Genomic DNA, 97,393 nt, shown 5'->3' on the forward strand with positions numbered 1-97,393 from the left:
TCGGCGGTGTTCACGATCAGGTCGCTGGTCACGTCGAGTTCGCCGCCGCTCACCTGGATCAGCGCGTGATTGGTAATGCTGTGCGGCGTCGCCGGATCGATCGTCAGCATGCCGCCGGTGACGGTGATCGTGCCGGTATTGGTGATGTCGGCATTGTTGATCGCGCTGATGCCGGTCGATTCCAGCGTCCCCACGATCGTCACCGTCCCGCCGTCGATGACTGCACCGACGAGATCGAGCGTCGAACTGGAAGCGACCGAAACCGCGCCGGTGCCGTTGGTCACCGTCGTCGAGATCAGCTTCAGCGTGCTGCCGTTGATCGCGGCCAGCGTGCCGGTGTTGGTGACGGCCTCGTGGTCGATGTCGAGTTCGCCGCCATTGGCCTGAAGCGTACCCGCATTGGCGATGCTGGCCGAGGTCAGGGTGGTCAGCGTCAGCAGGCCGCCAAGCGCCTCGATCAGGCCGTTGTTGGTAATGGACGCGTCGGTGATCGTGGTTGCGCCCGACGAATCCAGCGTGCCCTGGACGGTGAATGCGCCGCCGGTCAGACCCGCACCGTTCAGCGTCAGTTGCTTGCTTGCATCGACCTTGACAGTGCCGTGATTGGCAATCGCGGTGCCCGCAACGGTGGCGTCGCCGAACGTCAGCGTGATGCCGCTCTCGACCGTGACGGCGCCAGTGTTCAGTGTCGCCCCGCCGTCGATCCTGCCGGCGCCGGTGACATCGATCGTGCCGGCGCCGTTGATGGCGCCGCCGCTGATCGTGGCGTCGGCAAGCGTCAGCGCGGCGTTACCGTCGACGATGACATTGCCGGTCGAGTTGTCGACCGTCGAGCCCTGATCGATCGCCAGCGCGCCGTTGGCCAGCACCTCGATGGTGCCGGCATTGATGATGGTCTCGTCGCTCAGCGCATTGCCGGCACCGCTGACCTTGAAGACGGCATTGTTGTTCAGGATGCCGCCGCCCAGGACGGCACCGCCGGTGAGGTCGATCTCGCCGTTGCCAGTGATTGTGCCGGCGCCGTTGAGACCGAAAATGGGGCCGCCTTCGCCCTCGCCGTTGCCAGTGCCGATAACAACGCCCGCCCCGGCGATCGTCGCGTTGTGGACGACCAGCTTGCCGCCGGCATCGACGGTGATGTGGCCCGCGTTGGTGACGTCGGAGCCCTGGTCGATGGTCAGCCAGCCATTCGCCAGCACCTTGATCGTGCCGCTCGACGTGTTGGAAACGGTCTCGTGGGCGAACTCGGCGGTGCCCTTGACGTTGACCGTGCCGGAATTGTTCAGCGTGCCGTACTCGACCAGGCTGACGCCGTCGAGCTCCAGCGTGCCGAGAATGGTGACCGTGCCACCGTCCACAGTCGTGCCGCCGACGATCAGCGTCGTGCCGGCGTCGGCCTTCAGCGTGCCGCCGGCATTGTGGATTCCGGCCAGCGTCGTCAGCGTGCCGCCGAACAGCTCGAGCGTCCCGGAATTGGTGATCGTGGTGCCAGCAGCGAAATCGCCGCCGCCGGCCAGCTTCAGATAGCCGGCATTGGTGAGCACGCTGGTGCCCAGGATCTCGGTCTTGCCGCCGACCGACATCGTGCCGGTCGCGGCGTTGGTGAGGATCGAGTCGGCGCTCATGTTGAGCGCGCCCGATATCGTCAGCGAGCTCAGATTGAGCAGCTTCGGCGGCGGGCCGCCGAAATCGTTCATCGTCACCGACTTGGCAAAGGCAGCCGCATCGATCGTCGCCGGATAGGATGGCGTCAGGCCGTGCAGCTGGTCGGTGATGACAATGACGTCGTCATTGATGGTCGGAACCGTGCCGGTTGCCCAGTTCGCGGCGTCCTTCCAGAAGCCACCGGACGGAGCGCCGGGCTTCTCGGTCGCGATCCACACCACGGCGGGCGCGTCAGTACCGGTGATCGTGACGGTGATGGTCTGTTGCGCGGTCGCGCCTTGCGCGTCCCTGACCGTCACGGTGTAGGTCAGCGTCAGCACTTCGCCGGCGGGAATGAAGTCGGCGAGATAGACCGGAAGATCGGCCAGCGACCAGTTGATGGTGCCGGTGCCGTCGCCGGTGCTGTCGGCGCCCGACGCGATCGCCACCGACATCGCGCTCTGGAAGGCGGCGAGCGGGCCCGGCGGAACCGTGCTGCCGTCAGGCAGGCTCGCGCTCGTCAGCGCGACGGATACCGTGTGCGTGTCCGTCAGATCCACATCGGTGAAGTTCAGCGTGCCCGAGGTCGGCACGTGGCTGATGAGCGGACCGCCCGGCACGCTGGTGCCGCCTTCGAAGGTGATGGTCGGAACGCTGGTGGTGATCACCGGCTTGTCGTTGGTGCCCGTGATCGTGATGGTGATCGGGATGAGGGTGGATTCAGCGTTGACCGCGAAATTGTTGTTGACGCGGACCATGTAGGTCAGCGTCAACGTTTCGCCGGCCGCGAGAAAGTCGAAGACGTGATCGGGGACCGTGTAGGTCCAGACCGCGGAGCCGTTGTTGTTGTTGCCGCCGTCGGCGGCGACGCTGATCTGGACCTGCGTCGCCGCGATGTCCTGCTTCTGCAGCGCGCTGAGGGAGCCGGTGACGTCCTGCTGGCCGGCATTCTTGTAGACGTAGTTCGGGGCGTCGCCGAGGCTCACGCTCACCGTCGGCAGGTCGCCCAGGTTCTGGTCGACGAAGGTGATCCGGCCGGAGATCGTATCGGAATGCGTGGTGTCGCCGGTCGTGTCCGCGCGCTCGGTCAGCGCGAACGCCGTCGTCACATTGCCGTTGAGGTCGAGGCTGCGCGAATCCGGCGCGCCAGGAATGCGGTTGCTGGTCGACGGGGAATGGCCCGGCCCCTGCTGCTGCGGCTGATTGACGTTCGTGAAGGTCGCGGTCGCGGTGGCGCCGGTGTCCGTCTTGATCACGACAATGTTGCCGGTCTGCGTGATCGTATCGGTGAAGTTCGTGGTCAGCTTGGTGTTGGTGTTGTTGTCGGTGAACTTCAGCGTGAACACGTCCGTGATCAGCTTCTGAACGTCCGGCGACATCAGCGCGTTCGTGATCGAGACGTTGCCGCCGCTGATCTGGATCATCTGGCCGGCCTGGTTGACCGTCGCGATCGGCAGCAGCGTGACCTTGTCGAACAGGATGTAGGAGCCCGTCGTGCCGTTCGGCTCGACCAGCACCTGGAAGCTCGCCTGCGGCTGCGGGTCGCCGCCGCCGGCGGGAACGACGAAATTGATCTGGGTCAGCACCGCGGTGCCACGGATGCCCATGGTGGCGACCGGCGTGTCGATCTTCATGTCGCCGTGCTTGGCGGTCTCGCCGGCGACGAAGGTGATGGTGCCCGCAACCAGGCTCAGCAGCGAGGAATTGTTCGACCCATTGGGGTCGTAGACCATCTCGTTCAGCACCATCCGCGCATTGGAGGACAGGCCGAACACGGTGCCGTCGATGAAGGTGATGCCAATCGTCGAATCCGCGCCGGTCGAGACCACGTCGCCCTTCTCGACGTTGTCGCCATTGTTGAGAATGACCGAAACGCCATTCCGGATCGCGGTCGCGCTGCCGGAGAGCTTGGTGACGTGACCGATGACCTGGGCCGCAGCATTGCCCGGCGCGGCCTGAGCAACCTGGACGTGCCCCGTCAGCGCGTTGACAACTTCGCCGGTGAGGTGGGCGCCATCGGACGAGGCGAGTGCGGCCCGCTTGTCGCCCCTGAAATAATCGTGAACGACGAAATCGCGCCCGTCATGGGACAGCACGAGGTCGAGACCTGCCCGCTTGAATTCGCCGTTGAAGATCAGGTTCGGGTCGGGAACAACGACAGCCCCGTCGGGCACGTGGCCGTGCGCCTTGGCGGTAAAGGAATCGACATAGCCGGACGAGTGGGAACCCTCGCCGTGGAAGGGAATCGCGGCGTCAAATTTGCCAGCGTAGTTCAACGGGGCACCGTAAAAGGGGTTAATAATTATGTAAGTATGGACCGGCTAAGCTTGCTTAGCATTACCAAGTCCTTAGCGAAACCATCTATTGCTTGTGTGATTTCGCATCACTTGGCTCTAGAGACGCTCGGGAAACCGCGCTTCCTGCAAGAAGACGAAGTAATACTTGCAGTATTCTGAAGTCGAACTTGGCTTTTTTGCGAACATTTCCAATCATCCCAAGTAACCATCCGTATAGATCGGACAGCGGACACTTACGTCATCTTTTCAGCGGGGTTCCCCGCGGCATCCTGCGGCAAATACGGAGCTAAATCTGTGACCTAACTAACAGACCCCGTGAAATCGCGGGCTCGTTAGCCATACGACAGAGAATCGGCGCCATCACAACCAAAGATTGCAATCGATTCCTTTTCGCCGCCGCGGGATACCTCCTAGCTCCCGATTCGTAAAATTTTACGCAATTTGGGCGGGCTTGTTTCAGCCTGTCCCACGGTTTTGGGCCCCCAGCCGGCCGCGTTAAGCTGAACAAAACGGCCCGTCTCGCACTATCTCCGCGAAAGCAACAAAGCCCGGCACGTCGAGGTCGATGCAGACCAAGGCGAAGCCGGAAGGGGATGTCAGATGGAGACCGCTGCTCGCTCGCGCGCCTGGCGCGCAATCCTTGTCCTGTGCGGACTGGTCCTGTTCGGGTCGGCCGCCGAGCTTCGCGCCGGCACGCTGCTGTCGCCGGGCGCCGGTGCGCTCGTGCGTAAATCCGCCGAGCCGTTCGGTGTGTTTGCCTTCGCCATCTCGTCCGGCAACCTCCAGCAGAAATGGTCCGCGCTGAAGTCCAGGCTCGACGACGACATGGTGCAGCTCGCGCTGTGCGACGGCGACCGCGACAATTGCGCCTCGCCCGCGGCCCTCAAGCTGCTCGCCATCGTCGACCAGGCCCGCATCCGCGACGGCCGCGCGCGATTGGGCGAGACCAACCGCGCCATCAATCTTGCCATCCACGCCGCCCATGACGGCAGCGACGACGTCTGGAGCTCGCCGCTTGCGACCTTCGCGCGCGGCGCTGGCGATTGCGAGGATTATGCCATCGCCAAGATGGCCGCGCTGCGGCTTGCCGGCGTCGCCGCCGAAGACCTCCGCATCGTCGTGGTGCGTGACGTCAGGGCCGGCGAAGACCACGCAATTGCCGCAGCAAAGCTCGACGGCCGCTGGCTGATGCTGGACAACCGCCGCATGGCGATGGTCGAGGACGACGCGGCACGCAGCTACCAGCCGCTGTTCGTGCTCTACCAGTCGGCCGTGATGAAATATGTCGACGAGCCGGCGCGGCTGTCGATGGCATCCGCCGAGGCGCATTGATCCTCACGCACCACAAACCCATTCCACCGCGCGATCCGAACCGCTAGCATGGCGCCTTCCATGCGGGGGCGACTGGAATGCGGTTCATCGTGCTGATTGTGCTTGCGCTAACGGCGCTCGCGGCACCCGCGTCCGCGCAAACCGACCGCGCCGTCGCTGATAGCCTGCCGTTGTTCGCGAAGAACAATTGCCAGCGGATTCGCGACCCCGGCAATCAATTGTTCTGCGGTGACGCCGGGCTTGCCGCCGCCGCCGAGAAGCTGAGCACAGCAATCGAGGCCCGGCTCGCCCGCCTGCCCGATCGGCTGCCCGCCATCGAGGAGAACGCGATCTGGGCCCGCCAGCGCAATCTCGGTTGCGGCATCGTCGGCCAGACCGCGATCCGCGCCGACGAGTTCGACCGGGTGAAGGCGTGCCTGCTCAAGGTGACCGAGGAACGCGCAGCGATCCTGCGCGATCCTGATTTCGACTGTCTGGCCGCCAACACCGCCGCGGGCGCGGTGATCTGCGCGGACCCGGCGCTGGCGCTCGCCGAAACGGAGCTCAATGGCCAGGTGCTCGGCCTGATCGGCAAGCTGGACCCGACCGCTGCGCGCTTTGCCTTCGCCGAATACGGGAGGTGGACGCGAGAGCGCGACCGCAAGTGCAATCTGGTCGGCAAGGAGAACGTGCCGCTGCAAGAGCTCGAATCTGCGGAAGATTGTCTCGCCGAGTACCTCACGCGCAAGACCGAGGAGATCCGTGCCGCCAAAGGCGATCCGAAAAGGGTGTTCGGTCGTCAGATCGCGGCCCACTCGCCCGACACCGACGCCGTCGATTTCTGCGCCGCGCGGATCCACGCCGCCAATTCGTGCGGCAACTTCCTCCGCATCAACCGCGTCTACGCCGTCGATAGCCAGGTGACCGACCAGGAGGCGCAGGTCACGGGCGAGATCGAGATGGTGGTGCTGGCGCCCTTCACCACCTGCAGCAAGGTTGCCTCCAGCTGCACCGGCACCTGCTGGGACCCGCGAACGGGGCGTCCGCAACCGGGCGCCGGCAGCAAAGAGCGTTCCGGCGAGGCCTTCAACGTCACGCGCCGGCTGAGGATCCAGCGAACTTTTGCTTTCGTGAAAGCCGCCGATGGCTGGCGTTGCCGGGAGGACGAACTGGCGCCCGTGAATTCGGGTAACGCGGCCGGAGGATCTTAGGGCTCGTCTTCCTTCTCCCTGCGGGAGAAGGTGGCGCGAAGCGCCGGATGACGGGTTCCCCCACACGCAAGACTGTTCGTGAGGATGGAGACCCCTCACCCGGCTTCGCTCTCGCCAAGCACCCTCTCCCGCAAGGGGAGAGGGTGCAGGGTCATCGCGGCGGAGAGATCAAAACATCAGATTGTCCTTGACCAGAACCCAGCGGCCGCCCTTGACCTGCTGCACCTGGGTGATGGTGTTGGCGAGGTGGTCGGTCTTGGAGAACTTGGTCGGCGGCGAGTTGAAGATGTCGAGGAATTTCTCGCCCGATTCGAGCGCATCCAGCATCTTCTGTCCCGTGAGATCCTTGCCCGCCTTGTTCGCGTAGAATGCAAACGTCATCACCGCGTTGTAGCCGATGATGGCCTGGGTGTTGGCGTCGGTGTTGAACATCTTCTTGTAGTTGACGAGCCAGTCCTTGACCTTGCCTTTCGCGGTGTCCTCATACGGGATCTCGAAGCCCGATGCCGAATAGAGGCCTTCGACCGCGTCCTTGCCGAGCATGGGCACTTCCATCACGTTGACGGGCGTCGCGCCGAGGAAGGTGACGTCCCAGCCGAGCTTCTTGGCCTCGGTCATGGCGCCGATGGGCTCACGCAGCACCGCGCCGAGCACGACGAGATCGCAGCCGTCGGACTTCATTTTGGCGATCTGCGCGCTGAAATCGGAAGCGCCGCGCTTGTAGCTCGTGATCGAGGCCGGCTGCACCTTCATGACGGTGAGCTGCTGGTTGAAGCCGTCGAGCACGTTCTTACCGTACTCGTCGTCCTGGTGCATGATGCAGGGCTTCTTGAAGTTCTTCCATTCCATCATGTATTTCAGCGCTGCCCGCGTGCTTTCGACATAGGGCAAGAGGTTGTTGAACTTCAGCCGCTCCTGCGGCTTGGCCGGGTCGAACTTGAAGGTGAACTCGGCCGCCGTCAGCGGGAAGAGCTGCAGCACGCCGGCATCGAGCAGGATATCCTGCGCGGCGAGCACCGTGGGCGATCCCATCGGCCCCACCATCGCGAAGATCTTGTCGCGCTCGATCAGCTTCTGGGACGCCAGCACGGCCTTCTTCGGATCGTAGCCGCTGTCTTCGACCACGAGCCGGATCTTGCGGCCGTTGATACCGCCGGCGGCGTTGATCTCCTCGACCGCCATCTTCATGCCGTTGGAGACCGGCACGCCCCAGCCCTTGATCGGACCCGACAGGTCCTGATGGGTGCCGAGGACGATCTCGGTTGCCGAGATGCCTTCATTGGTAACCTTGGTCTGCGCTGCGGCCGGCAGATGCGTGAGCATCACGGCGCTCACAGCAAGGCCGAACGCGCTGAACGATTTCGACATCGACGTCTCCTCTCCATAAGGCCCATGTTGCACGAAGGGCGGGGCCATCGCTCCTTCGCTTCTCGTCTGCGCATGCCTCCTTTCGGGCACGCGCGATTCAGGCGACCGCGCGCTCGCGATACATCGCGTCGATCTCGGCGGCATAGCGCTTGTTCACGAAGCTGCGCTTCAGCTTCATGGTCGGCGTCAGCTCCTCATCCTCCGGCGTGAGCTGGCGTTCGATCAGATAGAACCGCTTGATGGTCTCGACGCGGGCGAAATTGGCGTTGACGCCCTCGATCTCGCGCCAGATCAGGTCCTGGATCTCGGTCGCCCGGCACAGGCTGGCGTAATTGGTGAACGGAATGTCGTGGTCCTGGGCGAACTTCTCGACATTCTCCTGGTCGATCATCACGAGGCAGGTGAGATACGGCCGCTTGTCGCCGATCACGACGGCATCGGAGATGTAGGGCGAGAATTTGAGCTGGTTCTCGATCTCGGACGGGGTGATATTCTTGCCGCCGGATGTGATGATGATGTCCTTCATCCGGTCGGTGATGCGGACGAAGCCTTCATTGTCGATGGTGCCGACATCGCCGGTGTGAAGCCAGCCGCGCTGATCGATCGTCTCCGCGGTCTTCTCTGGCTGGTTGAGGTAGCCCATGAACAGGAAGTCGCCCCTGATCAGGATCTCGCCGTCGGGCGACAGCGCGACCTCGCCCCAGGACACCGCGGTGCCAACCGAGCCGAGCTTGATGCGCTCGGCCGGCATCATGGTGGCGACGCCGCAATTTTCGGTCTGGCCGTAGACCTCGTGCATGTCGATGCCGAGCGCGAGATACCACCGGATCAGCTCCGGCGCGATGGGTGCAGCGCCCGTGAAGGCGATGCGGCAGCGGTCGAGGCCGATCATGCGGCGGATGTTGCGGAACGCTAACCGGTAGGCGAAGCGGTTGGCGATGCGCAGCGACAGCGGCGGCGCCCTGCCCTCGAGCCGGCAATCGACCATGCGATAGCCGATGTCGATGGCGCGGCGATAGACCCATTGCTGCAGCGGCGTCGCATCCTTCAGCGCGATGGTGATGGCGGAATAGAATTTTTCCCAGATCCGGGGCACCGCGAGGAAGACGGTCGGCTGCACCTCGCGCAGATTGTCCGGTACGGTCTCCGGACTTTCGGCGAAATTCATCACCGAGCCGAGCGCAACCGAGATGTAATAGCCGCCGATGCGCTCGGCCACATGGCAGAGCGGCAGGAAGATCAGCCGGTCCTCGTCCTCGCGCGCCGGGATGAAGTCGTTGGCGTGCCGCATCTGGTGCGTGACGCTGCGGTTGGCGTGCATCGCGCCCTTGGGCGGGCCCGTCGTTCCCGAGGTGTAGACGAGCACCGCGAGATCGCCCGCACCGCGGCTGTCGATCATCTCCTGCCACAGCGCCTCGCGGCCGATCATGTGGTTGCGCCCGAGCGCGCGGAACTCCTCAAACGACATCACCATGTCGTCGGAGAATCCGCCGAGCCCCTCCATGTCGAACACGATGACCTTCTGCAGGGACGGGCAGCGCGCGCGGCAGGTGAGGATCTTGTCGAGCTGCTCCTCGTCCTCGGCGAAGATCACCTTCGTCGCGGAATCGTTGACGAGATACTCGACCTGGGACGACGAATCGGTCGGATAGATCCCACTGGAGACACCGCCGGCGCACAGGATGCCCATGTCGGCATAGACCCATTCGGGCACGGCGTTGGCGATGATGGAGGCGACGTCGCCGGGCATGAAGCCGATGGCGCGAAGCGCGTAGGCGATCTCCTTCGAGATTGCGAGCCATTCGCGCCAACTGGTCGGCTGCCAGATGCCGAACTTCTTCTCGCGGATCGCCGGCCGATCGCCCCGCGTCTCCGCGGCGCGCAAGAAGCTCTTTGCGATCGTATCAGCGACCGTCAGCACCGCCGGTCGGGCCATGCACGTCTCCTCCTTGTCGCCTTCCCCCTCCGCTGCCTGCCTTGCCGGCGGTCTGTGCGCTGGAGGGGTAACCCATCTAACGCCAAATTTTCTTCTAACGCCAAGTCTTCTTCTTTTTCCAGCGCCGTTCGCCTCTAGCGCCCGCTTCCTTGGCGCCAAGGTAAAACTCCTGGATGTCCTGGGAATGCATCAAGCGGTCGCAGCTGTCGTTCATCACGATGCGGCCGATCTCGAGCACATAGCCGTAATGGGCGGTCTCCAGCGCCACCTTGGCGTTCTGCTCGACCAGCAGGATCGACATGCCCTGCTCCTCGTTGACCCGGCGGATGATGGTGAAGATCTCCTTCACCAGCAGCGGCGACAGGCCGAGCGAGGGCTCGTCGAGCAAGAGCAGCGTCGGCCGGTTCATCAGCGCGCGCCCGATCGCGAGCATCTGCTGCTCGCCGCCGGAGAGCTGGCCGGCCGGCTGGTTGATGCGCTCCTTCAGGCGAGGGAAATAGCCGTAGACGCGCTCCAGATCCTCCGCAACGCCGTCGCGGTCCTTGCGCGGATAGGCGCCCATCATCAGGTTCTCGCGCACCGAGAGGAACGGGAACACCTCGCGCCCCTCTGGCACGTGGCTGAGGCCGAGCCGCACGATCCGGTCGGCCTCCATGCGCTGAATCGACTTGCCCATGAACTCGATCGCGCCCTTCTGCGGATCGAGGATGCCGGAGATGGTCTTCAGCACCGTGGTCTTGCCGGCGCCGTTGGCACCCAGCAGGGTGACGATGCGGCCGCGCGGCACCTCCAGCGAGATGCCGCGGATCGCCATGATCGGCCCGTAATAGCTCTCGACGTTGGAGAGTTTCAAGATGATGTCGGGCGAAACGGCTGCGACCATCGCCTCAGGCTCCGAGATACGCGGCGACGACGTCGGGGTGCTGCTGCACCTCGGCAGGCGAGCCCGTGGCGAGCACCCTTCCGTAGTTCAGCGCGATGACGCGGTCGGAGACGCGGTTCACCAGCGACATGTCGTGCTCGACCATCAGCACGGTGACGCCGAGCTCGCTCTTCATGTCGCGAATCCAGAATGACATGTCGTCGGTCTCCTCGACGTTGAGGCCGGAGGACGGCTCGTCGAGCAGGATCAGTTTCGGCTCCGAGCACAGCGCGCGCGCCAGCTCGATCACCTTGCGCACCCCGTAGGGCAGGCCCGAGATCAGCTTGTCGCGATAGGGCTCGAGGTCGAGGAACTCGATCACCTGCTCGACCCGGCGGCGGTGCACCTTCTCGTTGGCGCGCACGCTCGGCAGGAACAAGAGCTCCTGCCAGAGCTGGGTGGTCGAATGCCGGTGGCGGCCGACCAGCAAATTCGACAGCACGGTCGCGTTCTCGAACAGCTCGATGTTCTGGAAGGTGCGGGCGATGCCGAGCTTTGCGATGTCGTAGGGCGGCTGCTCGGTGATGTCCTGGTCCTCGAAGAAGATGCGCCCCGAGGTCGGCCGGTAAATGCGCGAGATCAGGTTGAAGATCGAGCTCTTGCCAGCGCCATTCGGCCCGATGATCGAGAGGATCTCGCCCTTCTCCACCGCGAACGACACCGCATCGACCGCCTTGAGGCCTCCGAAATGCAGCGACAGGTTCTCGGCGCGGAAATAGCTCATCGGTTGCGCTCCGACTTCACGTAGATCTTCTGCCGCTTGAAGGTGGCGCGCTTGTAGAGCGGGAACAGCTGGAAGAAGAGCTTGATCTTCAGCCAGCGGCCGTAGAGCCCGAGGGGCTCGAACAGCACGAACAGCACGATGATGATGCCGTAGATGGCGCCCTTCAGGCCATTGAGCGAGGCGAAGGCCGCAACCTTCGACTGGATGTTGCCCGCCGTCGCCGAGCTCGCCCCGAAGGTCGCGGCGATGCCGGCGATGATGCCGGGCATGTCGTCCTTGAGGTAGGTGAGGAACGGATCGATCATCACGATGAAGATCGCCCCCAGCACCGCGCCGTGCAGGCTGAAGGTGCCGCCGATCAGGATCACGATGATGAATTCGATCGAGAGCTGCAGCGTGAACATCTCCGGCGAGATGAAGGAGAGCTTGTGCGCGAACAGCACGCCGGCGAAGCCGGTGATCGCCGCCGAGATCGCAAAGGACTTGACCTTGTAGAGCGCGACATTGATGCCCATGCTGCGCGCCGCGGTCTCGCTGTCGCGGATCGCAACGAAGGCGCGCCCCGTCGGCGAACGCAGCAGATTGAGCGTGCCGACGATGGTCAGGACCAGCACGGCAAGGCACAGGTAATAGAAGGTCGGGCTGTCACGCGGCACGGTGACGCCGAGCAGCGACAGCGTCTTGACCCGCATGCCCTCGTTGCCGTGGGTGACGCTCTCCCACCGCGCCAGTATCTCCTCGACGATCAGGGCAAAGGAGATGGTGGCGATGACGAGGTAGATTCCGGTGAGGCGTAGCGCAGGAAAGCCGACCATCGCACCGATGATGCCGGTCAAGACGCCGGCGGCGAGGAAGTAGACCGGGAACGGCACGTTGTACTTCTGCAAATAGGCCGCGGTATAGGCCCCGATCGCGAGGAATGCCGCATGCCCGAGCGAGGCCTGCCCGGTGAAGCCGGTCAGGATCAGCAATGCCACGCCGACGGTCGCATAGATGCAGACGAAGACGAGCTGGCTCATCAGGTAGCTGGAGAGCAAATAGGGCGCGACCAGCAGCAGCGCGATCAGGATGCCGTAAGAGACAACGTAGCCCGAATGTGGAAACAGCTTGATGTCGTCCTCGTAGTCGGTCTTGAACAGGAAGCGCATGACGTTCAGACCTTCTTGCGGACGTGAAGGCCGAACAGGCCTTCGGGCTTCAAGAGCAGCACGGTGAGCAGGACGATATAGGGCGCGACGTCCTTCCAGCCCTCGGGCAGGTAAAACCCTGCCATGCTCTCGATCACGCCGATCAGAACGCCGCCGACCACGGCGCCCGGGATCGAGCCGAAGCCGCCGAGCACGGCGGCCGGGAAGGCCTTGAGACCGAGCACGAGGCCGACATTGGAATGGATGAAGGTGATCGGCGCCAGCAGCACGCCGGCGCAGGTCGCCACCGCCGCGCTGATCGCCCAGACGATCGACACCACGCGCTTGACCGGAATGCCCATGTAATAGGCCGCCAGCATGTTCTCGGAGCTGGCGCGCATCGCGGTGCCGAGCGTGGTCTTGTTGAAGAAGAGATAGAGCAGCGCGCACAGGATCATCGTCGCCGCGATCACCGACAGCTTGTCGTAGGCGAGGACCAGCGCGCCAATCCGCAGCACGCCCTGGCTGAACGGCGTCTCGATCTTAAGGTCGTCCGTGCCCCAGATCATGCCGGCGATCGAGCGCAGGAAATAGCCGAGGCCGATCGTGGCCATGATGATGGAGAATTGCGGGTAGCCGAGGATCGGCCGCACCACCACGCGCTCGGCCAGCATGCCGAACAGCGCCATGGCGGCCACCGCACCGGCAAAGCCGATCCAGTAGTTCAGGCCCATCATGCCGATGAAGGTGAAGGCAAAGAAGCCGCCCAGCATCATCAGGTCGCCCTGGGCGAAATTGACGACCTCGGTGGCCTTGTAGACGAGCACGAAGCCGAGCGCGATCAGGCCGTAGACGCAGCCGAGCGCAACACCGCTGACCAGCTGCTGAACGAAATCCAGCATCGCCGCGCTTCCTCCCGATGCAACGGGCGGATCTTTTGGCCGCCTCGCCGCATCTTGTGTCCAGTCGCTACGCAGTCGTTTCGCCGCGTTAGCTCCATTTGTCCCGGCGCCAATTCAGCCTGAACGCCTGCGCGCTGTCAACAAACGGTGACTTGTTAAGATGACTTGCCTTTAGTCCAACCCGCATGCCGGAATTTGCGGTAATGCGATTCACCCTGCCGAAACATCTTCGGGTCATGGTCGCGGGCAATGCAAAACCGGATGGTGTGGCGTCATGAAGCCGGACAGCTCGGCACTGGAAGTCCGAGGGTTAACGAAGCGTTTTGACCGGTTGGCGGTCGACAGCCTCGATCTCACCATTCACGCCGGCGAATTCTATGCCCTGGTCGGCCCCAACGGGGCCGGCAAGACCACCACTTTGCGCATGGTTGCAGGCCTGCTCAGGCCCGATGCCGGCGCGGTCTCGATCTTCGGCATCGATGCGCTGACCAATCCCGTCGCCGCCAAGCAGGTGATGGCTTGGGTCTCCGACGAGCCCATGATCTACGACAAGCTGACCCCGCTCGAATATCTCGAATTCGTCGCCGGCCTCTGGGGCATCGCGCCGTCGATCTCGGAGCCGGTCGCCGAGGCGCTGCTCAGCTCGCTCGGGCTCGAACCGCACCGGCACGAACGCTGCGAGGGCTTTTCCAAGGGCATGCGCCAGAAGGTGGCGCTGGCCGGGGCGCTGGTGCACGATCCCCGCCTCATCATTCTCGACGAGCCGCTGACGGGGCTCGATGCCGTCTCCGCGCGCCATGTGAAAGGCCTGCTCGGCGAGCGCGTCCGCGCCGGCTGCACCGTCATCATGACCACGCACATCCTCGAGGTCGCCGAACGCATGGCCGACCGCATCGGCGTGATCGCGTCGGGGCGGCTGGTCGCGCAAGGAACGCTCACCGAATTGCGCCAGCAGAACGGCCACGCCGACACCAGCCTGGAAGATCTCTTCATCGCGCTGGTGACGCTGCAGGAAGCCGCATGAGCTCGGCGACCGCACTGTCCTGGTTCGCCCGCCACGAGCTCAGGCTCGCCTGGCGGGAATGGTTCGCCATGATGACCGGCGGAAGGCGCACGCGGGCGCGCGCCGCCGTCATCGGCCTGCTGTTCTTCGCCGCGCTCCTGCACGTGCCGGCCTGGGCGGTGATCGGCCGCTTCGCCGATCTGCAGCTGCCGCTCGACAAATCCTCGCTGATCGTGATCACGGCGACGATCTTTCTGGCCTGGACCTTGATGCTGTCGCAGGCGATCGAATCGGTGACGCGGGTGTTCTACGCCCGCGCCGATCTCGACCTGATCATGTCCTCGCCCGCGACGCTGGCCAACCTGTTCTCGGTCCGCATCGCCGCGATCGCGCTCACCGTCACCGCGATGGCGCTGCTGTTCTCGACGCCGTTCATCGACGTGCTGGTGATCGGCGGCGGGCCGCGATGGCTTGCGGCCTTCGGCGTCGTCATCGCCATGGGCGTGTCGGCCGCGGCGATCGCAATCGCCGTCACCATCCTGCTGTTTCGACTGATCGGCCCGGCGCGGACGCGGCTCGTGGCGCAAGTCGTCGCCGCCATCATCGGCGCCGGCTTCGTGATCGCGCTGCAGGTCGCGGCGATCATGTCCTATGGCACGCTGTCGCGCTTCACCATCCTGACCTCCGGCAGCCTGGCCGCGCACGCCCCCGAGATCGATAGCATCTGGTGGTGGCCGGCACGCGCCGCCATGGGCGACAGCGGGGCGCTGCTGCCGCTTCTGGGGCTTGCGCTCGTGCTGCTCGGAAGCGTCATGGCCATCTTCTCGGGCCGCTTTGCCGACACCGCGATCGATGCGGCCGCCTACGGCAGGTCCGGCCGCCGCAGCGCGAAACAGCGCGCCTTCCGCGGCGGATCGCGGCAGCAGGCGCTGCGGCGCAAGGAATTCTCCCTGCTCTGGCGCGATCCCTGGCTGATCTCGCAGACCCTGATGCAGCTGCTCTATCTGGTGCCGCCAGCGCTGCTGCTCTGGCGCAATTTTGCCCAAAGCTCCGCGGCGCTGACACTCATCACGCCCGTCATCGTCATGGCGGCCGGACAGCTCGCCGGCGGGCTCGCCTGGCTGACGATCTCCGGCGAGGACGCCCCCGACCTGGTTGCGACCGCGCCGCTGACGCCGTCCAGCGTCATCCGCGCCAAGATCGAGGTGGTGCTGATCGCGATCGCCGTGATCTTCGGCCCGCTGGTCGCCGCGCTCGCCCTCGCCTCGCCGTTCCAGGCCGCGGTGAGTGCGGGAGCGATCATCGTCAGTGCGGCCTCCGCGACCGCAATCCAGCTCTGGTTCCGGGTCCAGGCCCGACGCAGCCAGTTCCGCCGCCGCCAGACCTCGTCGCGGCTTGCGACCTTTGCCGAAGCCTTCTCCTCGATCGGCTGGGCCGCGAGTGCGGCCCTGCTGCTCGCCATGCCGCTGGCGGGCCTGATCAGCGGCCTGATCACCGCGGGCCTCGTCGCCCTCACCTGGAAGTTCAGCCCAAGGCGCGACTAGAAGGCGCGACTAGAGGCGGGAGTGAAGGGGTACCGGTCCCCCGCGATGGCCAAGGCCGCGTCAGGTGTCGAAGGCCGGTTGTGCGCTCCGTACCGCGCTGGGCTTCCGCCGATCCGTCAGACGCCTGACCCAGTTGCGCCCCGGCTCCTCCACGAAGCGATATGTCGCGACCGACAGCAGCACGGTCAGCAGCAACATCGCAATTTGCAGGAGATCACCCAGCCAGAGCGATCCATTCATTGAGACCACCTTCGTCGGTTGGTGGTCCGCGCTCAGGGCATAGGAGACGAACAGCTCCATATGCCCGAGGCTTTCGACGACCATGAGGATCGCGCGCACAACGGCCCTGACGAGCGGATGCAGCATGTAGATCGAATAGGTCAGCGTCCCGATCAGGAGCATGGACGGCACGGTCAGCCGACGGCTGACCGCGCCGGCCTCACGCGCGAACACCAGAACGACCAGCGAGAACACCAGCGGCGAGGCGACCTGAAGGATGACGCTGCTTCCTGCGACCGAAACATAGAACACGACGAGCAGCAAACTCGCTGTCTCGAGCCATGTCTCGCCGGACGGCGCCACGCGTGCGCGCAACACCGGAAAGCGCTCTCGCAAATCGAAGCAGACAACGCCGAGCGCAAAACCATAAAGGCAGCGCACGAGGCCATAGTCGTAGGTCGCGTTCATCCCGTCCGGGCTGATGGTGGCGAGCACGATTGGCCCGGCAATGATCGGGAGCAGCCAGGGCCATAGTGTCGGCCCGATCCTGCTTACGACCGCGGCGAAGGTCACATAGGCGGCGAACTCGGCGCTGATGCTCCAGCTCGCGAAGTTCAGCCAGTTCTGCGGATTGACGCCGAGGCCTTGCAGGAGAAGGACGTTGGTGACGACGGCCTGCAGCAGGTTCGGGCCAATGCCGTCCTTCGCGGCATCGATGGGAATGAACAGCAGCAACGTCACGAGATGCAGCGGGTAGATCCGCCCAAGCCGCAGGGCGAGGAAGCGGCCCGCGCCGAACCCCTCGGCGAGACGCGCCCGATAGTTCGACGCGATGACAAAGCCGCTCAACACGAAGAAGAAATCGACGAAAAGATAGGCGTGTCTGGTCAGCGGCAGAAAGGACAGATGGCTGATCACGTCGAAATGAAACAGCGCGACCATGCAGGCGCAAATGCCACGCCAACTGTCGAGCGCATGATATCGGGTGGTGTTTTCAGCCCGGGCCATCGAAAACGGGTAGGCGAGGCCCCTCGCCGGAACAAGCAGAAGTTGACTCCATACTTAACGCAGCAAACGGTCGCGACATCGGCATGACGTCGGAACGATTCGAAGCTACACTGGCCGGATCGGGTGGATGCGGGCGGACTGGTGATGTCTCGGCTATTGCTGACGGCTTTGGCGTTCCTCGGCTGGCTGCTGGCAGCCGCCCTCGCCCAGCAGATACCCCAGCGCAGCGAATGCCTGGCGATGGCAAATGCGGCGCCGCGCGCCCTCCCCGTCGCCTTCAGGCAGGCGGCGGCCTCCCCGGAGGTCGAGATCACCTATGCGGGCCACTCCACCTATTTCATCGACACGCCCGGCGGCCTGCGCATCGCCACCGACTATAGCGGCGCCTATCAGGTCGGGCGGCTGCCCGACGTCGTCACCATGAACCGGGCGCACAGCACGCACTATTCTTTGTATCCGGACAAGCGCATTCCGCGTGTGCTGCATGGCTGGGGCGAGGACGGCAAGCCGGCCATTGTCTCCGAGCGCATCGGTGACACCTTCATCCGCAACGTCACCACCGACATCCGCCGCTATTTCGGCGACGATGCCGGCACCGACATGATCCGCGACGGCAATTCGATCTTCATCTTCGAGGTCGCCGGCCTCTGCATCGGCCATCTCGGCCACCTCCACCACAAGCTCGACGACAGCCATTTCGCCCAGATCGGGCGGCTCGACATCGTGATGGTACCGATCGACGGCACCTACACCATGTCGCTCGACGGCATCTCCGAGATCACGAGACGGCTGCGTGCTTCCGTGGTGCTGCCGATGCATCGCTTCGCCACGCCGCTCGACGACTTCATGCGCCGGATCGGCCAGCAGTTCGAGATCGACCGGCGCACCGAGCGTTCCCTTCGGATGTCGCGGGACACGCTGCCGTCGGTGCCGACGGTGATCATCCTCGACGGCGTCTGAGGCGCGAAGCCGGAACGCATCAACATTCACCGACTTGGTTGCTTCGAGATCGTCCTCGATCGGAGCAATCATGCGTAGAAGGTTCCTGGTCATCGGCGCGTTCGCCGCCATCTATCTGCTATGGGGTTCCACCTACTTCGCCATCACCTTGGGCCTGAAATCGATCCAGCCCTTTCTGCTGATGGCGCTGCGCTCGTTCTGTGGCGGCACCGTGTTGCTGGCGATGAGCGGCCGGCAGGTAGCGGACGTGTCGATGCGGACATGGGCAACGGCGTGTCTGTGCGGGTTGCTCTTCTTTGTCGGTTGCCACGGCGTGCTCGCCTTCGCGCAGCAATCGGTTCCTTCGGGCGTGGCCGCCATCGTGCTCGCCACGATCCCGTTCTGGATCCTGCTGATCGATACCTTGTTCCCCGGCGATCAGCGGCCCAGGCCGCTTGCCCTTCTCGCGCTGGTGCCGGGTTTCTTCGGCGTCGGGCTCGTCGCCTGGCAAAATGTCGAGCAGGCCGGCATCAGCATTCTTCCCGTCGTCTGGCTGTTGCTTGCGGCCTTGTCATGGTCCGCCGGGACCGTCCTGTCCCGACGCATGTCGAGCGAGACGTCCGCCATCCTGCTGTCGGGTATGCAGCTTTCGATCGGCGGCGCCGTTTTGTTCGCGATCAGCTGGCTGACGGGCGAGGTCGAAAACTTCAGGCCGCGTGACGTCTCGCCAATTTCGCTTGCAGCGGTGCTCTGGCTGATCGTTGCGGGCAGCGTGATCGGATTCGTCGCCTACAATTGGCTGTTGGAGAACGTCCCGACCTCGCTGGTATCGACCTACACGTTCGTCAACCCGGTGATCGCGGTGCTGCTCGGAACTATCGTTCTCGGCGAGCCGTTCTCACGCATGATGCTGCTCGGCGCGGGCCTCGTCATCATCTCCGTCATAATCATCTGGCGGGCGGAACACGCCGCGAACAGGCCGACGAACGAGAAGGACGACCGGAGCATGGCGCGTCTGTCCCCGCGCAAGACCTGACGATCGCCAACGGCAATTTTCTCCAAGCCCTCTGCGGTCCGGTCGTGCTGATCTCGCCGCGACGGGAGATAATCATGACCGACTTTGCACGATTGTTACACGCCGATGGACCGAACCCGGAGCACGCCGCGGCGCTTCGGCTTTACGGCCGCTTCGTCGGCGATTGGGACGCCGAGATCACGGCCCACGGCCCTGATCGAACGAAACACGTCGCGCCCGGCGAGATCCATTTCGGCTGGGTGCTGGAGGGGCGCGCCGTGCAGGACGTCTGGATCATTCCCCGGCCTTCGGGCGCGCCGGCCTTTCCGATCGCCGGCAATTGGTACGGCACGACGCTGCGGGTCTATGACCCCGCCATATCCGCGTGGCGGATTTCCTGGTTCGATCCCGGCCGCGGCGTGTTCCGCCAGCAGATCGGCCGTCCGCGCGGCGACGACATCGTGCAGGAAGGCACGACTGACGCAGGCGACCAGACGCGCTGGAGCTTCACCGAGATCACTGACCATTCCTTCCATTGGCTCGGCGAGGTCAAGCCTGCCGCGGCAAGCGATTGGCGGTTGGTTGTGGATGTGATGGCCAAGCGGCGGAAGGTCTGACGACCGCGTCGCCGCGCTCAGGACGAAGGGCGCGGTTGCGCGCCGCGCGCTGCTGCATGCAAGGACGAACTGCTAGGCTCCCACCATAACACTACAAAGGGAGCGAACGCCGATGGCTACAAGCGGTCTGCCCGCCAATACGAGCGGGCTATTCGTCGAGCCGCGCGAGGACTGGCTTGCGCTGCATCAGGAGGAGGTCATCGATCCCTCGCGGCCGATCGTCGATCCTCACCACCATCTCTGGAATCGCGGGCACCGCTATCTGATCGAGGAGATGGCCGCCGACATCGCTTCCGGCCACAACGTCATCGCCACCGTCTATGTCGACTGCCGCTCGATGTATCGCGCGCACGGACCCGAGGCATTCCGCCCGGTCGGCGAAGTCGAATTCGCCAACGGCGTCGCGGCGATGAGCGCGAGCGGCGCTTACGGCAAGACCGCGATCTGCGCCGGCATCGTCAGCCACGCCAATCTGCTGCTCGGAGACGCCGCAAAGCCGGTGCTGGAAGCCGAGATCGCCGCGGGCAATGGCCGTTTCCGCGGCATCCGGCATTCCTCGGCCTGGGACCAAGATCCGATCGTCGCCGGCATGTATGCGAACAGGCCGAAGGGATTGTTGCAGGACCAGGCCTTCCGCAAGGGCTTTGCCCATCTCGCCCCGCTGAACCTCAGCTTCGACGCTTGGCTGTTTCATCCGCAGATCGGGGAGCTGACCGAGCTTGCCCGCGCCTTTCCCGACACCAGGATCGTGCTCGACCATTGCGGCGGGCCGGCGGGCGTCGGCCGCTTCGCCGGACGGCGCGAAGAAGTGTTTCCGCAATGGCGCGCCTCGATCCGGGAGATCGCGACATGCGAGAACGTGGTGGTGAAGCTCGGCGGGCTCGCGATGTGCCTGCTCGGCTACGACTTCCACCTGCGTGAGAAGCCGCCGTCATCCGAGGAGCTCGCCGCGGCCTGGCGGCCCTATGTCGAGACCTGTATCGAGGCGTTCGGCCCAAAACGCGCGATGTTCGAGAGCAATTTTCCACCGGACAAGGGCCAGTGCAGCTACCAGGTGATCTTCAACGCTTTCAAGCGCATCGCCGCGCCCTTGAGCGAGGCCGAGAAGACGGCACTGTTCTCGCGGACCGCGACCGAATTCTACCGGCTCGATTTGCCGTCGTAACAGGATCTGCGTCACGACGAGAAAGAGGGGCCGGGATATTGATCCCGCCCCCTCTTCGTCGTGGCCGCTGGGAAGCGTCCTTGAAACCTGGAACGGACTAGCCGGCACCCATCAGCGAGGCCGGACGGCGCTCGCCGCTGAAGGCGAGCGTCTTCTTGAGCTTGTTGACGACGCGGATCAGGAAACCGATCATCACGGGATTGGTCTTGCGGCAGAAGGCGATCTTCTTGACATGGCCTTCGACATGCCATCTGGCATGCGCGCCGTCGCGGAAGAAGATGACGTCGCCGGGGCCATAGCGCTTCGGTGGCATGCCTTCGCTCTCGAGCACGATCGATCCTTCCATGATCATGATCGTCTCGTCGATGTCGTAATACCAGTTGAAGCGGCCTTCGGTGCAGTGCCAGATGATGGTCTGTGCGGTGCCGTCGGCGCTGGTCGACAGGACGCGCGAGCGCGACACCGGATTGCCTTCGATGATCCAGGACGGCTCGATCGGCCGCAGCTCAAGCTCGACATTGCAATTACCGGTTTCAATCAATGCGCGCGACATCCATGTCCCCAGGAGATATAATAATATGTATGGCCGGGTCTCGGCCCGGATTGTTTCGAAAGATGTCGGAACGCTAGTAGCCGGTTTTTAATTCTTTCTTACGCAGGCCCCGACAATCAGCCGCAAGTTGCAGGTGCGAAGCCGCTAACGCCGGGATTTCCCTGTAATTTCGCGGACATGAACCCATCTTTTGCGGGGTGCGACAAAATGCGCGAACGCGACCTGAAAGGAGCCGTGCCGATGCCGCTTAGCCCGGAGGTTTTGACAGCCAGAGGCGACGTGGTCGCCCGGCTTGGCGGCTTCGACATCTCCTTCGCCCCGGACGAAGAACCCTGGTTCACCATTGACGGCATCGAAAGCCCCCGGCAGGTCGGCGGCGACGGCGCCGGCGGCGCATTCGTGCTGCTGCCATCGCAGGACGTGCTCTACGTCTCATCGGAGGGGCGCGCAGGAATCATCGCGGAAAGCTTCGAGGCATTCGTCCAGCTCGTCGTCGCCCGCCCCTACTGGCTCGATATCCTCAAATTTTCTGCCGGCGGCGACCTCTCCGAGATGCGGCGCGCGGCGGATGCGCTGGAGGCGACCCTTGAGAATGAGGACGAGGTCAACGAGGCCCGCGAGGATATCCGCAAGAGCCTCGCCCTGCCCGAGCCGGACGATCCCATCGGCGCTCTCTACGAGGCGGTCGCCGCCTCCGACGCCATTGTGCGAGCCACCGACGGCAGCCCGTTCACGACGCTGTTCAACCGTTTCAGCATCGACAACAGCCCGTTGCTGCGCAACGCGGCGGCGTGAGGACGGCCTGCGCGCGCGCCTCGTCCTTCGAGACGACCGCTTCCAGCGGTCTCCTCAGGATGAGGCTATCGGTGCCGTTGAAACGACCGCCGCAGACTCCGTCCTCATCCTGAGGAGCCCCTAAAGCGGGCGTCTCGACGGATGGCCGCAGGGGAAGCCGCTTCCAGATGCCATAGCCGTGCCTCTACGGGAGAGGTGAAGCGTGTTACTTCGCCCACTCGCCCCTGCGGAACACCGGGACCTTGCTGCCGTCGGCGAGGATGCCATCGATGTCGGTCTCGGCCGAGCCGATCATCCAGTCGATATGGATCAGGCTCTGATTGCCGCCTTGCGCGGCGATCTGCTGCGGCGTGAGCTGGGCGCCGTTGACGAAGCACTTCGAATAGCACTGGCCGAGTGCGATATGCGAGGCGGCGTTCTCGTCGAACAGCGTGTTGTAGAACAACAATCCGCTCTGCGAGATCGGCGAGGAATGCGGCACCAGCGCCACCTCACCGAGCCGGCGGGCGCCCTCGTCGGTGTCGAGCACCTTGTTGAGCACCTCCGCGCCGCGCGAGGCCTTGGCGTCGACGATCTTGCCGTCCTCGAAGCGCACTGCGATGTTGTCGATCAGCGTGCCCTGGTAGGACAGCGGCTTCGAACTCACGACATGGCCATAGACGCGCCGGCAATGCGGCGTGGTGAAAACCTCTTCGGTCGGGATGTTGGCGTTGCAGCTGATGCCGTTCTTGGACAGCGAGGCGCCGCCTTCCCATTCATGGCCGTCGGCAAGCCCGATGGTGAGGTCGGTGCCGGGTCCCGAATATTGCAGCGCGCGAAAACGCTGGCCGTTGAGCCAGTTGGTGCGCTCGCGCAGCACCGCATTGTGGCTCGCCCAGTTGGCCATCGCATCCTCGCGGTCGACGCGAGAGGCGGCGAAGATCGCGTCCGCGAGCTTGCCGACCGCGATCTCCTCGGGATCATTGGGGAAGACCTGCTTGGCCCAGGACGGGCTCGGATAGGCGATGATGTTCCAGTTGGTGTCGAAATTGACGATCTTTTCCAGCGCCGGCTGATAGGCCATCGAATTCGCCTTGCTGGCGCGTGCGACCTTGGAAGGATCCTCGCCCGACAGCAGCATCGGATTGTCGCCGACGATGGCGAGCCGCGCGGTGTTGTCCGAGAAGGCCTTGGCCATGCCCTCGTAGAGCCAGTTCGCGGCGCGATCGAAACTGTTGTCGTGACCGTGGCGGTAGCGCGCCAGCGTCATCTCCTCGTCCGACAGGATCGGCGTGACGATGCCGGCGCCGGCCTTGTAGGCATGCACGGCGATCCGGCGCACCAGCGGCAGCGCGATCGCCGGCGCCGTCAAAAGCAGATCCTGTCCCGGCCGCAAGCCCAGGCCCACCTTCACCGCCACCTCGGCCAGCCGGTCGAGTTTCGCGGGATCGATGGGAGTGGCGGTGATGCGTTGATCGGTCATGCCGGGTCCTCTGCCGAAAGTCTCTCGTTCAATCTAAGTCTAGCATCGCAGGACACAAGTATGCGAGCGCCTTGCGACACAGGAAAGATACGCAGTTTCACGCATCTTGGTTTTCAGCGCGTTGAGGATTTCAGCACCCGATCGACCATGGCGGGCGCAAGCCCCAGGTAATTTTTCGGTGAGGTGAGTGCCTCGATCGTGGCACGGTCGATGCGGCTCGATATCCGTGAATCTGCGGACAGCGCATCGGCAAGGCTGATCCCCTTGTCGTTGGCCTCGCGGCAGGCGTCATAAACCACGTCATGCGCCTCCTGCCGCCCGATCTGCGGCGCGAGCCCCATCATGACCGCTTCGGCCACAATCAGGCCGCGGCTGACGGCGAGATTGTCGTTCATCTTCCTTTCGTCCACGATCAGGCCGGCGAGCGCGAACTTCGCCTGGTGCAGCGCGCCGGCGGTCAGCACGAAGCTTTCGGGGATCGCCATCCATTCGGCGTGCCAGGGGCCGGTAGCGCGCTCGAAATCCTGCACCATCGCGTCCAGCATCAGGCCGGCGTGCTGGCGCACCGCCTTGGACGCCGCGAGCATCAGCTCCGAAGAGATCGGGTTTCGCTTCTGCGGCATGGTCGAGGAGGCGCCGCGGCCCTTGACGAAAGGCTCGTAGACCTCAGCGAACTCGGTCGAGGCCATGATCATGATGTCGAGCCCGATCTTGCCGAGCGAGCCGGTGACGAGCGCGAGGAAGTTCACGGCCTCGGCAAGGCCGTCGCGCGCGACGTGCCAAGTCGAGGCGGGCACGCCGAGCTTCAGCTCGGCGCAGAGCGCCTCCTGCACCGCGAACCCCTTGTCGCCGAGCGAGGCCAGCGTGCCGGCCGCGCCCGCGAACTGACCGACCAGCAGGCGCGGCTTCAATTGCTCAAGGCGCTCGGCGTGGCGGTCGAACATCGCGAGCCAGATCGCGGTCTTGTAGCCGAAGGTGACCGGCAGCGCCTGCTGCAGATGGGTCCGGCCGGCCATCGGTGTGTCGCGATAGCGCTTGGAGAGATCGGCGAGGATCCTGCGCAGCTCGGCGATGTCCCGCTCGACGATCTCGATCGCGGCGCGCAATTGCAGCACCACCGCGGTATCCATGATGTCCTGCGTGGTCGCGCCCCAATGCACGTAGCGGCCGGCTTCACCACACTGCTTCACCATCTGGTGCACCAGAGGGAGGATCGGATAGCCGACGATGTCGGTCTCCTGCCTGAGCAGATCGAAGTCGAGCGCGGCGACATCGGTCCGCGCCGCGATCTGATCGGCAGCGTCCTGCGGGATCACGCCGCATGCTGCTTCCGCCTTCGCCAGTGCGACCTCGACCTCGGCATAGCGGCCGACCAGCGCAACGTCGGAAAACACCTCGCGCATTGCTGGGGTGCCGAAGGCGTCCCGAAACAGCATGGAATCGAGCACGGTGGTCGAGGCGTGAAAAGCGGGCATGAGCGTTTCTTCGTGGCTGTGTTCTGTATGCGGGTAGCTTACGCACGTCGCAATGTTCGGCAATGGACATTCCAGGTTCGTCAGATGTTGACGGCATGCGACGATCATGCCGCCGCGCGTCCGGCTGACAACTCCGCCGTCCTGAGGTTGCGCGGGGATGACCGTGATAGTCGTCCCGGATGTCGCTTCGCTCATTCGGGCTACGATCGACGCTCGACCCATGGGTGCCCGCGACAGTCTGACCGAAACGGCCCGATTCTCATCCCGGGTTCTATTCCTCCTCGAAATCCGCATGGCTGCCATCACGCGATCGTGGTGAACCGGCCTGACCATTCGGCGGACTCACAGACTTCAAGTCGAAATCCCTTTTGATTTCATCATTGCCTGATGTCGCCGTGAGGTCCGAGTTTTCGACGTGCAGTTTCTATTCCGGGATCATCTTCTCGATACCGACCGGCGCGAGCTGAGCCGCGAGCAGGTTCCCATTTCCGTGGAACCGCAGGTTTTCGACCTCGTCGTCCATCTCATGGAGAACCGCGACCGGGTGGTCAGCAAGGACGAGCTGATCGACAAGATCTGGCACGGGCGCAGCGTCTCCGAATCCACCCTGACCAGCCGGATCAACGCGGCCCGCAAGGCGATCGGCGACAATGGCGCGAACCAGGCGCTGATCCGTACCATCGCGCGCAAGGGATTTCGCTTCGTCGGTGACGTGGAGACCAAGCTCGGCGCGGTCGCGCCGGAGATCGGCCGTTTCGTCCAGGCACCGCAGGCTATGCTCGCGCTGCCCGACCGCCCCGCGATCGCCGTGCTGCCCTTCACCAACATGAGCGGCGACCGCGAGCAGGATTATTTCTCGGACGGCATCAGTGAGGACATCATCACCGCGCTGTCGAAGCTGCGCTGGTTCTTCGTCATCGCGCGCAATTCCTCGTTCGTCTACAAGGGCCGTGCCGTGCACATCCACGAGGTCGCGCGCGAGCTCGGCGTGCGCTACGTGGTCGAAGGCAGCGTGCGACGGAGCGGCGACCGCCTGCGCGTCTCGGCCCAGCTCAACGACGTCTCGACCGGGAGCCATCTCTGGGCCGAGCGCTACGACCGCGAGCTCGCCGACATCTTCGCCGTGCAGGACGAGATCACCGAGGCGATCGTCGCCGCGATCGAGCCGCAGCTCTATGCCGCCGAAAGCTTTCGCGCCCAGCAGAAGCCCCCTGGCAGCCTCGACGCCTGGGGCCTCCTGATGCGGGGGCTGTCGCATTACTGGCGCATCACCCGCGAGGACAATGCGACGGCGCAAGGGCTGCTCGAGAAGGCGGTTGCGATCGAACCGGCCTATGGCAAGGCGCTGGGCCTGCTCGCGACCAGCCACATCTTCGGCGCGCATATGGGCTGGGCCGACATGGCCGCGACCGTGCCGGTCGCCGAACGCGCCGCGCTCGCCGCGGTGGAAGCTGATCGCGAGGACGCCTTTGCCCATCTCGGCCTCGCCTATACGTATCTGTTCCGCCGCCGCTTCGACGATGCACTGGCAGAGTTCGAGCTGGCCTTGAGGCTCAATCCGAACTGCGCGATGGCGCACGCCTTCCACGGCGTGACGCTGTGCTACGCGGGACGATGGCAGGACGGCGATGCCGCTGCGCGGCGCGCGCTGCGGCTGAGCCCGCGCGATCCGCTCGCAGCGATCTATTGCGGCGTTGCCGCCTATGCCCAATTCATCGGCCGCAACTACGAACAGTCGATGCAGATGGCACGAGAATCGATGCGGCAGCGCGCCGATTTCGTCGGCGCCCATCGCGTACTGACCGCCGCCGCCGGCATGTCGGGAGATCCCGAGCTCGCGGCGGCCGCGCTGGAAGGCCTGCGCCGCACCCAGCCTGGGATTTCGCTCGCCTGGATCACGCGCGAATTGCCGATGCTACGGGAAGAGGATCGCAAGCATTACCTGGAAGGGCTGCGGCGCGCGGGGATGAGGTAGGTCGCCACACTGACGGTGCACCCTCTCTCCTTGCGGGAGAGGGAGGATTCGATGCGAAGCATCGAACCCGGGTTGGGGGGTGTGCATCCTCACGAGCAATCCGACGAGCGGACGGAACCGCTCATCCGCCTTGACTTCGGCAAGGCACCTTCTTCCACAAGAAGGGGAGAAGGGAAGAAGAAGCTACTCCTGCATCATCTCGCCGCTGCCGCCGAACTCGGCTGGGAAGTCCTTCAGCTTGGGCAGGCCGTCGCGCATCGGCAGCACGGTCTCGGCGTAGTTGACGTGGACGCCGGGCGTGAAGGCGAGCGTGGGAAGGGTCGCGGTGAAGACGTCGATGAGGCCGAGCGGCGGGTGATTGGTCATGAGATGGCCGCCACACTTCCTGCAATATTTGCGCTGGCTGAGCGGCGTCTTGGCGAAGGTCTCGACATGCTGGGCACCCTCGGTAATGCGCACGGCTTCGGGCTTCCACAGGCTGAAGGCGTTCACCGGTCCGCCGGACCAGGACCGGCAGGAGCGGCAATGGCAATAGCCCATCGCCTCCGGCGCGCCTGTGACCTCGACGGTGACAGCGCCGCAGAAGCAGTTTCCGACATGTTTCATTTGGTCGTCTCCATGATGAAGGATCGATATCGCGTGTCGGCGCACCATGCGTCCTCCTTTCGGTGGACGCATGGCGCGAGGCGGAGATTATACTGATCTGCGCCAGGGAATAAGCATCGATACCCGTTGTTTGTACTGCCGGTACTCGTCACCGAAGAGATCGATGAGGTCGCGCTCCTCCAGCGCGATGCCGACGAAGATGTAGAGCGTGGTCACGGCCGCAAACAGCAGATGGCCCGCAGTCATGATCGGCGCCGCCCAGAACGCGATGATGAAGCCGAGATAGATCGGATGACGGACGAATTTGTAGAGCAGCGGCGTCTTGAAGCGCTGCGGCACGGCTTCCCTGCCGACGAGATGATCGGTCACCTGAGACAGGCCGAACAACTCGAAATGGTTGATGATGAAGGTCGACGTGAACACCAGCACCCAGCCTACGAAGGACAAGGTGACCAGCATCACGGCAAGATCGGGATTCTCGACCTCCCATATGACGGCAGGCAGCGGACGCCACTGCCAGAACAGGAGGAGCAATGACAGACTCGCGAACAGCACGTAGGTCGAACGCTCGACCGGCTTGGGGACGAACTGCGTCCACCACGCCTTGAATTGCCGGCGCGCCATCACGCTGTGTTGAACCGCGAACAGCGACATCAGCAGCAGATTGATGATGACCGCGCGAGCGACGGGCGCTTCGGCTCCGGTGTCGATGGTCTTCGGCACCATCACCCCCATGACGAAGCCGATGGCGTAGAGAACGGTGACGAAAAAGACGAGATATGCCGCAATTCCGTACAGAAAGGCGATGAACCTGAAAATGCGAGAGCCCGCAACCTCCGGGCCGATGGAATGAACCTGGTGATCAAGTTGGGTCATAGAACGCTCCGTTGTGCCGAGGCATCGGCACTGTTTGGTCTTCGCACCATGCCGGATCGAACGTCCCCTGACTTTTGCAGAGGGTTGATTTTCGCCTGAGACGACTTTGATTTTTGCTTGAGACGACAAAAACGTGCGATTCTGCTTTGAAAACAACGTGCTGGACGGCGACCTGCGGGAGCTCACCTGCGGCGGGACGGCCGTGCCTTTGCAGCCGCAGGTGTTCGATCTCCTGCTTTACCTCGTTGCCGAACGCGCCCGTGTGGTCAGCAAGGATGACCTGATCAGCGAGATCTGGAGTGACCGCGCCGTCTCGGATTCCGCCCTGAACAGCCGGATCAACGCGGCCCGCAAGGCGCTCGGCGATGACGGCGCGACCCAGAGGCTGATCAAGACCATCCCGCGCAAGGGCTTTCGCTTCGTCGGCGACGTCCGGGAAGAGGTAGCAGCCGCGCCGGCGCCCGCTGAACCCGTCACGGCGCGACTACGCACCGTGACGGACCGCCCGGCGATCGCGGTGCTCGCCTTCGAGAACATGAGCGGCGATCCCGCGCAGGACTATTTCGGCGACGGAATTAGCGAGGATATTCTCACCGCGTTGTCCAAGCAGCGCTGGTTCATGGTAATCGCCCGCAACTCGTCCTTCACCTACAAGGGTCGCGCGGTCCACATCAGGCAGATCGCCGAGGAGCTCGGCGTCCGCTACATCGTCGAAGGCAGCGTGCGCAAGGCGGACAACCGGGTGCGCATCACCGCGCAGCTCAACGACGCCACCACGGGCAGCCATCTCTGGGCCGAGCGTTATGACCGCGAGCTCGTCGACGTCTTCACCGTGCAGGACGAGATCACCAACGCGATCGCCGCGGCGATCGAGCCGCAGATCCACGCGGCGGAGAATTTTCGCAGCCATCGCAAGCCGCCCGCGAGCCTGGACGCCTGGGACCTCTTGATGCGCGCGCTGTCGCATTACTGGCGCGTGACCCGCCAGGACCATGAGGCCGCGAAGTCGCTGCTCGGGCGCGCGATCGCAATCGATCCGAACTACGGGCAGGCCCTGTCGGTGCTGGCCGTCAACGACATGTTCGGCGTGCATCTCGGCTGGGCTGAGCTCGCCGCGGTTGCCCCGGCCGCAGAAGCCGCCGCGCTCAAAGCAGTGCGCTGCGACCACGAGGATGCCTGGGCGCATGCCGCGCTCGGCAGCGTCTACTTCTCGACACGCAGGCTCGCGGACGCATTATCCGAGTTCGAGCAGGCCCTCGCGCTCAACCCGAACTTCTCGCTGGCGCAAGGCTATCACGCGCTGGCGCTGTCCTATGCCGGGCGGTCTGAGGAGGCGTTTGCGGCGGCGCAGAACGCAATCCGGCTCTCACCGCGCGATCCGTCGCTGGCGATCTATCACGGTATCGCCGGGTATGCGCGCTTCACCGAGCGGCAATATGACGAAGCCATCGCGCTCGCGCGCGAAGCGATCCGCCATCGCGGCGACCTCACCGGCGCTTACCGCGTTCTCGCCGTTTCGGCCGGCATGACCGGCGACAGCGCGCTTGCGGAGATGGCTCTAGGCGAGCTCCGCCGCACGCAGCCGGGCATCTCGCTGCAGTGGATCGCGACGCAGCTGCCGTGGGCCAGCAAAGCCGATCGCGAGCACTATCTGGAGGGATTCCGGCGGGCGGGATTGCGGTGAGGCGAAAAGCTGCTCTTTCCCTCCCCCGGAGGGTAAGAGCAAAACGGCGCTACACGCTCTTCCGGCGCAGATGGACGATGACGTCGAGCCGCGCGATCTCGTGGCCGGGAAGGGCCTCCGGCATCTTGGTCAAAGCCAGGCCGTCGGCGACGTCGACCAGCACATCCTCGCCTTCGAGATAGAAGTGCGGATGCACGGACGTGTCGGTATCGAAGAATGACTTGATGCCGTCGGCGGCGATCCGGCGCAACAGGCCGGCTTCCGTGAACTGGTTCAGGGTGTTGTAGACGGTCGCGAGCGACAGATGGGCGTTCGCGGCCATCGCCTCTTCATAAAGGCTCTCTGCGGTGACGTGACGGTGACTGCGCAGAAACAGCAGCTGGCCGAGTGCCAGGCGCTGACGGGTCGGCCGCAGGCCGGCATCGACAAGCAATTGCAGACAGTGCTGCATGCCCTCATCGACCTCCGGTCCGACGATGTCAGATCCGCTGTCGTCGCCCGCTGGGATTTTCGTGGCGTGCATGTCCATCGATCGTCTCACGTCTGCAAGAACCAGGACGCGCAACACGACATCCCGCCAGTTGCGATTGGATCGCAGAAGCGGCTGCTTGACTTTGATCCGGATCAAATTTGGCGACGACCCGTCCTCTGACTTATCGCAAGGCGGTCCGGTTTAGTCCCGGCGAGAATGGTTCGGCATCGATGAGGCTCACATGTCCAGGCCGGTTCCCGACAAGGCAGAGGTCGCGCTCGAATATCCCGACAAGTTCTATGTCGGCACCTTCGAGCATTCTTCCCGTTTCGAGGCGCGGCTCGACGGCAGCGGCGTTGCGCTCGTGCTGCAGCATCCGGGCGCGGCTGACGAACGCAAATCGGTCCATCTGCACATCAATTTCGGTCTGCTCGCCGGCATCCTGCGGGAGCTCGCCGGCACCGTGGCCGCCATGCCCAAGGACGACATCGCGCACCGCGAACAGCTCGCAGACGCGCTCGACGAATTGCGGCGGGCGCTGCGGACGCCCTGAAGGCTACTTCGCTTTCGCCTGCATCGGTGCCGGCACCGCCGCCCACTCCTTTTCGGCGCGCGGGCCGTTGAGATCGCCAGTCAGGCCGACGAGCTGGCCGGGCAGCACGTCGAGAGTCTGCTGCGGGGTCTGGGACCCGACGCGGCTGCGGCGCTCACCATTGCCGGCCCGAGGCATTGTTCGCAAAGAAGCGCCTGACACATTTGGCCGCAGGCGCGGTTTTGGGCAGCGCCATCCGGCGGGGATTCTCGATTATGGCCGCAACCAGGGCCAGGGCGGCGCAATTCGGCGAGGTCGCAGCTTCCCTGATGGTCGCGAGCTGCGTCGCCAGATTGGGATTGGCCGAGGTCGCGATCACCTTCGCCATGTCGCGGGTCGAGAACTCCCCGAAATGCCCATCTGCCGGGAGCGCGTGGCATTGCCCATGGGGACTTGTCTTCGTGACACGCCATGGATCAAGTGAAAACAGGACGCGCTGTACATTTTTTGTGCGAACCCTGTCGAGACTTTCATCTTGCGGCGCCGAATGAGACTATGTGAGCCTCGATGGTGGATGGGGACTGGGATGGGCCGGCCGTCGCTTTGCGCGCGAGAACGTCGCGAAGCGTTCACGGCTGGCCGCGCTTGAGAAAGATAAGATATGCCAAAACGAGTGTTGCTTGGTCTCCTCCTCGCTTGCGGCCTCACGGCCCCGGCGCTGGCGCAAGAGCCGAAAACGGGGGGCGTGATCAATGCCGTGATCCAGCCCGAGCCGCCCGGCCTCATGCTGGCGCAGGTCCAGAACGGCCCGGTCCAGATGGTCTCGGGCAACATCTTCGAGGGCCTGCTGCGCTACAGCCCGAAGCTCGAGCCGCTGCCGGAGCTTGCCGAAAGCTGGAGCGTCAGCGAGGACGCCAAGACCTACACCTTCAAGCTCAAGAAGGGCGTGACCTGGCATGACGGCAAGCCCTTCACCGCCGCCGACGTCCTATTCTCGATGGAGATGCTGAAGCAGACGCATGCGCGTGCCCGCACCAACCTGGCGCAGGTCGACAAGATCGAGACGCCGGACGACTATACGGTGGTGTTCACGCTGAAACAGCCGTTCGGCCCGTTTCTCGGCATCTTCGAGGTCGGCTCGATGCCGATGGTGCCGAAGCATCTCTATGAAGGCACCGACTGGAAGACCAACCCCTACAACAACGCCCCTGTCGGCACCGGCCCGTTCATGTTCAAGGAGTGGCAGAAGGGCTCGTTCATCCGCCTGGTCAAGAACCCAAACTACCACGAAAAGGGCAAGCCCTATCTCGACGAGATCTACTGGCAGATCATCCCCGACGCGGCCGCGCGCTCGGTGGCGTATGAGACCGGCAAGGTCGACGTGCTGCCCGGCGGCTCGGTCGAGAATTTCGACGTGCCGCGGCTGTCCAAGCTGAAGGACACCTGCGTCACCGGCGCCGGCTGGGAGTTCTTCTCGCCGCTCGCCTGGCTGTGGCTGAACAACCGCCAGGGTCCGCTCGCAGATAAGCGGGTGCGGCAGGCGATCATGTACGCGATCGACCGCGATTTCGCCAAGGACGTGATCTGGAACGGGCTCGGCAAGGTGGCGACCGGCCCTTCGTCCTCGGCCATCAAATACTACACCGACGACGTGAAGAAATATCCGTACGATCCGGCCAAGGCCAAGGCCTTGCTGAAGGAAGCCGGCTACAAGGGCGAGAAGATCCGCCTGCTGCCGCTCGCCTATGGCGAGACCTGGCAGCGCTGGGGCGAAGCGGTGAAGCAGAACCTGCAGGACGTCGGCATGACCATCGAAACGATCGCCACCGACGTTGCTGGCGGCAACCAGAAAATCGCCGACTGGGACTACGACATCGCCTTCACCTATCTCTACCAGTATGGCGATCCCGCGCTCGGCGTCGGCCGCAACTATATCTCCAGCAACATCGCCAAGGGACAGGTCTTCAACAACGTCGAGGGCTACTCCAATCCGGAGATCGACAAGCTGTTCGCCGACGGCGCGACCGCGACCCCGGATTCCAAGCGCAAGGAGATCTACGACAAGGCGCAGAAGATCCTGGTCGAGGACGTGCCGGTGGCCTGGATGCTGGAGCTGCAATTCCCGACCATCACGCGCTGCAAGGTCAAGAACCTGATCACCACGGGGATCGGGGTCAATGACGGCTTCAAGGACGCATGGCTCGACAAGTGAGCCCTTCCTTCTTCAGCTCTCCCGGCCTGCGGGGAGAGGTCGAATGTGCGCATAGCGCACATTCGGGTGAGGGGGAGTCTCCGCGATTCCAACTGCTGATACGCTCGCGGAGAGTCCCCCTCACCCCAACCCTCTCCCCGCAAGCGGGGCGAGGGAGTCACTCCGTCTTCGTGGCTCCAGGTCACATCACCAATATGACTCACTAGATGCTCTCCTTCGTCGCTCAGCGTGTCGTGAAGGGCGTGATCGTCCTGCTCGCGATCGTCGTCCTCAATTTCTTCCTGATCCGGCTCGCGCCCGGTGACCCCGCGATCGTCATGGCGGGCGAGGCCGGCGCCAGCGATCAGATCTTCGTCAAGCAGCTCCGCGAGAAATTCGGCCTCGACAAGCCGCTGCCCGAGCAGCTCTTCATTTACGTCAAAGGGGTCGCCACCCTCGACCTCGGCTTTTCCTTCCGCCAGCAGGCGCCGGTCGCCAAGCTGATCGGCGAACGGCTGCCCGCAACGCTGCTGCTGACGCTGACCGCCTTCGCGATCTCGCTCACGCTCGGCATCCTGTTCGGCACCTTCGCCGCGCGCTTTGCCGGAACCTTTCTCGACACCGGCATCACCGTGTTCGCGCTGATCTTCTACGCGATGCCGATCTTCTGGGTGGCACTGATGGGCATCCTGCTGTTCTCGGTCACGTTCGAGTGGCTGCCCAGCTTCGGCTACGAGACGGTCGGCGCCAACGTGACGGGTCTTGCCCACGCGGTCGACGTCGCCAAGCACCTGATCATGCCGGCGATGACGCTCGGCCTGTTCTTCATGGCGACCTACACCCGCATGACGCGCGCCTCGATGCTGGAGGTGAAGCGCCTCGACTTCGTCAAGACGGCGCGCGCCAAGGGCCTCTCCGACGCTGTGATCCAACGCCGCCACGTGCTGCGCAACGCGCTGCTGCCGGTCGTGACGCTCGCCGGCGTGCATTCCGGCACGCTGATCGGCGGCGCCGTCATCACCGAGACCGTGTTCGCCTGGCCCGGCATCGGGCGGCTGATGTACGACGCGCTGTTGCAGCGGGACTACAATCTGCTGCTCGGCGTGTTCGTGATCTGCTCGGCCATGGTCCTGATCTTCAACCTCATCACCGACCTCGTCTATCGCCTGGTCGATCCACGCATCGAATTCGCCTCATGAAACAGTTCTGGAAATCGATGCTGAAGAGCCCCAGCGGCGTCATCGGGCTCATCATCCTCCTCTTCGCGATCTCGGTCGCCGTGTTTGGGCCGATGCTGTTCCCAAATTCGCCCTGGCGCATGGTGCAGCGGCCGTTCCTGCCGCCCTTCACGCTCGGGGCCGTCCCGCTCGGCACCGATGCGCTCGGCCGCGACGTCTTCGCCGGCATGATCTTCGGCGCCCGCGTGTCGCTGCTGGTCGGCCTCGTCTCCACCCTGGTCGCGCTGCTCGTCGGCGTTCCCATCGGCGCCATGGCCGGCTATTTCGGCGGCAAGGTCGACGACGCCCTGATGCGTTTCACCGAGTTCTTCCAGACCATCCCGAGCTTCGCGCTCGCCATCGTGCTGGTCGCGATCCTGCAGCCCTCGATCTATTCGATCGTGGCCTCGATCGCGGTGGTGAGCTGGCCGCCGGTCGCGCGCCTCGTGCGCGGCGAGGTGCTGTCGCTCCGTACGCGCGAATATGTCCAGGCCGCTGTCGTGACCGGCCAGAGCAACAGCTGGATCATCCTGCGCGAGATCCTGCCCAACGCACTGTCGCCGGTGATCGTGCTGGCCTCGCTGATGGTGGCGACCGCCATCCTGCTGGAATCCTCGCTGGCGTTCCTCGGCCTCGGCGACCCCAACCTGATCTCCTGGGGCTACATGGTCGGCGCCGGCCGCACCGTGATCCGCCAGGCCTGGTGGATCACCGTATTCCCCGGCGTCGCCATCCTGATCTCGGTGCTCGGGCTGAACCTGATCGGCGAAGGGCTCAACGACGCGCTCAATCCGCGCCTGTCGCGGGAGGGACGCTGATGATGACCGCTCCTCCCGCAGTCTCGATCAAGAACCTGCGGATCGCGCTGCCGAAGGGCGCCGAGCGTCCTTTCGCGGTTGATGGCGTCTCGCTGGACCTGCGGCCCGGCAAGATCGTCTGCGTCGTCGGCGAATCCGGCTCCGGCAAGTCGATGTGCGCGCACGCGCTAATGGGACTGTTGCCGGACACGGTGTCGGTCGCCTCGGGCGAGATCCAGTTCGAGGGACGCGACCTGCTCAAGCTCGACGACGACGGCTGGCGCGATCTGCGCGGCCGCCGCCTCGCGATGATCTTCCAGGAGCCGATGACCGCGCTCAATCCGTTGATGCGGATCGGTGACCAGATGGCGGAAATGTTCGAGGCGCACGGCCTGCTGACGCCGAAGGAACGTCGCGCCAAGGCGTTGTCGCTGGCGCGTGAGGTCGGCCTGCCCGACCCCGAGCGCATCGTGCGCGCCTATCCGCACCAGCTCTCCGGCGGCCAGCGCCAGCGCGCCATGATCGCGATGGCGCTCGCGCTCGAGCCGGCGGTGCTGGTCGCGGACGAGCCGACCACCGCGCTCGACGTCACCACGCAGGCGCAGATCCTCAAGCTGATCCGCAATCTCCAGCGCAACCGCAACATGGCGGTGATGTTCATCACCCATGATTTCGGCGTGGTCGCCGATATCGCCGACCAGGTCGTGGTGCTCCGCCACGGCAAGGTTGTCGAGGAAGGTCCGGCCTCCGCCGTCTTCAATGAGCCGCAGCACGACTACACCAAGGCCCTGCTCGCGGCCGTGCCGTCGATGGATCCGCCGGCGCGCAAGCCTCTCGACGAGCAAGCCAGGGCCGTCGAGGTGATCGGCCTTGACAAGACCTATGTCACGTCAGGCGGCTGGTTCCGCGAGGATCGCCGCGTCGATGCGGCACGCGCGGTCAACTTCAGCATCCTCAAGGGCGAGACGCTCGGCCTCGTCGGCGAATCCGGCTCGGGCAAGTCGTCCGTGGCGCGCCTCGTCATGCGGCTGATCGAGGCCGACCGCGGCACGGTGCGGATCGGCGAGACCGACCTCACGCAGCTCTCGGGCAAGGCCCTGCGCAGCGAGCGCCATCGCATCCAGATGATCTTCCAGGATCCATTCGCCTCGCTCAATCCGCGGCGCAAGATCGGCCACATCATCGCCGACGGCCCGATCGCCGCCGGCACCGATCCGAAGGTGGCGCTCGACCGCGCCCGCGATCTCCTGAAGATGGTGGGCCTGGATGCCGGCGCACTCGAACGCTATCCGCACGAATTCTCCGGCGGCCAGCGCCAGCGCATCGGCATCGCCCGCGCACTCGCGCTCGAGCCGGAGATCATCGTCGCGGACGAAGCCGTCTCCGCGCTCGACGTTTCGGTGCAGGCGCAAGTGTTGAAGCTTCTCGAAGATCTCAAGGTGCGCCTTGGCCTGTCGATGCTGTTCATCACCCACGATCTGCGGGTCGCCGCGCAGATCTGCGATCGCATCGCGGTGATGCAGCGCGGCGCCATTGTCGAGCTCAAGCCGACCGCGCAGCTCTTCGCTGCGCCCGAGCATGCCTATACGCGCGAGCTTCTGGCGGCCGTACCGGGACGCAAGGAGCGCGTGCCGGCAGCGTAAGGCGGCTGGTTGTCGTTCATCGACCTTCGTGATGGTTCCAAAACTTGCACGCTGCACGAGAGGAAACATATTCGGTCGAGCGGCATTTGCTCTCGTGAGACGGCCCTTGCCGGCGGCGGCAAGGGGTAAGCTGGCACCAGCACTGGCTCGCTCGCGGACTGAAGCCGCACGATCAACGTGACGTGGTGAGCGGACCTGCAGCCCAGCGCGTGAAACATGCCGGTTCGCTGGGTCTTTCACGGCGAGGTCACGCGCTTTTTATCGGTGGTGACCACTGCGCCGCTTCAACGCCGAAGGCGGCACCTTAGATTAGAATTGAATGATCGACGTCATCCCATAACGGACTGACACACTATTCGGAGCCAACATGGGCGAAGTTATTCGATTTGTCTCAAAGTCCGAGCGGGAGCGCGCACGCCTCATCGCGGAGGCACGCGCCATCTACGACAGCATCTTCCCCCCGGCCGATCCGGCCAACGAAGCGCAGGACAAGGCCGCGATCGGCCGCGCGTTCATCGGCCGCGACGGGGGTAACCTGTCGTGATCAAGATCATTGCCGTGCTCTGCAGCCTCGCCTCTCCGTCCAATTGCCACGAGCAGATCGTCACCACCTCGGACTTCGCGCAGGTCTCGGTGCAGTCCTGCCTGATGGGCGCGCCGCAACTCGCCGAATGGATGAACCAGCATCCGGCCGAACGCCTGGCGGCCTGGCGCTGCGTGATCGGTCAGCAGACCGGCCGCGGGATCTAAGCCGACGCCTGTTTCGGTGGCTCAGCGCCTTGGCGTGATCGACTGAAAAGAAGTAACCTCCCGTTGCGGCCATTGGCAGCAAGGGGGAAGCCGGATGGAAGTCGCGAGCCTCGTTCTTCCCGTCTTCGCGATCATCGTCACCGGCTGGCTCGCCGGTGTATCAGGCTATCTCTCCCGCACGCTGGCCGATGCGCTGGTGCACTTCGCCTACAATGTGGCGATGCCGGCGCTGCTGGTCGTCACGATCGCGCAGGAGCCGGCGCGCAATCTGCTGGAATGGCGCTTCCTGCTTGCCTTCGGCGGCGGCTCCCTGATCTGCTTCGCGCTGGTCTTCCTGACTGCGCGCGCCGGCGGAAAGCATGATCTTGCCAGCAGCACGATCCACGGCATGGCGGCGGCGATGACCAATACCGGCTTCGTGGCGCTGCCGATCCTGCACGCGATCTATGGCCAGCCCGCGGTGCTGCCTGCGGCGGTGGCGACAGTGTTCGTCGCCGCCGTGATGTTTCCGATCACGGTCATCCTGCTGGAAAAGGACGCGCCTGGAACGGTGTCTTCCGCCGCACTGGCGAAGCAGATCCTGCTCAACCCAATGGTGCTCTCGACCCTCATTGGGCTCGTGTGGGCAATCACGGGACTGCCGCTTCCGGCGCCGGTCGCGGCCTATCTGAACATGATCGCCGCCGCGCTCACACCCTGCGCACTGTTCGCCATCGGGCTCGGCCTGTCGGTGGAAGGCCTGCGATCCAACCTCACCGCATCCTTCGCGCTCGCGGCCGTGAAGCTGGTGATCATGCCGCTGATCGTCTACGGACTGTGCGTACTGCTAGGTCTCAATCCCCTCTACACTGTCGCTGCCGTCATATGCGCGGCCGTGCCGACGGCGAAGACCGTCTACGTGCTGGCGCACGAGCACAAGGTCGAGGAGAAGCTGGTCGCGGCCACGGTCTCGGTCACGACCATGCTGTCGGTCGGAACGTTGCTGGTCGCGCTGTACCTTCTCTCCGGTCTCGCGACCGGCACGCGCTGACCCGCATGGACGCGCTCATCTCGTGGTGTTGCTCCAGGTCGGAACCGAGTTGGTCACTCCGACCGACGGCCAATTATAAGTTCCGATCGACGGCGCCGTGACCGTACCGACCGTCTGTCCGGATGAGCCGTAAGCCGGCCCGGGCTGCGCAATTGGCGCGCCGGCACCGCCATAGGTCTGGCCCACCACAGATGTGTTGTAATAATGCCTGCTCGAGCGGGCCTTCTTGGCTTCGGCCGCGAAGGGCGCAGCCAACAGTCCGGCAGTAATGAGTGCGGCAACGGCCAGCTTCATGCTTCTCATGGCTGATCCTCCTCGTTGGGGCGCCCCGTCGATCATCTGATCATTCATCGCACAATTTCCATAGACCTCTCGTTCATAACTCCGTGCGCAAGCGAAGGTGCCGCAGTCGAGGGCGCCGCCTTCGGATGGACCCGAATCAGCGCTAGTGCATTGCCTGAACGATCTCCTGGACGCGAGTGACATGACCGGCCCTGAATTGAAGCAGCTTCGCAGCGATCTTTCCGACGTCATCGAGCGCAAGCTGACGGCCGCCGATATGGCAAGGCTCTGCGGATTGCCGGAGAAGGGCGGGGCCGACACGATCCGGCGCTGGGAGGTGAGCGGACCGTCGCCCTCGGCGACCAAGGTGCTGCGCGTGCTCGCGATGGCGAGCGAGCGCTATCCGATCCTGGAGAAGTTCGACATCTTCGATCGCCACGATGTGCGCGAGGAGGATCGGCCCGCCAAACGCGCAGCGTTCCGCGCGCAAATGCGCGACGAGGTGCTGCGGCGTCTCGGTTAACGAAGGCCGCGCGCAAGCCCGCGGACAGAAGCAATATTAAGCCTTCCTTCAGCATTTCTTAAGTCGGCATTAAGCACGAAAATCAATTGCAGCCCAATAAGTTAGGTTGGCTGCGGCTGTGCCACGGTTGTGACAGCATTTTCATCAAAAGCGAGCTATCTGCAAACCCAACGACGGCGCGAGAGAGCGCGCCAGCCGGGGACCTTACGTGTTGGAGTTCAAGACGATGAAGAAGATTCTGTTTGCGACCGTGGCGCTGCTGGTGGTGGGCGCTGCTGCGCCGGCGCTCGGTGCCGATCTCGGTAACCGCAACTACTATAAGACCCCCGCGCCGGCCTATGCCGCACCGATCTACAACTGGACCGGCTTCTACATCGGCGGCCATCTCGGTGGCGCCTTCTCCAGCGACAACAATTTCAACGGCCTCTCCACCGGCAACAACGGCAACGGCCGTTTCCTCGGCGGTGTGCAGGTCGGTGGGGACTGGCAGTTCAACCCGAACTTCGTGGTGGGCGTCGAAGGCCAGTATTCCTGGCTGTCGGGCAGCGTCGGCGCGGTGTTCCCGGGCGGCGTCGCCTACACCAACGACCAGCGTGGCCTCGGCTCGATCACCGGCCGCGTCGGCTACACCTGGGGTCCGGGCCTCGTCTACGTGAAGGGCGGCTACGCCTATTCCGACAACAACGAGAAGGTGACTGTCAACGGCGCGCCGAGGGCTTTCGTCATCACCGGCGATCACCGCAACGGCTACACCGTGGGTGCCGGTGTCGAATACATGTTCGCCCCGAACTGGTCGGCCAAGGCCGAGTATCAGTACTACAATTTCGGCGACGCGAGCTTAACCGGCGGTCCGCTGGCGGGCACCGGCAGCTTCACCACCGACGACCACACGGTCAAGGCCGGCCTCAACTACCGCTTCAACTGGGCAAGCCCGACCGTCGCGCGCTACTGATCGGTTAGCAAAGTCTTATCGCGACGAAGGGCCGGCGAGATCGCCGGCCCTTCCTTTTTCGCCCTGCGGAACCAAGCAAGCAATTGCCCCAATTGCGATTTTTTAACCGGCCCTGCCGATACTGCCCGCCACAAAACAGAAGCAAGAGGGTGGGGGAATTTCGATGGCGATCCGTCTGGGCGTTGGCCGTTTGCTTGGTCGATTCAAGCCTCGCTTCAAGATGCCGAAATGGGGCGTGCGCGGCAGCCTGTTTGCGGCCTTCGGAGTGATCGCGGGCATGGGCCTCGTGATCGCAGCCGGAGCCGGCCTGGCGCTGCAGAATCTGGGCGGACGCATGATTGAACTGAGCGGGCGGGACATTCCGCGCCTCGCCGCCAGCCTGCAATTGTCGGCCCTGAGCGCGAGCCTGGCGGCACAGGGACCCGCCCTGCTTGCGGCTCAGAGCGAAGAAGCCCTGAACGAGCGCACCAAGAAGCTCAGGGAGTTGCAGGAGCAGACGCAGCAGAAACTCAACGAGATCATCGAGCTCGGCGGCGACAAGTCCGTCGTCTCCGGACTCAGCGAGACGATGAAGAGCATTAACGAGGCGGCCCAGAGCCTTGCCAAGGCCGCTCGCGAACGGCTGGACATCGCGGCCCTCCATGACAAGCAATACGACGCGCTGCGCAGCGCCCAGGGCGCGTTCGTCGGCGCGGCCAGTCCGGCGATGCTGGAGGCGCAGACCCGGGTCAACGCCATTCTCGGCTCGGCAAACCTGTCGGCCGAAGATGCCACCGAAGCCGCGCAGACCGTCGGCCAGCTCGGCAACGTCGTTGCCAGCGGCAATCTCGCTGCCGCCGACATGAGCGCCGCGCTGTCGGCGAGCACGAGCGACAAGCTCGACGACATCCAGAAGGAATTCAAGACGGCACAAGGACGCCTGCGGTCCAACCTCGATCTGCTGGCGGACAATGAGGGCAACAAGACGCTGCGCGCGACGGCGGAAAAGCTGCTCGCACTCGGCACCGGCAAGACCGGCGTGTTCAATCTGCGTGAGAAGGAGCTCGACTCCATCGACTACGGCCAGACCATCCTGGACGAGACGCGCAAGCTCAATGTCGGCCTCGGCATCAGCGTGCAGCAGCTCGTCGACGGCGTGCAGAAGGAGACCAACGCCTCGACCTTCCAGGCACGGCAGGAGATTTCGCTCGCGACCTCGGTCATGCTGGCGCTCGGCGCGTTGATGCTGGTCGGCTCGGTCCTGTTCGTCTGGCTCTATGTCGGCCGCAACATCTTGCGCCGCATCACCGGTCTCCAGCGCGCCATGCAGCAGCTTTCTGCCGGCGACCTCGACACCGAGATCGCGCGCTCGAAGCACAATGACGAGATTGGCGCGATGACCGACACGCTGACCGTGTTCCGCGACAGCATGGTCGAGGCTCGCTCACTCGCCAGCGAGCAAGACAAGGATCGCGCCGCCAAGGCCGAGCGTGCCGCGCGCATGGAGGCCCGGATCGCCGAGTTCGAGGGCACCGTGCGCTCCGCGCTCGACAATCTCGCGCAATCGGCCAATTCGATGCAGTCGACCGCGCAGAGTATGTCGACCACCGCCGATCAATCCAACGCGCTGGTGAACGCGGTCGCCTCCGCCGCGGAGGAGACCTCGGTCAACGTGCAGACCGTATCGTCGGGCACCGAGCAGCTGTCGTCCTCGATCGAGGAGATCAGCAAGCAGGTGGTGACCTCGGCCGCGATCGCCAAGAAGGCGGTCGACGAGGCCGGCGCCACCGATACCACGGTGCAGAGCCTCGCCGACAGCGCGAGCCGCATCAGCGTCGTCGTCGACCTGATCCAGACCATCGCCTCGCAGACCAACCTGCTCGCGCTCAACGCCACCATCGAGGCGGCCCGCGCGGGCGAGGCAGGCCGCGGTTTCGCGGTGGTCGCCTCCGAGGTGAAAAGCCTCGCGAGTCAGACCGCGAAAGCAACCGAAGAGATCCGCACCCAGATCGCCAGCATGCAACAGGTCACGACCTCGGCGGTCGGCGCCATCCAGGGCATCGGCCGGATCATCGGCGAGATCAACGACGTGACGACGACGATCGCCGCCGCCGTCGAGGAACAGGGCGCGGCCACCCGCGAGATCGCCCGCAACATCCAGCATGCGGCCGGCGGCACCAGCGAGGTCTCCAGCAACATTGTCGGCGTCTCTACCGCCTCCGCCGAAGCCGGTGCGGCGGCCAACGAGGTACTGGGCGCCTCCGACGCGCTCCGCCGCGAGGCCGACATGCTGCGCGGAGAGATCGACGCGTTCCTCAACAACATGCGGGCGGCCTAAGGATGCCGGCCCGCGGCCCCGTAGCCCGGATGGAGCGCAGCGTAATCCGGGGATGGTCCCACCACGAGAGAAAGTCCCGGATTGCGCTGCGCTCCATCCGGGCGACGGAAAAACTGCCGGTATGACCGCCATGCGGAGACCACGGCCTGGCCTTTTTCGGCTGGCGTCCAGCCCCATGTGCGGGTACCGATAGTGCATGCATTCGAAAACCGACACCGTGCAGCCCTCGGCCGAGGCCCTGCGCTATCCCTGGGAACAGCATCCCGGCCCCGAAGAGGTCGTGGAGATCAGGCCCGGCGTGTTGTGGGCACGGCTGAAATTGCCGTTCCGCCTCAACCACGTGAACATCTATCTGCTCGCTGATGGCGACGGCTATGCGATGGTCGATGCCGGCTTCGGCAACGAGGAGACGATCGAAGCCTGGACGAAGCTGTTCGACGGCCCGCTGAAGGGCATCGACATCACGCGCCTGATCGTCACCCATTCGCACCCCGATCATGTCGGGCTCGCGGGGTGGATCGTCGAACGGTTCAACTGCCCGCTGGTGATGTCGCAGGTCGAATATCTGCAATCGGTCTATCACCAGAACCGCGGCACCGAGGAACGGAAGGAGGCACAACGGCTGTTCTTCCGCCGCCACGGCATGGACGAGTCGTTGACCGAAAAGCTGCTCGGCCGCGGCCAGGACTATCTCAAACGTGTCTCGGTCCTGCCGCCATCCTACCGCCGCATCTCACACGGCGACGAGGTCGTGATCGGTGCGCGCCGTTTCAAGGTGATCACCGGCGGCGGACACGCGCTCGACCAGGTGATGCTGTATTGTGCCGACGACAAGCTGTTCCTCTCCGCCGACCAGGTGCTGAGCAAGATCTCGCCGAACGTCAGCGTGTGGGCGGTCGAGCCCGACCAGAATTCGCTCGGCGAATATCTTGCCTCACTCGCGAGCCTCACCACCACTTTGCCCTATGACCTCTTGGTGCTGCCCGGCCATGGCGTGCCGTTCTACGGCCTCAAGACCCGCATCAAGCAGCTTGCCGACCACCACGAGGAGCGCTGCCGCCTGATCGCGGACGCCTGTCGCGAGCAACCGAAGACCTCGCGGGAACTGGTGCCCGTCGTGTTCAACAAGCACGTGCTCGACGAACACCAGATGGGTTTTGCCGCCGGCGAGCTGGTCGCCCACGTCAACTACATGATCGTCGAGGGCCGGCTGACGGCCGAGACCAAGGACGGCGTGCTGCAGTTCCGGACGACGTGAGCGGTGCTTGATCTCGCCCCGCTCGCGCGGAGAGGGAGTAGATCTCACTTCATATTCGCGATCGCGTGCAGCGCCGCGATGTAGCCGAACGGCCCGAGCCCGCAGATGACACCCGTTGCCACGAACGAGATCTTCGAGTGGCGATGATATTCGTCACGGGCGTGGATGTTGGAGATGTGCACCTCCAGCACCGGCCCCTCGAACGTTTTGATCGCATCCATGATCGACACCGAGGTGAAGGACAGGCCGGCCGGATTGATGATGATCGCGTCGGCATCCTGCCGCGCCGACTGGATCAGATCGACGAGCACGCCTTCATGGTTGGATTGATGGAAGGCGAGCTCGAGGCCGAACTTGGTGGCGGCGTCCTCGCAGCTCGCGTTGACCTCTGCGAGCGTCGTGGTGCCGTAGATGTGCGGCTCACGGATGCCGAGCATATTGAGGTTGGGACCGTTGAGGATCATCACGCGCTTCATTGCGGGGTCCTTTCGAAGACCTGTTCGAGCATGCGCTCCGGACAAATGACGCATGCGTTTGCGAAAATCGGATTGGTTAAGGTCGGCGGCCGCGATCAAGGAAAGCGCGTACCGGGCCACGAAGGAAGGCCAGGGCTGGCCAGATCCGCACCTCGGCCGATGCTGCAAAGCAACATTACCTCTCCCGCGAACTTGATCGGGATCAAGTTTCAAATCGCACGATAGGGCATTTTGCCCAAATGCCCTCCAGGGCCAAATGTGGGATAGCGCATAGACATTGGAGCTGGAAAAGCTCTAAGAAGATGCGGCCCTTTTGGTCAGTTCCGTCTTAGGTTTGCCGATGGATTACAGCCAGTTCTTCAATTCCGCCCTCGACCGTCTCCACTCTGAGCGGCGCTACCGCGTGTTCGCTGATCTCGAGCGAACCGCCGGCCGGTTCCCGCACGCGGTGTGGCACTCGCCCAAGGGCAAACGCGACGTCGTGATCTGGTGCTCCAACGACTATCTCGGCATGGGCCAGCACCCGAAAGTGGTCGGCGCCATGGTCGAAACCGCCACCCGCGTCGGTACCGGCGCAGGTGGCACCCGCAACATCGCCGGCACGCATCATCCGCTGGTGCAGCTCGAGGCCGAGCTCGCCGACCTCCACGGCAAGGAAGCCGCGCTGCTGTTCACTTCGGGCTATGTCTCGAACCAGACCGGCATCGCGACCATCGCCAAGCTGATCCCGAACTGCCTGATCCTGTCGGACGAGCTCAACCACAATTCGATGATCGAGGGCATCCGCCAGTCCGGCTGCGAGCGGGTGGTGTTCCGCCACAACGACCTCGTCGATCTCGAAGCGCAGTTGAAGGCTGCGGGCCCGAACCGGCCGAAGTTGATCGCCTGCGAGAGCCTCTATTCCATGGACGGCGACGTCGCGCCGCTCGCCAAGATCTGCGATCTCGCCGAGAAGTACGGCGCGATGACCTATGTCGACGAGGTGCACGCGGTCGGCATGTACGGCCCGCGCGGCGGCGGCATCGCCGAGCGTGACGGCGTCATGCATCGCATCGACATCCTCGAAGGTACGCTCGCCAAGGCCTTCGGTTGCCTCGGCGGCTACATCGCCGCCAACGGCCAGATCATCGACGCCGTGCGGTCCTACGCGCCGGGCTTCATCTTCACCACCGCGCTGCCGCCGGCGATCTGCTCGGCCGCGACGGCCGCGATCAAGCATCTGAAGACCTCGAACTGGGAGCGCGAGCGCCACCAGGACCGCGCTGCCCGCGTCAAGGCCATCCTCAGCGCCGCCGGCCTGCCGGTGATGTCGACCGACACCCACATCGTGCCGCTGTTCGTCGGCGATCCCGAGAAGTGCAAGCAGGCCTCCGACCTCCTGCTCGAAGAGCACGGCATCTACATCCAGCCGATCAACTACCCGACCGTGCCCAAGGGCACCGAGCGCCTGCGCATCACCCCCTCGCCCTATCACGATGACGGCCTGATCGATCAGCTCGCCGAGGCCCTGCTGCAGGTGTGGGACCGCCTGGGCCTGCCGCTCAAGCAGAAATCTCTGGCGGCGGAGTGATCCGTCGTCCTGGCGAAATCCGGGACGACGTCGGGATTACCACCTTAACGACAACCCCAGTTCCCAGCCCCGCACGGCATTTCGCTGTCGCTTGCGTCCCTGCAACGCGCTAGATTTACAGGGGAAATGAGACGGGCGCGTTGGCGCCCAGGGAGAAGCGCGCTCGCCATGCTGCACGACTGGGGCGTGATCGCCGCCGCCTTCGGCTATATCGGCTTTCTGTTCCTGGTGGCGAGCCATGGCGACCGCCGCTCGCAGGCCAAGGCCGGCCGCGCGTCCGGGCTGATCTATCCGCTGTCGCTGGCGATCTACTGCACCTCTTGGACCTTCTTCGGGTCGGTCGGCTTCGCCACCCGCACCTCGACCGACTTCCTTGCCATCTATGTCGGCCCGATCCTGATGATCGGGCTTGGCGCCGGTGTGCTTCGCCGTGTGATCCAGCTTGCGAAGACCCACAACATCACCTCGATCGCCGACTTCATCGGCGCGCGCTACGGCAAGAGCCAGGCGGTGGCGGCGACCGTGGCGCTGATCGCGATCATCGGCTCGGTGCCCTACATCGCGCTCCAGCTCAAGGCCGTCGCCTCCTCGCTGGGAACGATTCTGAGCGAGGACCAGGCCTTCTCCCACATCCCGATCCTCGGCGACATGGCGCTGATGGTGACGCTGGCCATGGCTGCCTTCGCCGTGCTGTTCGGCACGCGGCAGACCGATGCCACCGAGCACCAGCACGGATTGATGCTGGCGGTCGCGACCGAATCCATCGTCAAGCTGGTCGCCTTCCTCGCCGCCGGCATCTTCGTCACCTTCTGGATGTTCTCGCCGCACGAATTGATCGAGCGCGCGATGAAGACGCCGGAGGCGGTGCGCGCCATCAACTATTCGCCGTCGATCGGCAACTTCCTGACCATGACGCTGCTGTCGCTGTGCGCGATCATGCTGCTGCCGCGCCAATTCCATGTCAGCGTGGTGGAGAATTCCTCCGATGCCGAGGTCGGCCGCGCGCGCTGGCTGTTTCCGCTCTACCTCGTCGCCATCAATCTGTTCGTGATCCCGATTGCGCTCGCCGGCCTCGTCAGCTTCCCGTTCGGCACCGCCGACCCCGATATGTACGTGCTGGCGCTGCCCATGGAGGGCGGCGCGGATCTGCTCAGCGTCGCGATATTCGTCGGCGGCCTGTCGGCAGCTACCGCGATGGTGATCGTCGAATGCGTCGCGCTCTCGATCATGGTCTCGAACGACCTCGTGGTGCCGCTGGTGTTGCAGCGCCGGCCGGAGGGACGTACCGGCGGTGCCGATTTCAGCGACTTCCTGCTGCGCTCGCGGCGCCTTGCGATCTTCACCATCATGGTGATGGCCTATTTCTACTATCGCGCGCTCGGCAATACCCAGCTCGCCGCGATCGGGCTGCTCTCCTTTGCCGCCATCGCCCAGCTCGCGCCGAGCTTTTTCGGCGGGCTGTTGTGGCGGCGAGCGACCGCGCGCGGTGCGATCGGCGGCATGCTGGTCGGCTTTGCAGTGTGGCTCTACACGCTGTTCATGCCGAGCTTCATGGATTCCTCGACGACGGGCATCCTTCTGCTCCAGCACGGCCCGTTCGGAATCGAGGCGCTGCGGCCGCAGGCGCTGTTCGGCGCCGACCTGCCGCCGCTGATGCACGGCGTGATCTGGTCGCTGTCGCTCAACATCCTCACCTATGTGCTGCTCTCGCTGGCGCGGCGGCCGTCGTCGATCGAGCTGGTGCAGGCCGACCTGTTCGTGCCCAACACGCTCGCCCCTATCTCTCCGAGCTTCCGCCGCTGGCGCACCACCGTCACGGTGCAGGACATCCAGACCACGGTGGCGCAATATCTCGGACCCGACCGCGCCCGGCATTCCTTCGAAGCCTTCTCGGCACGGCGCAATGTCCGGCTCGAGCCCGGAGCACCCGCCGATTTCGAGCTGCTGCAGCACGCCGAGCACCTGATCGCCTCGTCGATCGGCGCGGCCTCCTCGCGCCTCGTGATGTCGCTGCTGCTGCGCAAGCGCACCGTCTCCGCCAAAGCCGCGCTAAAACTGCTCGACGATTCCCATGCGGCGCTGCATTTCAACCGCGAGATCCTGCAGACCGCGCTCAACCATGTGCGCCAGGGCATCGCGGTGTTCGACGCCGATCTGCAACTGATCTGCTCCAACCGTCAGTTCGGCGATCTCCTCAACGTCCCCCCGCATTTCATCCAGTTCGGCACGCCCTTGCGTGAAATCCTGGAATTCATGGGCGTGAGCGATCCCGACAATCAGGCCGACCGCGAGGCGATGATCGAGCAGCGGCTCGTGGCCTACACCACCGACAGCGAGCCCTATCTCGAGCGCTTGCCGGAACGCCACATGGTGATCGAGGTGCTCACCAACCGCATGCCCGGCGGCGGCTTCGTCATCACCTTCACCGACGTCACGCCGACCTTCGAGGCGGCGGAAGCGCTGGAGCGCGCGAATGCGACGCTCGAAAAGCGCGTGCGCGACCGCACCGAGGAGCTGACCCGCCTGAACTCGGAACTCGCGCTCGCCAAGAGCACGGCGGAAGATGCCAGCATCTCCAAGACGCGGTTCCTCGCCGCCGCGAGCCACGACATTCTCCAGCCGCTGAACGCGGCGCGGCTCTACGTCACGAGCCTGGTCGAGCGCCAGCACAATGGCGAGGAGACGCGGCTGGTCGAGAACATCGACGAATCGCTTCAGGCCATCGAGGAGATCCTCGGCGCACTGCTGGATATCTCGCGGCTCGACGCCGGCGCGATGGCGACCTCGATCTCGAGCTTCAAGATGGCCGATCTGATGCGCTCGCTGGAGATCGAGTTCGCGCCGAGCGCGCGCGCCAAGGGTCTCGACCTCGCCTTCGTGCCCTGCTCGCTGCCGGTGCAGTCGGATCGGTTGCTGCTGCGGCGCCTGCTCCAAAACCTGATTTCCAACGCGATCAAATACACCCCGCGCGGCCGCGTGCTGGTCGGCTGCCGCCGCCAGGGCGCCTCGCTCAAGATCTGCGTCTACGACACCGGCGTCGGCATCCCGCCGGTCAAGCGCGGCGAGATCTTCAAGGAATTCCATCGCCTCGAGCAAGGCGCGCGGATCGCGCGCGGCCTCGGTCTCGGGCTTTCGATCGTGGAACGGCTGGCGCGCGTGCTCAATCACGGCATCGCCATCGACTCCAATGTCGGCGGCGGCTCGGTATTTTCGGTGACGGTGCCGACCGCAAAGGCGATCACGCTCACGGCCGCCGTCACCAGCGCGACGCCACTGGCACGCACGCCGATCGCGGGCGCGCTGATCGTCTGCATCGAGAACGATGCCGCGATCCTCGACGGCATGCGCACTCTCCTGAAAGCCTGGGACGCCGAAGTGATTGCGGTCGCCGATCCGGAAGCCGCCGTCGCCGCGATCGAAGCTGCCGGCAAGCGCGTCACTGGCCTGCTCGTCGACTATCACCTCGACCGCGGCAACGGTATCGCCGCCATCCGCGACGTCCGTCGCCGTTTCGGCGACGCCATCCCGGCGATCCTGATCACCGCCGACCGCAGCCCCGCCGTACAGCAGGCCGCGCGCGAGGAGAAGATCGCGGTGCTCAACAAGCCGGTGAAGCCGGCCTCGCTCCGCGCCCTGCTCGGCCAGTGGCGCACACAGCAGATGGTGGCGGCGGAGTGAGACTGCCGCTAGTAGTCGGTCGAGACGCTCAGCGCACGCCACCTCTCGAGTTCTTCGAGACGCTGCCGGTCCGTCGCCGCGATGGCGTTGACGGCATCACTCCCGAGCGCGATCCGCAGGGGCGGGCGATCCATGTTCGCCAGTTCCAGCACGACGGTAGCAGCCTTCGCTGGGTCGCCCGGCTGGCGGCCATCGTAGTCGCGCTGCATCCTGACGGCGGCGCCGACGACGGCGTCGTACTCGGCACGCCCCTCGTCGGTCTCATGCGCGGCTTGTGCAAAGCCGGTCCGGAAGCCGCCGGGCTCGACGATCGTCACATGCACGCCGATCAGCGTCATCTCGCGCGCAAGCGACTCCGAAAAGCCTTCGATGCCCCATTTTGCGGCCGAATAAGCCGCGCGTGCCGGGGCACCGATCCGGCCGCCGACGGACGAGACTTGTACGATATGCCCGCGGCGCTGCCGGCGCAGCACCGGGATCGCCGCCTTGGTGACGATGATGGTGCCGATCAGATTAGCCTCGATCTGCTGCCGAAATGACTCCAGGCTCGTGTCCTCGACCGATCCGAGGTCGCCGTAGCCGGCGTTGTTCACGACGACATCGAGGCCGCCGAACGTCTCCACGGCGAGCGCGATGGCCGCTTGCGCGGCGGCTTCATCGGTGACGTCAAGCGTCGCCAGCCGCAGCCTCTCGCCGAAACGTTCCCGCAACGGTTCGAGCGGTCCGAGCGTCCGCGCGGTGGCAACCACCTGGTCGCCCGCCGCGAGCGCGGCTTCGGTGATGGCACGGCCAAGTCCGCGCGAGCTGCCGCTGATGAACCAGGTCTTCACGTTGGCCTCCGCACGGTCTCAGGGCGCGAGCTGGGTGAACACATAATCGCGGCTCTTGGCGCGGGCTTCGTGGCAGGCAAAGCAGGTGCGATGCTGAGCCTCGTCGACCGGCTTGCCGTTGACGAACCGGCCGAAACCCCAGCCGCCGGTCGAGGCGTATTTTTGGGAATCCTTGACCATCACCTGGACCGTGGTGGCGACGCCGGGAATCGTCGCGGATGCGAATTCCGGCGACTGCTTCCGCTTCCAGGCGCGCTTGACCAGAATGGTGCCGTCCGGGAACGGAAGCTTGCCGGCCTGATAGGCCTCGATGGCTGTCTGGTTACCGACGACGGCGCGAAGCTCGTCGAGCGGCGCCGCCTCTTCGGCCGGTGCGACCAGTTCCCACTGCTTGTAGCCCCGCGGAATCGTGACGCCGAAGATCGGCGAAGCGTCTGCCGTGGTGCTTTGCGCCGGTCCTTCGGCAGCGGCGATTGAGACCAAATAGGGCACACAAGTCAGCAGAACGACGAGAAGGAGCACGGCAAGCGTGATCACCGTGGCGTAGGAGCGCTTCATCGTTTCAGGTTCGACAGGCGTCATGATGTGTCTTCAAAAGGGGATCGCGGAACCTCCCCGGTCCAGCCGCGCTGGACCGGAACATCGAATGAGTCATCAGGCTCTGTCGGCGTCGATGACGGCCTTCGCAAAAGCCTGCGGTGCCTCCTGCGGCAGATTGTGGCCGATGCCACCCGTGATCAGCCGAAATTCGTAGCGGCCGGCGAATTTCTTGGCATAGGCGCTGGGGTCGGGATGCGGCGCGCCGTTGGCGTCGCCTTCCATCGTAATCGTCGGGACGTCGATCACGGGAGCCGCGGCGAGCTTCTTTTCGAGATGCTCGTATTTCGCCTCGCCCTGCGCGAGCCCGAGCCGCCAGCGGTAATTGTGGATCGAGATCGCGACATGGTCCTTGTTGTCGAGCGCCGCCGCGCTGCGGTCGAAGGTGGCGTCGTCGAACTTCCATTGCGGCGAGGCGAGCTTCCAGATCAGCTTGGCGAAATCATGCGTGTACTTCTCGTATCCGAGGCGGCCGCGCTCGGTCGCGAAATAGAACTGGTACCACCATTGCAGCTCGGCCGACGGCGGCAGCGGCGCGCTGCCGGCGGCCTGGCTGGAGATCAGATAGCCGCTGACCGACACCAGCGCGCGGCAGCGATCCGGCCACAGCGCAGCGATGATGTCGGCGGTGCGCGCGCCCCAGTCGAACCCGGCGACGACCGCCTTCTTGATGTCGAGCTTGTCCATCAACGCGATGATGTCGGCGGCCATCGCGGCCGGCTCGCCGTTGCGCGGCGTTTCGCTGGAGAGGAACTGCGTCGAACCATAGCCGCGCAGGTAAGGAATGATGACGCGATAACCAGCCTTCGCCAGGATCGGCGCGACGTCGACGAAAGCGTGAATGTCGTAGGGCCAGCCGTGCAGCAGGATCGCCACCGGGCCGTTCGATGGACCGGCTTCCGCATAGCCGACACTGAGGACACCGGCCTCGATCTGCTTGATCTGGCCAAAGGACGCGTTCGACGCCGAGGAGCGCGGCGCTTCCGTTTCGGCGCGGGCAAGGTCGATCACGCCGAGGCCAACGGCGACCGTTCCGGCGGCGAGGCCAAAGAACTTGCGACGATGCTGGTCGATGAGCTGCTTCATGGTGGTCTACCTCGTTGATGGCTGGTGGTGGTGCGTCAGGTCAGCGCGACCGCGACGTCGATGTTGCCGCGGACGGCCTTGGAATAGGGACAGGTCTGGTGCGCTTCATCGATGATCTCGCGCGCGACCTCGCGATCGAGGCCCGGCAGGCTGACGTTGAGGCGCGCCCGAAGCGCATATGTGCCTTCATCGAGAAGTAGATCGATTTCCGCATCGATCGCGCTTTTTCTGGGGAGCACGATTTCGCGCTTGCGGGCCGCGATCTCCATCGCACCTTCGAAACATGCCGACCAGCCGGCCGCGAACAACTGCTCGGGATTGGTGCCGGTGCCGGCTCCGCCCGGCGGCGACAATTTGACATCCAGGCGACCATCGGAGCTGCGGGACATGCCGTCCTCTCGCCCGCCGCTGGTGCGGGTCCTGGCCGTGTAGAGCAGCTTTGCCGCTTGCGTCATGAAAGTCTCCTTGCCGTCGCGCAACGGATTAGCAGCCGCCCCGGGAGGACACCCGTTGGGACTTGTGAGAAATTGTGAGGCCGGCAGGGAACCCGGTCAGGAAGCCTTAGCGGTCTGATGCCGATGCACAGCCGATCTTGCAGGATCGACGACGACTGGTTATCCGGTTCTCCAAATGAGCAAGACTTCGTGATGACTGAACCGGCCGCGCCCACGGCAACGACACTGTCGTTCGGGCCATTCACCGTGACGCCGCATGAGAGGCTCGTGATGCGCGACGGCGTCGCGCTGCCGATGGGCGCCAAGAGCTTCGACACGCTGATCGCACTGATGTCGCGACCGAACGAGGTCGTCAGCAAGTGGGACCTGATGGCGCGGGTCTGGCCCGGCATGGCCGTCGAGGAAGCCAACTTACGCTTTCACATCGCGGCGCTTCGCAAGATCCTCGGCGACGGCAAGGACGGTGCCCGCTACATCACCACGCTCTCGGGCCGCGGCTATTGCTTCGTGGCCCCGATCGCGCAAACGGAGATTGCGGCGAAACCGCACCTCGCGCCGCGGATGGAGCTGCCGCCGGTGAAACTGCCGAACCGACTGCAACGCATGGTCGGACGCGATGATGTCGTCGCGGCTGTCTCGGATAGGCTCATCGCCGCCCGCTTCGTCACGATCGCCGGCCCTGGCGGCGTCGGCAAGACGGCCGTTGCCGTGGCGATCGCTCACGACCTGCTCGAAAATTTCTCCGACGCCGCACATTTTGTCGATCTTGCCGCGCTCAGCGATCCCGATCTCGTGATCACGTCGATCCTGCTGATGCTTGGCCTGCCGGCCGAGGCCGATGATCCCCTGCCCGCGCTGCTCGCGCATCTGCACGACAAGCGGATGCTGCTGATCCTCGACAATTGCGAACACGTTATCGCCGCAGCGGCGCCGCTGGCGGCGGAGATCTTCCACGCCGCGCCGCATGTCCATATCCTCGCGACCAGCCGTGAAGCCCTGCGTGTCGCAAGCGAGCAGGTCTATCGTCTGGCGCCCCTTGCCGTTCCGCCAGACGACACCCGACTGACTGCGGCAGCCGCACAGACTTATTCGGCACTTCAACTCTTCATCGAACGGGCAACCGCCGGCGGCGCGCAGATCGCGCTCAACGACGGCAATGCCGCGATCGTCGCCGGCATCTGCCGCAAGCTCGACGGCATGGCCCTGGCGATCGAGCTCGCCGCGGGCCGGGTCGAGGCCTACGGCCTGGAACAAACGGCGGCGCTGCTCGATGAGCGCCTCAATCTGCTCTGGCAGGGTCAGCGCACCGCGCTGCCGCGGCAGAAGACCTTGCAGGCGACGCTCGACTGGAGCTACGGGCTCCTGTCCGACGCCGAGCGCCTCGTGCTGCGCAGGCTCGCGGTCTTCGCCGGCCATTTCACCCTCGACGCTGCGCTCGAAATCGTGCCGGACGCGCACGTGGATCGTGCGCGCCTGTTCGACGCCATAGACAGCCTCGTCGCCAAGTCGATGGTCGCGCCGCGTCCCATCGGCGCCATGATGCGCTATCGTCTTCTCGACACGACGCGCGCCTATCTGCTCGAGATCGAGCCTGATGACGCGGCACTTTCGGCTCGCCACGCGATCTACTACCGGCGATGGCTGGAGCAGGCCGGCACGACATGGGCGACGGTGCCGAGCCCGGACGAACGCGCGATCCACTTCTCCGCGCTTCACAATGTGCGTGCCGCTCTGGACTGGTGTTTTGGCGCGAATGGCGATGCAAACATCGGCATTGCGCTTGCATCTGCGGCTGCTCCCATCTTTCTCGCGATGTCGCTGTTGGTCGAATGCCGGCGCTGGTCGGAACGGGCGCTCCTGGCGATCGATGCATCCTCGCGCAGCGGCGCCGAGGAGATGCATATCCAGGCCGCTCTGGGCCTGACTTTGATGTTCACGCGCGGCGGCAGCGAGGCAGCACGCACCGCCTTGAGCCGCAGCCTTGCGATCGCGGAGGCGCGCGGCGACGCGCCGAACCAGCTTCAGCTGCTCGGCCGGATGCACATCTTCCATGAGCGGATGGGACAATTCGACGCCGCGCTCGGCTACGCCAGGCAGAGCCTTGCGGTCGCCGCAAAGCTCGGCGATGTCGCCTCCGTCGCCCTCGCCCATTCACTCCTCGGAGTCTCCCTGCATCTGGCCGGCGAGCATCGCGACGCGCTGAACATGCTGCAGGCCGCTTGGCGAGGTCCAAGCCCGGAACGGATCAGCACGGTCCACGGCTTCGATCACCGCAACCGCGCCGGCATCTCGCTGGCACGGGAGCTTTGGTTGCAGGGCCGGCCCGCGGATGCGCGACGACTGGCGCGGCAGACGGTCGACGAAGCCGCGCAGATGGATCATCCGATCACGCTCTGCATTGCGCTGATCTGGGCGGTTTCGATCGATCTCTGGAGCGGAGAGCTCGACGATGCGGAAGAGAACGTCGACCGCTTCATCGCACATGCCGAAAAGCGCTCGATGGGCCCCTATCTCGCGGTCGGCCGCGGCGTCAAAGGCGAACTGGCGATCCGGCGCGGCGACGCCGCCGGCGGCGTCGAGACGATAGGTGCCTGCCTGCGCGAGCTTCACGATGCCGGTTACGAGCTGCTCACCACGACGTTCAACATCGCACTGGTCGAAGGTCTTCTCGCGCTCGGACAGGTCGAACAAGGCGCACGGCTGATCGACGACGCGATCCGCCTCGTCGAGCAAGGTGGCGATCATCTCTACATGCCCGAACTGCTGCGGATCAAGGGCAAGGTCCTGCTGTCGCTTCCGGTATCGGACACCGAAGCCGTGGAAGGTCTCCTGATGCAGTCGCTCGAACTTGGCCGCCGCAACGGCGCGAAAGCCTGGGAGCTGCGCGCGGCGATCGATCTTGCGCGGCTTCTTGCTGAACGGCGCAGCCGCAAAGACGCAAAGTTGTTGCTCGAGGCGGCGCTCGAAGGTTTCGCCGAAGGCTCCGACACGGCGGATATCAGAGTGGCCAACAGTCTACTCCAGACACTGTAGCCAAGAGCCCCGTATCAACTCCGTGATCCTTGTAAGCCAGATCGCGCCGGGAGCCTCGAAGGATGACGGGGTTGAGAGCACCTTGAGAGTCACCCCGTCGGCGTGCCCTGCTTCCACTGGCCACCGGCGATCTTCGCGGCGGCGATCACGGCTTGCGTCCGGCTCTCGACGCCGAGCTTCTGCAGGATCGCCGAGACATGCGCCTTGATGGTGGCTTCGGAGACGCCGAGCTCGTAGGCGATCTGCTTGTTGAGGAGGCCCTCGGACAGCATCATCAGGACCCGGACCTGCTGCGGGGTCAGCGTCACCAGGCGGTCGCGCAGGCGTGTCGTGTCGGGGTCGGCGGCGGCCGACAGGTCGGTGTCGGCGGGAACCCAGACGTCGCCCTCCATCACCTTGAGAATGGCATCGCGCAGCGTCTCGACGCCGAACCGCTTCGGGATGAAGCCCGAGGCGCCGAAATCGAGCGAACGGCGGATCGTGGCGCTATCGTCGGAGGCCGAGACGATCACCACCGGGACCGCCGGATATTGCGCGCGCAGATAGATCAGGCCGGAGAAGCCGGAGATCCCGGGCATCGAGAGGTCGAGCAGAATCAGGTCGACGTCGGAGGTCTGCTCCAGGAGCTTGGTCAGATCCTCGAACGATCCGGCCTCGTCGATCCTGGCCGAGGTCAGGACGCTCGCCACAGCCTGCCGCAGCGCATCGCGGAACAGGGGGTGATCATCGGCAATGACGAGATGGGTCGAGGGAGCGTTCATCGTTCTCTTGCTGTCGTTCGCGACCGGCCGGCGAGTCGAGGGCGCGGCGGGGTAATTCTTCCCTGCCCGGCCGTGGCATGCAAGTGCACATTATCCCTTTGCTGCAAAGGGGTTAATCCACAAGGGCCTCGCGATATGCACCGGCGCCTGATACCGCACAGTCAGGTACGCGTCAGTGCGCAAGGCCGAAAGTCGTATTGGGGCGGGTTTCACGCCGATGTTACCTTGCGGGCAAGACCTGGGTCGATCCGGCATGTCCGGACATCCGGGGCGCGAGGAAACGCATTTCGGGGAGCGACTCACTATGTCGACAATGGCTGTGTCTCAAGCGGGCGCGGGAGGGATGACGAAGGACGAACGTTTCGTCATTCTCGCCTCCTCGCTCGGTACCGTCTTCGAGTGGTACGACTTTTACCTCTACGGTTCGCTCGCCGGCATTATCGGCGCCCAGTTCTTCTCGGCCTACCCGCCGGCAACCCGCGACATCTTCGCGCTGCTGGCCTTCGCTGCGGGCTTCCTGGTGCGTCCGTTCGGCGCGATCGTGTTCGGCCGCATCGGCGACATCGTCGGTCGCAAATACACCTTCCTCGTCACCATCCTGATCATGGGTCTGTCGACCTTCATCGTCGGCCTGCTGCCCAACGCGGCGACCATCGGCATCGCGGCGCCGATCATCCTGATCGCGCTGCGCCTCGCCCAGGGCCTGGCGCTCGGCGGCGAGTATGGCGGTGCGGCGACCTATGTCGCGGAGCACGCTCCGAACGGCAAGCGCGGCTACTATACCTCCTTCATCCAGACCACGGCGACGCTCGGCCTGTTCTTGTCGCTGCTGGTGATCCTATTCACCCGCACCGCGACCGGCGAAGCCGACTTCGCGGCCTGGGGCTGGCGCATTCCGTTCCTGGTCTCGGTGCTGCTGCTCGGGATCTCGGTCTGGATCCGGCTCCGCCTCAATGAATCGCCGATCTTCCAGAAGATGAAGGAAGAGGGGAAGAGCTCGAAGGCGCCGCTCACGGAAGCCTTCGGCAACTGGCAGAACGGCAAGCTCGTGCTGCTCGCCCTGCTCGGCGGCGTGATGGGCCAGGGCGTGGTCTGGTACACCGGCCAGTTCTACGCGCTGTTCTTCCTGCAATCGATCCTGAAGGTCGACGGCTATACCGCCAACCTCCTGATCGCCTGGTCGCTGCTGCTCGGCACCGGCTTCTTCATCGTGTTCGGCGTGCTGTCCGACAAGATTGGCCGCAAGCCAATCATCCTCGGCGGTTGCCTGATCGCGGCGCTGACCTTCTTCCCGATCTTCAAGATGATCACCACCAACGCCAACCCGGCGCTGGAGAAGGCCATCGAGCAGACCAAGGTCGAGGTGGTGGCTGATCCCGCCGGCTGCGGCGACCTGTTCAACCCGGTCGGCACCCGCGTGTTCACCGCGCCTTGCGACACCGCACGCGCCTACCTGTCGCAATCGTCGGTCAGGTACACGACGACGGCGGGCCCGGCCGGCTCCGGCGTGAAGGTGATGGTCAACGGCAAGGAAGTCGCCTACGCCAACGCCAAGGATGGCAACCCGGCGATCCTCGCTGCCGTGCAGGCGGCCGGCTATCCGAAAGCCGGCGACGCGGGCATCGTGAAGATGGCGCATCCGTTTGACGTCTTCCGTCCGCAGGTGGCCGCGACCATCGGCCTGCTGTTCATCCTGGTGATCTTCGTCACCATGGTCTACGGCCCGATCGCTGCGATGCTGGTCGAATTGTTCCCGACCCGCATCCGCTACACCTCGATGTCGCTGCCCTACCACATCGGCAACGGCTGGTTCGGCGGCCTGCTTCCGGCGACCGCCTTCGCCATCGTGGCCTCGACGGGCGACATCTATGCGGGCCTTTGGTACCCGGTCACGTTCGCAGCGATCACCGTGGTGATCGGCTTCCTGTTCCTGCCCGAGACCAAGGACGTCGACATTAAGGCGACCTGACCGAAGCCAGCGCACCCAGACGACATCGACCGGCCGCGGTCTCCGCGGCCGGTTTTGTTTTAGCCCCGCTCGTTGCTTCCGATGAATTGCAGCCCCACCTCGCGCCGGTGCGGGCGGGCGCGGTGCTCGATCAGATAGATCGCCTGCCAGGTGCCGAGCGCGAGCCTGCCGTTCAGGACCGGGACCTGCAGCGAGGTCTGCGTCAGCATGGTCTTGACGTGCGCGGGCATGTCGTCCGGCCCCTCGGTATCGTGTGTCCAGCCGGCGTTCTCCGGCGCCAGCCGGGACAGCGCCGTGGTGAGATCGACGAGCACGGAGGGATCGGCATTCTCCTGGATCGTCAGCGAGGCGGAGGTGTGGCGAATGAACAGCGTCAACGCGCCCTCGCCTGCGTGCGCCTCGGCGAGGAATTTTGCGGCTTCGCTGGTGAGGTCGGTGAAGCCGCGCCCCGGGGTCTGCACCGTGAGCAGCGACGAGGAGATGGTGGTGGCCTGCACCGTGGACGGCACCGAGCGGGTTACGGATTTTGCTGATGTCATGGAGGGTCTCTTGTAACGTCGTCCTGGCGAAAGCCAGGACCCATTACCCCGAATGCGCGTGAGGGCGAAAGGTGGCAACGCGCATCGAGAATAAACCGAGAGGCCACGGCATATGGGTCCTGGCTTTCGCCAGGACGACAAACTCAGATCTTCCCAGACACGTCCTTTTGCACCCGGTTGGCCATGTCGATCAGCCGGCGCCAGGCCTTTTCCAGGAATGACATCACGCGATCGATGTCCTGGTCGCTCGGCAGCGGAATTTCGATCTTGCGATCGCCTTCGGCGACCTTCGGCTCCGTCTTCTTCAGTGGGTCGGATTTCGGCAGCGCCTCCTCGATCTTGCCGGACACGGTCGGCCCGGCCGCGAGCTGTCCCTTCAGCTTCTCGACCTCAGCCTGGAGCCTGCCGATCTCGGCATCGAAGGCGGCGCGCTCGTCGGGCACGGCGTAGCAGGCCCAGCCGGCGCCGTTCCTGGTGCAGGTCGACATTGCGCCGGTGCGGGTGTCGAGCCGCAGCACGCCCTCCGGGATGGGCGTCATGGTGTAGCGGCCGTTTTCGCCGTCAGGCGCGGATTGCGCGGCGACGAGTCCGCCGCTGATGATCAGCACAGCGGCGAATGCCGCCGCTGCAAGCCATGATGTTGTGGATGGTCTCGCAGGTCTCATCGCGCTCTCCGCCACGACGCGCAAGGTGTCACGTCCGCAATTCTATACCCCGGCGAGGTCATGTGCCGCCAAAAACACCGCCTGAAATCAACGATCCCGCCCGCCCGTTTGATCCCGGCAGCGCGGCGAAATGGCGGCCGCATCCACCGATCAAGAGGAGAGCTGCTGCGGTGCGGCGTCACGCTGTGCGCAGCGCTGCCGCGCACGCCAATATTATCAGATAAATCAGCTACATAGCAGAAAGCGACGCAATCGTGACTTGGCTTGACTTGATTATAGGCCATCAGTATGGTCCGCGCGGCTTTTGAGGGTGGCGGGCGTAATTTCCATTTGGCCGCAGCGTTTCGGGTCTTTGTCGCATGGCACAGAGCACGGGACACGGTGAGAATGGAGATCGCGATAGATCGCCCGATGAAGCTGCGCTTTCCGAACGGCTCGGAAATCTTGATCAGCGGTTGTCCGAATTTCGTNGTGACCGCCGCACCAAGACCGAGCAACCCGCAGGTGACGGTGAGGACAGAGCGGCCAGAGCCTCGGCGATGGCGCTTGGTTTTCGGTTATCCTCCGAGTTGGTCGCCGGTGTCGCTGTCGGGGCGGGGATTGGCTGGGGGTTCGACCGCTTGCTGTCGACGTCGCCTTTCGGATTTATCGCGTTCCTGCTGCTGGGCTTCGTGGCCGGCGTGGTGAATGTGGTGAGATCGGCGGGCGCGGGTCAAAACAGGCGCGGTGGTTCGTAAGGCGATCCACACTGGAGAGGAATGATCGTGCCGGCCTTGCCGGGACGGGCCGGCCCGGCCGGCAGACCGAGACCCGCCGGCATTGCCCGGCAGACCAAGAGATGCCGCGCTGATGAAAATCGATCCGATCCACCAGTTCAACATCGAGCCTCTCTTCACCCTGGGCCATATCGGCAATCACACGATCGCCTTCACCAATTCGTCGCTCTACATGCTGGTGGCGGTGGCGATCATCTCGATCCTGATGCTTGCCAGCGGCACGCAGCTCGTTCCCGGACGCCTGCAGTCGGTCGCCGAAATCTCCTACGAGTTCGTCGCCTCGACCATCCGCTCGACGGCCGGCGCGGAAGGCATGAAGTTCTTCCCGCTGATCTTCTCGCTGTTCATGTTCATCTGCGTCTCGAACCTGGTCGGCATCATCCCCTACACCTTCACGGTGTCGAGCCACCTGATCGTCACCGTCGGACTGGCGCTGCTGGTCTTCTTCACCGTGCTGATCTACGGCGTCGCCAAGAACGGCCTGAAATTCTTCTCGATTTTCGTTCCTCACGGCGTCCCGGGCTACATCCTGCCACTGGTCATGTTCATCGAGATCCTGTCGTTCTTCCTGCGGCCGGTCTCGCACAGCATTCGTCTGTTCGCCAACATGCTGGCCGGCCACATCGCGCTTAAGGTGTTCGCGGGCTTCGTCGCCATGCTGGGCTTCTCGCTCGGCGCCATCGGCTGGGTCGGCGGCGTGCTGCCGCTGGCGCTCACGATCGCGCTTTACGCCCTCGAGATTCTGGTCGCGTTCCTGCAAGCCTATGTGTTTGCGATCCTGACCTGCATCTACCTCAACGACGCCATTCATCCGGGACACTGAGCGGTCCGGGGAATTTCCACCCACAACCCAATCTTTCTTCCAAGGAGTCAAAAATGGATCCGGCAGCAGCAAAACTTATCGGCGCGGGCATCGCGTGCATCGGCATGGGCGGTGCGGGCGTCGGCGTGGGCGTGATCTTCGGCAACTACCTCGCCGCAGCCGTCCGCAACCCGTCGGCTGCTCAGGGCCAGTTCGGCAACCTGATCTTCGGCTTCGCCGTGACCGAAGCGCTCGGCATCTTCTCGCTGCTGATCGCGCTGCTTCTGCTGTTCGTTTTCTGAGAACGACTTCTTTCGCGCCGCTTCATCCGAAGCGGCGCGTGACAGCAACGGGAGTACTCCATGGCCGAGAGTCATGGCGGCGCAAAAGGTCCGGCGGCGGGCGCTCACACCGAGGCTGACGGTGGTCACCACGGTGGCGGGTTTCCGCCGTTCGAGAGCAGCACCTTCGCTTCACAGCTGGTGTCGCTCGCGATCTTCTTCGTCCTGCTTTACGTGATCGTGTCCAAGCTCGCTCTGCCGAAGGTCGGCGGTGCGATCGAAGCGCGTCAGAACAAGATCGAGGGTGACCTCACTGAGGCGCAGACGCTGAAGGACCAGTCCGAGGCGGCGCTGAAGGCCTATGAAGGCGAGCTCGCTTCGGCGCGCACGCGTGCACAGGCGATCGGCAACGAATCCCGCGACAAGGCGAATGCGCAGGCGGAAGCCGAACGCAAGGCCCTCGAAGAGCAGCTGGCGGCCAAGCTCGCCGAGGCCGAAAAGACCATCGCCTCGACCCGCACGACCGCCATGAGCAACGTCCGCGGCATCGCGGCCGATGCCGCAGGCCAGATCGTGCAGCAGCTCACGGGCGTCGTTCCGGATGTGGCGTCGGTCAATGCCGCCGTCGATGCGTCCTTGAAGGGTTAGTCGATATGTTCTTCGATCCTGAAACCTGGGTCGCCGTCGCCTTCGTGATCCTGATGGTCGTGTTCGGCTATCTCGGTGTCTTCAAGTCGGCGATGACGGCGCTCGATCATCGCGCCGCCCGCATCAAGGCCGAGCTCGACGACGCAGCGCGCCTCAAGCAGGAGGCGGCCAAGGTGCTCGCCGACTACAAGGCGCGCAGTGCCACCGCGGAGCGCGAGGCTGCCGACATCATCGCCAACGCCAAGGCCGAAGCCGAGCGCATCGCGGCCGAGGCCAAGGCGAAGATGGAAGACTTCGTCGCCCGCCGCACCAAGACCGCGGAGAGCAAGATCGCACTCGCCGAGGCCCAGGCGCTGGCCGATGTCCGCGCCGCAGCCGCGGAAGCCGCCGTCCAGGCTGCCTCGACAATCCTGTCGCAGTCGGTCAAGGGCCAGGTCGCCGACGACCTGCTCGCCAAGGGCATCAACGAGGTTCGGCAGAAGCTGAACTGAGGGCTTCGCCTTCATCAATCAAAAAGCCGGCGCGCCAGCGCCGGCTTTTTTGTTTGTGCGATCGTGTTTCCGCATATCGGATGCCATCACGCCTCAGTCGTAATCCACCCTCATCAGATACAGCCCCTCGGGCGGCGCGACGATGCCGCAGGCGGCGCGATTGCGGGCGGCGAGCGCTGCGGAGAGATCGTCAGCGGTCCAGCGGCCCTCGCCGACCCAGACCAGCGATCCCACCATCGAGCGCACCTGGCTGTGCAGGAACGAGCGCGCCGAGGTGATGACAGTGATCTCGCGGCCGTCGCGGATCACGTCGAGTTGGTCGAGCGTCTTCTCCGGCGATTTGGCCTGGCACTCGGTGTCGCGGAAAGTGGTGAAATCGTGCTTGCCCAGCAGGCGCTGCGCCGCTGCGTGCATCGCCTCTGCATCGAGCCGGCGCGGCACGCGCCAGGCATGGCCGACGTCGAGCGCGAGATTGGCGCGGGTATTGACGATACGGTAGCGGTAGTGGCGCTTGACCGCCGAGAAGCGTGCCTCGAACGTGTCAGGGACGATTTCGGCCTCGAGCACCGCGATCGGATGCGGGCGCAGATGCGCATTGAGCCCGTCGCGAAAACGGCCGCGCGGAAACTGCTTCTCGACGTCGACATGTGCCACCTGGCCGCACGCATGCACGCCGGCATCGGTGCGGCCCGCACCATGCACCCGCAAATGCGCGCCGGTCATCGCCTTCACGGCCGCCTCGAGCGCACCCTGCACCGATGGCAACGTGTCCTGCACCTGCCAGCCGAAGAACGGCGCGCCGTCATATTCGATGATGAGCTTGTAGCGGGGCATCGATCCAGCTTTATCCGGCGTCATTGCCGGGCTCGACCCGGCAATCCATCGCCTGAGAACGAGTTTTGTTAGAAGATGGATACGCGGGTCAAGCCCGCGTATGACGAGTTGACTAGTTGAATTTGGCTCCCGCCTTCAGCGGAATGCCGCGCAGGAAATCCGCGGCCTGCATCCGGGCCTTGCCTTCGCGCTGGAGCTCGATGATGCGGATCGCGCCGTCGCCGCAGGCGATGGTGAGCTGCTCATCCAGCACCTCACCCGGCGCGCCCGATCCTTTTGCCAGCTCGCAGCGCAGGATCTTGATGCGCGCATTTTCGCTGATGCCTGCAAGCTCGGCCCAGGCGCCGGGGAACGGCGACAGGCCGTGGATGTGGCGCAGCACCGCGCGAGCGGGCTTGGTCCAGTCGATCCGGGCCTCGGCCTTGTCGATCTTGGCGGCATAGGTGACGCCGTCCTCGCTCTGCTTCCTGAGCTGGAGCCCGCCGCGGTCCAGCGCGGCCATGGCACGGACCATCAGGTCGGCGCCGAGCCGGGACAGGCGATCGTGCAGGTCGCGCGCGGTCATGTTGTCCGTGATCGCCAGCCGCTCGGCCATCGCAACGTCGCCGGTATCGAGACCGACATCCATCCTCATCACCATGACACCGCTCTCGGCATCATCAGCCATGATCGCGCGGTTAATGGGGGCAGCGCCGCGCCAGCGCGGCAGGAGCGAAGCGTGCAGATTGTAGCAGCCGAGCTTCGGCGCATCGAGGATCGCCTGCGGCAGAATCATGCCGTAGGCGACGACGACGGCCGCGTCCGCATCGAACGCGCGAAATTCTTCCAGGGCTTCCGGCGTCTTCAGAGTCTTCGGCGTCAGCACGGGAATGCCGAGTTTTCGCGCGGCTTCCTCCACCGGCGTCGGCTGCAATTGCAGGCCACGCCGGCCACCCGGCTTCGCCGCGCGCGTGTAGACGGCCACGATCTCGTGGCCGTGTGCGACCAGCTCGAGCAGCGTCGGCACGGAGAAATCCGGCGTGCCCATGAAGATGAGGCGGAGGGGCATCGGAAAAACCTGCGAAAGGTCGCGATCCAGTGACAGTCATTCCGGGGCGGCTCGAAGAGCCGAACCCGGAATCTCGAGGTTCTCAGGTGCGCAATTGCGCACCATAGTTCGATGCTTTGCATCGCTGCGGAACGACGGAAGCCTACTCGCCCGCGCGCTTGGCGGCTTTCTCGAACTTCTTCATCACGCGGTCGCGCTTCAGCTTCGACAGATAGTCGACGAACAGCACGCCGTTGAGATGGTCGATCTCGTGCTGGATGCAGGTGGCGTAGAGACCTTCGGCATCCTCCTCGTGCACCTTGCCGTCGAGATCGGTGAAGCGCACGCGCACCTTGGCTGGACGCTCGACCTCCTCGTAATATTCGGGAATCGACAGGCAGCCTTCCTCGTAGACCGAGAGCTCTTCGGAGGAAGCCAGGATCTCCGGATTGATGAAGACGCGCGGCTCGTGCTTGGTCTCGCCGCTCTCGTCGCGCTTGGCGAGGTCCATGGTGATCAGCCGCAGCGGCTGCGCGACCTGGATCGCCGCAAGGCCAATGCCGGGCGCGTCGTACATGGTCTCGAACATGTCGTCGGCAAGCTTGCGGATCTCCGAAGTGACCTTCTCGATCGGCTTGGAGACCAGGCGCAGCTGCTTATCGGGCAGGATGATGATTTCTCGTAGGGCCATGGCCGCGATTTAAGCCCCGCGCCGGATGCGGTCAATCCGGCGCGGAACCCTGTTAACGCTCCGCTAACCATAAAACTTCGGGTTTCGTTAACCATAAAAATTCAGGGATCATTAACCGACGACGTTCTCTCTTCGTTCGCGTCCGACTGCGAATCGGTTAGAAGAGCTGGCATGAACGAGATCATTGTCATGCTGGGCGACTGGCCGGTGCGCACCATTGATGCGGTGATCGGCTTCGGTGCGCTCGTCCTGCTCCTGCTGGTTGTGATTGCGGTCGTGATCGCGCGCTCGGGGCGACGGGGCGCGGAACTCGCCATAGCGCACGCGATCCGGGCCGACGAGCTCGAGGAACGCCTCGCCCAGGTGCTGCGCGCCCAGAGCGAAGCCTCGGGCCGGGTCGATGCCATGACCCAGGCGCTCGCCGGCCGCCAGGCCGAGATGGCGCGGGCGGTCAACGAGCGGCTGGATTCGGTGACCCACCGCGTCGGCCAGTCCATGGAACATTCGACCCGCAACACCATGGAGAGCCTGCGCGCGCTGCACGAGCGGCTCGGCATCATCGACAACGCGCATAAGAACCTCACCGATCTCACCACACAGGTGACGACATTGCGCGACGTGCTCGCCAACAAGCAGTCGCGCGGCGCCTTCGGCCAGGCGCGGATGGAGGCGATCGTCCAGGACGGTCTTCCCAAAGGCTCCTATGAGTTCCAGTTCACGCTCTCCACGGGGAAAAGGCCCGACTGCGTCGTGTTCCTCCCCGACCAGCGCCCGCTCTGTATCGACGCCAAGTTCCCGCTGGAGGCGATGACGGCGCTGCACGACGCCCGCACCGACGAGGAGCGGCGCATCGCCACGCAGCGGCTGCGCGGCGACGTGATGAAGCATGTCAGCGACATCGCCGAAAAATACCTCGTTGCCGGCGAGACCCAGGAGATGGCGCTGATGTTCGTGCCGTCGGAATCGGTCTATGCCGAGATCCATGACGGTTTCGACGACGTGATCCAGAAGGCCTACCGCGCCCGCGTCGTGCTGGTGTCGCCCTCGCTCCTGATGCTCGCGATCCAGGTGATGCAGCAGATCATGAAGGACGCGCGCATGCGCGACGCCGCCGACCAGATCCAGACCGAGGTGATCAAGCTCGGCGACGATTTGGGACGCCTGCGCGACCGCGTGCTGAAATTGCAGAAACATTTCTCCGACGCGAACGAGGACGTCCGCCAGATCCTGATCTCCGCCGACAAGATCGAGAAGCGCGCGGGCCGGATCGAGGAGCTCGATTTCAGCAAGACCGATGCGCCGGAAGGGCCGAGGCTGGTGGCAACAGGCGCGGGTGAGCTGTTTCCCAGGAAGCTCCAGGCGGGGGAGTAATTCGCCGCCAACATCAGGTACGCTAGTGCCCAATCTCGCTGTCGTCGCCCGGCTTGACCGGGCGACCCGGTATCCCAGAGGTGGCAAATGGGCGCACGTTGCTACTACGTGTATAGTCTCGCCAGCAAGATCGGTGGAACGCTGTACATCGGCGTGACAAATGATCTTGTCCGCCGGGTGGCTGAGCACAAACTGCAGTTGGTCGAGAGCTTCACGAAGGAATTACGGCGTCGTGAAGCTCGTCTATTTCGAGCAATTCGACGATCCCGAGAATGCGATCAGGCGGGAGAAGCGGCTGAAGAAGTGGAAGCGGGCCTGGAAGATTGCGCTAATCGAGAAGGATAATCCTGATTGGAATGACCTCTATCCAGGGATCGCGGGTCCCCCATAACGGCGGCCTCTGGAATACTGGGTCGCCCGGTCAAGCCGGGCGACGACAGCTCACTTGTAGTGCCAGAATCTGCTAACACCACCCCCATGACCGTTCCCGACGCGACCTCCTCCGCCGTGACCGCCACCCCTGTGCCCTCCTGGCGCGAGAGTCTTGCCGTGTACCTGCAACCGCGGGTGCTGATCGTGCTGTTCCTCGGCTTCTCCTCCGGGCTGCCGCTGGCTCTGTCGGGCTCGACGCTTCTGGTGTGGATGCGCGAGGCCGGGGTCGATCTCAAGACCATCGGGCTGTTTGCGCTGGTCGGCACGCCCTACACGCTGAAATTTTTGTGGGCGCCGCTGGTGGACGCGCTGCATGTGCCGCTGTTCACTCGCGCCTTCGGGCGGCGGCGCGGCTGGCTGGTGTTCTCGCAACTGCTGCTGATCGTCGCGATCCTGCTGCTGGCGATGACCGATCCCGCGCGCTCGCCGTTCTACGTTGCGCTCGGTGCGCTGCTGGTGGCGACGACGTCGTCAACGCAGGACATCGTGGTCGATGCCTTCCGTGTCGAGAGCCTGCCCGAGAGCGAGCAGGCCGCCGGCATGGCGGCTTATGTCGCCGCTTATCGCATCGGCATGCTGGTATCGACCGCGGGCGCGCTGTTCATCGTCTCCGGCTTCGAGAGCACCGGCATTACCCGCACCTCGGCGTGGATGTGGGGCTATGTGGTGATGGCGGCGATGGTGCTGATCGGGACAATCACGGCGCTGGTCGCGACCGAGCCCGAGCAATCGGTGCGGGCGGAGGCGGCGACGCAAGAAGAGACCGCGTTCACGCGCGTGCTGCGTGCGGCGATCGGCGCGTTCTCGGAATTCTTGACGCGCAAGGATGCAGCTGCGGCGCTCGCTTTCGTGGTGCTGTTCAAGTTCACCGACGCCTTCTCGGGCACGATGACGGCGCCGTTCGTGATCGACCTAGGCTTCACCCGCAACGACTATGCGGCGATCGTGAAGGGCGTCGGCCTTGCCGCGACGCTGACCGGCGGGTTTGCCGGCGGCTTCGTCGCGCGGCGCTACTCGCTGGCGACCTCGCTCTGGATCGGCGGCGTGGTGCAGGCGCTCGCAAACCTCTCTTTCTCCTGGCTCGCCGTGGTCGGTACCAATCAGTGGGCGCTGGCGCTCGCCATCTGCGCCGAGAATTTCACCAGCGCCGTCGGCACCGTGATCTTCGTCGCCTACCTCTCCGCGCTGTGCCAGAATCCGCTGCACACGGCGACGCAATATGCGCTGCTCACCGCGCTCGCGGCGGTGGGGCGGACCTATCTGTCATCGAGCGCAGGCTATGTCGCGGAGACCACCGGCTGGCCGCTGTTCTTCGTAATCTGCGTGCTGGTGGCGATCCCGAGCCTGATGCTGCTGGCGTACTTGCAGAAGCGCGGGCACTTTGAGGCGCTGGGGCCGGTGCGGGTGTGACGGTCTCGTAGGGTGGGCAAAGGCGCAGCGCGCCGTGCCCACCACTTTTCGCGATGGCAGCAGGTGGTGGGCACGCCTCGCTTTGCCCAGCCTACGGCTGCGGGTTATGTGGCTCTACTTCCCCCAGCGCAGCGCGAGCGCGTCGCGCTCCTTGGCGAGCTCGAGCAAGCCTGCGCGCGTTGCCGGGTGCAGCGGCTGCAGCGGATGGCGCACGGCCTCCGACTTGATCACGCCGCCGGCCTGCATCATCGCCTTGCAGGCGATCAGGCCGCATTGGCGGTTCTCGTAATTGATCAGCGGCAGCCAGCGTTCATAGGCGGCTTTCGCCTTCTCTCGATCGCCGGCGAAATAGGGATCGATGATCTGGCGAATGCCGTCCGGATAGCCGCCGCCGGTCATGGCGCCGGTGGCGCCGGCATCGAGATCCGCCAGCAGCGTGATGGCCTCCTCGCCGTCCCAGGGTCCCTCGATATCCTTGCCACCCGCCTCGATCAGGCTGCGGAGCTTTGCGGCGGCGCCCGGAACCTCGATCTTGAAATAGCGGATGTTGGAGAGTTCGCGCGACAGCCGCGCCAGCAGCTCGACCGACAGCGGCGTGCCGGCGACCGGGGCATCCTGGATCATGATCGGAATGTTGATCGCGCCGGAGAGAATCTTGAAGAATTCGACGATGCCTTTCTCGGGAACCCGGAAGGTCGCGCCGTGATAGGGCGGCATCACCATCACCATGGCAGCGCCGGCGACTTCGGCCTGCTTGCTGCGCGCGGCGCAGACGGCCGAGCTGAAATGGGTGGTGGTGACGATCACGGGAACTCGGCCCGCGACATGTTCCAGCACCGCATGCATCACGGTTTCGCGCTCGGCATCGGTGAGCACGAACTGCTCGGAGAAATTGGCGAGGATGCAGAGGCCGTGTGAGCCGGCGTCGATCATGAAGTCGATGCAGCGGCGCTGGCCCTCGAGGTCGAGCTCGCCGCGCTCGTCGAAGATGGTGGGCGCAACCGGGAACACGCCGCGATAGGGGCGCTGGGCCTTGTGTGGGGTGACCGGCATCGAGCTCTCCATCCTGTCTTGCGTGTATCGCCGCATATGCGACGCGACGGACAGGTGTAGCCGCCGCGCGGACCGGCGGCAATGCCCACGCTACATCGGATAAAGAGACGAGATTAGGCGGTCTTCACGGCTCCCAAAAAGCCTTCGACCGCGACGCGGAGACGATCGGCATCGGCCGACATCTTCTTCACGGATTCGGACAGCACCGTGCCGGCATTGCCGGTCTCCTGGTTGAGTCTTGCGACGCTGCCGATGGTGTCGGTGACCTCGCGGGTGCCTTGCGCCGCCTGCTGGAAGTTGCGCGAGATTTCGGTGGTGGCCGCGCGCTGCTGCTCGACGGCGGCGGCAATCGCGGTCATCTTCTCGTCGATGCCGCTGATGGCGCCGCCGATGTTGCGGATCGCGGTCACGGCCTGGCCGGTCGCGCCCTGGATCTCCTCGACCTGGCGGGAAATCTCCTCGGTCGCCGTTGCCGTCTGCGCAGCGAGGCTCTTGACCTCACCGGCGACCACGGCGAAGCCGCGGCCCGCCTCGCCCGCACGTGCGGCCTCGATGGTGGCGTTGAGCGCCAGCAGGTTGGTCTGGCCGGCGATGGCGTGGATCATCTTCACGACTTCGCTGATGCGGCTCGCGGTCTGGTCGAGGATCTCGACCGTCGCATTGGTCTGCTCGGCCTGCGCCACGGCCTCGCGGGCCTCGCGCGCGCTCGACTGCACCTGCGCGGAAATCTCGCCGACGGAGGCGGAGAGCTCCTCCGTCGCAGCCGCAATGGTTTCGAGATTGTTGGTGGCCTGCTCGGCCGCCGAGGACACCGCTGCGGTCTGGCTGCTCGATTCCGCAACCAGCGAGCGCACGCCGGTTGCTGTGGTATCAAGCTCCTTGGCCGAGGCCGCAACGCTGTGAATGACGGCCTGCACGGTGTCGTCGAAGCTGCGGCACGCCGCATCCACCGTGCCGGAGCGGGCAAGCTGCAGCGCCTGCTGCGATTCGCGTTCCTGGCCGAGACGCTCGGCGGTCGCCGCGCTTTCGCGCAGACTTTCGAGCGCCGCCGCCATGGTGCCGAACTCGTCGGGATACTTCGATTGCGGGACCGGCGTCGCGTAGTCGCGCGCGCCGATCCGTGCGATGGCGTCAAGAATGGCGCGCACCGGGCGCATCAGGCGACTGCGCACCACATAGACGCCAGCGAGGGTCACCGCGAGCGCCAGCAGGAAGGCCAGCGATTGCACCACGAGATTGGTGAGGGCCTTGGCCTGGATCGTCTCCGCGCGCGCAATGGACTGGTCCAAGGCCTTGTTCGCGACAGCGACGATGGGCGCGAAGGGCGACTGGCACAGCGCATTCCATTCGGAGGCGGGCATCGCCGGCTTGCCGCTGCCGTCAAAATTCTTCGTGAGCTCTCCGATCTGCTTGAGCACGCCGTCGGTCTTGGCCCGCGCGTCCTTCGCGGCACCGATCATCTCGGCGGTCACCTCGGGCGCCGCGAGCAGTTCGTCCATCCCGGCCCAGCCGGATGCGATGGAGCCGTTCCAGCTCGCGATGGTCTGCTTCTGGGCCTCGTCGAGCGGCTTGCTGGCATTGACGTTCGGACGCAGGGTCGAGCATTGGATGCCGTAGCGGTCGCGCACCTGCCAGGCGAGACGACGGACCTGGATCATGCGGGCGATGAAAGGATCGTCGATCCAGGCGCGGTTCGATACCGCGGTGGACGCCAGATTGGCGGTGTCGATCACCTTGGTGACGGCATCGTACCAGACATTGGTACGTTCCATCTTGCGCTCGCCGCGCGGCTGCCTGGCCTCGTCATAGAATAGCTGGAACTTCGGCGCAGCCTCGTCCCAGCGCTGCTTCAGCGTGCTCGCGAGCTCATCGCGCCGGGCGAATTCGACGGTGGCGATCGCCGCGAGGATGGATTCATAGCCAGCCTGCTCGGCCTTTTCAGCGGCCCCCAGCTTTGCGCGCGCATCGTCCTCGCCGAGCAGCGCGCTCTGGGCATCGCCGCGATTGTTGCGCAGCGACAGCACGCCATGGAAAATCGCCTTGTCGGCGGCGGCAAGACGGGCCGTCTCGAGGCTGTCGCGGTAGCGGCCGAAGGCGCCGACCATCTGGATCGCCGTGCTCGTCAGCGCACCGGCAGCCAAAAGCGCCATGAGCACCAGCAGGAGCGTACTTACCGATTTCTTAAGAATTGCCATGGGTCAAGGGCCTACGCGTTAGTGAAGGCCACCTTGCATCGCCACATGCCAATGTTTCGTTAAGGTTGTAGTCAAATGCCAACCGCCCGGCCTGCCGCCCCTGCGCCAGGCCGGGGTTCGTCAGGCGACTTTCGTGAAATCCGGGGAACGGCGCTCGGCAAAAGCGGTGAACGCTTCGCGCGCCTCGGCGGTGCGCAGCCGCTGTGCGAACTGCTCGCCTTCCGCCTGCATCTGCGCGACCAGCGCCTCGCCGTTGCGCATCAGCTTCTTGGTCGCGGTGAGCGCGCCGGCCGGCTNGGGCGAGCCGCTGCGCCAGCGCGAGCGCCTCGGTGTCGAGCCTGGCGAGCGGCACGACGCGGTTGGCGAGGCCCCATTCCAGCGCGGATTTGGCCGGCACGGTCTCGCCGAGCGCGAACATCTCATAGGCGCGCGCATAGCCGATGCGGGCCGGCATCAACAGGCTGGAGGCGGCTTCCGGCACCAGCGCGAGGCTGACGAAGGGCGTCGACAATTGCGCGTTGTCGGCGAGCACGACGAGGTCGCAATGCAGCAGCATCGTGGTGCCGACGCCGACGGCGCGGCCCTGCACGGCCGCGACCAGCGGCCGGGTGCAGCGCGCCAGCGACTGGATGAAGCGGACGACGTTGCGGCTGCCTTCCGACTTGCCGGATGCGACGGCCGCGAATTCGCCGACGTCGTTGCCCGCGGTGAACATGTCACCCTCGCCGCGGATCAGAATAACGCGGGTGGACGGATCGAACTCGGCGGATTCGATGGCATCGGCGAGCTTGCCGTACATCGCATCCGTCAGCGCGTTCTTCTTGTCCGGGCGCGCCAGCGTGAGGGTGAGAATTCCGCCGTTGTTCTCGATCCGGACATGCTCGGTCATTGCTCTCTCCTTAGTCCTCTGGGTTTCTTGATGTATCTCTTGGAAACTTGTCCTGAATGCTCGCCAGCCAGCGCGCGACGATGTCGATCTCCGCAGCTGTAAATCCCTCCGTCAGCGCCGCGTTGATCCTGGCCGCCTCGGTCTTGGCCTGTGTCAGCACGGTGCGCCCTTTCGGCGTCAGCCAGACGCGAAACGCGCGTCCGTCCTCGCGATCGGCCCGGCGCTCGACCAGCCGCGCCGCAGCGCTGCGATCGACGAGGCCGGAAATACCGGCCGGTCCCATGTCGAGGGCCGCGCCGGCTTCACCCATCAGCACGCCGTCCTGCCCGCCGAGGATGAACAACAGCCCGGCCTGCGCCGGCGTCACCTCGCTCGAGGGCTGCGCCGCCATCCAGCGCTGCAGGCGGCGCTGCGCGACGTTGAGCAGGTAGATCAGCCGATGGTGCTTCGCTGCGGCCTCTTTACTTCGCATGCGAAATATATAGCGGGACAGATCCGGATTGTCAAAGAGAGCCGGTATGTCGACGGGCGCGGCAGCCGTCGAGCAGAATTGCGGCGCATGTCTGCGCCCGCCTCTCGATCTCGTTGCGCGAGGGCAGTGTCACGCTTGCGTACATCGCCGCGCGCTGCGGCGCCGACACCATCATGCCGATCATCATCCCGGCGGCTTCATCGACGTTATCGAGCGCGATGCGCTTCTTCTTGACTTGATCGCGAAGCCAGCCCGCGAGCGCCGCCGCGGTGCGGGCGATGCCGTCCCTGTAGAAATTCGCCGCAAGGTCGGGGAACGTGGCCGACTGCTGCAGCACCATGCGCTGGAGCGCGACGACCTCGGGATCGAGCGCGAGATCGGCGCAGGCGACAAGCACGGCAGCCAAGCTCGTTTCGATGTCGGCCTGATTGTTGGAATGAAAATTGACGTCGGAGAGCAAGCGGTCGAGCCGGTCCGCGCACATCGCTTCGAACAGCGCCGCCTTGCCCGGAAACAGCCGATAAAGAGTCTTGGTGGAGATGCCGGCGCCGCGCGCTAGCTCTTCGGTGCTGGTTGCTGCATAGCCATCGACGGCGAAGGCGTGCCGCGCCGCCTCGATGACGATGCGTTTCGTCTCGTCGTCGCTGCGTACCGGCGGCCGCCCGCGCGGGCGACCTTCTGATGACGGTTTTGCCTGAGCCATGTTTTTAGATGATGCCTGTCATTCCATTGACTCTCCCCAAGCTAGTCCTATTTTGGAAATCGTCAAGTTTCCTAATTCATGGAGCCGGCCATGACCGTGCACACCAGCCCGTCCAAGTCTGAAGCCACCGTCGTCCCGCCCCCTGGGCTGGAGGGCGTCCTGCCCGCCCCGTCGCGACCGGCGCACCGCCGAAAGCTGAACATTCGCAAGCTGTTGCTGGCAGGCGTGGCCGTCGCCGCGCTCGCCGGCGCGAGCTGGTACGGCTACGATTACTGGACCGTCGGGCGCTTCCTCGTCTCCACCGACGACGCCTATGTGAAGGCCGACAACACCACCATCGCGCCGAAGGTCAGCGGCTATCTCGACCGCGTTCTGGTCGGCGATAACGAGCATGTGAAGGCCGGCCAGGTGCTGGCCCGGATCGACGACCGCGATTTCCGCGTCGCGCTCGACCAGGCCAAGGCCGACGTCGCCGCCGCCAATGCGACGGTGACGAGCAAGCAGGCCCAGCTCGAGGTTCAAGAGGCGGTGATCGCGGCCGCGAAGGCGACCATCGATGTCGACACCGCCGCGAAGACCTTCGCCCAGCAGGAGAACAAGCGCTACACCGATCTCGCCAAGACCGGCTATGGCAGCGTGCAGAACGCGCAGCAGGCGCAGGCGCGCGATGCCGGAGCGGACGCCGCGATCGCGCGCGACAACGCCAACCTGATCTCCGCACAGAAGCAGGTCGATCTCCTCAAGGCCGAGATCGTGCAGGCCAGGGCCGCCGCCGCGCGCGCGGCCGCGGTCCAGCAGCAGGCGGAGCTCAATCTCGGCTACACCACCATCGTCTCGCCGATCGACGGCGTCGTCGGCAACCGCACCCTGCGCGTCGGCCAATATGTCCAGGCGGGCACGCAGTTGATGTCGATCGTGCCGGCCACGGGCGCCTATGTGGTCGCCAATTTCAAGGAGACCCAGCTCACGCATGTGCGCGCGGGTCAAGCGGTCGAGATCGAGGTCGACACGTTCCCGGGCCAGCTCGTGCACGGCCATGTCGATTCCATCGCGCCGGCCAGCGGCCAGGAATTCGCGCTGCTGCCGCCCGACAACGCCACCGGTAATTTCACCAAGATCGTGCAGCGCATTCCCGTGAAGATCGCGCTGGATGCCGAGACCGCGCCTGCGATCGCGCTGCGGCCCGGCATGTCCGTGATCCCGACGATCGCAACGCGCTCAGCGCCGACCGCCCAGGCGGCAGCGACGCCCAAAGCAAAACCTGTCTCCGGAGGGTCGTCCCATGTCAAACAGCCTCTCAATATCGACGCCAGGACAAGCAACTCCGGCCGCGACGCCTGAGCGCATCGCTGCCGACCCCAATCGGGCCAGCGTCACGATCTGGATCGCCGTGTTCGCGGCGATGATCGGCGCCTTTATGGCGATCCTGAACATCCAGATCACCAACGCCTCGCTGCTGAACATCGAGGGCGGCATCGGCACCGGCGCCGACAACGGATCCTGGATCTCGACGTCCTACCTGATCGGCGAGATCGTCGTCATTCCGCTGACCGACTATCTGTCGCGGGTGTTCTCGTTCCGCAACATCATCCTGAGCTTCGCGAGCCTGTTCGCGGCTTTCTCGGTCGCCTGCGCCTTCACCCACGATTTGCCGTCGATGATCGCGATGCGAGGCCTTCAGGGCTTCTTCGGCGGCGTGCTGATTCCGATGGCGTTCACGCTGGTCTTCACCAGGCTGCCGAAGGGCCAGCAGCCGATCGGCCTTGCCATGTTCTCGCTCGCCGTGACCTTCGCACCGGCGATCGGGCCGACGATCGGCGGCTATCTCACCGAGAATTACGGCTGGCAGACCATCTTCTATGTCAACGTGCTGCCCACCGCCGTCATGGTGACTATTCTCTTCTTCACCCTGGAGCGCGCGCCGCTGAATTTCGCCCTGCTGCGCGAAGGCGACTGGTTCGGCATCGTGACCATGGCGATCGGCCTTGCTTCGCTCCAGGCCGTGCTCGAGGAAGGCAACAAGGACGACTGGTTCGGCTCGCCCTTCATCGTGCGGCTTGCGATCATCGCGACCATCAGCCTGTCGCTGTTCATCTTTATCGAGCTCGTGGTCGAGAAGCCGCTGCTGCGTCTACGCCTGCTGACGCAGTGGAATTTCGGCGTCGGCACGATTGCCGCGGTGTTCCTCGGCTTCGCGCTGTTCGGCTCGGTCTATCTGCTGCCAGCCTATCTCGGCCAGGTGCAGGGCTACAATGCCGAGCAGATCGGTAATGTGCTGGCCTGGACCGGCCTGCCGCAGTTGCTCCTGATTCCGCTGGTGCCGAAGCTGATGCAGCGGTTCGACGCACGCTACATCGCGACGGTCGGCTTGCTGTTGTTCGCCGGGAGCTCGTTCCTGAACATCGCAATGTCGCTCGACTATTCCGGCGACCAGTTCTTCATCCCCAACGTCGTGCGCGCCGTCGGCCAGGCGCTCACCCTGGCGCCGCTGTCCGCGCTCAGCCTCGGCAGCGTGGCCCCGCAAGACGCGCCGGCCGCCTCCGGCATCTCCAACATGATGCGCAACCTCGGCGGCGCCATCGGCACCGCGGTGTTGGCAACCATCGTCACCAAGCGCGAGCAGTTCCACTCCAACATCATCGGCCATTCCGTCACGCTCGGGCGCGAGGAAGTGCGTGATCGCATCGCGCAGATGACCAATTACTTCATGGCCCACGGCGTCCCCGACCCCAACGCCGCCCGCGAGCAGGCCATCATCGCGCTCGCCAAGACGGTGAAGCGCCAGGCGCTGGTGATGGGTTATTCCGACACTTTTGCGGTGATCGGCGTGGTGCTGGTGCTCGCCGCGGTCGCGGTGCTGCTGACGCGGCGGGTGAAGGCGGCCGGCGGGGGCGGCGCGCATTAGCCTCTTCTTCCCCCCTCTCCCCGTTCCTACGGGGAGAGGGTTGGGGTGAGGGGCTTCTCTCCACACATGAGATGACCGTGAGACCTGTACCCCCTCACCCGGATTGCACCGGACGATGCTTCGCATCGCCGGGAGCAATCCGACCTCTCCCCGCAAGCGGGGAGAGGTGAAGGGCTACTGCGCGCAGAAATAGCTCGACGCTTCCGTCACAGGGCCCGCCTTGTAGTGCGGCCAGGCCGGCCAGCGGCACAGGGGCAGCGCGCGCGTCACCGCAAACGAAGGCGCCTCGACCTTCTGCTCGGTCACTTCGAGGTCGCCCGGCGCCTTGTCATTCTCGACCCAGTCGACCAGCACGCTGAGCATGTCGACATTGGCGGGCGCGCCCGAGCCGACGTGATCGACGCCGGGCGCGGTGTAGAGCCGCGCGAACAGCGCCGTCGTCGCCGTCCCTATCAAGCGCTCGACATTCTCGAAATAGCGGATGCCGGCATAGGGGCTCTGCGCATAGTCGGCCATGTGCTCGAGAATGATCAGCTTGCCCTTGCGCTCGCGGAAGCGGCTGAGATCGGGATCGGTCGAATCCATAAGCCTTGAGACCTCGAGCAGCCGCGCCTTGTGGTTCTCCACCTTGTAGGTGGTGACGTCGAGCTCGGGATCGCGCGCGAACACATATTGAATGCCGCCGGCCCCGTAGATCCAGGCGATGCCGTTGTTGGGCGCGGGCGGCTGCGCCGGCGGCGCGGTGCCGAGCCACCAGGCGACCCAGCCGCCGGTCGGACCGGCCGCCGGCGTGTCCTCGCCCGAGACCCCCCAGCCCGGATAATCGTCGAGGCCGTTGGCGAGCACGAACGGGAATTTGTAGGTCGCATGCAGCGTGTTGATCGCCTTGATCTGCGCACCGGTCAGGCACCGATCGCCGCTGTTGCCGGCCTCGCAGCGCAGCGTCTCGACCTTGAACGCCGCCCTGCAGCTGACGGGATCCTGCACCAGCGCATCGTCGGAGCCGTCAGCCTTGTCGCAAGCCGCACGCACGGCTTCGCCGACGAGCTTGACTTGCGCCGGATTGATCCAGCCCTCGCCCATGGTCACAAGGCCCGAGCGCATGCCGGCATGCTGCAGGCCGACCCAGTTGATGACGGGCACGCGGGCGAAGATGCCGTCGAAATCGTCGGGGTAGCGCTGCGCCATGGTCAGGCCTTCGCGGCCGCCCTCGGACGATCCCATGAAATACATCTTCTCCGGCTTCTTGCCGTAGGCCCGCTCCATCAGCGTCACGGCCGCATCGCGCACCTTCTTGTAGGCACGGTGGGCAAAATTCTCGAAGGCTTCGTCATTCAATGCGAACAGCTGCGGCAGTTCGCCCGGCTTGGTCTCGTGACCTGAGTCGGTGCCGTAGGTGACGAAGCCGCGCGCGAGCGGCGACGGCTTGTCGAAGGGATAAGCCGGCGGCAGCGCAAGGCCGGTGATCAGCACGCCGTTGAAGCCGCCGCCGCCATATTGCACCGACCGCCCGTTCCATTCGACAGGCAGGTTGACCTGGAATTTGACCGGCGGCGCCTTGGGATCGACGGGGTCGATATGGCCGAGCACCTTGCAGAAGCCGGGATTGGCGGGGGTGACGCGCCCCGACGGCGTCGGCCCGCGCTCGGCAACGGCGAGAGGCGACGGCGCCTGCAACGTCGCGGCATCGATCTTCACGCCATCGGTGCCGCCGACCAGACCCTTGCAAACCGTCTCGGCATCTCCCGCCAGTGTCAGCGCCGACGCCCCGCCCGGGCTCATGGCGGCCGCCGTCCCCACGAGCCATGCGCACAGCTTCGCCCTGTTCCGCCCCATCGTTTCCACCCGGCTTGTTCTGTTGTGTTCGAAAGTTGGTCGCATTCAATGCAACCTTCGCCCGTGCGTCAATCGCTGACGCCGGCTTTCCGTCAGAACGATCCCAGAGCGCTGCCCAGGGCAATCACCGCCACCAGCGCCAGGAGCGAGGTCACGATGCCGACCATGACAATGTCAAGATAGCTGTCGCGATGCGTCAGGCCGCAGATTGCGAGCAGGCTGACCACCGCACCGTTGTGCGGCAGGATGTCGAGGGTCCCCGCACCGATCACCGCCACACGATGCATCAGCGCAAGGTCAATGCCGGTGCGCGCGGCAAGCTCGACATAGGTCGGGCCGAGGGCCTCGAGGGCGATGGTGAGCCCGCCCGACGCCGACCCCGTCAGCGCGGCCAGGATGTTGGTCGCGACAGCGAGCGAGACCAGCGGTCCGCCCTGGATCGCCAGCACCCAGTCGCGCACGATCGTGAACGCCGGCAGCGAGGCGACGACCGCGCCGAATCCGACGAGGCTGGCGACGCTGAACGCAGGCAGGACCGACGCATTGGCCCCGGCGTCCATGGTCCGGCGCAGCGCCGGCAGGCGCGCCCAGTTCATCGCGATGGTCGTGACGATGGCTGCCGCCAGCGCCACCGCGACCGACCACACGCCCGCGACGGCCGCCAGCGACGTTTCGCCAAAACGCTGCTCGGCGAGATAGCTGACATCGAGCCGCGGCAAAAGCACGAGCGACATCACAAGATTCATGGTGACGACAACGACCAGCGGCGCGATGGCGTTCAGCACGGGCGAAGGCCGGTCGCTACGCTGACCGTGCTGGAGCTCCGCCGGATCGAATTCGCGCGCGGTCGTTGCACGCTCGCGCACAAGCTCGTCGGCGGCCGCGTGCTCCGTGGAATCCTCGACGTCGTCGCCATAGCCCTCCCCGGCGCGGCGGGCCGCAGCTTCGGCACGATGGAGCCACCACAATCCCGCACCGAGCATGATGAGGGAGGCGATGATGCCGAGGCCCGGCGCGGCAAAGGGTGTCGTGCCGAAGAACGGCATCGGGATCGCATTCTGGATCGACGGCGTGCCCGGCAGGGCCGACATTGTGAAAGTCGACGTCCCCAGCACGATCGCCGCCGGGATCAGGCGACGCGGAATCGAAGCCGCGCGAAACAGCGAACGGGCCATGGGAACGATGACGAAGAAGGCGACGAACAGGCTGACGCCGCCATAGGTGACCAGCGCGCCGGCAAGCACGACCGCCAGGATCACGCGCCGCTCGCCGAGACGTTCCGCCATGAAGCGCGCGACCGAGCTCACCGCGCCGCTGTCGTCCATCAACTTGCCGAAAACGGCGCCAAGCAGAAAGATCGGAAAGAACTGTGCCAAAAATCCTGCCGCATTCACCATGAACACCTGGGTCAGGTTCGCAAGCAACGGCTCGCCGCCAAACAGCGCAGCAACGAGCGCGGCGAACGGCGCAAGCAGCAGGACGCTCCAGCCGCGGAAGGCGAACAGGACGAGCAGGCCGAGCCCGACGAGAAGGCCGAGAAGACCCATGTCTCAGCACTCCGACAGCAGGACGTCGAGATCGGCGGTCGAACGACAACCGATATCCGCACCGTGCTCGCTGAGGAAGTCGTCCGCGGCCATGCGCCCCTCGGCGCGCAGCATCGAGACAAACTCCCATTCCGCGTTGAGTTTCGAGGAGGCACCGAACTTCGCCAGCATGTCGCTCTTGATCCGGTGCGTCCGCATCTTCGCCCAGCGCGCGCCCTCGCCGCTGCCGGGGTCGGCCGCCTGGCGCAGCAGCGCGATCATGCGCAGCTCCTTCATCAGCGGCGAGTTGAAAGAGATCTCGTTCAGCCGGTTGAGGATCTCAGCCGCCGTCCGCGGTTCCTCCGGCCGCTCGGTTGGATTGATCTGGACGAGGATGGTGTCGTGCGCGTCGCTTTCGCGAACCAGCGGCGTGATCGTGGGGTTTCCGGCGAAGCCGCCGTCCCAATAGGGCTCGCCATCGATTTCGATGGCGCGAAACATGGTCGGCAGGCAGGCCGATGCCAGCAGCACATCCGCCGTGATCTCCGCGTTGCGGAAGATGCGGCCACGCCCGGTGCGCACCCGCGTCGCGGTGATGAACAGCTGGATCGGCGAACGCACTAGGCGTTCGAAATCGATGCTCTCGGCCAGCACCGCGCGCAGCGGATTGTAGCCGGTCGGATTGAGATCGTAGGGCGACACCACACGCGACATCAGGTCGGTGAGGATGTAGAAGGGCGACGTATCGAGGGTCCAGCGCCCCATCAGCCGGTCGAGCGGCGAGCGTTGCAGCGGGCTGAGGGCCGCCGCCCTGGAGACGCGGCGCCAATATTGTTCGAGCGCCTCGCGCGCGCCCTCGGCGCCGCCGGCGGTCCAGCCATCCGCCAGCACCGCTGCATTCATCGCGCCGGCGGAAGTTCCGGAAATCGCGGCAATGCTGAGCCACCTCTCTTCGAGGAGGCGGTCGAGCACGCCCCAGGAGAAGGCGCCGTGGGAACCGCCGCCCTGCAGTGCGAGATCAATCAGTACGGCGTCGCGTTCCATGGCGGACACTCACGCAACTGAAGCTCAAATTCGACATGATTGGGACACGTCGAATTCGGCCGCAGTGTGGGAGCAGCCGCCGCAAGATGCAACCGGAACGTGGGCGGTTTAGTGCTCGAATACCAGCCTTGCGCCGACCGTGCCGTCGAGAGCGCGGATCTGCTGGAGCAGCTCGCCCGAGTCCTGGCCGCCAAGATCGGCGTCGAGCACGACGTAGCCGAGGTCGCCGGCGGTCTCCAGATATTGCGCGGCGATGTTGATGTCGCGCTGGAGGAAGACCTCGTTCAGCCGCCGCAGCATGCCCGGCACGTTGCGGTGGACGTGGCTGAAGCGTGCGCCGGAGGGGCGCAGGTGCAGCTGCACTTCCGGGAAGTTCACCGCGCCCATGGTCGAGCCGGTGATGAAATAGTCGACCAGCTTGCGCGCGACCTCGCCGCCGATGCGCTCCTGCGCCTCCTCGGTCGAGCCGCCGACATGCGGGGTGAGGATGACATTGTTGAGGCCCTGCACCGGGCTCTTGAATCGTTCCGAATTCGAGGACGGCTCGACCGGAAACACGTCGATGGCGGCGCCAGCGATGTGGCCGTCGCGCAAGGCGCCGGCGAGTGCGTCGAGATCGACCACGGTGCCGCGGCTGTTGTTGATCAGGAACGAGCCCGGCTTCATCGCCCGCAGCTCCTTCTCCCCGATCATGCCGGCGGTCTCCGGCGTCTCCGGCACGTGCAGGCTGACGACGTCGCTCTGCGCCAGCAGCTCTTCGAGCTTCTCGACCGGCTCGGTGTTGCCGTGGCGGAGCTTGTCGGTGCGATCGTAGAAGATCACACGCATGCCCATGGCTTCGGCGAGCGTCGAGAGCTGCGAACCGATATTGCCATAGCCGATGATGCCGAGGGTGCGGCCGCGCACTTCGCGGCTGCCGGCCGCCGATTTGTCCCAGCCGCCGTCATGCGCCGACACCGAGCGCGGGAAGATCTGGCGCAGCAGCATCACGATCTCGCCGATCACGAGCTCGGCGACGCTGCGCGTGTTCGAGAACGGCGCGTTGAACACGGGAATACCGCGCTTGCGCGCTGCCAGGAGATCGACCTGGTTGGTGCCGACGCTGAAGCAGCCGACCGCAAGAAGCTGGTCGGCGGCGGCCAGCACCTCGTCGGTGATCTGGGTGCGCGAGCGGATGCCGAGCAGCGACACGCCCTTGAGCGCCCGGCGCAGATCCTCGCCGTCCAGCGCCTTGGTCAGCCGCTCGACATTGGTGAAACCCGCGCTCCGGAACAGGTCCACGGCGCTGTCGTTGACGCCTTCGAGCAGCAGTGCCTTCGCACTCCGCTCAGGGCTTTGGCCTGGGGCTGGCATGGTATCTCCTGAAATGGCGGCTTTGCAGCTGCTCATAGACCGCGGACGGCGCACAGCACAATAGGGGTTGGATACGGGGGGAAGATGGCGGGGAAGGTGCACGCGCTTGGCATCCCACCAGCCCGGTCATCCCCCTCACACCGCCGCCCCGTATCCCTGCGCAGCGGCGAAGCTGCTGTCGCTGGAGGTGCGAGTGGTGCGATGCCCGGCATCGCGCCGGGAGCCTCGACGGATGAACGGCCCCGATGCAGCCCGGCCGTCGCCCTTCGAGGGCCGCTGAAGAAGCGGCCACCACAGGGTGACGGATAAAAAATTCAAATCACATAAAATCCGTGCGTCCCATCAAGCCGGAGCTGCTCGACGAGACCGTACTCCCAGTCGAGATAGGCCTGCATCGCGGCTTGCGCGACGTCGGTGCCCTCATAGGGGCGGCGGTAGCGATGGGCCGGATCGGGCTTCGGCAGCACCAGTGGCGGGATGACTTCCAGCGCGCCCTCATAGCCGCCTTCGCGCACATACACCTCCCAGCCCATCTGCGCGAGCCAGGACGCCGTCATGTCGGCGCGCACGCCTTTATCGTCTGTCAGCGCGATGCGCGCGCCGCGCACCGGCGCGGCCATGTCGGTCTCCTGGACCAGCTGGCCGCCCGGATAGTGACGGAAACCCGGCAGATGCCCCGCGGCGTATTCCTCCGCTTCGCGCACATCGAAACAGTAGAGCGTGCGATCGGTCTCTGCGAGCAGCGCCGCCATCTCGCCCGCGCCGATGTGGCGGACGCCGGCGCGATAGGCAACGTCGCGCGCATTGGCCGGGCCGCCTTCGAACGATCCGATCGCGCCGCGCCGGTCGGCACCGTGGTTGAGCGCGTGCCGCGCCAGCGTCCAGCCGATGGTGCCGTTGCGCAGCGCCCGCACCTTGTTCGGCACGCCGGCATTGATCAGCGACTGCGTGCCGATGATCGAGCGCGTGCGTCCGGCACAATTGACGATGATCGTCGTGTCGGGATCGGGCGCGGCCCGACCTGCCCGCAGCACCAGCTCCGCGCCGGGCACGCTGACCGAGCCCGGAATGTTCATGGTCGCATATTCGTCGAAGCGGCGGACGTCGAGGATGGCGATGTTGGCTTTCTCTTCGATCAGCTTTGCCACCTCATCGGCGCTGAGCGAGGGGGTGTGGCGGCGCGCCTCGACCAGCTCGCCGAACGCTTTCGAATAGGAATTGACGTCCTCGAACATTTGATAGCCCGCATCGCGCCAGGCCTTCAGTCCGCCTGCGAGTGCGCTGATATTGGTGTAGCCGAGCGCGGCAAGGCGTTCCGCGCCGGTCGCGACCAGTCCCTCGCCGTCATCATAGAGCACGATCGCCACATCCTTGCGCGGCAGCCGCACCTCGGCCTCGATGGCGATCCGGTCTACGGCCATGTTGGCGGCGAACAGCGGATGGCCGGTCGCGAACGCCGCCTCGTACCGGAGATCAAGCAGCGCGATCTCCTCGCGCAGGAGCAGCGCGCGGCGGATATCGGCGGGGGTGACGGTGGGGAGCTTCATGGCGCAGACCTTGAGAAGAGAGCCAGAAGCTTTTGAACCATTGCGATGGTGTTGGCTAGCTGTATCGGTCCCCAACGCGGGTCTCAGGCTGACTACGCAAGCATTGTCCTAGTCGCATTGGAGCGTAGCGACGACCTGAGAAAAATCGAGTTGCGCAAGAACATCCGGGTCGATCCAGAAATGGAGCACGCATCCAATATTGGAATGCCAATCGAGAAACGCAAGTTCACCTTGTATTTGGAGTAAGAGCATGTCTTCCAAGTGCTCTTCGGTCGCATCTTGCGGACCGCTGCCATATCCCAGCATTTGATGAAGCGGCTGAAATGGCGATGCTTCCCGTTCTCCATCGCCGGCTTTTTCCAATGATTCTGCTGCGCGAGATTCGCAAGATAGCTGGGAGGGACATCATCGGAAGCATCGGTGTCCTGGGTCGCCATGCAACGGATCGTGTGATTGATGGCATTGCCCAGGTCCGCCGCGAATTGGGCAGCGCCGTTTCTTCAAGCTCGTCTCGTTCGGATGCGCCATCACGACCACAACTTTTGCGTGCGTCCGGCCGATCGAACCATTTCGTGGAACCGCAGACAAGTGATTCTTGTCTGTCGCCTCACACGGGCTTCCTGCGATGGTCTTTGAGCGGTCGACTGAGTCCCAGTGCTCACTCGCCCGGGACGAGCCGCCCGAGTGGCGGTTGCGCAGGCCGCCGCAGCCTGCGGCGCGACAGGTAAAGCAGGACCCCGGTGACCGCGAACAGCGGCATCAAGCCCGCGGCAACCATGAACGCGAGCTTGCCCGGCCAGCCCAGGATCGCGCCGCGATGGATGTCGTAGATGGCGGCGATTGTCTTCTCGCCGAACGTCTTGTCGAGATAGCGCTCCGCGGAAACCAGCTGACCGGTGACGGCGTCGATACGAAACTCGTCGCGGGTGGCCTCGAGCGTCATGTCCTTCGCCCACGACCGGATCCGTATCACCGTGCCCGGGCCGGCCGGCAGTGTCAGCAGGGCGCTGGAGAAGCGGTCGCCCTCTTCGCGTCGGAACATCATCCATGCACGGTCGAATCCGATCGGCTGGGCCGGCTCAGAGGAAACAGATGCACGCGGAGCCTTTGCGGACATCCTGGGCTGCATCTTCGCGGCAGCGACCTCCGGACGTGACAGCAGCCAAACCATCCCGTCCTTGTACCAGTCGAACGAGTACCACAGCCCGGTCAGCGCCATCACGAGATAGACCGGAAGGACCCAGGTTCCGACAACCGCATGCAGCGACCGATGCAGGCCGCGTCCGCCGAGACCGAGGTTGGGCTTGAGCCACATCTTCGCGCTGCTGGCGCGGCGTGGCCAGCGCAGCACGAGGCCCGACACCAGCATGACGATCAGGCCGAGCGCGACAACGCCCGTGATCTGCCGCCCCCATCCCTTGGCGTCGCCGGGGATCAGCAGCCAGCGATGCAGCCTGCGCACGGTCGCGAAAAACTCCTCGCCGCGCGGCGTCCCGAGCACGCGCGCGTCGTAGGGATCGACATAGAGGGACGTCGGCCGCGTGCCCTGCTCGTCGCGGGCGAAGCGGACATGCACCGTGGCGGCCGGATCGCTGGACAGCGTCACCGCCGAGACCTTGCCGAGATCCTGCCCTGCCTTCAGCCGGGCGACCAGTTCATCCGGCATCAACGCGGGCGCCCGGCGCGGCGCGACCTGCATGAGGCCGGCGTTAAGGCCATCGACGATCTCGTCCTCGAAGCTCATCACCGCGCCGGTCAGTGCGATCAGGGCAAGCAGCAGCGCGACCACCAGGCCCACGATGGAATGGACCTGAAGCAGGACGGCCTTGATGGTGTGCCCGAGCCGCGCTGCCATGGCTAGAACTTCACCGTCGCCGACAGCGAGAAGCGCCGGGCATCGCCGATGGCGACGTTCAAGGCGTTTCCGGTGGTGGACGTATAGTAGAGCTTGTCGAACAGGTTCTTGACGTTGAACTGATAGGTCACCGGCAGATTGTCGATCTTCGTGTCGTAAGTCGCAAAGACGTCGGCGACCGTATAGGCCGGCATGAAGAAGTTGTTGGCGGAGTCGCCCGGCCGGTCTCCGACGTAGTGCGCCCCGCCGCCGAGCCGCAGACGGCCGGGCAGCCTGTCGCCGAAATCGTAGACGAGATAGAGCGAAGCCGTGTTCATCGCGGCGTTCAGCAATTTTGCATTGCCGACGGTGGGATCATTGATCAGCCGCGCATCGGTATAGCCGTAACTTCCGATCACACTCCATTCATCGGTCAGCCGGCCGGTGACATCCAGTTCGACACCGCGCGACCGCGCCGCGCCAGAGGTGCGCGCCGCCGACTTGCCGCCGCCGATGTCATCTATCACCAGTACGTTCTTCTTCTGGATGTCGTAGACGGCCAAAGTGCCCGACAGGCGCTTGTTGACGTCGAACTTCAGGCCGGTCTCCCACTGCGTTCCTTCCTCAGGCGCAAAGCTGGAGTCGACGACGAAGCCGGTGGGAGCACCGGAGAAAAGTGCGATGGTCGAGGTCGGTTTCAAGGACTGCGTGTAGCTCACGTAATACGACAGCTGGTCGTTCAGCTTGACGATGACGCCGCCGAGCGGCAGCACCTTGTCGCCCGCCAGATTTGTGTTCGTGATGAATTTCGGCCGGCCCTTTCCAGCGAGCTGCTCGTATTCCATCCAGCGCACGCCGCCGACCACCGACAGCCAGTTGGTCAGATGGAACGTATCCTGGGCGAAGAACCCGCGGGTGCCGAGCTTGTCGGTCTGCTCGCTGTCGGTTGCAGAGATGGTCGTGCCCGGCGTGACCAGCCCATAGACCGGGTTGTAGAAATTGAAGCTCGGGGTCGCCTGGCGGATCAGGTCGTGGCGATCGATGGTGCGATACAGCGCCTCGCCCCCGAACAGGATTTCGTTGCGGAAGCCGCCCACCCAGACGTCACCCTGCAGATACGAGGTGCCGTAACTGGCATTGCTGAGGGAATTCTGCGTGCCGTCGTTGCTGCGGGTCTCGACGCCGGTCTTGGCGTTGACGCCAGTGATGCGAAGCTGATTGGCGCTGTAGGTCTCGGTGTTGTAGCTGTAGGCTGCCGTGACCTTCCAATTGTCGTCGAGCTTCTGCTCGACCGAGCCCTGTATCAGGTCGGAGGTGCCCCACATGTTGTTGAAGGGCTCGTCGAGCCGGCGCGTCTTCGGAATCGCGAGCGGAGCGCCGTCGACGAAGGCGGTGCCGCGGTCGAACGGATAGATGAATTCGCGGTGCTCATAGGTGAGCTGCACCGTCGTGGTGTCGCCGTACCAGGCCAGCGACGGGTTCACCAGCATTTCCCTGTGGCGGCCGAAATTGCGCCAATAGTCCTCGCTGACGCCGTAGCCGATGAAGCGATAGGCGAGACCGCCGTCGCCGATCGGTCCGGTGATGTCGAGCGTGCCGTCGGCGCCGCTTCGGTTGTTCGCGTAAGTCGAGCCGAGCAGCGTGACCGAGCCGTGCTGATAGAGCTCCGGACGCTTGCTGATGGTGTTGACGATGCCGCCGGGGTCCATGATGCCGTAGAGCAGCGAGGCCGGCCCCTTCAGCACCTCGACGCTATCGACCGCGGCATTGAGGCTGCGGCCCTGCACCAGCGGCATGCCGTTGCGCATGATCGAACCGTCGCGGTTGTCGCCGAAGCCGCGCCGGATCACGGCGTCCTGGGTGCCGGCGAGCGTGTTGGTCTGGGTGATACCGGAGATATTGACGAGCGCGTCGTCGATGTTGCGCGGGAGCTGGTCCTTCAACACTTGCGCAGGAACGACGTTGACGGACTGCGAAGTATCGAGCGGCGAGGCGCCGCTGCGCAGCGTGCTCGAGCTCGGCATCGCACGATAGCCGAGCTTGGCGGCCTGTTGCGCGGCGGCTTCGGCGGCCGCGCGCTCGGACAGCGTCGGCGCCGCAGGCGCGGGATTGGGGCTGGTCTGGCGACGCGGCGCCGCCTGCGTGCGGCGTGAAGACTGGTCCGATGCACGGGCCGGCTTCGGCCGCGGCGCCGGCGCTTCCACCGTCACCGGCGGCAATGCCGATTGCGCCTGCGCGCTCGTCGTGTTGGAGGGGCTTTCGGCAAGCAAGACGGCCGCACCGATGAGAAGACCTGCCCGGCTCTTGCCGGCACGAGTTCGATGACCGCTGTCGCGTCGGCCATCCACGAAGGCACGCACTTTCATTCCACTTCAAGTCAAGAACGTTGAAGTGTGCGCCTGTAACAGTCGCCGCGATCGAAGAGAACCGTAGCCGGGCTTGAATCGCTCTAGTGTTGAATCGTTCTAAACCAGGTCGAGCGCCGAGCATCAATCTCCGATTGATCTCGTCAAAATCGCGGCACGCTGCCCCCGAATTCGCGACAGCGTGTCGGGACGCCGTCGCGATCTCACGCGATAGCGGGAGCCACCAGTTCGTCGAGCTTCCGCTTGAGCGCGGTGCCGTCGGACAGGGCGCGGAGCGGCGGACGCACGCGCAGCCAGCTTGCATCACCGGTCTGCGCCGCAAGGATCGCCTTCAGCGTCGTGAGGAAGGACGGCGATTTCACCACGATGTCGATCGCCGCCTGCATCCGCGCTTCGACGTCCTTGCCGTCGATCATCGCCATGACCAGTTCCGGCGCGATGTTGGCCATGCCGCAGATGGTGCCGGCGCCGCCGGCGGCGATCGCGCGGGTGATATCGACCTCGTTGCCGACGGTGACGGCAAGCTCCGGCGCGGCGGCGCGGAACGCCTGAAACTGCTTGAAGTCGCCGCTGGAGTCTTTCAGACCGGCGACCACCCTGCCGTAACGTTTGCGCAGGCTCGCAGCCACACTGGTCGGGATCGCAACGCCCGAGATCTGCGGGATGTGATAGAGATAGGCGCGCAGGCGATCGTCGCCGACGCCGTCAATGATCGCAGCGAAGGCGTCCTCGATGCCTTCGGCGGTGACGCTGCGGTCGAAATAGGGCGGCAGCAACAGGACGTGACGCAGGCCAAGGCCGAGCACGGCGCGTGTCAGTGCGATGCTGTCGCTGATGGCGGGAAAGCCGCCGCCGATGCCGATGCGCTCCGGCGCAACGCCGGCCTTGAGCACGGCTTCGATGGTCGCAACGCGCTCGGCGGCATTGAAAGAGGTGCCCTCGCCGGTCGTGCCGAACAGCACGACGCCGTCGACGCCCTTGCTGAAGAGCTGCTTGGCGTGCGCGGCGAGCTTTGCGGAGTCCACGCTGCCGTCCGTCGCCAGCGGCGTCGCCGACGCCACCCAGAACCCGCGAATCGCCTCCGTCATCACACCACCCTTTGCTGCGGCCGCCGACTAAGCCACTGATCCCTCGAGATCTTCTCTGTCGGGCGGAGCCGTGTTTTTGCTTTACTTTCCATCTTGTACCTTACATACAAGAAGGATGCAAATCCCTGCCGCGACAGGCGCGCCCGCGGGGCGCAGCCGGATCCTGAAGGAGGTCTCGCATGGACATGGTCACACCCGTTGCGCATCCCGACCAAGCGCTCGGCGCGTTGCGCGATCGGCTCGGCGCGGCCGCCGTGCTGGTTGGCGCGGACGTGCCGGCGCGCAATTGCAACGACTGGAGCGCGAGCCTGCCGCAGACGCCGCGTGCGGTGATCCGCCCGCTTGATGCACAGGGCGTTGCCGATGCGATCCTGACCTGCCGCCAGACGCGCCTGCCGTTCGTGCCGCAGGGCGGCTTGACCGGGCTTTGCCGGGGCGCCTCGCCCGAAGCCGGCTGGGTCGCGATCTCGCTGGAGCGCATGACCGGCATCGAGGAGGTCGATCGCGCGTCGATGACGATGACGGTGAAGGCGGGCACGCCGCTGGAGACGATCCAGAAGGCCGCCGACGAGGCCGGCTTGTTCTTTCCTCTCGACCTCGGCTCGCGAGGCTCCTGCGCCATCGGCGGCAACCTCTCCACAAATGCGGGTGGCAATCGCGTCATCCGCTACGGCATGACGCGCGAGCTGGTGCTGGGCCTCGAGGTGGTGCTGCCGGACGGCACCATCATCACCAATCTCAACAAGCTGATGAAGAACAATGCCGGCTACGATCTGAAGCATCTTTTCATCGGCTCGGAAGGCACGCTCGGCATCATCACCCGCGTGGTGCTGAAGCTGTTCCCAAAGCCGCGCTCGACCATGGCCGCGCTCTGCGCTCTGAAAGACTATGCGGCAGTGATCGCGCTGCTCGATGCCGCGCGTGCGGGGCTCGGCCCGCTGCTGTCCGCCTTCGAGGTGATGTGGCCGGACTATTGGGACGTCATCACGAATCGCGCCGGCGTGAAGCCGCCGGTCGCGGCAGGCCAGGGCCTCTACGTGCTGGTGGAGGCGCAAGGCACCGACGAGAGCATCGATGCGCCGCGCTTCCAGAGCTGGCTCGAGGAGCTGATGGAGCGCGGGCTGCTGGCCGATGCCGCGGTGGCGCAATCGCTGGCGCAGGCGCAAGCCTTCTGGCGCGTGCGAGACATCTGCGCCGAGTTCGGCCAGGTGCTGGGTCCGCACATCTCCTACGACATCGGCCTCGCGGTGGCACGGATGGACGAGTTCGTCGCGCGCTGCAAGGTGGCGCTGGCCGCCGGCATCAAGGGCTGCGAGAGCGTCTATTACGGCCATATCGGCGACGGCAATCTGCATCTGGTCTCCTGGGTCACCGGCCTCTCCGTCGAGCGGCAGCCGAAGGAGGAGATGGACGCGATCATCTATGGTCTCGTCCGCGAGATGGGCGGCAGCGTCTCCGCCGAGCACGGCATCGGCACGCTGAAGAAGAAGTGGCTGGGTCACGCCAGGAGCGAAGCCGAGATCGCGCTGATGCGGACGCTGAAGGCGGCGCTCGATCCCGATCATCTGCTCAACCCCGGCAAGGTGATCTGAGCGGGAACGCGCATGCGATCGCTCAAGCTCGATACGCCGAAATCGCTGTCGCAGCGGGTGCTGCAGCGGCTACGGCAGGCGATCATCGACGGCGAGTTCGCGCTGGGTGCGGCGATCTCGGAAGAGATGGTGGCAAATTCCTTCGGCGTCAGCCGCACGCCGGTGCGCGAGGCGATGGGGCAGTTGCAGGCGCAGGGACTCGTGGTGATCCGTCCGCAGGTCGGCAGCTTTGTTTTCACCCCGAGCGCGGACGACATTACCGCGCTCTGCACGTTCCGCTGCGCGCTCGAGCCCAAGGCGGCCGAGCTTGCCTTTCGCCACGATCGCGCCGGCACGATCGCCGCGATGAACGATGCGATCTCAGCGATGGAGCCCGCCATCGAGGCCAGGGACAACATCGCCTATGGGCGCGCCGACGCCGCGTTTCACGAGGCGCTGTTCGCCCATTGCGGCAACCGCTATCTCGTCGAATCCTATCACCTCGTCTCCGGCCGCGTCGCCGCGCTCCGCACCAACCTAACCTCGCCGATCGACGTCAGGACACGCACCTCGTTCGACGAGCATCGCAAGCTGCTCGAGCTGTTCGCGCGCGGCGAGCTCGCAGCTTTCGAACAGCTGATGACGACGCACATCACCAATTCGGGCGTGGTCTATGCCAAGGCCTTGAAAGTGGACGCGCTGAAAGTGGACGCACTGAAGGCGGATTGAGCGCTTCTACCGCTGGTCCCTCGACCCCGGCCTGTCCAGGAAGTCCAGCGCGGTGTTGATCTGCTCGAGCTGGTGCTCGATCCTGTCGCGGTCCTCGACGACCTGCGCCTTCTCGAGTTCCTCCACGAGCTTCTGCTTTCGCGCCAGTAAGTTCTCTATGACCGTACTCACAAGCCCCCCATCGCCCCGAAGCGAGCATCGGGGCAGAAATCCCGCCAGCGGCGCTGGCGCCGGGATTGTCGAAGCGCGCGCGAGCGAGGGCCCGCGCGGACGCCTAGGTCAGAATGTTCGCGGAGGCCGTTGGTTCCTGCGAATGAACCACACGGCGGGATGTTGGAGGCGTCAGATCAGGCCCGTCCGCGCGGCTGACGCTGCTGAATTGCGCGCCACCGGGGAACCTTAATCCGCGAGGGCGGCATAGCGGCCGGTTGAATTCGGGGGCGCGGGGTCCTATGCGTAGGCGCCATGGACACCCAGATGATCACCGCCGAAAAGCCCCTGATGGCCCAGGCTCGGCCGCGCAAGCCCGCGCCGTTCCTCCCGATGAGCCGCGCCGAGATGGATGCGCTCGGCTGGGATGCCTGCGACATCGTGCTGGTGACCGGGGACGCCTATGTCGACCATCCCAGCTTCGGGATGGCGATCATCGGCCGCCTGCTGGAGGCGCAGGGATTCAGGGTCGGCATCATCGCGCAGCCGGACTGGCATTCGGCCGAACCCTTCAAGGCGCTTGGCAAGCCAAAAGTGTTCTTCGGCGTCACCGGCGGCAACATGGATTCCATGGTGAACCGCTACACCGCGGATCGCCGCATCCGCAGCGACGATGCCTATACGGCCGGCGGCGAAGGCGGCAAGCGGCCGGACCGCTGCACCATCGTCTACGCCCAGCGCTGCCGCGAGGCATTCAAGGACGTTCCCGTCGTGCTCGGCGGCATCGAGGCCTCGCTGCGCCGGATCGCGCATTACGATTACTGGTCGGACAAGGTGCGCCGCTCGGTGCTGGCCGACGCCAAGGCGGACCTGCTGCTCTACGGCAATGCCGAGCGCGCCGTCGTCGAAGTCGCGCAGCGGCTTGCTGCCGGTGAAGCGCCGCGCGAGCTTGACGACATCAGAGGCGTCGCGCTGTTCCGCCGCGTGCCTGAAGGCTATTCCGAGCTGCACGCCGACGATCTCGATTCCGCCGACGAGGGCGCAACGCGCCAGAAGGGTGCGACCGTGATCCGGCTCCCGGCGCTGGAGCAGGTCGAGCAGGACAAGGAAGCCTATGCCCGCGCGTCACGCGTGCTGCACCGGGAGAGCAACCCCGGCAATGCGCGGCCGCTGGTGCAGCGTCATGGCGATCGCGACTTGTGGCTCAACCCGCCGCCGATCCCGCTCACGACTGAAGAGATGGACGCGGTCTACGACCTGCCTTACGCACGCGCCCCACATCCCTCTTATGGCGATGCACGAATCCCCGCCTGGGAGATGATCAAATTCTCGGTGACGATCATGCGCGGCTGCTTTGGTGGCTGCACCTTCTGCTCGATCACCGAGCACGAGGGCCGCATCATCCAGAACCGCTCTGAGGGTTCTATTTTGCGCGAGATCGAAAAGATCCGCGACAGGACGCCGGGCTTCACCGGCGTGATCTCCGACATCGGCGGCCCCACCGCCAACATGTACCGGATGGCGTGCAAGGACCCGAAGGTCGAGGCGGCGTGCCGCAGGCCGTCCTGCGTCTTCCCGGAGATCTGCCCGAACCTCAACACCTCGCATGACGACCTCATCAGGCTCTATCGCAAGGTGCGCGAGACCAAGGGCATCAAGAAGGTGATGGTCGCCTCCGGCGTGCGCTATGACCTCGCGGTCGAGAGCCCCGAATACATCAAGGAGCTCGTCACCCATCACGTTGGCGGCTACCTCAAGATCGCGCCGGAGCATACCGAGCGCGGCCCGCTCGACAAGATGATGAAACCGGGCATCGGTGCCTACAACAAGTTCAAGCGGATGTTCGACGAGGCGGCCGAGCGGGCCGGTAAGAAATATTACCTGATCCCCTATTTCATCGCGGCGCATCCGGGCACGACTGACGAGGACATGATGAACCTCGCGCTCTGGCTCAAGAAAAACCGCTATCGCGCCGACCAGGTGCAGACCTTCCTGCCCTCGCCGATGGCAACGGCGACCGCGATGTACCACACCGGCGTCAATCCGTTGCGCGGCGTGCGCCACGGCGGCAGCGACAAGGTCGAGGCGATCAAGGGCCTGCGCCAGCGCCGCCTGCACAAGGCATTCCTGCGCTACCACGATCCCGACAACTGGCCGGTGCTGCGCGAGGCCTTGATCGAGATGGGCCGCCGCGACCTGATCGGCTCGCAGCCCCACCAGCTCGTCCCCGCGCACCAGCCGCCCGGCACCGGCAAGGCCGCCGGCACCAAGCGCCCCGTTCGCCCCGGCGGCAAGACGCAGCGCTTCACGACCAAGGGCCTGCGGGTGATGAAGTAGCGGGCGCGAGCCCGATGCTTTCGTGCCTCCCAAACAAAAATATTCGAAAACAACCCCATGCACAGTAGCCGGCCCTAACGGGATCAATGGTTTAGACGTCCTGCGAAGACGTTTGTCCCGTCGGGCCAACAATCGTTGCGCCGTCGGGCAAAACAGGCGCATGATGGCATGATCGGGCACGTGCGATAGAGCGAGCCCGGTCTCCGCCCGCATCGTTATCCTCGAGCTTCACACCGCGTCCCGCGCGAAGCGCAGTTACGCGCCCGTTCAACGTGTTGGAGAGGATGCTTCCCGGCAATCAGCGCGCTGCGGCGTACCCAGTAACTCCAGGCGCTCCAGGGCGTGCACTCATCAATCGAGCAGCCCCTCAAGCAGGCCATGGCCGTTCTAACTTCGAAACCGGACATGGCCGGTTCGCCTCTGGAGGTCAGTAAGGGGTCGATTCTGTTGAAAAAGTCCTTGCCGCCGTTGAGCCCCATTTTTTAGAGCCACTAGTGCGTTTTTCCCGGTCAGACAGGGCGGACCACATCAACTTGCACAAAATTCTCTCAGCGACTTTCTTCTTCGCTTGAGGAGCGCGTTCTCAGTAGAAATCAGAGAGAGCAAGCTTTTGCGAGAATTTTGCGTTGGCAGTATTTTCGACTTTTTCAACAGAATCGGCCAGAAGCGGACGTCGACCTCGCTTTCGCCCATGCTGCTCATTCTAGATCATGAAGTTCTCTGCCAAGCGGCGGCTGCAGCCGAAAATCTGAAAAGGCGACCGCTAGCCCGGACCGCTCCGGCGTGCAGGCCATAGGTCCAACAAGATAGGAAAAACTTTTGGCGAATGGCGCAAGCCGCATCAGAGGCCACATCTTTCCATCGCTCGAGGCCTGCAAGCGAAGAACGCCATGCGCGACCGTGACGCGCAGTCGGAAGTCACTAGCGTCATGCTCATATGGTGCTGTCGCCCAGTCCGATTGCCCGGCAGTCAGCACGCTCGACAGCATGGCGCGCCCGTCCGAAAATTCGATCCCCGCCTTGAGCCAGCAACGTTCGTCTACACGCACCATCAGGCCCGCTTGATCGTAGAGCGCTTTGAAATCACCTTGAACGCGGAGTTCAGCCGTAAACGCATCTCCCGCCTGAAAAGCGAGGAAATGTCCGCTATCGCGGATAAAGCCGTAATGAGTTTCGCGCCAAAAATCAGTGGCTTGGTCTGTTTCCAGCTCAAGGTAATTGTCCTTTCCGGACCATTTTTTCGGCTCGTTCAACCAAACGCCGTCAGACCTACCAAACATCCCGTCTGCTCCATCTGAACAAGGTGGCACCCCGAACGAGTAACCACGTGCGAAGGTTTTCGTGCTCGGCACAATGCGGTGCACCTTTTTAGGCACAACTCGGCTGACCGCCTTCAGGTCCGGTTTGGGTCAACCTGCGAAGAACTCAGGTTGAGCAAATCTGGTCCGCTCTGGCGCGACGAACGGACCTCCGTTAGACGCGGTGCAACTCCGCTGGGCCAAAAGCCGCCTTCAGCGCGCTCCGCGACTTCGCACTGAACTGACAATTTCCGATGGGCGCCCTGAAGTTCTTCGAGATGCCGGGCGAAGACCTTCACCGAAAAGGCGGTGCTGAGCCAGACAATGTTGATCGAGCCCAGAACGCGCGCGCCATCGGCAAGGGAAACAGCAATTGCGATTTCCGCATGCGGCGTTGCCACACCAACCCCCGACATGGGTGACTCTCGCAGAAGTGCGAGCACGCGGCTGCGCCATCTGAATACGAAGACGCGATCGTTGTCGGGCCGCGGTCGGTCATCAAGTTCTGCTTCACCATGGCTGTCTCCGCTGGGATCGAGCCCATGCGCTCGGGAAAAATAGGCAGACATCCTCTGTTTTCCCGGAACCCTGCCCTCATTCGCGGGTTCTCGCATGCCGCATATGGCGGCGAGGAGAACAACATGAGCAAGCTTCTACTGACGACCGCACTGGCCGCGCTCATCTCGACGGGCGCGATGGCGCAGTCGACGGCCGTCACCACCGGCACTGGTCACGGGGCCGCCGTGCAGATCGAGCCGGAATACCGCACGAAGATCCGCACCTACGTCACCGAGCACAAGGTTCGTCCGGTGCAGACCCGCGAGAAAATCGTGGTTGGTCAGCCCGTGCCGCGCGAAGTCGAACTCGAGGCGGTGCCCGCCGATTGGGGTCCTTCGCTCACCAATTACCGCTATGTCTACTCGGGCGAGCGCGTGATGCTGGTCGATCCCTCGACGCGCACGGTCGTCCAGGAGATCGACTAAGCCTTCCCGGCGGGTCGCTGAANCCCCGCCGATTTCTGAATCCTTCCTTGCGAGCGGCCGTCCATGCCGATCATCCGATACTTCGTCTTCGTCGGGGCGCTGCTGCTGGCGCTGCTCATCGCTGCGGACCGATACCTGCCGGTCCCCCTCGAGCGCGCGGGCCCGTCCGATCCAGACCGGACCATCATCCGGATCGTCTCGGCGCGCACGCTTCCGGAGAAGATCGTGTTCGACACGCGTCCGCGTGCCGATTTGCCGACAATAGCGCAGGCGGATCCGCTTCCTGAAGAACCCCGGCAGCAAGTGCGAGAGGCCATGGCCGCCATGCCTCCACCACCTTCCGTGGAGGTCAGGAAAGAAGCGCCGGCTCGCGCCTCCGCAGCAGTCCGCCCGCATCCGAAGCGCTCGGCCAAGCTACAGAGAAAGACACTTGACCGGCGTCTCGCCTTCGAGCGGGCCGATTCATTTGCCGGCGGATGGTGGTGACGTAATGCTGGCGCGTTATGCTGAAAAGGAAAAGGCCGCGCCTTCGAGGCTGCGGCCTTCGTCGACTTCGGGCGGGCTGCTCTCACCAGTGCCGGTAGTGCCGATGCCAATGGTGCCGAACAACCGGATAGGAGCCGCTGTAATAGGCGTAGGCTGGCCGCACGACACGGCGATAACGATAACCGTAGGAGACGGGCGCCGTGTAGTAGGTCGTGGTGTAGCCGCCGCCCCAGCGATACGGCTCGTCATAGTCGTATGCGTAGG

General features: G+C 64.8%; 83 protein-coding genes and 6 pseudogenes. 43 read left to right on the top strand and 46 right to left on the bottom strand.

Features of this window, described 5'->3' with window-relative positions; translation table 11 throughout:
• Positions 1-3,920: VCBS domain-containing protein (locus A5906_RS00610; RefSeq protein WP_201723777.1), on the bottom strand; the 3,920-nt coding region annotated here is incomplete at its 3' end.
• A gap of 621 nt (positions 3,921-4,541) precedes the next feature.
• Here A5906_RS00610 and A5906_RS00615 point away from each other — a divergent pair.
• Positions 4,542-5,273 (top strand): transglutaminase-like cysteine peptidase, encoded by a 732-nt coding sequence (locus tag A5906_RS00615; RefSeq protein WP_080133376.1) that lies wholly within the window; start codon positions 4,542-4,544, stop codon positions 5,271-5,273.
• Between the two features lie 77 nt (positions 5,274-5,350).
• Positions 5,351-6,463 (top strand): lysozyme inhibitor LprI family protein, encoded by a 1,113-nt coding sequence (locus tag A5906_RS00620; protein ID WP_080133377.1) that lies wholly within the window; start codon positions 5,351-5,353, stop codon positions 6,461-6,463.
• 168 nt (positions 6,464-6,631) lie between these two features.
• Here A5906_RS00620 and A5906_RS00625 read toward each other — a convergent pair whose 3' ends face one another.
• The 6 genes from A5906_RS00625 to A5906_RS00650 form a co-directional block, all read right to left on the bottom strand.
• The gene (locus A5906_RS00625) at positions 6,632-7,831 is read right to left on the bottom strand and encodes an ABC transporter substrate-binding protein (protein ID WP_080133378.1); all 1,200 of its coding nucleotides are present in this window, start codon (positions 7,829-7,831) and stop codon (positions 6,632-6,634) included.
• 97 nt (positions 7,832-7,928) lie between these two features.
• On the bottom strand, positions 7,929-9,767 hold the full coding sequence (locus A5906_RS00630; RefSeq protein WP_080133379.1) for an AMP-dependent synthetase/ligase: 1,839 nt from the start codon (positions 9,765-9,767) through the stop codon (positions 7,929-7,931).
• A gap of 94 nt (positions 9,768-9,861) precedes the next feature.
• Positions 9,862-10,650, bottom strand: coding sequence for an ABC transporter ATP-binding protein (locus A5906_RS00635; protein WP_080133380.1), 789 nt, complete (start codon positions 10,648-10,650; stop codon positions 9,862-9,864).
• 4 nt (positions 10,651-10,654) lie between these two features.
• A complete protein-coding gene (locus tag A5906_RS00640) occupies positions 10,655-11,413 on the bottom strand; it encodes an ABC transporter ATP-binding protein (protein ID WP_080133381.1) in 759 nt (252 codons plus the stop codon).
• On the bottom strand, positions 11,410-12,561 hold the full coding sequence (locus tag A5906_RS00645; protein WP_080133382.1) for a branched-chain amino acid ABC transporter permease: 1,152 nt from the start codon (positions 12,559-12,561) through the stop codon (positions 11,410-11,412). Before A5906_RS00645 ends, A5906_RS00640 begins: the two co-directional genes overlap by 4 nt.
• A 5-nt stretch (positions 12,562-12,566) precedes the next feature.
• Positions 12,567-13,442, bottom strand: a complete 876-nt coding sequence (locus tag A5906_RS00650; protein WP_080133383.1) for a branched-chain amino acid ABC transporter permease — start codon at positions 13,440-13,442, stop codon at positions 12,567-12,569.
• A 274-nt stretch (positions 13,443-13,716) separates the two neighbouring features.
• On the opposite strand from A5906_RS00650, the gene A5906_RS00655 reads away from it, so the two are divergent.
• Complete coding sequence (locus A5906_RS00655) at positions 13,717-14,466, top strand: ABC transporter ATP-binding protein (protein WP_080133384.1); 750 nt, start codon at positions 13,717-13,719, stop codon at positions 14,464-14,466.
• Positions 14,463-15,989 carry a permease gene (locus tag A5906_RS00660; protein WP_080133385.1) on the top strand — a complete coding sequence of 509 codons (1,527 nt, stop codon included), beginning with the start codon at positions 14,463-14,465 and terminating at the stop codon, positions 15,987-15,989. Before A5906_RS00655 ends, A5906_RS00660 begins: the two co-directional genes overlap by 4 nt.
• Before the next feature lie 60 nt (positions 15,990-16,049).
• Here A5906_RS00660 and A5906_RS00665 read toward each other — a convergent pair whose 3' ends face one another.
• The gene (locus tag A5906_RS00665; protein WP_080133386.1) at positions 16,050-17,216 is read right to left on the bottom strand and encodes an acyltransferase family protein; all 1,167 of its coding nucleotides are present in this window, start codon (positions 17,214-17,216) and stop codon (positions 16,050-16,052) included.
• A 144-nt stretch (positions 17,217-17,360) separates the two neighbouring features.
• Here A5906_RS00665 and A5906_RS00670 point away from each other — a divergent pair, with 144 nt between their 5' ends.
• From A5906_RS00670 to A5906_RS00685, 4 genes are all read left to right on the top strand, one after another.
• On the top strand, positions 17,361-18,176 hold the full coding sequence (locus A5906_RS00670; protein ID WP_080133984.1) for an MBL fold metallo-hydrolase: 816 nt from the start codon (positions 17,361-17,363) through the stop codon (positions 18,174-18,176).
• Between the two features lie 70 nt (positions 18,177-18,246).
• Positions 18,247-19,191, top strand: coding sequence for an EamA family transporter (locus A5906_RS00675; protein WP_080133387.1), 945 nt, complete (start codon positions 18,247-18,249; stop codon positions 19,189-19,191).
• Between the two features lie 74 nt (positions 19,192-19,265).
• Positions 19,266-19,787, top strand: coding sequence for a hypothetical protein (locus A5906_RS00680; RefSeq protein WP_080133388.1), 522 nt, complete (start codon positions 19,266-19,268; stop codon positions 19,785-19,787).
• Between the two features lie 112 nt (positions 19,788-19,899).
• Positions 19,900-20,952 carry an amidohydrolase family protein gene (locus A5906_RS00685; protein WP_080133389.1) on the top strand — a complete coding sequence of 351 codons (1,053 nt, stop codon included), beginning with the start codon at positions 19,900-19,902 and terminating at the stop codon, positions 20,950-20,952.
• 97 nt (positions 20,953-21,049) lie between these two features.
• On the opposite strand, the gene A5906_RS00690 is transcribed toward A5906_RS00685, so the two are convergent.
• Positions 21,050-21,505 (bottom strand): cupin domain-containing protein, encoded by a 456-nt coding sequence (locus tag A5906_RS00690; RefSeq protein ID WP_080133390.1) that lies wholly within the window; start codon positions 21,503-21,505, stop codon positions 21,050-21,052.
• Positions 21,506-21,712: 207 nt separating this feature from the next.
• Here A5906_RS00690 and A5906_RS00695 point away from each other — a divergent pair, with 207 nt between their 5' ends.
• Complete coding sequence (locus A5906_RS00695; protein WP_245326540.1) at positions 21,713-22,300, top strand: hypothetical protein; 588 nt, start codon at positions 21,713-21,715, stop codon at positions 22,298-22,300.
• 205 nt (positions 22,301-22,505) lie between these two features.
• On the opposite strand, the gene A5906_RS00700 is transcribed toward A5906_RS00695, so the two are convergent.
• Positions 22,506-23,762: an aminopeptidase gene (locus A5906_RS00700; protein WP_080133391.1), complete on the bottom strand. Its 1,257-nt coding sequence runs from the start codon at positions 23,760-23,762 to the stop codon at positions 22,506-22,508.
• Positions 23,763-23,875: 113 nt separating this feature from the next.
• Positions 23,876-25,237, bottom strand: coding sequence for a 3-carboxy-cis,cis-muconate cycloisomerase (pcaB, locus tag A5906_RS00705; protein WP_080133392.1), 1,362 nt, complete (start codon positions 25,235-25,237; stop codon positions 23,876-23,878).
• A gap of 415 nt (positions 25,238-25,652) precedes the next feature.
• Between pcaB and A5906_RS00710 the strand changes: the two genes are divergently transcribed.
• A complete protein-coding gene (locus tag A5906_RS00710; RefSeq protein ID WP_080133393.1) occupies positions 25,653-27,212 on the top strand; it encodes a winged helix-turn-helix domain-containing tetratricopeptide repeat protein in 1,560 nt (519 codons plus the stop codon).
• 183 nt (positions 27,213-27,395) lie between these two features.
• Here the strand turns inward: A5906_RS00710 and A5906_RS00715 are convergent, their stop codons facing one another.
• Positions 27,396-27,818, bottom strand: a complete 423-nt coding sequence (locus A5906_RS00715) for a GFA family protein (protein ID WP_080133394.1) — start codon at positions 27,816-27,818, stop codon at positions 27,396-27,398.
• Positions 27,819-27,905: 87 nt separating this feature from the next.
• Positions 27,906-28,694: a methanethiol S-methyltransferase gene (gene mddA, locus A5906_RS00720; RefSeq protein ID WP_080133395.1), complete on the bottom strand. Its 789-nt coding sequence runs from the start codon at positions 28,692-28,694 to the stop codon at positions 27,906-27,908.
• Between the two features lie 133 nt (positions 28,695-28,827).
• Between mddA and A5906_RS00725 the strand changes: the two genes are divergently transcribed.
• Entirely contained in the window at positions 28,828-30,378 is a 1,551-nt protein-coding gene (locus A5906_RS00725; protein ID WP_080133396.1) for a winged helix-turn-helix domain-containing protein, read from the top strand.
• Positions 30,379-30,427: 49 nt separating this feature from the next.
• Here A5906_RS00725 and irr read toward each other — a convergent pair whose 3' ends face one another.
• Positions 30,428-30,907, bottom strand: coding sequence for a Fur family transcriptional regulator Irr (gene irr / locus A5906_RS00730; protein ID WP_080133986.1), 480 nt, complete (start codon positions 30,905-30,907; stop codon positions 30,428-30,430).
• Between the two features lie 184 nt (positions 30,908-31,091).
• Between irr and A5906_RS00735 the strand changes: the two genes are divergently transcribed.
• Complete coding sequence (locus A5906_RS00735) at positions 31,092-31,403, top strand: hypothetical protein (protein ID WP_080133397.1); 312 nt, start codon at positions 31,092-31,094, stop codon at positions 31,401-31,403.
• A 154-nt stretch (positions 31,404-31,557) separates the two neighbouring features.
• On the opposite strand, the gene A5906_RS00740 is transcribed toward A5906_RS00735, so the two are convergent.
• On the bottom strand, positions 31,558-31,770 hold the full coding sequence (locus A5906_RS00740; protein ID WP_245326541.1) for a hypothetical protein: 213 nt from the start codon (positions 31,768-31,770) through the stop codon (positions 31,558-31,560).
• Positions 31,771-32,043: 273 nt separating this feature from the next.
• Between A5906_RS00740 and A5906_RS00745 the strand changes: the two genes are divergently transcribed.
• The 7 genes from A5906_RS00745 to A5906_RS00770 all read left to right on the top strand — a co-directional run bounded on the left by A5906_RS00745 (position 32,044) and on the right by A5906_RS00770 (position 39,010).
• Entirely contained in the window at positions 32,044-33,594 is a 1,551-nt protein-coding gene (locus tag A5906_RS00745; protein ID WP_080133398.1) for an ABC transporter substrate-binding protein, read from the top strand.
• A 206-nt stretch (positions 33,595-33,800) separates the two neighbouring features.
• Positions 33,801-34,772: an ABC transporter permease gene (locus tag A5906_RS00750; RefSeq protein ID WP_080133399.1), complete on the top strand. Its 972-nt coding sequence runs from the start codon at positions 33,801-33,803 to the stop codon at positions 34,770-34,772.
• Complete coding sequence (locus A5906_RS00755) at positions 34,769-35,608, top strand: ABC transporter permease (RefSeq protein WP_080133400.1); 840 nt, start codon at positions 34,769-34,771, stop codon at positions 35,606-35,608. Before A5906_RS00750 ends, A5906_RS00755 begins: the two co-directional genes overlap by 4 nt.
• 2 nt (positions 35,609-35,610) lie before the next feature.
• The gene (locus A5906_RS00760) at positions 35,611-37,230 is read left to right on the top strand and encodes an ABC transporter ATP-binding protein (RefSeq protein ID WP_080133987.1); all 1,620 of its coding nucleotides are present in this window, start codon (positions 35,611-35,613) and stop codon (positions 37,228-37,230) included.
• A 367-nt stretch (positions 37,231-37,597) separates the two neighbouring features.
• A complete protein-coding gene (locus A5906_RS42820) occupies positions 37,598-37,774 on the top strand; it encodes a hypothetical protein (RefSeq protein WP_167523455.1) in 177 nt (58 codons plus the stop codon).
• On the top strand, positions 37,771-37,980 hold the full coding sequence (locus tag A5906_RS00765) for a hypothetical protein (RefSeq protein ID WP_080133401.1): 210 nt from the start codon (positions 37,771-37,773) through the stop codon (positions 37,978-37,980). The genes A5906_RS42820 and A5906_RS00765 overlap by 4 nt, the downstream gene beginning before the upstream one ends.
• Before the next feature lie 94 nt (positions 37,981-38,074).
• Positions 38,075-39,010 (top strand): AEC family transporter, encoded by a 936-nt coding sequence (locus A5906_RS00770; RefSeq protein ID WP_080133402.1) that lies wholly within the window; start codon positions 38,075-38,077, stop codon positions 39,008-39,010.
• Positions 39,011-39,025: 15 nt separating this feature from the next.
• Here A5906_RS00770 and A5906_RS00775 read toward each other — a convergent pair whose 3' ends face one another.
• Positions 39,026-39,313: a hypothetical protein gene (locus A5906_RS00775; RefSeq protein ID WP_080133403.1), complete on the bottom strand. Its 288-nt coding sequence runs from the start codon at positions 39,311-39,313 to the stop codon at positions 39,026-39,028.
• A 181-nt stretch (positions 39,314-39,494) separates the two neighbouring features.
• Here A5906_RS00775 and A5906_RS00780 point away from each other — a divergent pair, with 181 nt between their 5' ends.
• The 4 genes from A5906_RS00780 to A5906_RS00795 all read left to right on the top strand — a co-directional run bounded on the left by A5906_RS00780 (position 39,495) and on the right by A5906_RS00795 (position 44,342).
• Positions 39,495-39,815 (top strand): helix-turn-helix domain-containing protein, encoded by a 321-nt coding sequence (locus A5906_RS00780; RefSeq protein WP_080133404.1) that lies wholly within the window; start codon positions 39,495-39,497, stop codon positions 39,813-39,815.
• Between the two features lie 226 nt (positions 39,816-40,041).
• A complete protein-coding gene (locus A5906_RS00785) occupies positions 40,042-40,767 on the top strand; it encodes an outer membrane protein (RefSeq protein WP_080133988.1) in 726 nt (241 codons plus the stop codon).
• A gap of 163 nt (positions 40,768-40,930) precedes the next feature.
• Positions 40,931-43,084: a methyl-accepting chemotaxis protein gene (locus tag A5906_RS00790; RefSeq protein WP_080133405.1), complete on the top strand. Its 2,154-nt coding sequence runs from the start codon at positions 40,931-40,933 to the stop codon at positions 43,082-43,084.
• 196 nt (positions 43,085-43,280) lie between these two features.
• On the top strand, positions 43,281-44,342 hold the full coding sequence (locus A5906_RS00795; protein ID WP_080133406.1) for an MBL fold metallo-hydrolase: 1,062 nt from the start codon (positions 43,281-43,283) through the stop codon (positions 44,340-44,342).
• Positions 44,343-44,386: 44 nt separating this feature from the next.
• On the opposite strand, the gene aroQ is transcribed toward A5906_RS00795, so the two are convergent.
• Positions 44,387-44,818, bottom strand: coding sequence for a type II 3-dehydroquinate dehydratase (aroQ, locus tag A5906_RS00800; RefSeq protein WP_080133407.1), 432 nt, complete (start codon positions 44,816-44,818; stop codon positions 44,387-44,389).
• 340 nt (positions 44,819-45,158) lie between these two features.
• Here aroQ and hemA point away from each other — a divergent pair, with 340 nt between their 5' ends.
• Together hemA and A5906_RS00810 are read left to right on the top strand one after the other, a co-directional pair.
• On the top strand, positions 45,159-46,388 hold the full coding sequence (gene hemA / locus A5906_RS00805) for a 5-aminolevulinate synthase (protein ID WP_080133408.1): 1,230 nt from the start codon (positions 45,159-45,161) through the stop codon (positions 46,386-46,388).
• 168 nt (positions 46,389-46,556) lie between these two features.
• On the top strand, positions 46,557-50,066 hold the full coding sequence (locus A5906_RS00810) for a PAS domain-containing hybrid sensor histidine kinase/response regulator (RefSeq protein WP_080133409.1): 3,510 nt from the start codon (positions 46,557-46,559) through the stop codon (positions 50,064-50,066).
• An 8-nt stretch (positions 50,067-50,074) separates the two neighbouring features.
• Here A5906_RS00810 and A5906_RS00815 read toward each other — a convergent pair whose 3' ends face one another.
• From A5906_RS00815 to A5906_RS00830, 4 genes are all read right to left on the bottom strand, one after another.
• A complete protein-coding gene (locus A5906_RS00815) occupies positions 50,075-50,896 on the bottom strand; it encodes an SDR family NAD(P)-dependent oxidoreductase (RefSeq protein ID WP_080133410.1) in 822 nt (273 codons plus the stop codon).
• Positions 50,897-50,914: 18 nt separating this feature from the next.
• Entirely contained in the window at positions 50,915-51,478 is a 564-nt protein-coding gene (locus A5906_RS00820; RefSeq protein WP_136614855.1) for a cytochrome P460 family protein, read from the bottom strand.
• 72 nt (positions 51,479-51,550) lie between these two features.
• Positions 51,551-52,579, bottom strand: coding sequence for an alpha/beta fold hydrolase (locus tag A5906_RS00825; protein WP_080133411.1), 1,029 nt, complete (start codon positions 52,577-52,579; stop codon positions 51,551-51,553).
• Positions 52,580-52,614: 35 nt separating this feature from the next.
• Positions 52,615-53,034, bottom strand: a complete 420-nt coding sequence (locus A5906_RS00830) for an organic hydroperoxide resistance protein (protein ID WP_080133990.1) — start codon at positions 53,032-53,034, stop codon at positions 52,615-52,617.
• Positions 53,035-53,226: 192 nt separating this feature from the next.
• Between A5906_RS00830 and A5906_RS00835 the strand changes: the two genes are divergently transcribed.
• Positions 53,227-56,067 carry an ATP-binding protein gene (locus A5906_RS00835; protein WP_080133412.1) on the top strand — a complete coding sequence of 947 codons (2,841 nt, stop codon included), beginning with the start codon at positions 53,227-53,229 and terminating at the stop codon, positions 56,065-56,067.
• 89 nt (positions 56,068-56,156) lie between these two features.
• On the opposite strand, the gene A5906_RS00840 is transcribed toward A5906_RS00835, so the two are convergent.
• Positions 56,157-56,828 carry a response regulator gene (locus A5906_RS00840; RefSeq protein WP_080133413.1) on the bottom strand — a complete coding sequence of 224 codons (672 nt, stop codon included), beginning with the start codon at positions 56,826-56,828 and terminating at the stop codon, positions 56,157-56,159.
• Positions 56,829-57,171: 343 nt separating this feature from the next.
• On the opposite strand from A5906_RS00840, the gene A5906_RS00845 reads away from it, so the two are divergent.
• The gene (locus A5906_RS00845) at positions 57,172-58,797 is read left to right on the top strand and encodes an MFS transporter (protein ID WP_186465139.1); all 1,626 of its coding nucleotides are present in this window, start codon (positions 57,172-57,174) and stop codon (positions 58,795-58,797) included.
• A 59-nt stretch (positions 58,798-58,856) separates the two neighbouring features.
• On the opposite strand, the gene A5906_RS00850 is transcribed toward A5906_RS00845, so the two are convergent.
• Together A5906_RS00850 and A5906_RS00855 are read right to left on the bottom strand one after the other, a co-directional pair.
• On the bottom strand, positions 58,857-59,336 hold the full coding sequence (locus A5906_RS00850; RefSeq protein WP_080133415.1) for a secondary thiamine-phosphate synthase enzyme YjbQ: 480 nt from the start codon (positions 59,334-59,336) through the stop codon (positions 58,857-58,859).
• A 143-nt stretch (positions 59,337-59,479) separates the two neighbouring features.
• Entirely contained in the window at positions 59,480-60,001 is a 522-nt protein-coding gene (locus tag A5906_RS00855; RefSeq protein ID WP_080133991.1) for a hypothetical protein, read from the bottom strand.
• 359 nt (positions 60,002-60,360) lie between these two features.
• Here A5906_RS00855 and A5906_RS43610 point away from each other — a divergent pair.
• The 6 genes and pseudogenes from A5906_RS43610 to A5906_RS00880 all read left to right on the top strand — a co-directional run.
• Positions 60,361-60,471, top strand: a pseudogene (locus A5906_RS43610) (AtpZ/AtpI family protein); the annotation flags it as partial.
• 1 nt (position 60,472) lies between these two features.
• Positions 60,473-60,738: pseudogene (locus A5906_RS00860) on the top strand (AtpZ/AtpI family protein); the annotation flags it as partial.
• A 112-nt stretch (positions 60,739-60,850) separates the two neighbouring features.
• Positions 60,851-61,600, top strand: a complete 750-nt coding sequence (locus tag A5906_RS00865) for a F0F1 ATP synthase subunit A (protein ID WP_080133417.1) — start codon at positions 60,851-60,853, stop codon at positions 61,598-61,600.
• 53 nt (positions 61,601-61,653) lie between these two features.
• Complete coding sequence (locus A5906_RS00870; protein WP_018643436.1) at positions 61,654-61,881, top strand: F0F1 ATP synthase subunit C; 228 nt, start codon at positions 61,654-61,656, stop codon at positions 61,879-61,881.
• A gap of 60 nt (positions 61,882-61,941) precedes the next feature.
• On the top strand, positions 61,942-62,508 hold the full coding sequence (locus tag A5906_RS00875) for a F0F1 ATP synthase subunit B family protein (RefSeq protein ID WP_080133418.1): 567 nt from the start codon (positions 61,942-61,944) through the stop codon (positions 62,506-62,508).
• A gap of 5 nt (positions 62,509-62,513) precedes the next feature.
• Positions 62,514-62,999, top strand: a complete 486-nt coding sequence (locus tag A5906_RS00880) for a F0F1 ATP synthase subunit B family protein (protein ID WP_080133419.1) — start codon at positions 62,514-62,516, stop codon at positions 62,997-62,999.
• A gap of 93 nt (positions 63,000-63,092) precedes the next feature.
• Here A5906_RS00880 and truA read toward each other — a convergent pair whose 3' ends face one another.
• From truA to def, 3 genes are all read right to left on the bottom strand, one after another.
• Positions 63,093-63,833 carry a tRNA pseudouridine(38-40) synthase TruA gene (gene truA, locus A5906_RS00885; protein ID WP_080133992.1) on the bottom strand — a complete coding sequence of 247 codons (741 nt, stop codon included), beginning with the start codon at positions 63,831-63,833 and terminating at the stop codon, positions 63,093-63,095.
• 112 nt (positions 63,834-63,945) lie between these two features.
• A complete protein-coding gene (fmt, locus tag A5906_RS00890) occupies positions 63,946-64,881 on the bottom strand; it encodes a methionyl-tRNA formyltransferase (protein WP_080133420.1) in 936 nt (311 codons plus the stop codon).
• A gap of 142 nt (positions 64,882-65,023) precedes the next feature.
• On the bottom strand, positions 65,024-65,551 hold the full coding sequence (gene def, locus A5906_RS00895; RefSeq protein ID WP_080133421.1) for a peptide deformylase: 528 nt from the start codon (positions 65,549-65,551) through the stop codon (positions 65,024-65,026).
• 171 nt (positions 65,552-65,722) lie between these two features.
• Here def and A5906_RS00900 point away from each other — a divergent pair, with 171 nt between their 5' ends.
• From A5906_RS00900 to A5906_RS00910, 3 genes and pseudogenes are all read left to right on the top strand, one after another.
• On the top strand, positions 65,723-66,922 hold the full coding sequence (locus A5906_RS00900; protein WP_080133422.1) for a DNA recombination protein RmuC: 1,200 nt from the start codon (positions 65,723-65,725) through the stop codon (positions 66,920-66,922).
• Between the two features lie 87 nt (positions 66,923-67,009).
• Positions 67,010-67,313: pseudogene (locus A5906_RS00905) on the top strand (GIY-YIG nuclease family protein).
• A gap of 86 nt (positions 67,314-67,399) precedes the next feature.
• Complete coding sequence (locus A5906_RS00910) at positions 67,400-68,764, top strand: AmpG family muropeptide MFS transporter (protein WP_080133423.1); 1,365 nt, start codon at positions 67,400-67,402, stop codon at positions 68,762-68,764.
• A 114-nt stretch (positions 68,765-68,878) separates the two neighbouring features.
• On the opposite strand, the gene A5906_RS00915 is transcribed toward A5906_RS00910, so the two are convergent.
• From A5906_RS00915 to A5906_RS00935, 6 genes and pseudogenes are all read right to left on the bottom strand, one after another.
• On the bottom strand, positions 68,879-69,817 hold the full coding sequence (locus A5906_RS00915) for a dihydrodipicolinate synthase family protein (RefSeq protein ID WP_080133993.1): 939 nt from the start codon (positions 69,815-69,817) through the stop codon (positions 68,879-68,881).
• 113 nt (positions 69,818-69,930) lie between these two features.
• Complete coding sequence (locus tag A5906_RS00920) at positions 69,931-72,012, bottom strand: methyl-accepting chemotaxis protein (protein ID WP_080133424.1); 2,082 nt, start codon at positions 72,010-72,012, stop codon at positions 69,931-69,933.
• 120 nt (positions 72,013-72,132) lie between these two features.
• Positions 72,133-72,308 (bottom strand): annotated as a pseudogene (locus A5906_RS43615) (enoyl-CoA hydratase); the annotation flags it as partial.
• Between the two features lies 1 nt (position 72,309).
• Positions 72,310-72,901, bottom strand: a pseudogene (locus A5906_RS00925) (enoyl-CoA hydratase-related protein); the annotation flags it as partial.
• A gap of 10 nt (positions 72,902-72,911) precedes the next feature.
• Positions 72,912-73,373: a MarR family winged helix-turn-helix transcriptional regulator gene (locus tag A5906_RS00930; RefSeq protein ID WP_080133425.1), complete on the bottom strand. Its 462-nt coding sequence runs from the start codon at positions 73,371-73,373 to the stop codon at positions 72,912-72,914.
• 31 nt (positions 73,374-73,404) lie between these two features.
• Entirely contained in the window at positions 73,405-74,076 is a 672-nt protein-coding gene (locus A5906_RS00935) for a TetR/AcrR family transcriptional regulator (RefSeq protein ID WP_080133426.1), read from the bottom strand.
• A 90-nt stretch (positions 74,077-74,166) separates the two neighbouring features.
• Here A5906_RS00935 and A5906_RS00940 point away from each other — a divergent pair, with 90 nt between their 5' ends.
• Positions 74,167-75,417 carry an HlyD family secretion protein gene (locus tag A5906_RS00940; protein WP_080133994.1) on the top strand — a complete coding sequence of 417 codons (1,251 nt, stop codon included), beginning with the start codon at positions 74,167-74,169 and terminating at the stop codon, positions 75,415-75,417.
• Positions 75,359-76,981, top strand: coding sequence for a DHA2 family efflux MFS transporter permease subunit (locus A5906_RS00945; RefSeq protein ID WP_080133427.1), 1,623 nt, complete (start codon positions 75,359-75,361; stop codon positions 76,979-76,981). The genes A5906_RS00940 and A5906_RS00945 overlap by 59 nt, the downstream gene beginning before the upstream one ends.
• Positions 76,982-77,155: 174 nt before the next feature.
• On the opposite strand, the gene A5906_RS00950 is transcribed toward A5906_RS00945, so the two are convergent.
• From A5906_RS00950 to A5906_RS00990, 9 genes are all read right to left on the bottom strand, one after another.
• Complete coding sequence (locus tag A5906_RS00950; protein ID WP_080133428.1) at positions 77,156-78,817, bottom strand: tannase/feruloyl esterase family alpha/beta hydrolase; 1,662 nt, start codon at positions 78,815-78,817, stop codon at positions 77,156-77,158.
• Positions 78,818-78,909: 92 nt separating this feature from the next.
• Positions 78,910-80,364 carry a GntP family permease gene (locus tag A5906_RS00955; protein ID WP_080133429.1) on the bottom strand — a complete coding sequence of 485 codons (1,455 nt, stop codon included), beginning with the start codon at positions 80,362-80,364 and terminating at the stop codon, positions 78,910-78,912.
• Positions 80,365-80,367: 3 nt separating this feature from the next.
• Positions 80,368-81,387: a patatin-like phospholipase family protein gene (locus A5906_RS00960; RefSeq protein ID WP_080133430.1), complete on the bottom strand. Its 1,020-nt coding sequence runs from the start codon at positions 81,385-81,387 to the stop codon at positions 80,368-80,370.
• A gap of 108 nt (positions 81,388-81,495) precedes the next feature.
• A complete protein-coding gene (gene serA / locus A5906_RS00965) occupies positions 81,496-82,740 on the bottom strand; it encodes a phosphoglycerate dehydrogenase (RefSeq protein ID WP_080133431.1) in 1,245 nt (414 codons plus the stop codon).
• A gap of 314 nt (positions 82,741-83,054) precedes the next feature.
• Entirely contained in the window at positions 83,055-84,287 is a 1,233-nt protein-coding gene (locus tag A5906_RS00970; RefSeq protein ID WP_080133432.1) for a rhodanese-like domain-containing protein, read from the bottom strand.
• A gap of 108 nt (positions 84,288-84,395) precedes the next feature.
• Complete coding sequence (locus A5906_RS00975; protein ID WP_245326542.1) at positions 84,396-84,650, bottom strand: DUF1963 domain-containing protein; 255 nt, start codon at positions 84,648-84,650, stop codon at positions 84,396-84,398.
• A 295-nt stretch (positions 84,651-84,945) separates the two neighbouring features.
• Entirely contained in the window at positions 84,946-86,142 is a 1,197-nt protein-coding gene (locus A5906_RS00980; RefSeq protein ID WP_080133433.1) for a PepSY-associated TM helix domain-containing protein, read from the bottom strand.
• Positions 86,143-86,144: 2 nt separating this feature from the next.
• On the bottom strand, positions 86,145-88,487 hold the full coding sequence (locus A5906_RS00985; protein WP_080133434.1) for a TonB-dependent siderophore receptor: 2,343 nt from the start codon (positions 88,485-88,487) through the stop codon (positions 86,145-86,147).
• A 203-nt stretch (positions 88,488-88,690) separates the two neighbouring features.
• Positions 88,691-89,575 carry a dihydrodipicolinate synthase family protein gene (locus A5906_RS00990; protein ID WP_080133995.1) on the bottom strand — a complete coding sequence of 295 codons (885 nt, stop codon included), beginning with the start codon at positions 89,573-89,575 and terminating at the stop codon, positions 88,691-88,693.
• Between the two features lie 179 nt (positions 89,576-89,754).
• Here A5906_RS00990 and A5906_RS00995 point away from each other — a divergent pair, with 179 nt between their 5' ends.
• Entirely contained in the window at positions 89,755-91,167 is a 1,413-nt protein-coding gene (locus tag A5906_RS00995; protein WP_080133435.1) for an FAD-binding oxidoreductase, read from the top strand.
• A gap of 12 nt (positions 91,168-91,179) precedes the next feature.
• Entirely contained in the window at positions 91,180-91,875 is a 696-nt protein-coding gene (locus tag A5906_RS01000) for a GntR family transcriptional regulator (RefSeq protein WP_080133436.1), read from the top strand.
• 6 nt (positions 91,876-91,881) lie between these two features.
• Here A5906_RS01000 and A5906_RS42825 read toward each other — a convergent pair whose 3' ends face one another.
• Entirely contained in the window at positions 91,882-92,046 is a 165-nt protein-coding gene (locus A5906_RS42825; protein WP_167523457.1) for a hypothetical protein, read from the bottom strand.
• Between the two features lie 294 nt (positions 92,047-92,340).
• On the opposite strand from A5906_RS42825, the gene A5906_RS01005 reads away from it, so the two are divergent.
• Positions 92,341-94,362 (top strand): YgiQ family radical SAM protein, encoded by a 2,022-nt coding sequence (locus tag A5906_RS01005; RefSeq protein WP_080133437.1) that lies wholly within the window; start codon positions 92,341-92,343, stop codon positions 94,360-94,362.
• Between the two features lie 698 nt (positions 94,363-95,060).
• On the opposite strand, the gene A5906_RS01010 is transcribed toward A5906_RS01005, so the two are convergent.
• Positions 95,061-95,642: a DUF1349 domain-containing protein gene (locus A5906_RS01010; protein ID WP_080133438.1), complete on the bottom strand. Its 582-nt coding sequence runs from the start codon at positions 95,640-95,642 to the stop codon at positions 95,061-95,063.
• A 113-nt stretch (positions 95,643-95,755) separates the two neighbouring features.
• Positions 95,756-96,229 carry a hypothetical protein gene (locus A5906_RS40900; protein ID WP_136614859.1) on the bottom strand — a complete coding sequence of 158 codons (474 nt, stop codon included), beginning with the start codon at positions 96,227-96,229 and terminating at the stop codon, positions 95,756-95,758.
• 72 nt (positions 96,230-96,301) lie between these two features.
• Between A5906_RS40900 and A5906_RS01015 the strand changes: the two genes are divergently transcribed.
• Positions 96,302-96,643, top strand: a complete 342-nt coding sequence (locus tag A5906_RS01015) for a DUF1236 domain-containing protein (protein WP_080133439.1) — start codon at positions 96,302-96,304, stop codon at positions 96,641-96,643.
• Between the two features lie 63 nt (positions 96,644-96,706).
• Entirely contained in the window at positions 96,707-97,129 is a 423-nt protein-coding gene (locus A5906_RS01020; RefSeq protein ID WP_080133440.1) for a hypothetical protein, read from the top strand.
• A gap of 82 nt (positions 97,130-97,211) precedes the next feature.
• Here A5906_RS01020 and A5906_RS43620 read toward each other — a convergent pair.
• Positions 97,212-97,393 (bottom strand): annotated as a pseudogene (locus tag A5906_RS43620) (hypothetical protein); the annotation flags it as partial.

It is taken from the genome of Bradyrhizobium sacchari (assembly GCF_002068095.1).
Lineage (GTDB): Bacteria > Pseudomonadota > Alphaproteobacteria > Rhizobiales > Xanthobacteraceae > Bradyrhizobium > Bradyrhizobium sacchari.

Coding starts and splice junctions, on each gene's coding strand:
- A5906_RS00615 (WP_080133376.1), top strand. CDS start 4,542: ATGGAGACCGCTGCTCGCTCGCGCGCCTGGCGCGCAATCCTTGTCCTG.
- A5906_RS00620 (WP_080133377.1), top strand. CDS start 5,351: ATGCGGTTCATCGTGCTGATTGTGCTTGCGCTAACGGCGCTCGCGGCA.
- A5906_RS00625 (WP_080133378.1), bottom strand. CDS start 7,831: ATGTCGAAATCGTTCAGCGCGTTCGGCCTTGCTGTGAGCGCCGTGATG.
- A5906_RS00630 (WP_080133379.1), bottom strand. CDS start 9,767: ATGGCCCGACCGGCGGTGCTGACGGTCGCTGATACGATCGCAAAGAGC.
- A5906_RS00635 (WP_080133380.1), bottom strand. CDS start 10,650: ATGGTCGCAGCCGTTTCGCCCGACATCATCTTGAAACTCTCCAACGTC.
- A5906_RS00640 (WP_080133381.1), bottom strand. CDS start 11,413: ATGAGCTATTTCCGCGCCGAGAACCTGTCGCTGCATTTCGGAGGCCTC.
- A5906_RS00645 (WP_080133382.1), bottom strand. CDS start 12,561: ATGCGCTTCCTGTTCAAGACCGACTACGAGGACGACATCAAGCTGTTT.
- A5906_RS00650 (WP_080133383.1), bottom strand. CDS start 13,442: ATGCTGGATTTCGTTCAGCAGCTGGTCAGCGGTGTTGCGCTCGGCTGC.
- A5906_RS00655 (WP_080133384.1), top strand. CDS start 13,717: ATGAAGCCGGACAGCTCGGCACTGGAAGTCCGAGGGTTAACGAAGCGT.
- A5906_RS00660 (WP_080133385.1), top strand. CDS start 14,463: ATGAGCTCGGCGACCGCACTGTCCTGGTTCGCCCGCCACGAGCTCAGG.
- A5906_RS00665 (WP_080133386.1), bottom strand. CDS start 17,216: ATGGCCCGGGCTGAAAACACCACCCGATATCATGCGCTCGACAGTTGG.
- A5906_RS00670 (WP_080133984.1), top strand. CDS start 17,361: ATGTCTCGGCTATTGCTGACGGCTTTGGCGTTCCTCGGCTGGCTGCTG.
- A5906_RS00675 (WP_080133387.1), top strand. CDS start 18,247: ATGCGTAGAAGGTTCCTGGTCATCGGCGCGTTCGCCGCCATCTATCTG.
- A5906_RS00680 (WP_080133388.1), top strand. CDS start 19,266: ATGACCGACTTTGCACGATTGTTACACGCCGATGGACCGAACCCGGAG.
- A5906_RS00685 (WP_080133389.1), top strand. CDS start 19,900: ATGGCTACAAGCGGTCTGCCCGCCAATACGAGCGGGCTATTCGTCGAG.
- A5906_RS00690 (WP_080133390.1), bottom strand. CDS start 21,505: ATGTCGCGCGCATTGATTGAAACCGGTAATTGCAATGTCGAGCTTGAG.
- A5906_RS00695 (WP_245326540.1), top strand. CDS start 21,713: ATGCGCGAACGCGACCTGAAAGGAGCCGTGCCGATGCCGCTTAGCCCG.
- A5906_RS00700 (WP_080133391.1), bottom strand. CDS start 23,762: ATGACCGATCAACGCATCACCGCCACTCCCATCGATCCCGCGAAACTC.
- pcaB (WP_080133392.1), bottom strand. CDS start 25,237: ATGCCCGCTTTTCACGCCTCGACCACCGTGCTCGATTCCATGCTGTTT.
- A5906_RS00715 (WP_080133394.1), bottom strand. CDS start 27,818: ATGAAACATGTCGGAAACTGCTTCTGCGGCGCTGTCACCGTCGAGGTC.
- mddA (WP_080133395.1), bottom strand. CDS start 28,694: ATGACCCAACTTGATCACCAGGTTCATTCCATCGGCCCGGAGGTTGCG.
- irr (WP_080133986.1), bottom strand. CDS start 30,907: ATGGACATGCACGCCACGAAAATCCCAGCGGGCGACGACAGCGGATCT.
- A5906_RS00735 (WP_080133397.1), top strand. CDS start 31,092: ATGTCCAGGCCGGTTCCCGACAAGGCAGAGGTCGCGCTCGAATATCCC.
- A5906_RS00740 (WP_245326541.1), bottom strand. CDS start 31,770: ATGGCGAAGGTGATCGCGACCTCGGCCAATCCCAATCTGGCGACGCAG.
- A5906_RS00745 (WP_080133398.1), top strand. CDS start 32,044: ATGCCAAAACGAGTGTTGCTTGGTCTCCTCCTCGCTTGCGGCCTCACG.
- A5906_RS00750 (WP_080133399.1), top strand. CDS start 33,801: ATGCTCTCCTTCGTCGCTCAGCGTGTCGTGAAGGGCGTGATCGTCCTG.
- A5906_RS00755 (WP_080133400.1), top strand. CDS start 34,769: ATGAAACAGTTCTGGAAATCGATGCTGAAGAGCCCCAGCGGCGTCATC.
- A5906_RS00760 (WP_080133987.1), top strand. CDS start 35,611: ATGACCGCTCCTCCCGCAGTCTCGATCAAGAACCTGCGGATCGCGCTG.
- A5906_RS42820 (WP_167523455.1), top strand. CDS start 37,598: ATGGGCGAAGTTATTCGATTTGTCTCAAAGTCCGAGCGGGAGCGCGCA.
- A5906_RS00770 (WP_080133402.1), top strand. CDS start 38,075: ATGGAAGTCGCGAGCCTCGTTCTTCCCGTCTTCGCGATCATCGTCACC.
- A5906_RS00775 (WP_080133403.1), bottom strand. CDS start 39,313: ATGAGAAGCATGAAGCTGGCCGTTGCCGCACTCATTACTGCCGGACTG.
- A5906_RS00780 (WP_080133404.1), top strand. CDS start 39,495: ATGACCGGCCCTGAATTGAAGCAGCTTCGCAGCGATCTTTCCGACGTC.
- A5906_RS00785 (WP_080133988.1), top strand. CDS start 40,042: ATGAAGAAGATTCTGTTTGCGACCGTGGCGCTGCTGGTGGTGGGCGCT.
- A5906_RS00790 (WP_080133405.1), top strand. CDS start 40,931: ATGGCGATCCGTCTGGGCGTTGGCCGTTTGCTTGGTCGATTCAAGCCT.
- A5906_RS00795 (WP_080133406.1), top strand. CDS start 43,281: ATGCATTCGAAAACCGACACCGTGCAGCCCTCGGCCGAGGCCCTGCGC.
- aroQ (WP_080133407.1), bottom strand. CDS start 44,818: ATGAAGCGCGTGATGATCCTCAACGGTCCCAACCTCAATATGCTCGGC.
- hemA (WP_080133408.1), top strand. CDS start 45,159: ATGGATTACAGCCAGTTCTTCAATTCCGCCCTCGACCGTCTCCACTCT.
- A5906_RS00810 (WP_080133409.1), top strand. CDS start 46,557: ATGCTGCACGACTGGGGCGTGATCGCCGCCGCCTTCGGCTATATCGGC.
- A5906_RS00820 (WP_136614855.1), bottom strand. CDS start 51,478: ATGACGCCTGTCGAACCTGAAACGATGAAGCGCTCCTACGCCACGGTG.
- A5906_RS00825 (WP_080133411.1), bottom strand. CDS start 52,579: ATGAAGCAGCTCATCGACCAGCATCGTCGCAAGTTCTTTGGCCTCGCC.
- A5906_RS00830 (WP_080133990.1), bottom strand. CDS start 53,034: ATGACGCAAGCGGCAAAGCTGCTCTACACGGCCAGGACCCGCACCAGC.
- A5906_RS00835 (WP_080133412.1), top strand. CDS start 53,227: ATGACTGAACCGGCCGCGCCCACGGCAACGACACTGTCGTTCGGGCCA.
- A5906_RS00840 (WP_080133413.1), bottom strand. CDS start 56,828: ATGAACGCTCCCTCGACCCATCTCGTCATTGCCGATGATCACCCCCTG.
- A5906_RS00845 (WP_186465139.1), top strand. CDS start 57,172: ATGACGAAGGACGAACGTTTCGTCATTCTCGCCTCCTCGCTCGGTACC.
- A5906_RS00850 (WP_080133415.1), bottom strand. CDS start 59,336: ATGACATCAGCAAAATCCGTAACCCGCTCGGTGCCGTCCACGGTGCAG.
- A5906_RS00855 (WP_080133991.1), bottom strand. CDS start 60,001: ATGAGACCTGCGAGACCATCCACAACATCATGGCTTGCAGCGGCGGCA.
- A5906_RS00865 (WP_080133417.1), top strand. CDS start 60,851: ATGAAAATCGATCCGATCCACCAGTTCAACATCGAGCCTCTCTTCACC.
- A5906_RS00870 (WP_018643436.1), top strand. CDS start 61,654: ATGGATCCGGCAGCAGCAAAACTTATCGGCGCGGGCATCGCGTGCATC.
- A5906_RS00875 (WP_080133418.1), top strand. CDS start 61,942: ATGGCCGAGAGTCATGGCGGCGCAAAAGGTCCGGCGGCGGGCGCTCAC.
- A5906_RS00880 (WP_080133419.1), top strand. CDS start 62,514: ATGTTCTTCGATCCTGAAACCTGGGTCGCCGTCGCCTTCGTGATCCTG.
- truA (WP_080133992.1), bottom strand. CDS start 63,833: ATGCCCCGCTACAAGCTCATCATCGAATATGACGGCGCGCCGTTCTTC.
- fmt (WP_080133420.1), bottom strand. CDS start 64,881: ATGCCCCTCCGCCTCATCTTCATGGGCACGCCGGATTTCTCCGTGCCG.
- def (WP_080133421.1), bottom strand. CDS start 65,551: ATGGCCCTACGAGAAATCATCATCCTGCCCGATAAGCAGCTGCGCCTG.
- A5906_RS00900 (WP_080133422.1), top strand. CDS start 65,723: ATGAACGAGATCATTGTCATGCTGGGCGACTGGCCGGTGCGCACCATT.
- A5906_RS00910 (WP_080133423.1), top strand. CDS start 67,400: ATGACCGTTCCCGACGCGACCTCCTCCGCCGTGACCGCCACCCCTGTG.
- A5906_RS00915 (WP_080133993.1), bottom strand. CDS start 69,817: ATGCCGGTCACCCCACACAAGGCCCAGCGCCCCTATCGCGGCGTGTTC.
- A5906_RS00920 (WP_080133424.1), bottom strand. CDS start 72,012: ATGGCAATTCTTAAGAAATCGGTAAGTACGCTCCTGCTGGTGCTCATG.
- A5906_RS00930 (WP_080133425.1), bottom strand. CDS start 73,373: ATGCGAAGTAAAGAGGCCGCAGCGAAGCACCATCGGCTGATCTACCTG.
- A5906_RS00935 (WP_080133426.1), bottom strand. CDS start 74,076: ATGGCTCAGGCAAAACCGTCATCAGAAGGTCGCCCGCGCGGGCGGCCG.
- A5906_RS00940 (WP_080133994.1), top strand. CDS start 74,167: ATGACCGTGCACACCAGCCCGTCCAAGTCTGAAGCCACCGTCGTCCCG.
- A5906_RS00945 (WP_080133427.1), top strand. CDS start 75,359: ATGTCAAACAGCCTCTCAATATCGACGCCAGGACAAGCAACTCCGGCC.
- A5906_RS00950 (WP_080133428.1), bottom strand. CDS start 78,817: ATGGGGCGGAACAGGGCGAAGCTGTGCGCATGGCTCGTGGGGACGGCG.
- A5906_RS00955 (WP_080133429.1), bottom strand. CDS start 80,364: ATGGGTCTTCTCGGCCTTCTCGTCGGGCTCGGCCTGCTCGTCCTGTTC.
- A5906_RS00960 (WP_080133430.1), bottom strand. CDS start 81,387: ATGGAACGCGACGCCGTACTGATTGATCTCGCACTGCAGGGCGGCGGT.
- serA (WP_080133431.1), bottom strand. CDS start 82,740: ATGCCAGCCCCAGGCCAAAGCCCTGAGCGGAGTGCGAAGGCACTGCTG.
- A5906_RS00970 (WP_080133432.1), bottom strand. CDS start 84,287: ATGAAGCTCCCCACCGTCACCCCCGCCGATATCCGCCGCGCGCTGCTC.
- A5906_RS00980 (WP_080133433.1), bottom strand. CDS start 86,142: ATGGCAGCGCGGCTCGGGCACACCATCAAGGCCGTCCTGCTTCAGGTC.
- A5906_RS00985 (WP_080133434.1), bottom strand. CDS start 88,487: ATGAAAGTGCGTGCCTTCGTGGATGGCCGACGCGACAGCGGTCATCGA.
- A5906_RS00990 (WP_080133995.1), bottom strand. CDS start 89,575: ATGACGGAGGCGATTCGCGGGTTCTGGGTGGCGTCGGCGACGCCGCTG.
- A5906_RS00995 (WP_080133435.1), top strand. CDS start 89,755: ATGGACATGGTCACACCCGTTGCGCATCCCGACCAAGCGCTCGGCGCG.
- A5906_RS01000 (WP_080133436.1), top strand. CDS start 91,180: ATGCGATCGCTCAAGCTCGATACGCCGAAATCGCTGTCGCAGCGGGTG.
- A5906_RS01005 (WP_080133437.1), top strand. CDS start 92,341: ATGGACACCCAGATGATCACCGCCGAAAAGCCCCTGATGGCCCAGGCT.
- A5906_RS01010 (WP_080133438.1), bottom strand. CDS start 95,642: ATGTTTGGTAGGTCTGACGGCGTTTGGTTGAACGAGCCGAAAAAATGG.
- A5906_RS40900 (WP_136614859.1), bottom strand. CDS start 96,229: ATGTCTGCCTATTTTTCCCGAGCGCATGGGCTCGATCCCAGCGGAGAC.
- A5906_RS01015 (WP_080133439.1), top strand. CDS start 96,302: ATGAGCAAGCTTCTACTGACGACCGCACTGGCCGCGCTCATCTCGACG.
- A5906_RS01020 (WP_080133440.1), top strand. CDS start 96,707: ATGCCGATCATCCGATACTTCGTCTTCGTCGGGGCGCTGCTGCTGGCG.